Raw genomic sequence first — 114294 nt, 5'->3', positions numbered from 1 at the left:
GTGGCAATGCCGCTGGAAACACGCTGTTGCAGCGGCGCTGCCAGTGCTGTGTGACAATCGGCGCCAGGACAGGGGGTTCAGGATGACGACCGGTTGGCACAGGTGGTGCCGTGGCCTGGCAGCAAGCGCACTGCTGATGATGGCGTTCGCGACAGCTGCCACACCACAGGACATGGCGGGGGAAACGCCGCGGCTGCGCCGCTTCGGTGCGGCCGAAGGCTTGCCCTCGCGGATGGTGGTGGCACTGGCGGAAGACCGCCAGGGGCACATCTGGGCCGCCACCGATGGCGGGCTGGCGCGCTACGACGGCAGCGCCCTGCGGGTCTGGCAGCACGATCCGGAGCAGGCCGGCTCCCTGCCGGGCAACGAGATTGAAACCCTGCTGATCGACCCGCGCGACCGCGTCTGGGTCGGCATCAACGGCAAGGGGCTGGCGCGGCTGGACGCCGATCGCGAGCGTTTCCGCACCTTCGACGGCATCGACGCGCAGTGCCAGGGACAGTTCTGGACGCTGGCCTACGCCGGCGATGCGCTGTGGATCGGCACCAGCACCCACGGTGTCTGCCGGCTGGATGAAGCGGGGCAGCTGCAGGTGTTCCAGCATGATCCGGCCGATGCCTCCGGCCTGCCCAGCGATACGATCTACAGCAGCTTGGTCGATGGCCAGGGGCGCCTCTGGATCGGCACCGAGGCGGGCGTGGCGCGCTGGAATGGAAGCCGTTTCGACGCGATCGCACCGCGCACCCTGGCCCACGTGAGCGTGCTGCGGTTGAGCCGGGACGCCGACGGCGCGATCTGGGTCGGTACGCAGAACGATGGGCTGTATCGGATCGGTGCCGACGATGTGGTCAGCCGCCCGGCCTGGCCGGACAGCAAGGCGCTGCGCGCCGCCCTGGTCGTGCCCGACCGCCAGGGCGGTTATTGGGCCGGCACCGCCGACGGCCTGCTGCGCGGTGACGCCGATGCGCTGCGGCGCCTGGAAGGCGATCGCGGCAGCGGCTTCCTGACCGGCCACAGCGGTGTGCTGGATCTGTTGCAGGACCACGAAGGCGGGCTGTGGGTCGGCCTGTTGACCCAGGGCCTGGCCTACCTGCCGCCCGACTGGCGGCGCTTTTCCACCTGGTACCAGCTGGACGGCAAGCCGCTGGACAGCCAGTACCTGCTGAGTGCCGCCAGCGATGGCCAGAACTACTTCGTAGGCTCGGCCCACGGTGTCTATCGCATCGACGCGCAGGGCACCCTGAGTCTGCTGGCCAGCGACAAGGAGCTGGGCAGTGGCGCGGTGTGGTCGGTACTGCCGCGCCCGCAGGGCCAGCTGTGGCTGGGGCGGGCCGGGCGCCTGAGCGTGTATGACCCGGCCACCCGTGCACTGCGCGACTGGCCGATCGGCGGCGGCGCGGATCTGCGCCAGCGCATCGATCTGATGCGGCAGGCGCCGGACGGGTCGGTGTGGATTTCGGTGATGAACCTGGGGTTGCAGCAGCGTGCCGGCGACGGCCGTCTGCTGCGCACCGTTCCGCTGTCGGCCCTGCACGGCGCGTCGGATGTGCCGATCGAACAGATCCGCTTCGATGCGCGGGGCCGGGTCTGGGCCATGGGCGAAATGGGGCTGTGGCGCGAGCAGGCCGATCGTTTCGAAGCCGTGCCGGGGGTATCCAGTGGCGCCATCTACGATCTGGTCTGGGTCGATCCGCAGCAGGTGTGGCTGGCCCGGCAGGGTGCATTCGAGCGCTACCAGTGGGACGGCCTGACCCTGCGGCTGATCCAGCGCATTGATGGCAGCCATGGCATGCCGCCGGTCAGCATGGGCGGGCTGGCGCTGGCCGAGGATGGTCGTGTGTGGGCCACATCGCCGCGCGGGCTGCTGCGTTGGGACCCGAAGCAGCGACGCCTGCAGCAGATCAACGAACGTGACGGCCTGCCCGATGCCGAGTTCACCGGCCGGCCCCCTGCGGTCGGGGCCGACGGCCGCGTGCTGGCGGTCACCCAGACCGGCATGGTGGGGTTCGATCCGAACGCACCCGACATCGCGCTGCCGCCTTCGCAGCTGGTGATCGCGCAGGTGCAGGTGCGTCGCGACGATGCGCGTGGCTGGCAGCCGCTGCCGACCCGAGGCGAGCTGCTGCTGGGCCCCGACGACCGCGATCTGCAGATCGATGCGCGGTTGCTGTCCTACGCGAACCCGCAGGGCAACCGCTACCGCTTCCGTGTGGATGGCTACGACCAGAACTGGGTGGAGCAGGGCAGCGAAGGCCAACGCACGCTGTCACGCCTGCCGCCGGGGCCCTATGTGATCGAAGTGCAGGCGGCCACCAACAGCGGCGCCTGGAGTCCCTCACAGCAACTGCAGGTCAAGGTGCTGCCGCCGTGGTGGCGCAGTGGCATGGCCATCTTCGGCTACGTGATGCTGGGCTCGTTGCTGTTGCTGGCCTTGATCTGGTCGATCCGGCGGCGCCTGCGGCGGCGGCAGCAGTGGCAGTTGACCGTGCACAAGCAGCACCTGGCCGAGCAGGCTTCGCAGGCCAAGAGCCGCTTCCTGGCCACCCTCGGCCATGAGGTGCGCACGCCCATGACCGGCGTGCTGGGCATGAGCGAGCTGCTGCTGGCCACCGATCTGGACCCGCTGCAGCGCAGCTATGCCGGATCGATCCAGCAGGCCGGCAGCCACCTGTTGCGGCTGGTGAATGACGCGCTGGACCTGGCCCGCATCGAAGCGGGACGGCTGGAGCTGGACATCCGCCCGTTTGACCTGACCGGACTGTTGGACCAGGTGCAGACCCTGATGCAGCCGATGGCGCACCAGCGCCAACTGGGGTTCCTGCGCGAGGACCGTCTGCCAGGCCCGGTGAGCGTGAGTGGCGATGAAATGCGCGTGCGGCAGATTCTGCTGAATCTGCTCGGCAACGCCATCAAGTTCACTGAACGCGGCCATGTCGCGCTGGGCGTGGAACTGCAGGACGAAGGAGGCGTGCTGGTGTTCGAGGTCAGCGACACCGGGCCGGGCATCAGCACCGAACAGCAGCAGCGGCTGTTCCATCGCTTCGAACAGGCCGATGGTCCACGCACGGCGTCGCGCTATGGCGGCAGTGGCCTGGGGCTGGCGATCTGCCAGGAACTGGCGGTGGCCATGGGCGGCCGCATCGACGTCGACAGCCAGTTGGGGCGCGGCGCGCGCTTCCGCGTGCGGCTGCCGCTGCCGTGGGCCCGGCAGGCACCTGCACCGGTTGGCGAAGCCAGCACCGTGGTGCCGGTGCTGCCGGCGCTGCGGATCCTGCTGGTGGAAGACGATGCGACGGTGGCCGACGTGATCGCCGGCCTGCTGCGTGCACGCGGGCACGATGTGGTGCATGTGCTGCACGGTCTGGGCGCGCTTGCCGAAATCGCCACCGGTGGGTTCGACGTGGGCCTGCTGGATCTGGACCTGCCGGCGCTGGATGGCACTGCCATTGCGCGCCAGCTGCGGGCGATGGGCTATGAACTGCCGCTGGTGGCGGTGACCGCGCGCTCGGACGCCTATGCCGAAACGCAGGTGCTGGCGGCAGGCTTCGATGGTTTCCTGCGCAAGCCGGTGACCGGCGACCTGCTGGTGTCCGCCATCGCCCATGCACGCAACAAGCGTCAAATAGCGGTGTAGCTGCGCCTTGGAATGGCGTGAATTGCGTACCTTTCGGTTTACCATGCCGACGCCCGCCTTGCGGGCACCATTCCTGGACGCGTGAGGAGGCAATCGGTGGCGTATCTGCGGGCAGCGATGCTGCTGCTGATCCTGTTCGCCCTGGTGCCCGCGCTGGCGCAACCGGTGGCGCCGACCCCGCGACAGGTGACGGTGTTCGACGGCCTGCCGTCCAATACGGTCAATCGCATGGCCGAGGATCGTTACGGCTACCTGTGGATCGCCACCAACGATGGCCTGGCACGCTACGACGGCCGCAACTACCGGATCTGGCGCTCCGAGGATGGCCTGCGCGACAACCGGATCTGGACCGTCCTGGTCGATGCACACAACGAGCTGTGGATCGGCACCGAGAACGCGGGACTGGTGCGCATGTCCGCCGACCGCCGGCAACTGCGCTTCTATGACCGCAGCAGCCAGCCGCTGATCGGCAGCAACACGGTATGGAGCCTGGCCGCCACGCCCGATGGCGCCATCTGGTTCGGCACCCACGAAGGGGGCCTGTACCGGTTGGACCGCAATGATCGCGTGCAGCGTTTCCTGCCCGAACCGAACAACCCGCGCAGTCTGCCGGCGGTGTCCGTGCCCTATCTGGCCACGTTGGCCGATGGCAGCCTGTGGGTCGGCACCAAGCATGGCGTGGCGCGCTGGACCGGCACCGATTTCGAGCGGATCGGCAGTGATGTGATTCCGAGCCCGCTGATCAATGGGCTCAGTGCCGAACCCGATGGCAGCCTGTGGATCAGCACGCTGGCCGGTGCCATCGTGCGCCGGCCCGAGGGTCGTTTCGAGGCACCACCGTGGGCGTTGCCGGCCGGTGACCAGGTGCTGGGCATGATGCTGCGCGATGAACAGGGCGGGCATTGGCTGGATACGCGCAGCGGCCTCGGCCGCGGCGTGGATGGCACTTTCCAGAACGTGCCGCTGTACAGCGCCATCGCCCGCGGCCGGGTGCGCCCGAACTGGACTGGAGCCTACGAGGACCGCGAAGGGGGCATCTGGCTGGCCAGTACCAATGCCGGCCTGTGGCACCTGCTGCCGCGCTGGTGGCAGTTCTCGGTGTTTTCCCGCCTGGAGGACGATCCGGCATCGCTGCGCAATGCCTTCGTGCTCGGCACCAGCCCGTCCAGCAGTGGCGGGGTGTGGACGGTGGGCAGCCACGGTGCGCTGGACCGCTTCGATCCGTTGACCGGGCAGATCGAGCAGCACCGGACCTTCGTCAACGGCATGCACTGGTTGACCTCGGTGCGCGAGGATCGCCGCGGCCAGGTCTGGATCGGCTCCAGTGATGCCCTGATGCGCTACGACCCGCGCAGCCGCGAGCTGCGCCGCTGGGGACGCGATGCGGCGGCCGACGCGCCGATGGAGGGCACCGTCGAGGCGATGATGACCTGCGATGGTAAGAGCCTCTGGCTGATGCTGCCTTCCGGCCTGCAGCAGCGCGATCTGGACGGCCATGTGCGGCGCGAACTGGAAAGCGGTCGCGATGGCCTGCAACTGGGCCAGTTGAACCTGGACGTGGAGTGCGGGCCCCAGGACCATATCTGGCTGGCCAGCAGCCGCGGTCTGTTGCAGTGGCTGCCCGACGCTGGCCGCTTCCAGCCCGTGCCGGGTGCGCCCGCTTCGGCGGTGTACGCCATGCATGTGGGCGACGATGGCCAGGTGTGGCTGTCTGAAGACGGGCGCCTGGCGCGGTACCAGTGGCGCCAGGGGCGCCTGGAACGGCAGGCCGTGGTGGGCGCTGAGCAGGGCTACCCGGCCATTTCCGCGACCGGCGTGGTGGTCGACGCGCAGGGCGTGGCCTGGGCCAGCAGTGCCCGCGGCCTGGTGCGCGTGGGCGCCGACGGGCAGAGCGTGCGCTTGTACGGGGTGCACGACGGATTGCCGAGCCAGGAGTTCCGCGAGCACACACTGATCAGCACCGCCTCCGGGCGCATGGTGGCGGGCACCCCGGCGGGCGTGGTGGTGTTCGACCCCGAACAGGTGCGACCGTCCACCCGCCGCGCGCCGTTGGTGATCGAACGGGTGGAAGTGCGCCGCAATGAGCAGGTGCTGGACCTGACCCACGACGCGCCACTGCAGATTGCCGACGGTGACCGTGACCTGCGCATCGTCGCGCGCCTGCTGTCGTTCGCCGATTCGGCGTCCAATTCCTACCGTTACCGGTTGGCCGGCTATGACCCGGACTGGGTGGAGGTCGGCCCCGGCGGCGAACGGTTGTTCTCGCGCCTGCCGCCGGGCAGCTATCGCCTGGAAGTGCAGGCGCGCTCTGCCGATCACGTGTGGTCGCGGGTGCAGACGCTGGAATTCCACGTGCAGCCGCCGTGGTGGCGCAGCTTGTCCGGCCTGCTGCTGCTGACCTCCGTTGCGCTGCTGCTGACCAGCTGGTTTGCCTGGTTGTACCGCCGTCGCCTGCAGCGCCGCCACGCCTACCAGCTGGCCCTGCACAAGCAGGAACTGGCCGAGCAGGCCTCTGCGGCCAAGACCCGCTTCCTGGCGAACCTGGGCCATGAGATCCGCACGCCGATGACCGGCGTGCTGGGCATGAGCGAACTGCTGCTGGCGTCGCCGCTGGACCCGCAGCAGCGCGGCTACACCCAATCGATCCGCCATGCCGGTGAGCATCTGCTGCATCTGGTGAACGATGCGCTGGACCTGGCGCGCATTGAATCCGGGCGGCTGGAGCTGCAATCGCGCCCGTTCGCGCTGAACGCACTGCTGCAGGATCTGGCCGCGCTGATGGGCCCGCTGGCGGCGCAGAAGAACCTGCGTTTCACCCTGGACAACGCGCTGCCGCCCGGCCTGCAGGCCACCGGCGATGCCATGCGGGTGCGGCAGATTCTGTTGAACCTGCTGTCCAACGCGGTGAAGTTCACCTCGCGCGGCAGCATCACCCTGCATGCGCGCTGCGAGGACGACGCGCGCGGGTTGTACTTCGAGGTGCGCGATACCGGGCCGGGCATCAGCCAGGAACAGCAGCAGCGGTTGTTCCGCCGCTTTGAGCAGGCCGACGGTGCGCGTACGGCGGCGCAGTACGGTGGCAGTGGCCTGGGCCTGGCGATCTGCCGCGAACTGGCGCTGGCCATGCAGGGGCAGATCCGGGTGGAGAGCCAGCTGGGCAGTGGCACGGCGTTCGGGGTGTCGCTGCCATTGCCGCTGGTCGTAGAGGCCGGCGCCGATGCCAGCGCGGCAGATGGCGGCGAGGGCATGGCCACCGCGTTGCCCGCGCTGCGCGTGCTGTTGGTGGAAGACGATGGCACCGTGGCCGACGTGGTGACCGGGTTGCTGACGGCGCGCGGGCACGAAGTGGTGCATGCAGCGCATGCGCTGGCGGCGTTGCGCGAGATCAGCGCGGGCGAATTCGATGTGGGCCTGCTGGATCTGGATCTGCCCGGCCTGAGCGGCTTTGAGCTGGCCCAGCACCTGCGCAATCAGGGCTACACGTTGCCGTTGCTGGCGGTGACCGCACGCACCGACCCGGATCTGCAGCAGCAGGTGGAAGCGGCGGGTATCGGCGGGTTCCTGCGCAAGCCGGTAACCGGTGAGCTGCTGGTGGAAGCCATCGCCCGCGTGCTTGGCAAGTAGGGTGCGTTGGCAGGGCTTGCAGCCCTGCACCTGCTTCAAGCCAGAGCAACGGCAACGGCAACGTCAAAAGCTGGGTGTCCGTGGCTGGCGGGGCGGTGTGGGTGGGCAGGACACGCCGCAAGTACGTCCCTGTAGGCTCGTAGGCGCCATCCATGGCGCCTGCGGTCCTGCCCACCCACACCGCCCCACCTCTGACAGGTTCACTCGGCTGTGGGTAGGTGTCGACCTTGGTCGACACAATCTGTCAGATATCGAATGGCTTCTGGGGTCAGAGCCCGTTGCGCAGCAACGGGATCCGACCCCGGGTTGTTCCGACAGATCGCGGCCAATTGTCTAAGGCAGGGTGGTGTGGGCTTGCAGTACCGCAGGCGCCATGGATGGCGCCTACGAGCCTCCATGGATGGATTTACGGCGTGTACTGCAAGCCCACACCACCCTGCCATCCAGCGGAATGCCTGCTGTTGCTTTTGACCTTGCCGTTGCATTGTGCAGGTGCAGGGCTGCAAGCCCTGCCGAAAAACTACTCCGCTACCGATTCGACCTGGCGCGGTTCGGGCTTGGTGTCGGGCAGCTGCCAGAAGATCATCGTCGAGGTGAGGGTGATCGCGCCCACGCAGATGAAGGTGGCATGCAGCGCCGCGGTGGCACCGTGCCCTTCCAGGTGCGTGCCGAACGCCGCCAGCAGGCTGCCGGCCGCCGCCGCGCCGAAACCGGCCGCCAGCATCATCACCATCGACAGCAGGCTGTTGCCGGAACTGGCGAACTCGCGATCCAGATCGCGCAGGGTCACGGTGTTCATCACGGTGAACTGCAGCGAATTGACCGCACCGAAGAACGCCAGCTGCAACAGGCGCCAGCCCAGGTGCTGGCCAGGCGTCATCAGGATGAAGCTGGCCATCGCCAGCCCGACCAGCACGGTGTTGACCATCAGCACGCGACGATAGCCATAGCGCTCCACCAGCTTCACCGCCAGCTTCTTCGACACCATGCCCGCTGCCGCCACCGGCACCATCATCAGGCCGGCATGCATCGGGCCCAGGCCCAGGCCGACCTGCAGCAGCAGCGGAATCAGCATCGGCATGGCACTGCTGCCGATGCGCGAGAAGAGGTTGCCCAGGATGCCGATGCGGTAGCTCGGCACGCGGAACAGGGCCAGCGAGAACAGCGGGGCGGTGGAGTTGGCCGCGTGCAGCCAGTAGCCCACCAGCGCAGCCAGACCTGCCACGGTCATCAACATCACCAGTGCGTGCGGCGTGCCCAGTCCGGAAATGCCATCCAGTGCCAGCGACAGCACCACCATGGCGAAGGCCAGCATGATGTAGCCGCGCAGATCGAAGCGCACGCGATGGCTGGCGTAGTGGTCGGGCATGATCTTCATGGCCGCGATGAACCCGATCACGCCAATCGGCAGGTTGATCAGGAACACCCAGTGCCAAGATGCGATTTCCACCAGCCAGCCGCCCAGCGTGGGGCCGATCAGCGGGCCGATCAGCGCAGGAATGGCAATGAAGCTCATCGCCCGCAGGAAATCCTCGCGCGGTACCGACCGCATCACCGCCAGTCGACCGACCGGCAGCAGCATGGCGCCACCGATGCCCTGCAGCACGCGCGCGCCAACCAGTTGGTGCAGGTGCTGGGCCAGGGCGCAGGCCAGCGAGCCCAGCGTGAACAGGATGATCGCCACCAGGAACGTGCGGCGCGTGCCGTAGCGGTCGGCGATCCAGCCGGAGGCAGGAATGAAGGTGGCCACCGCCAGCGCGTAGCTGAACACCACCGACTGCATCTGCAGCGGGCTTTCGCCCAGGCTGGCCGCCATGGCCGGCAGCGCGGTGTTGACGATGGTCGAGTCCAGCATCTGCATGAAGATGGCCAGTGAAACCAGCCATAGCAGGGGACGGAAGCGGGCGTAGTCGGACGGCGAAGCCGGCACGGACGGGTCGGACATGGCGTGGGGAGCCGGTGGAGCGGGGCGGCCATGATCGCCCATGTGAAGTCACGGCGCGATAAACGTCGCGACGTGACGTGTTTGCCTCTATCAGCGGCGGCTGTGGCTATGCACCGCGTCCACCAGCACCTGCACGTGGGCCGGGTCCATGTCGGGCGACATGCCGTGGCCCAGATTGAACACGTGGCCCTCGCGCGAGCCGCCGTTGCCGGCGGCATAGGTATCGAGCACGCGCGCGGCCGCGGCGGCGATCGCATCGGGCGAGGCGTACAGCGTGGTCGGGTCCAGGTTGCCCTGCAGGGCAACGCGGCCGCCGGTGCGGCGCAGTGCCTCGTCCAGGTCCAGCGTCCAGTCCAGGCCCAGCGCATCGGCACCGGTCTGCGACAGCGCTTCCAGGTGCAGGCCGGTGCCCTTGCCGAACAGGATCAGCGGCGTGCGTTCGCTGCCTTCGCCGCGCTCCAGCCCTTCGGCAATGCGCTGCAGGTAGCGCAGCGAGAATTCGCGGTACATCGCCGGCGACAGTACGCCGCCCCAGGTGTCGAACACCTGCAGGGCCTGCGCGCCGGCCGCGCGCTGCGCGCCCAGATAGGCGATCACTGCCTCGGTGGTGACCTCCAGCAGGCGGTGCAGGGCCTGCGGGTGGTTCAGTGCCATCGCCTTGATGCGCGCGAAGTCCTTGCTGCCACCGCCTTCCACCATGTAGCAGGCCAGGGTCCACGGGCTGCCGGAGAAGCCGATCAGCGGCACCTGGCCGTCCAGTTCGCGGCGGATCAGCCGCACCGCGTCCATCACATAGCCCAGGTCCTGTTCCATGTCCGGCACGGCCAGCTTGGCGATGGCCGCTTCGTCACGCACCGGATGGCGGAACTTGGGGCCTTCGCCTTCCACGAAGTACAGCTCCAGGCCCATCGCATCGGGAATGGTGAGGATGTCCGAGAACAGGATCGCCGCGTCCAGCGGGAACCGGCGCAGCGGCTGCAGGGTGACTTCGCAGGCGATCTCCGGATTCTTGGCCATGCCCAGGAAGCTGCCGGCCTTGGCCCGGGTGGCGCGGTATTCCGGCAGGTAGCGGCCGGCCTGGCGCATCAGCCAGACGGGGGTGCAGTCCACCGGTTCGCGGCGCAGGGCGCGCAGCAGGCGATCGTTGCGGAGGGGGCTGGTCACAGTGGGCATTCCTTGGGCGAAGAGGGGCAGCGGCTCAGTCGCCGTGCGAAAGGATCTGGAAGCCGCGATGCAGCTCGGCATCGCGGGCCTTGTCGAAGGCATGGCGGGCCTCGTCGGCCTGCAGGAACAGCTCGCGCCGCAGCTGCGAGCGCGCACCGACGCGGCCGCTCTCGCGCAGCAGCTCCCAGCCGCCGAACAGGTCCGGCAGCAGGGTCAGGCGCAGGAAACGCGGCGCCTGCGCACCGGCGTCGGGATGTTGCAGGTAGACATGCATGGGCCGATTGTAGCGGGGCAGGGGTGAGCCCTGCCGCAACGCCCCACCGGCAGCGCCGGGCCATGCCCGGCGAACCCGGAAACGCTCAGCCCGCGCCCAGCACCTTCAGGACCGCGGCTTCGTCGACGTCGGGCACCACTTCGGCACGGCCGATGCCCCGCCACAGCACCAGGCGCAGGCGGCCGGCCACGTTCTTCTTGTCCAGGCGCATGCGGCCCAGCAGCGCCTGCGGGTCCAGCCCGGCCGGAATGCTGACCGGCAGCCCCATGCGTTGCAGCAGCGCCTGCAGCCGCACGCGGTCGGCGTCGTCGGCCAGGCCCAGATCGGTGGACAGCTGCGCGGCCAGCACCATGCCCACTGCCACGGCCTCACCGTGGTTCAGCGCATCGCGCCCCGGGGCCGAGTAGCCCTGTTCGGTTTCGATGGCGTGGCCGAAGGTGTGGCCCAGGTTCAGCAGGGCACGCTCGCCCTTCTCCAGCGGATCGCGTTCGACGATGGCGGCCTTGTGCCGGCAGCTGCGGGCGATGGCTTCGGCCAGGACGCCCTGTTCGCCGGCCACCAGTGCCTCGGCATGCTGCTGCAGCCATTCGAAGAACACCGCATCGCCCAGCGCGCCGTACTTCACTACTTCCGCCAGGCCGGCGCGCAGTTCGCGCGCAGGCAGGGTGGCCAGCACGGCGGTATCGGCCAGCACCGCCCGTGGCGTATGGAAGGCACCCACCAGGTTCTTGCCGGCCGGGATATCCACCGCCGTCTTGCCGCCCACCGACGAATCGACCATCGCCAGCAGGGTGGTCGGCAGCTGCACGCAGTCCACCCCGCGCATCCAGCAGGCGGCGGCGAAACCGGCCAGATCGCCGACCACGCCGCCGCCCAGCGCGAACACGCAGGCATCGCGGGTGGCGCCCAGCGCAGCCAGCGCTTCGATGGCGCAGCCGAACTCGGCCAGCGTCTTGGACGCTTCGCCGGCGGCAAGCACGTGCTCGCCCACGATCAGGTCCGGGCGCGCGCCCAACAGGGTCTGCTTCAGCGCGGCCAGATAGCGCGGGGCCACCTCGCTGTCGCTGATCAGCAGCACGTGGCGGCCACGGACATGCGCGGCCAGCGCGGCGCCGTCGGCCTGGGCGCCAGCGCCGATGGTGATGGTGTACGGGCGGTCGCCGGCAACGGCAACCTGCAGCAGGGAAGGGGAGGTCATGCAGTCAGGTCCTGGCGCTGCCATTGCGTGGCCAGCTTGAGCACAAGCTGGGCCGTGGCATCGGCGGCGGTGTAGGGATCGGTGTCGAGGGAGATGTCGGCCAGCGCGTGGTACAGCGGGTCGCGCACCGCGGCCAGGTCGTGCAGCACCTGCTCGCGGTCAGGGCGCTGCAGCAGCGGGCGGCCCTTGTCGCGGGCCAGGCGTTCCAGCTGGGCGGCCACGCTGACATGCAGGTGCACGACGAAGCCGCGGCGGGCGATCAGGGCGCGATTGTCCGGGTCCAGCACGGCGCCGCCACCGGTGGACACCAGCTGCCCCTGGCCTGCCAGCACCTGTGCCAGCGCCTGCCGTTCATGGGCGCGGAAGCCCGCTTCGCCGGAGTGCTCGAAGATGGTCGGAATGCTGGCGCCAGCGGCATCGACGATGGCCTGGTCCACGTCCACGAAGTCCAGCGTGAAGCGCTCGGCCAGGCGGCGGCCGATGCAGGTTTTGCCGGCGCCCATCGGGCCGATCAGGATCAGGTTCGGAGCAGGATTCATGCCCTGTGATGCTACCACTTTCACGCCCCGGGCCCGGCACGATGGTTGCGGTTGGAAGCATCTTCGGCGCGCCGTCAGCGCATCGCCTGCACCTGCCGTTGCCCGTCCAGCTGCACCACGTGGTCGGCCAGCGCGGGCAGGGTCTGCAGGGCCTGGCGGCTGACCCGTTCGTAATACTGCACGAAGCGCTCCAGCTGCGGCCGGGTCATGCCATGGCGACCGGGCTGTGCAGCCTGCAGGTTCTGCTCCTGCTGCCAGCGCCAGCGCGGAACCACGGAAAAATCCGGCGGCTGCAGGAACCACAGGCGGTCGCAGCGCTGCCACAGCGCCGGGTAATCGTTGGCCAGCGCCTGGTTGCACCAGCGCCGCCAGCGCCCGTCCGGGTCGGCTTCGCGTTCCAGTGTGTTCAATGCGGGCTCCAGCGCGGCGTCGGCCTGCGCGGGCGTGCCCAGGAACCAGCCTTCGAACACCAGCAGGTCCAGCGGCTGCTGCAGGGTCAACCACTGCGCGGGCGGCAGGCGCTCGTCGGCCAGTTTGTCGAAGCGTGGCAGTGCCACCGGCTGCCGTGATGTCACCGCGTCCAGCACCGCATGCGCCAGCGGAAGATCGTGGGTTCCGGGGGGGCCGCGGGTGATCAGCAGCGGATGCACCTGGCGGGCCAGGCGCTGGCGCTGCGCGCGGGTCAGGTATACATCGTCGATGGACAGCGCCGCAGCGTTCAGCCCGCGCGCACGTGCGCAGGCCACCACCTGCGCGGCCAGCGTCGATTTGCCGCTCCCCTGCAGCCCGCTGATCGCCAATACTGGCACCGCTGCGCCACTGCCCAGCGCATCCTCCAGCGCCTGCTCGGCCAACGTTTCCGGGAATCCTTTCGCCTGGGGCATGTACGCAGCAGCGACCATGCCGCCACAATAGCCCAAACCGTGCAAGAAGACTGCAGCCATGAGCGATCTGTATACCGAAGCCCTGTCCACGTTTGCCGCCTTGTTCGACGAGGCGAAGCAGAGCCGGGAAGTGGAGCCCAACGCGATGACGGTCGCCAGCGCCGACAGCCACGGCCGGCCTTCGGCACGCACGGTGCTGCTGAAAGCCTTCGACGAACGCGGCTTCGTGTTCTACACGCATCTGGACAGCCACAAGGGCCGCGAACTGCAGGCCAATCCGCAGGCGGCACTGCTGTTCCTGTGGCGCAGTCTTCGCGAAGCCGGCATCCAGGTGCGCATTGAAGGGCGCGTGGAGCCGGTGGCCGATGGCGAGGCCGATGCCTATTTCGCCAGTCGCCCGCGCATGAGCCAGATAGGCGCCTGGGCATCCTTGCAGTCCAAGACCCTGGCCAGCCGCGAGGAATTCGAGGCACGCGTGGCCGAAGTGGAGGCACGCTTCGAAGGCAAGGACGTGCCGCGTCCTGAAGGCTGGAGCGGCCTGCGTGTGGTGCCCGACCGCATCGAGTTCTGGTACGGCGCGCAGTTCCGCCTGCACGAGCGCTGGTGCTATGAAGCCGGTGCCGAAGGCCGCTGGAGCAAGCGCCTGCTGTACCCGTAATTCGAGCCACCGCAGGCCCGTGGGATACCACTGCTGAGGGCAGGGGAGGGTCGACGTGGGTTGTCGTATTCGGACCGGCTTGCTTCATCTGCGAGCCGGTCGAGGGTGGGCACACTCCGGCCGTCATCCCTGATCTGCGGAGTGCCCATGTCCTTCTGGCGTTGCCTGTTTGCCGTGCCACGCCCGCGTCGTGGTGGCGAAGCGCTGCTGTTGCTGCTCGCCCGCGTCGTGGCCGGTGTGATGTTCTGCGTTTCCGGCTGGAACAAGGTGTTCACCGAAGCCGGGCGCGAACGCATGGTGCATACGCTGGCCGAGGCGGGCATTCCGTTGCCGGTGGTCAGCGCGCCGGTGCTGGGCGCGATTGAGTGGATCGCCGGTGGCCTGCTGGTGTTGGGCCTGCTGGGCCGCCTGTCGGCCCTGCTGCTGGCGGCGATCTGCGCAGTGGCCGCGCTGACTGTTGGCATTGCGCAGATTCCCGCCGGGCTGAGCGTGGCCGATTGGCTGAGCTGGTTCTTCTATCTGAGCGAAGTGGCGTTGGCCGTGCTGCTGTTGTGGATCGCCACGGTGGGCAGCGGGCGCTTCGCCATCGAGACGGGCTGGGCGCGGCGCCTTCCGTAGGCTGCTTTTGTAGAGTCGAGCCGTGCTCGACTGCTCTTGTAGAGTCGAGCCGTGCTCCACTGCTCTTGTAGAGTCGAGCCGTGCTCGACTGTTTCTGGCCGTCCAGCAAGCTCGACTCTACAACCCGGCGGCGCGCAGCCAGCGCCACAACGTGGTGCGCGATACGCCCAGTGCCTGCGCCATGCCTTCGCGATCGTTGCGGTGCTCCTGAAGCAGGGCCTCCAGCTGCGCGCGCGACGGGCGTTTGCCGTTGCTTTCCACTGGCAGCGCGGTGGTAGCTTCGTGCACCAGTTCCGGCGCCAGCTGCAGCAGCCGCGCGGTATCGATCAACCCCTCGCCCGGTTGCCAGTGGATGCGCAGACGGTCGACCAGGTTGCGCAGCTCGCGCACGTTGCCAGGCCACTCGGCGGTGGCCAGCACGTTCATGGCATCCTCGTCCAACGGCGCGTCGATGCCGCGCAGCTGGCGGAAGAAATGTTCGACCAGGGGGGCCACGTCGCCGCGACGGGCACGCAGCGGCGGCAGGGCAATACGCAGTGCGGCCAGCCGGTAGTACAGGTCGCGACGGAAGCTGCCGGCGGCCGCGCGCTGTTGCAGTGACTGCAGGGTGGCGGCGACCACGCGCAGATCCACGCTGGTCGGCTCGGTGGCGCCCACCCGCAGCACTTCGCGTTCTTCCAGCACCCGCAGCAGCCGTGTCTGCAGCGGTAAGGGCAGCTCGCCGATCTCATCCAGGAACAGCGTGCCGCCGTCGGCCGCTTCCACCAGGCCGACGCGGCCGCCGCGGCGCGCGCCGGTAAAGGCGCCATCGCTGTAACCGAACAGCTCCGATTCCAGCAGCGATTCGCTGATCGCGCCGCAGTTCAACGCAACGAAACGGCCGCGGCGACCGCTGGCGGCGTGCAGCTGGCGGGCCACCAGTTCCTTGCCCGTGCCGGTTTCGCCGGTCACCAGCACGGTGCTGTCATGCGGGGCGTACAGCGCGATCTGCGCACGCACCTGGGCCATCGCATCGCTGTCGCCCAGCAGTGCGTGGGCATCGGCACGCGCTGCCGGGCGTCGGCGCGGCGCCGGGCGATGGCCGCCCGTGCGCGCCAGGGCCTGGGTCAGTTCCAGCGCGTGTTCGAATGCCTGCCGCACCGAGTCGGCCGAGTACAGCAGTACGCCGGGCAGGCCCATCTGTTCGGCATGGTCGATGGCCATGCCGGTGCCGACGATCACCTGGATGCCGTTGGCGCGCAGGTCGGCGATGCAGTCGCGAGCGTCCTCGCGGGTCACGAACCGGCGGTGCTCGATATCCAGGCCGAAGCTCTGCTGGAAGTGGCTGAACACCGGCACGTCGCTGGCGTGGGTGACCAGACCGATGCGGCCGGCGATGCGCCGCGCCCGCGCCAACGCTTCCATCAGGTCGAAGCCGTTGGCGTGGATCGGTACCAGCGGCAGGTCCAGGCGGCCGCGCAGCCAGGCGGCGTTCGAGCCACCGGCAATCACCACGTCGCAATGCTCACGGCGCAGGCGCTGGCCGATCACTTCCACCGCTTCCTCGAACCCCAGGTTGATCTGTTCGATGCGGGCCCGCCGGTCAAATTCGGGAATGACGTCGCCGAGCAGCCCGGTCAGGCGCGAAACGCTGACGGTCCAGATCACCGGGCGGTCTGCATCGACGGGGGGCAGGGGCGAGCGGGGCAGGTACATGGGCAGGCACGTCGGGGCGGATGTTTCATGATACGCCTGTTTCAATGTTTCATATGTTTCACTCGCCCGACGTGGTCACCGCTTTGAAATCAATCACTTGCACCTTGGCATGGTGCTTGCGCCTATCTTCCCGACTTTCATACTGGATCGCCGCATGACCGCTTCCACCCCTTCTTCCGCCGGTGCCCGCTTCCGCCAGGCGCTGGCTGCCGAATCGCCGCTGCAGGTGATCGGCGCGATCAACGCCAACCATGCGCTGCTGGCCAAGCGCGCCGGCTTCCGCGCCATCTACCTGTCCGGCGGCGGCGTGGCCGCAGGCTCGCTGGGTCTGCCGGACCTGGGCATCAACACGCTGGAAGACGTGCTGATCGACGTGCGCCGCATCACTGACGTCTGCGACCTGCCGCTGATGGTGGACATCGATACCGGCTTCGGCCCGAGCGCGTTCAACATCGCGCGCACCGTGAAGTCGCTGATCAAGGCCGGCGCAGCGGCCTGCCATATCGAAGACCAGGTCGGCGCCAAGCGCTGCGGCCACCGCCCGGGCAAGGAAATCGTCTCGCAGGGCGAAATGGTCGACCGCGTGAAGGCCGCCGCCGACGCCAAGACCGACCCGGACTTCTTCCTGATCGCGCGTACCGACGCCATCCAGGTGGACGGCGTGGACAAGGCCATTGAGCGTGCCATCGCCTGCGTCGAGGCCGGCGCCGACGGCATCTTCGCCGAGGCTGCCTACGACCTGGACACCTACCGCCGCTTCGTCGATGCGGTGAAGGTACCGGTGCTGGCCAACATCACTGAATTCGGTGCCACCCCGCTGTTCAGCCGCGACGAACTGGCCTCGGCCGGCGTGGCCATCCAGCTGTTCCCGCTGTCGGCCTTCCGCGCCGCCAACAAGGCGGCCGAGAACGTCTACCAGTCGGTGCGCCGCGATGGCCACCAGCGCAGCGTGGTCGACGCCATGCAGACCCGTGAAGAGCTGTATGACCGCATCGGTTACCACGCCTTCGAACAGCAGCTCGATGCGCTGTTCGCCGCCAAGAAATAAGCAGTACTCTGCACCATCAGTTTTCGGAGGGAAAACATGAACGATACGACCGCAACCCCGACCTTCAAGCCGAAGAAGTCCGTCGCCCTGTCCGGCACCGCCGCCGGCAACACCGCGCTGTGCAGCGTGGGCCGCAGCGGCAACGACCTGCACTACCGCGGCTATGACATCCTGGACCTGGCCAACACCAGCGAGTTCGAGGAAATCGCCTACCTGCTGGTGCACGGCAAGCTGCCGACCCGCGCCGAACTGGTTTCGTACAAGGCCAAGCTGAAGTCGCTGCGCGGCATCCCGGCTGCGGTGAAGGCCGCGCTGGAAGAACTGCCGCCGTCGGCCCACCCGATGGACGTAATGCGCACCGGTGTCTCGGTGCTCGGCTGCGTGGCGCCGGAAAAGGATGACCACAACCATCCGGGCGCGCGTGACATCGCCGACAAGCTGATGGCCTGCCTGGGCTCGATGCTGCTGTACTGGTACCACTGGAGCCATAACGGCCGCGCCATCGACGTGGAAACCGACGACGACTCCATCGGTGGTCACTTCCTGCATCTGCTGCACGGTGAGAAGCCGCAGGATTCGTGGGTGCGTGCGATGCACACCTCGCTGATCCTGTATGCCGAGCACGAGTTCAACGCCTCCACCTTCACCTGTCGTGTCATCGCCGGCACCGGCAGCGACATGTACAGCGCGATCTGCGGTGGCATCGGCGCGCTGCGCGGCCCCAAGCATGGCGGCGCCAATGAAGTGGCCTTCGAAGTGCAGAAGCGCTACGACAGCCCGGACGAAGCCGAGGAAGACATCAAGGCGCGCGTGGAGCGCAAGGAAGTGGTGATCGGTTTCGGCCACCCGGTGTACACCGTGTCCGACCCGCGCAACAAGGTCATCAAGGACGTGGCGCGCGAGCTGTCCGAAGAGCAGTCGAGCATGAAGATGTACGACATTGCCGAGCGCCTGGAATCGGTGATGTGGGACATCAAGAAGATGTTCCCGAACCTGGACTGGTTCAGCGCCGTCAGCTACCACATGATGGGCGTGCCGACCGCCATGTTCACCCCGCTGTTCGTGATCGCCCGCACCGCCGGCTGGAGCGCGCACATCGTCGAACAGCGCATCGACGGCAAGATCATCCGCCCGAGTGCCAACTACATCGGCCCGGAAGACCGCGAGTTCGTCGCCATCGACAAGCGCGCCTGATCCACCTGCTGTCTGCACCCGGCCGGCCCTCTGCCGGCCGGGTAATTTCGCCGCCGCATCGCCGGCACCCGGCCCGCCCCAAGCATTCCGCCAGCCCATGAATACCGACTACCGCAAGAACCTTCCCGGCAGCACGCTGGACTATTTCGACGCGCGCGCCGCCGTCGACGCCATCCAGCCCGGCGCCTACGCCACGCTGCCGTACACCTCGCGCGTGCTGGCCGAAAACCTGGTGCGCCGCTGCGAGCCGGCCACGCTGGTCGATTCGCTGACGCAGCTGATCGAACGCCGTCGTGACCTGGATTTCCCGTGGTTCCCGGCGCGCGTGGTCTGCCATGACATCCTCGGCCAGACCGCACTGGTCGACCTGGCGGGACTGCGCGATGCGATCGCCGACAAGGGCGGCGACCCGGCCAAGGTGAATCCGGTAGTGCCGGTGCAGCTGATCGTCGATCACTCGCTGGCGGTGGAGTGCGGTGGTTTCGATCCGCAGGCGTTCGAGAAGAACCGCGCCATTGAAGACCGTCGCAACGAAGATCGCTTCCACTTCATCGACTGGACCAAGCTGGCGTTCCAGAACGTGGACGTGATTCCGCCGGGCAACGGCATCATGCACCAGATCAACCTGGAGAAGATGTCGCCGGTGGTCTACGTGCAGGACGGCGTGGCCTTCCCCGATACCTGCGTGGGCACCGACAGCCACACCCCGCACGTGGATGCGCTGGGCGTGATCGCCATCGGCGTGGGTGGCCTGGAAGCGGAGAACGTGATGCTGGGCCGCGCCTCGTGGATGCGCCTGCCGGACATCATCGGCGTGGAGCTGACCGGCAAGCCGCAGCCGGGCATCACCGCCACCGACGTGGTGCTGGCACTGACCGAGTTCCTGCGCAAGGAACGTGTGGTCGGCGCCTGGCTTGAGTTCTATGGCGAAGGCGCTGCTGCACTGACCATCGGTGACCGCGCCACCATTTCCAACATGTGCCCCGAGTACGGTGCCACCGCCGCGATGTTCTACATCGATGCGCAGACCACCGACTACCTGCGCCTGACCGGTCGCGAGGAATCGCAGGTGGCGCTGGTCGAGAACTATGCACGCACCACCGGCCTGTGGGCCGACGATCTGGCCACTGCACAGTACGAGCGCGTGCTGCGTTTCGATCTGTCCAGCGTGGTGCGCAACATGGCCGGGCCCAGCAACCCGCACAAGCGTGTGGCCACCGCCGAGCTGGCCGAGCGCGGCATTGCCGACGAAGCCAAGCTGGCGGCGGGCCGTGGCGAACAGGCACAGGGCCTGATGCCCGATGGCGCGGTGATCATCGCCGCCATCACCAGCTGCACCAATACCTCCAACCCGCGCAACGTGATTGCCGCGGCACTGCTGGCGCGCAACGCCAATGCGCGCGGCCTGCAGCGCAAGCCGTGGGTGAAGTCGTCGCTGGCGCCGGGCTCGAAGGCCGTGCAGCTGTACCTGGAAGAATCCGGCCTGCTGCCGGACCTGGAACAGCTGGGCTTCGGCATCGTGGCCTTCGCCTGCACCACCTGCAACGGCATGAGTGGCGCGCTGGACCCGAAGATCCAGCAGGAAATCATCGATCGCGACCTGTACGCGACCGCCGTGCTGTCGGGCAACCGCAACTTCGATGGCCGCATCCACCCGTATGCCAAGCAGGCCTTCCTGGCCTCGCCGCCGCTGGTGATCGCCTACGCCATCGCCGGCACCGTGCGCTTCGATATCGAAAAGGACGTGCTGGGCGTGGATGCCGAAGGCAACGAAGTCCGCCTGAAGGACATCTGGCCGAGCGATGCCGAGATCGACGCAGTGGTGAAGGCTTCGGTGAAGCCGGAGCAGTTCCGCAAGGTCTACAACCCGATGTTCAACGTGCGCGTGGAGCATGGCGCGGCCGTCAGCCCGCTGTACGACTGGCGCCCGCAGAGCACCTACATCCGTCGCCCGCCGTACTGGGAGGGCGCACTGGCTGGTGAACGCACATTGGCGGGCATGCGCGCGCTGGCCGTGCTGCCGGACAACATCACCACCGACCACCTGTCGCCGTCCAACGCGATCCTGGCCTCCAGCGCCGCCGGCGAGTACCTGGCGAAGATGGGCCTGCCGGAAGAAGACTTCAATTCCTACGCCACCCACCGCGGCGACCACCTGACCGCCCAGCGCGCCACCTTCGCCAACCCGAAACTGTTCAACGAGATGGTGCGCAACGACGATGGCAGCGTGAAGCAGGGCTCGCTGGCGCGGGTCGAGCCGGAAGGCAAGGTGATGCGCATGTGGGAGGCGATCGAAACCTACATGGACCGCAAGCAGCCGCTGATCATCATCGCCGGTGCCGACTACGGCCAGGGCAGCTCGCGTGACTGGGCCGCCAAGGGCGTGCGCCTGGCCGGTGTGGAAGCGATCGTGGCCGAGGGCTTCGAGCGCATCCACCGCACCAATCTGATCGGCATGGGTGTGCTGCCGCTGGAGTTCAAGCCGGGCACCACCCGCTTGACCCTGGGCATCGACGGCACCGAGACCTTCGACGTGGTCGGCGAGCGCACCCCGCGCGCCGACCTGACCCTGGTCATCCACCGCCGCGACGGCCAGGACGTGGTGGTGCCGGTCACCTGCCGCCTGGACAGCGACGAGGAAGTGGCGATCTACGAGGCCGGCGGCGTCCTGCAGCGCTTCGCCCAGGACTTCCTGGAAGGCGCCAAGGTGGCGTGAGGCAGCAGGTCGCTGTCTTGTGTCGAATTGCCGCCATGCTGGCTTCGGCCCGCATGGCGGTGGTCACGGAGGAGAGGGGCGTTGCCCCATCTGCATGGGAACGGCGTTCTACAACATCGCAGGCACGGTCAACACAGGCTTCATCCTGCTGAGCCTGTTGGGTGTGGGCGCGCAGTTGCGCTTGGTGCGCAACCGTCGGGAGCGTGCGGACGCGGCTGACAGTGCCACTGCAGTGCTGTCACTGAATCAGTTCACGGTCAGCTTCCTGGCGTACCTGTCCTTCTTCGTCTATGGCTACAGCATCACGCCGTTCAATCACTTCATTGTCTGGCCGCGCTTGCTCGCGTCGGTGCTGGTCCTGGTCATCCTGGTGGAGATCTGGCGCGACCGACGGAGTCGCTCCGCCACGACCAGCGTGCTGACAGCGGCCCTGTTGTTGCTCTGCGCGCTGGCCGGCCTGATCTGGGGTGGCCGCCATGTGGATGAGGGCAGGGTAGTGGCCGGTGCGATGATCGTGGCCATCACTGCCTTGCTGGCGCAGGGCTACGCGCACCAGATCCTGCTGATCCTGCGCAATGGCCACACCGGTGCAGTGTCGCTGCGGATGAGTCAGCTGATCCTGCTGATGGATCTATCTACCATTGTGTTTGCCTTCGCCATGGGCCTGCGGATGGGATGGCCGTTGCTGCTGCTGGCGGTGGTGAGTGGCAGTACCAAACTGGCCATCCTGTATCTGTTCCGTTGGCAGCACGGAACGTCGGCGCGGGCGCGGCGAAATCAAGCTGAGGTGCCTGCTTGATGGCGATGCTCTCTTCATGCCAAGGCTGGCGCTTTCTGCTCTTGTCGTTGCCCCGAGAGCCTCGCAGACTGCCGAGTGACTGTTCTGCAGCAGAGATCCATATGGTCAATATCAACGTAGTGCTGACTGATGAGCTCAGACAATTCGTGGATGAGGACATTCGTGAAGGCGGCTACGCCAGCGCTTCCGAATATGTCCGCGACCTTGTCCGTCAGCGAAGGCGTATAAAGAATGAAGACCTGCTACGCCAGTTGACCGCGGAGGGCTTGGCTTTGGGCGGCTCCGGCTCCTCCGCCTCCGGGGCACTTCCAGAAACTGCTTGAGCGTGCATCGAATCGAAAGTGAAGCCCGTACGGCTGGCCGACCACAACGGGGGCGCAAGGCTCCCCACGAATTGTTTCATTGCAAACAGGAACCCGATCCATGACCTTCCTTCCGCAACTCCGTATTCCCGCCACCTACATGCGCGGTGGCACCAGCAAGGGCGTGTTCTTCCGCCTGCAGGACCTGCCTGAAGCCGCGCAGGTGCCCGGTCCCGCGCGCGACGCGCTGTTGATGCGGGTGATTGGTTCGCCCGATCCCTATGGCAAGCACACCGATGGCATGGGCGGGGCAACGTCGAGCACCAGCAAGTGCGTGATCATTTCCGCCGCCTCGGTGCCGGATCACGACGTAGATTACCTGTATGGACAGGTCTCCATCGATACCGCCTTCGTCGACTGGAGCGGCAACTGCGGCAACCTGAGCACGGCGGTCGGCCCGTTCGCCATTGCCAATGGCCTGGTCGACCCGGCCCGTGTGCCGCGCGACGGCCTGTGCACGGTGCGCATCTGGCAGGCCAACATCGGCAAGACCATCATCGCCCACGTGCCGATGTGCAACGGTGAAGTGCAGGAAACCGGTGATTTCGAGCTGGATGGCGTGACCTTCCCGGCGGCCGAGATCCAGCTGGAGTTCATCGATCCGTCCGATGACGGCGATGCCGGTGCGATGTTCCCCACCGGCAACCTGGTGGACACCCTGGAGGTGCCGGGTGTGGGCAGCTTCGAGGTGACGATGATCACCGCCGGCATCCCGACCATCTTCCTCAACGCCGCCGACCTGGGCTACACCGGCACCGAACTGCAGCCGGCCATCAACGAAGACAAAGCCGCGCTGCAGAAGTTCGAGACCATCCGCGCCCACGGTGCATTGCGCATGGGCCTGATCTCGAAGCTGGAAGACGCGGCCACCCGCCAGCACACGCCGAAGGTGGCCTTCGTGGCACCAGCACAGGACTACGTGTCATCCAGCGGCAAGGCGATCCCTGCCTCGGCCATCGATCTGCATGCGCGCGCCCTGTCGATGGGCAAGCTGCACCACGCGATGATGGGCACGGCGGCGGCGGCCATTGGCACGGCCGCGGCGATTCCGGGCACGCTGGTCAACCGCGCGGCCGGTGGCGGCGCGCGTGAGGCGGTGACCTTCGGCCATCCCTCCGGCACGCTGCGGGTCGGCGCCCAGGCCGGGCAGGTGGACGGCCAGTGGACGGTGACCAAGGCGATCATGAGCCGCAGCGCCCGGGTGCTGATGGAAGGCAAGGTGCGGGTGCCAGCCGAGTAAGGCCCCGGTCGCTGCATGAAGCTCCGGTAGCTGCCCACCTTGGTGGGCAGGCGCGCGCCAGCGCGTGCTCGAGGCTCAACGCCAACCCAGGTTGGCGGCTACCGGGATCCGCAGGGGGACCGGGTTTCCGACCGCCGGTGCGTCAACTCCTTGGCGCGGCGCGCCTATAATGGCCGCCTCGATCAAGGAGTGACGACATGAGCGGTCCGGCACGGCGGAAGCGGTGGGGTTGGGCGGCGGCTGTGCTGGCAGGAGGCCTGTTGCTGGGTCTGGCCGGTTGCCGCAACGACAGTGGGCAGCTGCCCAAGGCCAGTGGTGAAGCGATCACCACCCAGGCCGAGCAGGTGAAGGACTTCACCCTGCTGCGCGCCTATCCGGACCAGAAGAATGATGGCCTGTCGCTGGCGCTGGAGTTTTCCCGCCCGCTGGTCGGCACCCAGGATTTCGACAAGCTGGTGCGCTTCGAAGAGAAGGTGGGAACCGAGGACAGCAGCTGGACCCTGTCCGATGATGGTCTGACCCTGCGCTACCCGTTCGTGGAAGCCGGCAAGGAATACAGCCTGGTCGTGTCGCCGGACCTGCTGGCCGCCGACGGCAATCGGCTGGGCAAGGAACTGAAGCAGAAGGTGTTCAGTGGCGAACTGAAGCCGGTGGCTGGCTTTGCCTCGCAGGGCAGCGTGCTGCCGGCCAAGGACAGCCGCGGCCTGCCGGTGGTGTCGGTGAATGTGCCCGAAGTGGACGTCGAGTTCCTGCGCGTGCGCGAAAAGGACCTGCCGACCTTCTTCAGCCAGTACCAGCGCGGCGGCCGTCGCGGCAGCTGGGAACTGAGCAGCGACTACGAGCGCAGCCCGATCAACAAACTGGCCGAGCCGGTCTACGTCAACCGCTTCATCCTGGGTGGCAAGCAGAACGAACGCGTTCTGACCTACCTGCCGACCCAGGACATCAAGGAGCTGCAGGAGCCGGGCCTGTACTTCGCCCTGCTCAAGCGCACCGGTGATTACGAAGGCGAATTCGATACCGCGTTCTTCTCGGTCAGCGATATCGGCCTGCACACCCGCGCCTACAAGGACAAGCTGTTCGTCCATACCGCCTCGTTGAAGGATGGCGCCGCGCTGAAGAGCGTGGAGCTGCGCGTGCTGGACGCCAAGGGCGAAGTGGTGCTGAAGGGCAGCACCGATGGCAACGGCAATGCGTTGCTGAACTACACCCTGGACGCGGCCCATGTGCTGGTGGCCAGCAGTGGCAAGGACACCAGCTTCCTGCCGTTCAACCAGCCGGCACTGGACCTGAGCGAATTCGCGGTGGCCGGCCGTGACAACGCCTGGTTCGACGTCTACACCTGGTCGGGCCGCGACCTGTACCGCCCGGGCGAGACCGTGCGTCTGTCGGCGCTGCTGCGCGACAACGACGGCAAGCCGGTGAAGCCTCAGCCGGTGTTCCTGCGCCTGAAGCAGCCCGACGGCAAGACCTTCCGCGAAACCCGCCTGCAGCCGGGCGAGCAGGGCTACATCAACTTCGAGCAGGTGATTCCCGCCGAGGCGCCGACCGGGCGCTGGCAGGTCGAATTCCGTACCGACCCGGCCAGCAAGGAAGCGATCCAGGGCATGACCCTGCGCATCGAGGAGTTCCTGCCCGAGCGCATGAAGCTGGACCTGGACAGCGCGCAGAAGACGCTGAAGCCGGGCGAAGAACTGCGCCTGCAGGCCAACGGCGCCTACCTGTACGGTGCGCCGGCCGATGGCAACCGCTTCACCGCGCGCATGGCCGTGGCCGCCGAGCAGAAGCCGGTGGAGGGCCTGCCGGGCTACTTCTTCGGCGACCCGACCCTGCAGCTGCCGCGCGATGCCAAGGACGTGATCGATACCACGCTGCCGGCCAATGGCCAGCTGCGCCAGGACGTTGCGCTGCCCGAAGAGGCGGCCAAGGCCAAGGCGCCGATTGCCGTGGTGCTGTCGGGCAGCCTGTACGAGACCGGTGGCCGCACGGTCACCCGCACCCTGAAGCGGGTGATGTGGCCGGCCGATGCGCTGGTCGGCGTGCGCCCGCTGTTCAACCCCGATGATGGCGCTGATTCCAACGGCAATGCGCGCTTCGAGCTGCTGCGCGTGGATGCGGCGGGCACGCCGAAGCCGGCCAAGGGCCTGAAGGTAACCCTGGTACGCGAGCTGCGCGATTACCACTGGACCTTCAACGACAACCGCTGGGACTACGATTTCACCCGCCGCTTCGAGAACAAGGAAACGCGCACCGTCGATGCCGGCAGCAGCGCGGTGGCCTTCGATTTCCCGGTGGAGTGGGGCGAGTACCGGGTGGATGTGTTCGATCCGTCCACCGGCCTGACCAGCCGCTATCCGTTCCGCGCCGGCTGGAGCTGGGGCGATGACAACCGTGGCCTGGATGCGCGCCCGGACAAGGTCAAGCTGGGCCTGGACAAGACCGGCTACAAGGCCGGTGACACCCTGCAGGTGACGGTCACCCCGCCGCACGCCGGCAAGGGCCTGCTGATGGTCGAGAGCGACCGCATGCTGTATGTGCAGGAGATCGACGCCAAGCCAGGTGCCACCTTCAAGATTCCGGTCACCGCCGACTGGGAGCGCCACGACGTGTACATCACCGCGCTGGTGTTCCGTGGCGGTACCGCGCCCAGCAAGATCACCCCGGCGCGCGCGGTGGGCGTGGTGCATGTGCCGATGGACCGCAAGGGCCGCACCGTGGCCGTGGGCCTGGTTGCGCCCAAGCAGATGCGTCCGGAACAGGAGCTGCCGGTGACGGTCAGTGCACCGCAGCTGGCCGGCAAGACCGCGCATGTCACGGTCTCGGCCGTGGACGTGGGCATCCTCAACATCACCCGCTTCCCGGTGCCCGATGCGGGCGCGCACTTCTTCGCCCAGCGCCGCCTAGGCATCGATGCCTACGACATCTACAGCCGGGTGATCGAAAGCTTCGATGGCGGCAGCGGCAAGCTGAAGTTCGGCGGTGACATGGGTCTGCAGGCACTGCCGCAGGCCAAGCGGCCGACCGCGCGCGTGCAGACCGTGGACCTGTTCTCCGGCCCGGTGCAGCTGGACGCCAAGGGCATCGCCCGCATCCGCCTGAAGGTGCCCGATTTCAACGGCACCCTGCGCGTGTCGGCGCTGGTCTACAGCGATGACCAGTACGGCAAGCGCGACGTGGAAACCGTGGTGCGCGCGCCGATCCTGGCCGAAGCCAGCATGCCGCGCGTGCTCGCTCCGGGTGACCGCAGTACGGTCACCCTCGACGTGCAGAACTTCACCGGCAAGCCGGGCGCGTTCAACGTGCGGGTGGAAACCGAAGGTCCGCTTTCGCTGGCCGAAGGTACGCGCAGCGTACAGTTGAATGCCGATGCCAAGAGCACGCTCAGCTTCCCGCTGTCGGCGCGCGAAGGGCACAGCGTGGCCAAGGTGCGGGTGCGGGTGGACGGCAACGGCTTCAAGGCCGACCGCCGTTATGAACTGCAGGTGCGTGCGGCGTGGCCGCAGGTCGTGCGCTCGCAGGTGCGTACGCTCGATCCGCTGGCCGCGGTCAGCCTGGATGGCAGCCTGACCGAGGGCCTGATGGCCGAATCGGTGAACGCGCGCCTGCTGGTCAGCCCGCTGCCGCCGATCCCCTTCGCCAGCGCGCTGCAGGGCGCACTGAACTACCCCTATGGCTGCGCCGAGCAGACCACCAGCAAGGGCTACGCGGCGCTGATCCTGGACCAGGCCACCTCGTCGATGCTGGGTGCCGATGGCCTGGATGCCAAGACCCGTCGCGAGCGCATGGAAGGCGCGTTCGGCCGCCTGGCATCGATGCAGGTAGCCAACGGCAACTTCTCCATGTGGGGTGACGATGGCTACGTGAACCCGTGGCTGACCCCGTACATCACCGAGTTCCTGCTCGATGCCAAGGACGCCGGCTTCGCCGTGCCGGACAACGTGCTGCAGAAGGCGTTGAACCGCCTGAGCGAGGACCTGCTGTCCGGTGGCAACCAGTTCTACGGCCAGGACGAACGCGAAAAGCTGAAGTTCGCCAACCAGGCCTATTCGGGCTACGTGCTGGCGCGGGTCAACCGTGCCCCGCTGGGCACCCTGCGCACGCTGTACGACAACGAGCGCAGCAAGGCGGTTGGCGGCCTGTCGCTGGTCCACTTGGGCGTGGCGCTGTCGCTGCAGGGCGATGCCAAGCGCGGCCAGGCCGCACTGGCGGCGGCCTTCGCCAAGTCCAGCAATGAACGGCCGTCGTACTTCGGTGACTACGGCAGTGCGATCCGTGACGACGCGCTGATGATTGCGCTGACCCATGAAAACAAGCTGGCCAAGCCGGCCTGGGATGCCCGCGCCGTCGATCTGGGCCGTGGCCTGGATGCACGCCGCAATGCGGGCTGGATGTGGCTGAGCACCCAGGAACAGGTTGCCATCGCGCGCCTGGGCAAGGCGCTGTCGGCCAACCAGAAGGCGCTGGTCGCCGGTGAACTGGTGATTGGCGGCACGACCGAAGCGGTGGGCGAGCGCAAGCTGTTCGGCCGCAACTTCAGCGGCGCCGAACTCGCCAGCGGCGTGCGCTTCAGCCCGCAAGGGCAGCCGCCGATGTTCGCCAGCATCGACGTGGCCGGCATTCCGCGCACGGCACCGGCACCGGACAACAGCGTGCTGGGCGTGGAGCGCAGCTACTACGGCACCGATGGCAAGCCGTGGACGCCGCGCCCGCTGAAGGAAGGCGAGGCGCTGATTGTGCGCGTCACCGTGACCGCCGATACCACCATGCCCGATGCGCTGCTGACCGACCTGTTGCCGGCCGGCCTGGAAATCGAGAACTTCAACCTGGGCGATGCCAAGCAGTGGGCCGACGTGGTGGTCGATGGCATCACCATCAGTGACCGTGGCGAGGCAGCCGACACCAAACATGAAGAGTTCCGCGACGACCGCTACGTGGCAGCGCTGAAGCTGTCCCGTGGCAGCAAGGCGAACGTCTTCTACCTGGTGCGCGCGGTCACGCCGGGTACCTACACGGTGCCGCCGCCGCTGGTGGAAGACATGTATCGCCCGCAGCTGCGCGGCGTCGGTCGCAGCAACCCGACCACGATCACGGTGGTGCAGCCGTGATTGCGCGGACGGGCCGCGGTGGCGCGGCCCGTCCTGCTGACCGCACACCATGAAGCGATCGATCAGAATGCGGCTGGCGGCCCTGCGCCCCCAGCTGCAACCGCTATGGCCCTGGCTGCGCTGGGGCACCGCCGCCGCACTGGCGTTGCTGCTGGTGCTGGATTGGGCATTCCCGCCGCCGCTGCCGAAACAGCGCGACACCAGCACGCTGGTGGTGGCCGCCGACGGCAGCCCGCTGCGTGCCTTCGCCGACGCCGAAGGTGTGTGGCGTTACCCGGCCACGGTGGACAGCGTGTCGCCGCTGTACCTGCAGGCTCTGCTGACCTACGAAGACCGCTGGTTCTGGAAGCACCCCGGCATCAATCCGCTGGCGATCCTGCGCGCCGGTGGCCAGCTGCTGCGCGGCGGCCACATCGTCTCCGGTGGCTCCACCCTGACCATGCAGGTGGCGCGCATCCTCGACCCGCATTCGCGTACGCCGTGGGGCAAGCTGAAGCAGATGCTGCGCGCGGTGCAGCTGGAAGTGCATCTGTCCAAGGCGCAGATCCTGGCCTTGTATCTGGAACGGGCACCCTACGGCGGCACCATCGAAGGGGTGGAGGCGGCCAGCTGGGCCTACCTCGGCAAGCCCGCAGCGCAATTGTCGCATGCCGAAGCCGCGTTGCTGGCGGTGCTGCCGCAGGCCCCCAGCCGGCTGCGCCCGGACCGCCACCCGCAAGCGGCGCAGAAGGCGCGCGACAAGGTGCTGGCGCGCATGGCCGCACAGGGCGTGTGGTCGGCCGATGATGTGGCCGATGCACGCATCGAAAACGTGGTGGCGCGCTCGCTGCGGCCGCCGATGCATGCGGCCCTGCTGGCGCAGCGGCTGCACGCCACTTATCCGGGCCAGGCGCGCATTGAAAGTGGCATCGACATCGGCCTGCAGCGCACCCTGGAAGAGCGCGTGGCCAGCTATTTTTCCGGCCTGCCGGAACGGACCTCGGCCGCGCTGCTGGTGGTGGACAACCAGACCCTGCAGGCGCGCGCCTATGTCGGCACGCTGTCCTTCGGTGATCGACAGCGGCTGGGGCACGTGGACATGGTGCAGGCCTGGCGCTCGCCCGGCTCCACCCTCAAGCCCTTCCTGTATGGCATGGCGCTGGACGATGGACTGATCCATTCCGAAAGCCTGCTGGTGGATGCGCCGCAGAGCTTCGGCAGCTACCGGCCCGGCAATTTCGACATGGCCTTCAATGGGCCGGTGGGTGCCGCGACCGCGCTGCGCCTTTCGTTGAACGTGCCGTCGGTGGATCTGCTGCAGCGGGTGGGGGCGGCGCGCTTTGCCGCGCGACTGTCGCATGCCGGTATCCAGCTGCGTTTCCCGCCGGGTGCGCAACCCAATCTGTCGCTGATCCTCGGCGGCACCGGCGCGCGCCTGGAAGATCTGGTGGGCGCGTTTTCCGCACTGAACCGCAACGGCATCGCCGGTCGCGTGCGCTACACCGCCGACGAGCCGATGGTAGAGCGACGGCTGGTGTCGCCGGGCGCGGCGTGGATCGTGCGCGAGATGCTTGAATCCAATCCGCGGCCGGGTTACGGCGTGGGCACCTTCGATGTCGGCGGGCGCCCGCGGGTGGCGTGGAAGACCGGCACCAGCTACGGCTTCCGCGATGCCTGGGCGATCGGCAGCACCCGCCACTACACTGTGGGCGTGTGGGTGGGGCGGCCCGACGGCACGCCGCTGCCCGGCCAGTACGGTGCGGTGACCGCCTTGCCGCTGATGTTCGAAGTAGTGGACAGCCTGCCGCGCCAGCGCGGTGATTCGGCGGCCGCGCCAATGCCGGCCAGTGTCAGCGAAGCGGATGTGTGCTGGCCCACCGGTGAGCGCGCCGAAGGGCTGCCGGCCTCACTGTGCCAGCGACGCATGCCGGCGTACCTGCTGGACGGTGCGGCGCCGCTGACGTTCCCCGAACGCGAGGCGCGGCGTTGGCAGCCAGGGCGGCAGCGCTATGTGGCCGACGCGCGCAGCGGATTGCGCCTTTCGGCTGATTGCAGCGCGCCGCATGTGGAGGTGCCAGGCGAGATCGCGCGCTGGCCAGCGCTGCTGTCGCCGTGGCTGGCCAAGGCCACGCGCGATGCATCGCAGCTGCCGGCGCTCTCACCGGATTGTCGCGACGACGGCCGCGAGGCCAGCGTGGCCCTGCACATCGACGGGTTGAACGACGGCGCCGCTCTCGCCCGCGGGCCCAATGCCGAACATGGCGTGCGCCTGCAGCTGCGCGCGCTGGGCAGCGAACAGCGCGTGGACTGGCTGCTGGATGGCCGCTGGATCGCGCAGACGCAGGGCGCCCAGCTGATGCAGCGCGAGTTCGCCGAACCCGGCGCGCATACCCTGACTGCCCTGGCCGCCGACGGCGCCTGGACCCAGGTGCGGTTCAACGTCATCCGTTGACGCCGCACCCTTGTAGAGTCGAGCCATGCTCGACTGCACCTGCCCAGTCGAGCATGGCTCGACTCTACCGGGAGCGTTGCACCGCTATTTCCCGATCCAGCCATCGAGAAGATCGGCGAACTCATCGGCGTGTTCCTCCTCCTGCGCCAGGATCTCTTCCAGGATGCGCTTGGTGGTGGTGTCGCGGTCGCCGACGAAATTGATCATCTCGCGGTAGCTGTCGATGGCGATGCGCTCGGCCACCAGGTTTTCCCGCACCATGTCGCGCAGATCGCTGCCTTCCTTGTACTCGGCGTGCGAGCGCGCCGAGAACGTATCTGGATTGAGGTCCGGTTCGCCGCCCAGCTGCACGATGCGTTCGGCCAGCTTGCCGGCATGGGCCTGTTCCTGCTGGGCGTGCTCCAGGAATTCGGCCTTCACCGCATCGGCCAGCATGCCCTTGGCCATGAAGTAGTGGCGGTAGTAGCGCAGCACGCACACATACTCGGTGGCCAGTGCATCGTTGAGCAGCTTGATCACCGCTTTGCGGTCGGCGCTGTAGCTGTCGGTGATGGCACCGTCTTCGATGTTGCGGCGGGCCCGCTCGCGCAGCGCCTTGCGGTCGCTGATGGCGGTGACGGTGGCGCTGGGCTTGCTGGTCTTGGCTGGCTTGGTGGACATGGCTGGCCGTTTCCTCTGGTTGGGGCTAGGTGGGCAGGTGCTCCAGCACGTACTGCGCCGAAGACACTTCAAACTGACCGGGTTCCTCGATCCACAGCGCCTGCACCACGCCGTCGTTGGCGTACAGGGCGAAGCGACGCGCGCGGATGCCCATGCCCGAGGCACTGGCATCGAGCTCCAGGCCCAGGGCGCGGGTCAGCTCGGCATTGCCGTCTGACAGCATCAGCAGGCCGTCGGGCACGCGCTGGTCGGCGGCCCAGGCCTTCGTCACGAACGGATCGTTCACGGCCATGCAGTAGACCTCGATGCCGCGCTGGCGGAAGGCATCGAACGCCTCCACGTAGCCGGGCAGGTGGCGCGCCGAGCAGGTGGGGGTGAAGGCACCCGGCACGGCGAACAGCACGACCTTGCGGCCGTCGAACAGGGCGTGGGTATCGAGGGTCTCGACGCCTTCGCGGATGCGCTTGAGGGTGACTTCCGGAATGCGGTCGCCGACGTGGATGGTCATGGGAACTCCTTGCGGGGGCAGGCTAGAAGGGTGGGTGGGATGAACGCGTCAAGACATTGGAAACCCGGCGTGCACGCCCCATCTTGGAACGTTGCGGCGGGGGCCGCCAGCGTCAGCCTGCCGCACGGGCGTGGCGGCAGCATTGCGCAGGATCAGTCGGCCTCACCAGGGCCGCACGGTGCGCGGCGTAGCATCGCCGGCGCGTAGAATGAACCCGGGGCGGCGCCACCGGCGCGGCCGAAGCAGATCGAGGTAGCTGGATGGAATTCAAGGATTACTACGCCACCCTGGGGGTGGAGCCGAGCGCGGGCGATGCGGAAATCAAGACCGCCTATCGCCGCCTGGCGCGCAAATACCACCCGGACGTCAGCAAGGAGGCCGGGGCGGAAGACAAATTCAAGGCGGTGAACGAGGCCTACGAGGCGCTGCGTGACCCCGAGAAGCGTGCGGCCTATGACCAGCTGCGCGCGCAGGGCTACCGTCCGGGCGAGGAGTTCAACGTTCCGCCCAACTACGGCGGTGGTGGCTTCAATTTCGAGGAAGTGTTCGGCGGTGGCGGCGGTGCCGGCGGCGGCTTCAGCGACTTCTTCGAAAGCCTGTTCGCGCGCCAGCGCGGCGGCCAGGGGCCGGGCGCCGGCCCGGGCTTCAGCAGCCAGGGGCACGCGCCCAACCGCGATACCCGGGCCAAGCTGTCGGTGCCGCTGGAAGCAGCCTACAAGGGCGACAGCCTGCGCATCACCGTCAATGGCAAGCAGCTGGACGTGCGCGTGCCCAAGGGCATCCGCCCCGGGCAGGTGATCCGCCTGGCCGGGCAGGGCAACCACGGCGGCAACCTGTTGCTGGAAGTGGAATATGCCGCCCACCCCCAGTTCGAAGTGGACGGGCGCAACATTCTGTACACCCTGCAGGTGACCCCCTGGCAGGCCGCGCTGGGCACCAGCATCAGCGTGCCGACCCTGGGCGGCAGCGTGGAGCTGAAGATCCCGGCCGAGTCCGATGCCGGCCGCAAGCTGCGCCTGCGCGGTCGTGGGTTGCCGGGCAACCCCGATGGCGACCAGATCGTGGAGCTGGAAATCGTGGCCCCGGCCGCGACCGACGATGCGCAGAAGAAGGCGTACCGCAATCTGGCCAAGGCCTTCGGCGAAGCGATCTGAGATCGATTCTGGTGGGTGCGGACCTTGGTCCGCACAATGTGCCAACCAAGGTTGGCACCTACCAAACCGGCGTGCCAACCAAGGTTGGCACCTACCAGGCCGATGTGCCAACCAAGGTTGGCACCTACCAGGCCGATGTGCCAACCAAGGTTGGCACCCACCGCAATGTTTCAGCCCTGGCCGGCGAACACGCGTTCCAGCACTTCGGACAGTTCATCTTCCGAGAACGGCTTGGTGATGTAGGCCTTGGCACCCTGGCGCATGCCCCACATGCGGTCGGTGTCCTGGTCCTTGGTGGTGACCAGGATCACCGGGATATGCCGGGTCGCTTCGTCGCGGGCCAGCGTGCGGGTGGCCTGGAAGCCATTGAGGTTGGGCATCACCACGTCCATCAGCACCAGGTCGGGCAGCTCGGCCTTGGCGGTTTCCACGCCGGCCGCGCCATCGGTGGCGGTCAGGATCTGGTGCCCGAGCTTCTCGACGATGCGCTGTATCCCCAACAGCTGCGACGGTGAATCGTCGACGATCAGAATGCGTGCCATGTTGTTCCCCATGTGTTGCCCGCAGTGTAGTGCGGGCATCGTGATGGCGGGAGGGGCGCGCCCTGCCGTCCGTCGCCTGCCTGCAACGCTCAGTCGATCCGCACCACCGTGCGGCCCAGCGAACCGCCGGCCAGCATGCGCTCGAATACGCCCGGCAGTTCGTCCAATCCGACTTCGGCGGTGCAGATGCGCTCCAGGTGCTGCGGCTTCCAGGCACCGCCGAGCCTGGCCCACACCGCTTCACGCAGATCGCGCGGTGCATTGGCCGAAGAGACGCCCAGCAGCGACACGCCGCGCAGGATGTACGGCATCACCGTCATGTCCAGCGCCGGGCTGGCGGCCAGGCCGGCGCTGACCACGCTGCCATAGGGCACGGTCTGCGCCAGCAGGCTGGCCAGCATCGGGCCCCCGGCATTGTCCAGTCCACCGCCGAAGCGGGCCGACTCCAGCGGGGCGGTGTCGGCCAATGCGTCACGCGGCAGTACCTCGGCCGCACCAATGTCGCGCAGGAACCCGGCCTGTTCGGGCTTGCCGCTGATGGCATGCACGCTGTAGCCGGCACGGCTGAAGATATCCACGGCCAGCGCGCCCACCCCGCCACTGGCGCCGGTGACTGCCAACGGACCGTGCCCGGGGGTCTGCCGGTTGTCCTGCAGGCGCAGCAGCGCCAGCGCGGCGGTGAAGCCGGCGGTGCCCAGCACCATGGCTTCGCGCGGGGTCAGCCCGCTGGGCTGGGCGATCACCGCGCTCGATTCCAGGCGCACGTACTGGCTGTAGCCGCCGTCGCGGGTCTCGCTCAGGCCGCAGCCGGTGGCCAGCACCGCGTCCCCCTCGCGCCAGGCCGGGTCGCTGGAGGCCACCACGGTCCCGGCCACGTCGATCCCGCCCACCAGCGGGAAGCGCCGCAGGATCCGGCCCTTGCCGGTGCCGGCCAGGGCGTCCTTGTAGTTCACCGATGACCAGTGGGCGCGGATCAGCACCTGGCCCGGGTTGAGGTCGTCAACGCCCAGCCGGGTCAGGCCGCTGCGGTAGCCGGCGCTGTCGTTTTCGATACGGAAGGCGGTGAACGGGTGGGTGGGGACCATCGGCGCTGCCTGACTTCGAGGAAAACACAACCTTACCGCGTCACCGCCCTTTCAATCCTGCCGGTCCGCCCCATCTTGTATGATCGGAGATGGTTCACGGCTGGCGTTGCGGGAAGGGCCCGCGTCGCAGCCCATATCTTGATGGAGCGTGCATGGCCTGGAATACACCCGGCGGCAACAAGGGCGGACAAGGCCCCGAGGACAATCGACGTGGGCCGTTCCGGTCGCGCGGCGGTGGCAATGGCGGTGGCTGGGGCGGTCTGCCCGGGCCGCTGAAGGATCTGTTCGACGGGGGCATCCTGCGTTGGGTGGCGGCGGCCGTGGTGCTGCTGGTGCTGTTCTCCAGCTTCCAGCTGATCGGCGAACAGCAGCGCGGCGTGGTGCTGCGCTTCGGCCAGTTCTCGCGCATCCTGACCCCGGGCCCGAACTTCAAGCTGCCGTGGCCGATCGAATCGGTCACCAAGGTCAACGCCACCGAGATCAAGACCTTCTCGATCCAGGTGCCGGTGCTGACCCGCGACGAGAACATCGTCAATGTCTCGTTGAACGTGCAGTACCGCATCGACGACCCGCAGCAGTACTTGTTCGGCACGGTCGATGCCAACCAGGTGCTGGAGCAGTCGGCGCAGAGCGCGGTGCGTGAGGAAGTCGGTCGTGCCGACCTCAATGCCGTGCTGAACAACCGTGGTCCGCTGGCCGTGGCCGCCGAAGAGCGCCTGCAGGCGCTGCTGAAGGCGTTCAAGACCGGTCTGACCGTGACCGGCCTGACCCTGCAGGACGCCCGTCCGCCGGAAGAAGTGAAGCCGGCCTTCGACGAGGTCAACGGCGCCCAGCAGGTCAAGGAACGCCTGATCAACGAAGCGCAGGCCTACGCCGCCAAGGTGGTGCCCGAAGCGCGTGGCCAGGCCTCGCGTGCCCGTACCACGGCCGAAGGCTACAAGCAGGCGGTGGTGTCCAAGGCCGAGGGTGATGCGCAGCGCTTCAGCCTGCTGCAGGCCCAGTACAAGAACGCCCCGGAAGTGACCCGCAAGCGCCTGTGGCTGGAGACCGTGCAGCAGGTGCTGAGCGAGAACCGCAAGGTGATCGGTGGCGATGGCCGCCAGCTGATCTACGTGCCGATGACCGGCGATACCCGCCCCAGCGCCTCGGCGCCGGCCCCGGTGGTGAACCCGGAGGTGGTGATGCCGTCGCTGCCGGGCGCCACGGCGGTGGAAGCTTCCCGTGACCCGGGCCGGCCGGTCGGCCGCCCGACCGGGCGACCCAGTGGCCGTGAGGAGGGCAGCCGATGAGAAGTTCGATGTGGATTGCGGTCGCCGTGGCGGCCCTGCTGGGCCTGCTGGGCTCGGTCTATGTGGTGCGTGAAGACCAGACGGCGATGGTGCTGAACCTGGGCAAGGTGGTCCGTTCGGACATCAAGCCGGGCCTGCACTTCAAGCTGCCGGTGGTGGAAACGGTGCGCGTGTTCGATCGCCGCTTCCAGGTGCTGGACACTGCGCCGGCCCGCTACTTCACCGCCGAACAGAAGGACGTCAGCGTCGACTTCTTCGCCATCGGCTACATCTCCAACGTGGGCGACTACTTCCGTGCCACCGGTGGCGACCCGCGCGTGGCCAATGCCCGTCTGCAGCCGATCATCACCGATTCGCTGCGCAACCAGATCAACTCGCGCACCCTGCAGCAGCTGGTTTCCGGCGACCGCAGCGAACTGATCGCCGCGCAGTTGAAGGACATCAATGATGCGGTGGCCGGGCTGGGCATGCAGATGATCGACCTGCGCATCAAGCAGGTGGACCTGCCGACCGACAGCCAGGTGATCAACGACGTGTACGAGCGCATGCGCGCCCAGCGCAAGCAGGAAGCGGCCAAGCTGCGCGCCGAAGGCGAAGAGCAGTCGCTGACCATCCGCGCCCAGGCCGACCGCGACAGCACCGTGCTGATCGCCGAGGCCGAGCGTGATGCGCAGCGCCTGCGCGGTGAAGGCGATGCCGATGCCGCACGCATCTACGGCCAGGCCGGTTCGGCCGACCCGTCGTTCTACGCGTTCTACCGCAGCCTGGAGGCCTACCGCGGCTCCATGACCGACGGCAACGGCGTGATCGTGCTGGACAAGAACGACCCGTTCCTGCAGTACCTGAAGAACGACCGCTGAGTTTCGCGCACCACCCACGGGGCCCGGCCAACTGCCGGGCCCCGTGTTTTTTCCGGAGTACCCCATGAAAGACCTGTTCGCGGCCCTCTGCCTGGTGGCGGTGCTGGAAGGGCTGCTGTTGTTTGCCGCGCCGCTGGCCTGGAAGCGCATGGCCGAGCGCCTGCTGGACCTGCCCAGCCCGGCCCTGCGCAGTTTTGGCGGGCTGGTGCTGCTGGCCGGGCTCAGCCTGCTGTGGTGGGCACGGCACTAGCCGGGGTCGGATCCCTTTCCACGGGAAAGGGCTCTGACCCCACCCAGGCGCCTGACCGGCCGGTGAAGCCGTCCGTCGGAAGGGTGGCAGCGGACCCCGGAAACCCGGATAATGCACAAAAGCCGGACGGGCCTCCCCGTTCGGCTTTTTCCGTGTCTGGGCCATCCATCGCCGGCCGCTCCCCGTTTGGAGCCGCCACCCACGCGCTGGCCAGCCCCGCCACGGGTCAACCGTCCGCGGCCCCGATGGCCGCAACAAAATCGAGGAGCCCGTCATGGGTCAGTCTGTCGTAGTGTTGGGTGCCCAGTGGGGCGATGAAGGCAAGGGCAAGATCGTCGATCTGCTCACTGAGGAAATCGGCGCCGTCGTGCGCTTCCAGGGCGGCCACAACGCCGGCCACACGCTGGTCATCAACGGCAAGAAGACCGTCCTGCACCTGATCCCGTCGGGCATCCTGCGTGACGATGCGCTGTGCCTGATCGGCAACGGCGTGGTGATCTCGCCGGCCGCGCTGCAGAAGGAAATCGCCGAACTGGAAACCTCCGGCGTGGAAGTGCGTTCGCGCCTGAAGATCTCCCCGGCCGCGCCGCTGATCATGCCGTACCACATCGCCCTGGACCAGGCGCGCGAGCGCGCTGCCGGTGGCAAGGCGATCGGCACCACCGGTCGCGGCATCGGCCCGGCCTACGAAGACAAGGTGGCGCGTCGCGGGATCCGCATCGCCGACCTGCACTACCCCAAGCAGCTGGAAGAACTGCTGCGCACCGCGCTGGATTACCACAACTTCGTGCTGACCAAGTACCTGGGCACCGAAGCGGTCGATTTCCAGAAGACCTACGACGAAGCGCTGGCCTTCGGCGAATACGTGCAGCCGATGAAGTCCGACGTGGCCGGCATCCTGCACGACCTGCGCAAGCAGGGTAAGCGCGTGCTGTTCGAAGGCGCGCAGGGCGCCCTGCTGGACATCGACCACGGCACCTACCCGTACGTCACCAGCTCCAACACCACCGTCGGCGGCGCACTGGCCGGTACCGGCGTGGGCGCCGATTCGATCGACTACGTGCTGGGCATCGCCAAGGCCTACGCCACCCGCGTCGGCGGCGGCCCGTTCCCGACCGAACTGGACGATGAAATCGGCCAGGGCATCCGTGACCGCGGCGCCGAATACGGTGCCTCCACCGGTCGCCCGCGTCGCTGCGGCTGGATGGACATCGTGGCGCTGAAGCGCGCCGTGGCCATCAACGGCATCAGCGGCCTGTGCATCACCAAGCTGGACGTGCTGGACGGCATGGAAAAGCTGAAGGTGTGCATTGCCTACGAATACAACGGCAAGCGTACCGAGTACGCGCCGCTGGACGCGCAGGGCTGGGAAGACTGCACCCCGGTGTACCTGGAGTTCCCGGGCTGGAGCGAGAACACCCACGGCATCACCAACTGGGACGAGCTGCCGCCGGCCGCACGCGCCTACCTGCGTTCGCTGGAAGAGCTGGCCGGTTGCCCGATCAGCATCGTCTCCACCGGCCCGGACCGCGACCACACCATGGTCCTGCAGGACCCGTTCGCCTGAGCGATTGACCGGTAGCGCCGGGCCATGCCCGGCGTCGCTGCAAGGAGAAGCCCCGTGCATGCGGGGCTTTTTCGTTGGACCCGCCCGGTAGCGCCAGGCCATGCCTGGCGAGGCACTTGCCAAATACCCAATATGGGCATAATAATGCCCAATATGGGTATTTCTGCCGCCACTGCATCTACGTCCGGCCCCATCGGCTTGGCCGACGCGCTGTTCACCCAGACCCAGCAACGGGTGCTGGCTCTGCTGTTCGGGCAGGACCGCAGCGATTTCAGCATTTCCGAATTGATCAGCGGCAGCGGCGCCGGCTCTGGCGCCGTGCAGCGCGAGGTGGCCAAGCTGGTCGCCAGTGGCCTGGTGAACCAGCGCAAGGTGGGCAACCAGAAACGCTACCGGGCCAACGCGCAGTCGCCCATCTACGCCGAACTGGTGGCGCTGGTGCACAAGACCGTCGGCCTGGCCGGCCCGCTGCGCGACGCGCTGCAACCGCTTCAGGACCAGATCACCTGTGCATTCGTCTATGGGTCGGTGGCCAAGCGCAGCGATACCGCGCACAGCGACATCGATCTGCTGCTGGTGTCCGACACCTTGGGCTATGCTGAAGTGATGGCCGCGCTGGACCCGCTGGAGGACCGCCTGGGGCGGCCCGTGAATCCGACGCTGTACACGCACGACGACCTGAGCGAGCGCCTGCACAAGGGCAATGCCTTCCTGCAGCGGGTGCTGGAACAACCCAAGCTGTGGGTGATTGGAGGAAAGGATGACCTCGCCTTTGCAGAACCTGGTCGGGCCGGGTAAGCCGCTTTCGCTGGAACCGCCGGATGCGCGCGAGATCGAGGGTCTGCAGCGCTCCGGCCTCGCGCGCTTGCGCGATGCACGCAATGCCACGCTTTCGCTGGAAAGCCGTTTCGACCTGGCCTACAACGCGGCCCATGCACTGAGCCTGGCGGCATTGCGCGGGCAGGGCTTCCGGCCCAGCAACCGCTACATCGTATTCCAGTCACTGAAGCACACGCTGGGCGTTGGCCCGGAGGTCTGGCGCGTGCTGGACAAATGCCACCAGCAGCGCAACCTGGCCGAGTACGAGGGTGAGCTGGATGTCAGCGGTCGCCTGGTCGAAGACCTGATCGCCGCCTGCGAGGCGGTGCGGGTTGCTTCGGGTCTCTAGAACAACGGGCTCTAGAACAACGGATACGGGTTGATCGATTCACCCTTCCACCACTGCTTCTCCGGCCCCAGCACATGCACCTCGAAATGCAGGTGCGGGGCATCGGCGCTGGCATTGCCGGTGCTGCCCACATAACCAATCACATCGCCGCGCCTGATCGCCTGCTTTTCCGCCAGGCCGTCGGCGTAGCGCTGCAGGTGCGCGTAGTAGTAGCACCATTGCCCGCTGGGTTCGAACTGGTAGACGGTCAGGCCACCGCGCTCGCTGTCGAACAGCTTTTCCACCGTGCCATCGGCCACCGCCAGTACCGGCGTGCCGGCGGGCGCCATGATGTCGATGGCATCGTGCACCCGGCCTTCGCTGCGTGCATCGGTGAAGGTGTCGCGCAGCTGCGCGCGCTGCACGCCCTGCACCGGCAGCAGCAGGCCTGTCGGCTGCGTTGGCGCTGCGCCCGTGGCGGGCGGCACCGGTCGGGTGGGTGTGGCCGGCACCGCCGCGGCTGGCACTGCCGAAGCTGCAACCGGCGCGGCCTGCACCCCTGGCGGCGCAGGCGCAGCATCACGCCGCAGCCACCAGCCCAGGCCCAGGCCGAGTACCACCCCCAGCACGATCAGCTGCGAAAGCCGCATGGCGTTACTCCTGCATCACCACGGGTACCGATTCATCCAGCGCATCGGCCACGCGCAGTGCATCCCAGTTGGTCATGCGCACGCAGCCATGCGATTCGGTCTTGCCCACGTGCCCGGGCTCGGGGGTACCGTGCAGGCCGTAGTGCGGCTTGGACAGATCGATCCAGACCCGGCCGACGGGATTGTTCGGGCCCGGCGGCAGCGTTGCCTTCTTGTCGCCCTTGCGGGCATCCCAGAACAGCTTCGGGTTGTAGTGGAAGGGCGGGTCGCGGAACACGCCGAGGATCTTCCATTCGCCGATGGGCAGCGGGTCGTGTTCGCTGCCCGAGGACACCGGCACCTGCGCGATCACCTTGCCCTGCGCGTCGAGCAGCTGCAGCGAGGAATCGGATTTGTCGATCAGCACCTTGGCCGCCTTCGCCAGCGGCGCCGGTGCGATGTTGGGTACCTGGATGCGACTGCCGGCCTTGCCCAGGTCCACGCCGGGGTTCAATGCCTTCAGCAGTTCCGGCGAGGCGTGGAAGCGCTCACCCAGCGCTTCCTCCACGCTGGCGTAGCCCAGCGTCTTCAACTTGGCCTGCGCGGCCGGCGTCTTCGGAACCGCTTGGAACGGCCCGGCCACGTCTTCGGTGGTCAGCGTGTAGCTGGCCAGCGGCGCGGTGGCATCGGCCTGCAGTGCCTTCCAGGTGGCATCGTCCAACTCGCCGGTCACCGTCAGCCCGCGCGCCGCCTGGAAGCCTGACACCGCGCGGCGCTGGTTGCTGCCCACCTCGCCATCGATCTGGCCGGGCGAGAAATTGGCACGGTCCAGCAGCACCTGCGCGTGCAGCGGCGAGCGCAGTGCGGTGTCCGGACCGGCCTTCTCGGCAATGGGGGCGGGCAGGCCGGCAGGCGGCGACTGTGCGAACACAGGGCTGGCCAACAGCGAAAGCGCAAGGACGGCTACAGGGGGTGACAGCATGGAAAACTCCTGCGGGGTACGCAGCCACCATGCCTGTCCCCCACGGCCAGCCTGCGTGAACGCCCCGGCGTGGGTGTGTGAAGCGCGGACGTCAGCGCGTAGCCGTCTGCTCGCTTGCAGGCGGCGCAACCCGTTGCAGCTGCAGTACGCCGAACACCACTTCGGCGGCGGTGAACAGCAACACGATGCTGCTGGCCCCGTGCACCACGGCGTACACCTGCCAGACAGCAAACAAGACGCGGGCAACGGCATCCAGGCGACCCATCAGCACGCTGGGCGCCCACCAGCGCGCCAGCGACCACACCACCACCACCGATCCCAACAGGTTGGCCAGCAGCATGTGCAGCGGGTCCAGCGCGGGCACCGTGCCGGGCAGCGACCAGGCGGCGGCCAGCGTGGCCATGGCCGCGTGCACGGCGGAAAAGCCCCACGGCAGGGCGAAGGGCAGGGTGACCACGAGGTCGTAGGCGGCGCTGGCACGGACGATACGGAGATAGGAGGACAGCTGCATGGGGCACTCGTTCGGTCAAAGAGCGCCTACTCTCAGGCCTGAAGTAAACTGCAAGGTCAAGCGGTGTTGGAGCATTCATGCGTATTGGCGAACTGGCCCAGGCCTGCGGGCTGTCCCGCGAAGCACTGCGCTTCTACGAAAAGCAGGGCCTGATCGGCGCACCTCGGCTGGGCAATGGTTACCGCGATTACCCGCCGGAAACGGCGATGCTGGTGCACTACATCCGCACCGCACAGCAACTGGGCTTCACCCTGGCCGAAATCGGCCAGCGCCTGCCCGCGCTGTGGCAGCAGGAGGACGCCGGTGCACTGCTGGCCATGGCCCTGCAGCAGAAGCTGGCCGACATCGACGCGCGCATCCACGCGCTGAGCGCACTGCGCGATGACCTGGCCAGCCGCCTGGCCAGCGCCTGCCCGTTGCAGCCCAGCTGCGGTTGAGGCGCCAAGCCGCAGAACGTGAACGGTACGGGAAGCGTTCACGTTGGCGACGTCAAGGCGGCGTGAGGGCGGGCCGATAAGGTCGCACCCCCCCCCGCTTTTGGATGCATCGATGAACTATTTGAGGAACGTCAGGGTTGCCTGGCGTCTCGGCCTTGGCTTTGGCCTGCTGTTGCTGCTGGTCGCCGCCGTGGTCGCCACTGGCGCCACCGCCACCGAAGTGCAGAAGCGCGCCATGCAGCAGGTCGTGGACGTGAGCGTGGCCAAGGTCCGGCTGCTGTCGGAAATGCTGGACGCCAACAACCAGATGATGGTCGTGCGCCGCGAGATGCTGATCCGCCAGGGCGAGGCGCGCGAGGCTGACGAGCAGCGCATTGCCGATCTGGTAAAGCGCTACGAAACCAGTTGGACCACCTACCAGGCACTGCCGGGTGATGCCGACGGCAAGGCGATTGGCGAGACCATCGCGGCCAAGCGCGCCATCGCACGCCCGCTCAACAAGCAGACCAGCGAGCTGATGTCGCAGGGCGATTTCCCCGGCGCCGTGGCCCTCACCCTGGGTCCGGTGCAGGAAGCGGCCAACGGCTGGAACCAGGCCCTGGCCGATGGCGTGGCCTACGAGGAAAAGGAAAGCCGCGAAGCGGCCGCCGAAGCGATCCGCCTGGGCGAACGCAGCCTGCTGCAGCTGCTGGTGCTGGGCGGCGTTGCGCTGCTGGTCGGCATCACCGCCTCGGTGATGATCGGCCGCAGCATGACCGCGCCGCTGGCGCGTGCGGTGCAGTTGGCCCAGCGCCTTTCCAAGGGTGAACTGGACCAGGAATTCCGCCTGGGCGGCCGCGATGAGCTGACCCAGTTGGGCGAAGCCATGGCCAGCGTGCGGCAGAGCGTGCAGGCCGCCATCGGCGCGCAGCTGCAGATGGCCGAGCAGCACGAGGCCGGCGCGATCCGTTACCGCATGGACGCCAGCGCCTTCCCCGGCGACTTCGGCCGCATGGTGCAGGCCACCAACACGCTGGTGGAATCGCACGTGCAGGTGGAACTGCTGATGGCCGAGGTGATGCAGCGCTACGCGATCGGCGATCTCAGCCGTGACCTGCCGCAGTACCCGGGCGAGAAGGGCGAGTTCACCCGCACGCTGGCGGCGGTGAAGCAGAGCCTGATGGCGATCAGCGCACAGATCGACGGGCTGGCCCGCGCGGCCGGTGCAGGCGACTTCAGCGTGCGTGGTGATGCGGCCGCGTTCCAGTTCCAGTACCGGGCCATGGTCGAGCATCTGAACGCGATGATGAGCAGTTCGCAGTCCAGCATTTCCGACGTGTCCGACGTGCTGCAGGCGATTGCCCAGGGCGACCTGACCGCACGCATGGAGGGCCAGTACCAGGGCGTGTTCGCGCGCATGCGCGACGATGCCAACACCACCACCGCGCAGCTGACCGGCATCGTGCGTGGCATCCAGGACGCGGCCGGCAGCATCAACAACGCGGCGCAGGAGCTGGCCGCCGGCAACAGCGATCTGTCGCGCCGTACCGAGCAGCAGGCAGCTAATCTGGAAGAAGCCGCTGCGTCGATGGAAGAACTGACCTCGACCGTGCGCCAGAATGCCGAGCTGGCCCGCCAGGCCGACAGCGAAGCCCACGCGGCCGGTGCGGCGGTGCGCGCGACCGAACAGGCCATGGCGCAGATGGCCACGGTGATGGGCGAGATCGACCAGTCCTCGGCGCGCATCTCAGAAATCTCCGCCACCATCGATGGCATTGCGTTCCAGACCAACATCCTGGCGCTGAACGCCGCCGTGGAAGCGGCGCGTGCTGGCGAGCAGGGACGCGGCTTTGCCGTGGTGGCCAGTGAGGTGCGCACGCTGGCCCAGCGTGCGGGCGTTGCGGCCAAGGAGATCAAGGAACTGATCGACGATTCGGCGGCCAAGGTGCGCAGCGGCCTGGATGTAACGGTGGAATCGCAGGCGGCCATCGCGCGCCTGGCCCAGGCCAGCGCACGCACCAACCAGTTGATGAGCGATATTGCTGCGGCCAGCAAGGAACAGGCGGCCGGCATCGAGCAGGTCAACCAGGTGGTGGTGCAGATGGATCAGGTGACCCAGCAGAACGCGGCCCTGGTGGAGGAAGCCACTGCGGCCAGCCGCGCGCTGGAAGAACAGGCCGAAGCGCTGGCCACGTCGGTGGCGGTGTTCCAGCTGGAGCAGGGCGGTGCTGCCCGCGCCGCGGTGGCGCGCGCGGCTTGACCGGTCGCCACCGGTAGAGTCGAGCTTGCTCGACTGTCTTTGCACGTAGATCAAGAGCAGTCGAGCGAGCTCGACTCTACGTGGTCCCCGGCTCGGAGCAGTCGAGCGAGCTCGACTCTACGTGGACCCCGGCTCAGCGCAGCTCGTAGCTGGCCTGCAGTGGCAGGCTGACCCCGCGCAGGGTATCGCGGGCCACCACGTACACGGTCCAGGTGCCCTTGGGGGCATCGGCCTGTGCAACGAACTCGATGCGCAGGTTGGTCAGGAAGACCTGGTTGGCCGGACCGCTGAGGGCAGCGTTGACGCAGGGCAGATCCTTCTGCTCGGTCGCCACGCTGCCATCGGGCAGGGTCAGGCGGACATCGCACTGCACATGGGCCACACCGTCGGCGTCCAGCTTCGGGTTGGAAACGAAGGCGAGAATGCTGACCTGGTCGCCTGCATGCACCTCGCTGGCGACGGTGAACTGCGGGGTGGTTTCGGCCGGCGTCTGCCATTTGGCCAGCCAGTCGCGGTCGGTGGTCACCAGCAGCGATGCGCCGAAGCCATCCCGGGCCTTCATTGATTCGGTCTGCGCCACGGGACGCCCGTCGGGATGGACCCAATCGCCGGCGGCCGTTGCGCTCAGCGGCAGCAGCAGGGCCAGCAGGGCCAGAGTGCGTGTCCTTCGCATGGTCATCTTCCTGAAGTGCCGCTTTCTGCGGCGGGGGCCCGAGTATGGCCCAGCAGACCGGTCAATGGCAGCGGCCCCAGGCGCGGGCCTCGACCGTCCGCGGCCCTACCGCCGGCCGCCGATTTAGGCGATGCTCGCTGCAAACGGGGAGGGGGCATGGACAGCAACGAGACCGAAGGGGCCTATGGCGATGTGCCACGGATGCAGGACATCGACGTCGTCGCCGTTGCGGTACGCGAGCCGCCGACCGACTGGTCGATGCTGCCGCTGACCCGTGGCGATGATGATTCCCTGGTGATGCGGGCCGTGCGGCGCATGCGCCGCGAACCGGCGCTGTTGTTCACGGTGGCCTACCTGCTGGTTTCGCTGCTGGGCCTGTGGTGCAGTTTCTGGTTCTACCAGGGCTTCGAGCTCTCGATCCTGGACTACATGCAGCCCAGCGACTTCCTGGTGGCCGGCATGCGCGACCCGGTCTACGTGCTGTTGTTGTTGCTGGGCGTGCTGCTGGTGCTGCTGGTCAGCTGGCCCGATACCCTGCGTGCGCGCAACGCGGCCAAACTGCAGACGCTGCGCCAGCGCAGCGTGCTCTGGCGGGTGGTGCTGTCGCGCTCGGTGCTGACCAGCTGGGACGGGCTGGGACTGCGTGCGCTGACCGCGATGACCCTGGCCGTTGCGGCGTTCATGGCCACCGGCGCAGCCAACTATGTGATGGTGCGCGGCGAGCAGATCCGCAACCACGGGCGCGGCGAAGTGGTGCAGCTGCAGCTCAATGGCGATGCGGCGCCGCTGCCGGGCACGGCGCGTCTGCTCGGTTCCAGCAGCGCGTTCCTGTTCGTCTGGTGGCCGCAGCAGCGGCGCGCCGAGGCGATTCCGATCGCCGCCGTGCGCAAGCTGCAGGCGCTGCCGGTGGCGGTGCGCAGCGCGCCGCCGGGCTCACCTGCGCCGGGGGCGCGGCGTTGACCGGCCCGGTGCCGCCCTGCCTGGTGATGCTGCCGGGGCTGGATGGCACCGGCCACTTGTCTGTCGCGTTCCTGGCCGCCGTGCACAGCCACGGTGTTCCCACGCGGGCATTGGCGCTGCCCGCCACCGGTGCACAGGACTACACCAGCCTGCTGCACACCGTGCGTCCTCAGTTGCCCAGCCAGCCGTTCGTGCTGCTCGGCGAATCCTTCGCCGGTCCGCTGGCCATGCAGCTGGCCGCAGAGGCACCGCCGGCCCTGCGCGGGCTGGTGCTGTGCAATACCTTCGCGCGCCGCCCATTGCCGGTCCCGGCCGCCGGCGCCGCGCTGCTGGCGCCGGCGTGGCCGTTGCCGGCCTGGCCACTGCCCCCGTTGCCGCTGCTGTCGGGGCTGCTGCTGGGGCGGTGGCGCAGCCGACAGACCCTGCGTGACCTGCGCCTGGCGCTGGCGCAGGTGCCGGCTTCGACATTGCGCCAGCGTGCGGCGGCCACGTTGCGCGTGGATGCACGCGATGTGCTGCCGCGCATCACGGTGCCTGCGCTGTGCCTGCAGGCCCGCCAGGATCGCCTGCTGTGGCCGCCCAGCGTCGGCGAGCTGCAGGCGCTGCTGCCCGATGCACGGCATGTGGCGCTGGCCGGCCCGCACCTGCTGCTGCAGGCGCGGGCGGACGCGGCGGCCACCGTGGTGGCCCATTGGCTGAAGGGCCTGCCGGGCTGAGGCGCGCTTGCTAGTGGTGGTCCTTGCGGCCGCTGCCGCTGCGCTTGCCGCCCCCGTCCTGCTTGTTCACGGTGGCCCAGGCAATGCGTTCGGCCGTGCGTTTGCTGGCGCCACGCGCGCGTTCGCTTTCCTCGATGTGTTCGGCCTGGCGCTTCTGCTTGTCGGTGTAGGCGGATTTGTCACCACGGGTCATGTTGCTTCTCCGCTGGGGAATGATCAGGCCAACAGGCGCAGCTTGGGTTCGCGTGCCCATTGGCGGGTGGCTGCGGCGGCGAGGAACGCCTTTGCATCCTCGGCCTCGACGATGCCAGCATCGTTGCCCACGCGCGCAGCCTTCAACAGCGCCTGGCCGCCCGTATCGCTGGCAATCGCCTTCAGATGGGCCCAGGCATGGCTGACGAACTCGACCGCCGCCGCCTCCTTGGCCAGGGCTTTACCGGCTTCTGCGCTGAGCACCACGGCCACCGCATCGAACACGACCGAGGGCGTGCCGGCCAACTGACCGTCGGCGGCCTGCAGTTTGCCGTCGCTCAGGCGTGCACCGCCCACCTTCGGCGCGACCAGCTTTACTTCGGCGCCGGCCTTCTGCACGGCTTTGCGCAGGCTGGCGATCAGGCCCGCATCCGAGCCTTCGTCGAACAGGATGCCGATGCAGCGCCCCTGCAGCGTATCCCTGGTACGGCCGATGATGCGCACTTCGGGCACGGCGGGCATGTCGCGTGCCGGCGTTGCCGTCGGTGCGGGCTCGGGCAGTTCGGCCAAGGCCAGTCCGTCGGCCACGCGCCTGGCCAGCGACTCATCGATGTTGCGCAGATGGCTGACCGTGCGCACGCGCACCTTCAGCGTTTCCACCTTCGACAGTTCGAACACCAGGGACGAGGCGAGGTGTGCCTGCTCCGGCTTTTCCAGGCTGCGGAAGAAGGCCCGCGCCTGGCTGTAGTGATCGGCGAAGCTTTCCGCGCGGGTGCGCCCCTTGCGTCCGTCGTCGGCCGTGGCGTGGCTGCGGAAACCGGCCTGCGTCTCGCGCGGGCTGTCGTCTTCCAGCGAACTGGGGTCATACGCCACGCGCCCCTTCGGTACCTGCATCTGCATGTGCCCGTCGCGCTGGTGGTTGGCGAAGGGGCACTTGGGCGCATTGACCGGAATCTGGTGGAAGTTCGGGCCGCCCAGCCGGATCAGCTGCGTATCCAGGTACGAGAACAGGCGCCCCTGCAGCAGCGGGTCGTTGCTGAAGTCGATGCCCGGCGGCACGTTGGCCGGGCAGAACGCCACCTGCTCGGTTTCGGCGAAGAAATTGTCCGGCCAGCGGTCCAGCACCATCCTGCCGATCACCTGCAACGGCACCAGCGATTCGGGAATGATCTTGGTCGGGTCCAGGTGGTCGAACGGGAACGCCTCGGCATCTTCTTCGCTGAACAACTGCACGGCCAGCTCCCATTCGGGGAAGTCACCGCGCTGGATGGCCTCGAACAGGTCGCGGCGATGGAAGTCATTGTCGGCGGCCTGCAGCTTCACCGCCTCGTCCCAGACCGTGGACTGGATGCCCAGTTTCGGCCGCCAGTGGAACTTGACGAAGGTGGAATCGCCGGCCTCGTTCAACAGGCGGAAGCTGTGCACGCCGAAGCCCTCGATCATGCGCAGCGAACGCGGAATGGCGCGGTCGCTCATCGCCCACATGATCATGTGCATCGATTCGGGCATCAGTGAAATGAAATCCCAGAATGTGTCGTGTGCGCTGCCGGCCTGCGGGTAGCCGCGGTCCGGCTCCATCTTCACCGCGTGCACCAGGTCGGGGAATTTCATCGCGTCCTGGATGAAGAACACCGGGATGTTGTTGCCGACCAGATCCCAGTTGCCTTCCGGCGTGTAGAACTTCACCGCGAAGCCGCGCACGTCGCGCGGGGTATCGATCGAACCGGCGCCGCCGGCCACGGTGGAAAAGCGGGTGAATACTGGCGTCTTCGTGCCCACCTCGGTGAGCACGCGGGCGCGGGTGTACTTGCCCAGCGACCGGGTCAACTGGAAATAGCCATGGGCCGCGGTGCCGCGCGCATGCACGATGCGTTCGGGAATGCGCTCGTGGTCGAAGTGGGTGATCTTCTCGCGGAGGATGAAATCCTCCAGCAGGGTGGGGCCGCGCGGGCCCTGGCGCAGGGAATTCTGGTTGTCGGCCACCGGGATGCCCTGGGCGGTGGTCATGGGCGGGTGCGTGCCAGCGGCCTGCAGGTGCAGTTCGTCAGCGTCACCGCGCTGCGCGTTCTGGGTGTCGCGGGTGTTCTGGGACGGGGCGGATGCGCGCTTGCCGGTGGGCTTGCTGGCGGCCATCGGGGTCTCTCCGGAATACGAGGGGGCAGGGCATGACAGTCGCGCCGCGCCCGTTAACCCACGGTCCGCCGCGGGTGAACGTACAGGCAAAACCCGCCTCGGGTATGCTTGCCGCATGCGAGTCGAGCCCACCGACATCGAAGCCCTGTTCGACGCCATTCCGGACGTGCTGTTCTTCATGAAAGACCGGCAGGGGCGCTATACCCACGTCAACCAGACCATGCTGCGGCGGTTGGGGCTGCGTGCGCGCAAGGATGTGATCGGGCGCACCGCCGCCGAGATCTATCCCACCGGCCTGAGCGCCGATTACGTGGACCAGGACGCGCGCGTGCTGGGCGGTGAGGTGATCGAGAACCTGATGGAGCTGCACCTGTTCGCCAACCGCGAGCCGGGCTGGTGCCTGACCTGCAAGCGACCGCTGCTGGTGGACGGGCAGATCCAGGGCTTGATCGGCATTTCCCGCGACCTGGGGCAGAAGGACAGCCTGGGCGCCCAGTACGAACAGCTGCGGCTGGCGCTGGCCCATCTGAACGCGCATTACGCCGAGAACGTGCGCATGCAGACCCTGCTGGACATCACCGGCTTCTCGCTGTCCAAGCTGGAGCGCAGCTTCCGCAAGGTGTTCCAGATGACCCCGCAGCAGGTGTTGACCCGGCTGCGCATCCAGATGGCCATGCACCTGCTGCACGGGCAGGACAGCATCGCCTGTATCGGCCAGGCCTGTGGATTCAGCGACCAGAGCGCCTTCACCCGCAAATTCAAGGCGGAAACCGGTTTTTCGCCGCGCGCCTACCGCGCCCGCATCGGCGAGCCGCTGCCGGCCTGAGCGCCCTGCTGCACTGTGCCTATCCCGGCGGGTAGGCGACAATGTAAGGTGTCGCCCCTGTAGCCGCCGCCAGCCCTGCCGATGCCCGCCAACCCTTCTTCGACCGCTTCGACCTCGCGCCTGGGCCATTCGCTCAAGCCGCGCCAGCTGATCATGATGGGCCTGGGCAGCGCGATCGGCGCCGGTCTGTTCCTGGGCTCCGGTGTCGGCGTGCAGGCGGCCGGCCCGGCGGTGCTGGTGTCCTACCTGGTGGCCGGTGCGCTGGTGATCATCGTGATGAACGCGCTGGGCGAGATGGCCGCGGCCAAGCCGACCAGCGGTGCATTCTCGGTGTACGCCGCCGATGCGATGGGGGCCACCGCCGGTGCCACCGTAGGCTGGTTGTGGTGGGTGCAGCTGGTGATCGTGATCGCCGCCGAGGCGGTGGGCGCGGCCGGCCTGCTGGCCACCGTCTGGCCGGTCATTCCCGTGCCGATGGCCGCCCTGGCCTTCATGTTGTTCTTCACCGCCATCAACCTGCTGGGGGTGAAGAACTTCGGCGAGTTCGAGTTCTGGTTCGCCATCCTGAAGGTGGCCGCGATCCTGGCCTTCATCGCCATCGGCATTGCCCTGCTGATGGGCTGGCTGCCGCAGGTCGCCTCGCCGGGGCTGAGTAATTTCACCGAGCACGGCGGCTTTGCACCCAAGGGCCTGGCCGGCATTGGTGCGGCCCTGCTGGTGGTGGTGTTCGCCTTTGGCGGCACCGAGATCGTGGCAGTGGCCGCAGCAGAAACCGAAGATCCCGAACGCAGCATTGCGCGTGCCATCCGTACCGTGGCCTGGCGCATCCTGGTGTTCTACATCGGCTCGCTCAGCGTCATCATCGCGGTGGTGCCGTGGAACAGCGAGTCGCTGAAATCGCCGTTCGCGGCCGTGCTGCAGGTGGCCAATATTCCCGGCGCGGCCACGGCCATCACCCTGATCGCGGTCATTGCCCTGCTGTCGGCGCTCAACGCCAACCTGTACGGCGCCTCGCGCATGATCTTCTCGCTGGCCCAGCGCCGCGAAGCGCCGGCCGTGCTGGGCTGGACCGACCCGCGCCAGGTGCCGGTGATCGCCGTGCTGGCCAGCGTGCTGTTCGGCTTTGCCGCCACCATCATGGAACTGCTGTTCCCGGACAAGGTGCTGCCGGTACTGCTGAACATCGTCGGCTCCACCTGCCTGCTGGTGTGGACCCTGTCGCTGGTTTCGCAGCTGGTGCTGCGCCGCCGTGCCGACCGCCTGGGCACGCGCCTGCCGTTCCGCATGGCCGGCTTCCCGTGGCTGACGGTGTGCGCGCTGGCCATCCTGGCGCTGATCTTCGGCCTGCTGCTCAGTGAAGCGCAGACCCGTCTGCAGTTCCTGTCGATGGTGGCGCTGACGGTGACCATCGCCGCCGGCAGCGCGATCGCACGGCGTCTGCGGCAGGCCTGATCGCCGCGTTCGGATGGATGCCGCCGGGCGCGGCCCGGCGCTACCGATACATGGTGCCTACATCGGCAATGCCATCCTGATCGCCTGGGCCCTGCGTGGCCCGTCGAACAGGAGCACCGCATGCTGCGCAGCCGTCCCTTCCTGATGTTCACCGGCCAGGCCGAAGCCGCCTTGGCCCTGTACGCCGAAGCCTTCGCCGATTTCCGGCTGCTCGCCCTGCAGCGCCATCCAGAAGGCGCCGGCGCGGGCGTGCCGGGGCAGGTGCGGCAGGCGATCTTCCTGCTGGGCGGCACCCATTACCTGTGCTTCGACAGCCTGGACGTGCACGAGTTCACCTTCAGCCCGTCCATATCCCTGTTCGTGGAATGTTCCGGGGCCGAGCAGTTCGAGCGCGCCGCGCGCGTGCTGGGCGAGGGCGGGCACTGGCTGATGCCGGTGGGCGATTACGATTTCAGCAACCGCTATGGCTGGGTGCAGGACCGTTTCGGTGTGTCCTGGCAGTTGAGCCTGGGGCAGATGCCGGACCCGTGACCGGATCAGCCGCTGCGCTCGCCGGGCACGGCCCGGCGCTACCGTAAACGAAAACGGCCCGCTTGCGCGGGCCGTTTGTCGATCATGCCTCGACTTCGTCGTCCTTGTAGGCATCGACCGGGATGCAGGCGCACATCACGTTCTTGTCGCCGTACACGTTGTCCACGCGTGCCACCGGCGGCCAGTACTTCTGCAGCTTCAGGCTGGGCAGCGGGAAGGCCGCCAGTTCGCGCGGGTAGGCGTGGGTCCACTCGCTGGCCGTGACCGCGGTGGCGGTGTGCGGGGCGTTCTTCAGCGGGTTGTCCTCGCGGTCCAGGCGGCCGTCTTCGATCGCGCGGATTTCCTCGCGGATCTGGATCATCGCGTCGATGAAGCGATCCAGCTCATGCAGCGATTCGCTTTCGGTCGGTTCGACCATCAGCGTGCCGGCCACCGGGAAGCTCAGGGTGGGGGCATGGAAGCCGAAGTCGATCAGGCGCTTGGCCACGTCCTCGGCACCCACGCCGCTGGTCTTTTCCAGCGGACGCACGTCCAGGATGCACTCGTGCGCCACCAGGCCGTTGCGGCCGGTGTACAGGGTCTTGAAGTGCGGGGCCAGGCGCTTGGCGATGTAGTTGGCGTTGAGCTGGGCCACCTGGGTGGCCTTGCGCAGGCCTTCGGTCCCCATCATGGCGATGTACATCCAGCTGATCGGCAGGATCGAGGCGCTGCCGAAGCTGGCCGCGCTGACCATGCCCACCGGGCCGTTGTCGCCCAGCTTGCCCGGCAGGAACGGCGCCAGGTGTTCCTTCACCGCGCACGGGCCGACGCCCGGGCCGCCGCCGCCGTGCGGAATGCAGAAGGTCTTGTGCAGGTTCAGATGGGACACGTCCGAACCCCACTTGCCCGGCTTGGCCACGCCCACCAGGGCGTTCATGTTGGCGCCGTCGGTGTACACCTGGCCGCCGTGCTGGTGGATGATCTCGCAGATCTCGACCACTTCCTCCTCGAACACGCCGTGCGTGGACGGGTAGGTGATCATGATCGCGGCCAGACGGTCGCTGTACTTCTCGGCATTGATGCGGATGTCTTCGACATCGACGTTGCCGTTGGCATCGGTCTTGGTGACCACGACTTTCATGCCGCACATCTGCGCCGAGGCCGGGTTGGTACCGTGCGCCGAATCCGGAATCAGGCAGATGTCGCGGTGGCCTTCGCCGCGCGAGCGGTGGTAGGCGCGGATCGCCAGCAGGCCGGCGTACTCACCCTGCGCGCCGGAGTTCGGCTGCAGGCTGACGGCATCGTAGCCGGTGCATTCCACCAGCATCGCTTCCAGCGATTCGATCAGTTCCTTGTAGCCCAGCGCCTGGTCGGCCGGCACCAGCGGATGGATCTGCGAGAACTCCGGCCAGGTGACCGGGATCATCTCGGCGGTGGCATTGAGCTTCATGGTGCACGAGCCCAGCGGGATCATCGTGCGGTCCATCGCCAGGTCCTTGTCGGCCAGCGAACGCAGGTAGCGCAGCAGCTCGTGCTCGCTGTGGTGGGTGTTGAACACCGGGTGGGTCAGGAACGCGGACTGGCGCAGCAGGCCGGACGGCAGCGCATCGGCGGTGCTGGCATCGAGCGCTTCCACGTCCAGGCCGGCACCGAACACGGCGGCCAGGGCCACGATATCGGCGCGGGTGGTGGTCTCGTCCAGGCTGATGCCCACCGAGTCGCTGTCGATCGCGCGCAGGTTGTAGCCGGCGGCGCGCGCCTTGGCGTGGATCTCATCGGCGTGCACGCCGGTGATGTGCAGGGTGTCGAAGAAGTCGCCACCGACCTGCACGCCGACCGTGCGCAGCGCCGCGGCCAGGATCGAGGCCAGGCGGTGGGTGCGGCGGGCGATGCGGGTCAGGCCGTCGGGGCCGTGGTAGACGGCGTACATGGACGCCATCACCGCCAGCAGCACCTGCGCGGTGCAGATGTTGGAGGTGGCCTTCTCGCGGCGGATGTGCTGCTCGCGGGTCTGCAGGGTCAGGCGGTAGGCCGGGTTGCCCTGCGCATCGATGGACACGCCGATCAGGCGGCCCGGCATCGAGCGCTTGTAGGCATCGCGGCAGGCCATGAAGGCCGCATGCGGGCCGCCGAAGCCGAACGGCACGCCGAAGCGCTGGCTGTTGCCGACCACGATGTCCGCGCCCCATTCGCCGGGGGCGGCCAGCAGGGTCAGCGCCAGCAGGTCGGTGGCCACGGCCACCAGGCCGCCGCGTGCGTGCACGGCGTCCACCAGTGCCTTGTAGTCGCCCACCTGGCCGAAGGTGTCCGGGTACTGCAGCAGCAGGCCGAACGCTTCGGCTTCCAGCGCTTCGGCCGGGGTGCCCACGCGCAGCACGATGCCCATGGGCTCGGCGCGCGTGCGCAGCAGTTCCAGGGTCTGCGGGTGCACGGCGTCGTGCACGAAGAAGGTGTCCGACTTCGACTTGGCCGAACGCTTGGCCAGGGTCATCGCTTCGGCGGCGGCGGTGGCTTCGTCCAGCAGCGAGGCGTTGGCGATTTCCATGCCGGTCAGGTCGGCGCACAGGGTCTGGAAGTTGATCAGCGCTTCCATGCGGCCCTGCGAGATTTCCGCCTGGTACGGGGTGTAGGCGGTGTACCAGGCCGGGTTTTCCAGGATGTTGCGCAGGATCACGTTCGGCGTGTGGGTGCCGTAGTAGCCCTGGCCGATGAAGCTGCGCAGCACGGTGTTCTTGTCGGCGATCGCGCGGATCTTGGCCAGTGCCTGCACTTCGGTGATCGATTCGGGCAGCGCCAGCGGCGCGGGCGACTTGATCTTCGCCGGCACGATGGCGTCGGTCATCGCATCCAGCGTGGCGTGGCCGACCACGTCGAGCATCTGCGCGATCTCGGCGTCGTTGGGGCCGATGTGGCGTTCCACGAACGCGCTGTGGTGCTCGAGCTCACGCAGGGAGGGGGTGTTCTGGGACATGGCGAAGGATCCGTCAGGGAAGGGCACACGCACGGGCACAAGCCGCCGGTCGGCGGTCTGCGGGGCGCCCCTCTGTCCTTTTGCCTGAGAGTTTAAAAGCGCGGGAAACCGCAGCTTCGTGCCCCTTCGGCGCCGGATCGAACCGGTCTCTCCAGAGTTGTGTTACGGGTGGTATCGGGCCTGAGCGATTACGGGCGTTGCGCCTTCGGCAGCGGTGTTCCGCTTCTCCCACCGTGTTGCCCGCCGATTATAGCCGGTTGCCGGCCGGGCGCAGCGGGTCGCTGGCCTGTTGATGGGGCTGAATGGAGGATGGCCCGGGCGGTCCGGGTGTACGTTCATCCATGGTATCGGCGGCCCCGGGCGCCTATCATGGGCGGACTCTCGTATTCATCTGGCGCTGTCCCTGCCACAGGGGATCGGCGCCCGCCGTGCATCCTGCGCACGGCCCTGCCGGACGCCCGCTGATGACCGCCGCCGTTGCACCTTCCACCCGTCGCATGGCCCTGCTGCTGGCCGGCCTGGCCATGTTCGGGCCGTTCTCCATCGACACCATCTTCCCGGCCTTCCCGCAGCTGGCCCAGCGCCTGGCCGTGGATGAAGTGGCGGTGCAGCAGACCATCAGCGTGTACCTGCTGTTCTACGGCCTGATGAGCCTGGCCCACGGCCCGCTGTCCGACGCCTGGGGGCGCAAGCGGGTGATCCTGGGGGGCCTGGTGGTGTTCGTCGGCGCCTCGGTGGGCTGCGCGCTGTCCACCGATCTGAGCACGCTGCTGGTGTTCCGCGCCGTGCAGGGCCTGTCGGCCGGCGTGGGCATGATCGTCGGCCGCGCGGTCATCCGCGATCTGTACCACGGCCATGACGCGCAGCGGTTGATGAGCCAGGTGTCCATGCTGTTCGGCATCGCCCCGGCCATCGCGCCGATCATCGGTGGCTGGATCCTGCTCAGCGGCGCCGGCTGGCCGCTGATCTTCTGGTTCCTGGTGGTGTTCTCGCTGCTGCTGCTGGTGGCCACTGCCCGCTTCCTGCCCGAAACCCACCCGGTGGACGCGCGCGTGCCGCTGTCGCCGCGCGGCCTGCTGCGCGACTACGTGCGCATCGGCTTCAACCCGCGCTTCCTGCGCCTGGCACTGGCCGGCAGCATCAACTTCGGCGGCATTTTCCTCTATATCGCCTCGGCGCCGGTGTTCGTGATGCAGCACCTGCACCTGGGCGAAGGCGGCTTCGCGTGGCTGTTCATTCCCACCATCGGCGGCATGACCCTGGGCTCGTTCCTGTCCGGGCGCATGGCCGGGCGGACCCTGCCCACCCGGCAGATCAGCATCGGTTTCACCCTGTGCGCGCTGTCGGCGCTGCTGAACATCGGTTACGTGGCGCTGGCGTCGCAGCTGGCCCTGCCGTGGGCGGTGCTGCCGATCTTCCTGGGCGGCACCGGCATGGCGCTGATCTTCCCGATCCTGGCCCTGGCGGTGCTGGACATGTACCCGCACCAGCGCGGCCTGGCCTCGTCGCTGCAGGCCTTCGTGCAGCTGATGATCAGCACCGTGGTGGCCGGCGTGGTGTCGCCGCTGCTCAGCGCCAGCCCCCTGCACCTGGCGCTGGGCCAGGCCGGGTTCTTCGCCGCCGGTTTCGTGTTCTGGTACTGGGAACACCTGCGCCAGCGCGCGCTGCAGGTGCCGGTGCAGGATCAGACGCCGCTGGCGTGAAGCGGCACTGCGGGCGGGGTGGGTTATTCTTGCGCCCCCTTGCAGTGCGATACGACCCCCATGTCCACCACCTCCAAGACCCGCCGCGACCAGCGTCGCCGCCAGGAAAAGCAGGCCGCCAACAAGGCGGCGGCCACGGCAGCGCCGGTCGAACCGCATGCCGAACTGCGCGATCCGCAGCGGACCCTGCTGGCCGGCATTGTCCGCCGCGATGGCGAATGGGTGCTGGGCATGGATGGCCGCATCGCCGGCCAGACCCACAGCGCCGCGCATGTGCTGGCGATGATCATGCAGGCCGGTGAGCTGCACGAGCGCAATGGCACGCCGGTGCGCCTGATGTACTCCGACGCCCTGCGCGATGCGGCGCAGGCCGAAGTGAGCGAGAAGGGGCAGACCTTCGACGAGTTCAAGGCCGAGCTGGCCGCGGTGATGGCGGCGAAGAAGGGCTGACGCCTTCCTTGCGTTTGTAGCGTCGAGCCATGCTCGACTGCATTGCGTTCCAGCCGGGCATGGCTCGGCTCTACACCACATGAAAGGGGCGGATCCTCGCGGATCCGCCCCTTCCTGTTTTACTTCGCCGGTGCCGCGCTGGCCTGCCAGCCGCACATCTGGCCCTGGTTCTGCTGCTTCAGCCATTCGTTGACCGGGGTGAAGTATTCGATCATCGGGCCGGCATCGAGCTTGTCACTGCCGGTCAGCTCCTTCAGGGTGGCCTGCCACGGCTGGCTGGCACCCTTGCTCAGCATTGCCCAGTACTTCTGCCCGGCTTCCTTGTTGCCGTAGAAGGTGCACTCGTGCAGCGGGCCCTTGTAGCCGGCCGCATCGCACAGGCCCTTGTAGAACTGGAACTGCAGGATGCGCGCCAGGAAGTAGCGGGTGTACGGGGTGTTGCCCGGCACGTGGTACTTCGCGCCCGGATCGAAGAACTCTTCGCCGCGGGCGCTGGCCGGGGCCACGCCCTGGTACTTGGCCTTCAGGTCCCACCAGGCCTTGTTGTAGTTGTCCGGGGTGATCGAACCGTCGAACACGCCCCAGCGCCAGCGATCGATCATCAGGCCGAACGGCAGGAACGAGACGCCCGACAGCGCCATGCGCATCTGGTTGTTGATGACCGCTTCGCGGCTTTCGGTCGGGGCATCGACCAGGCCGATCGAGCTGAGGTACTTGGGCGTCATCGCCAGCACGATGGTGTCGCCGATTGCTTCATGGAAGCCATCGTTGGCACCGCCCTGGAACAGCGGCGGCAGCGGGTTGTAGGCCAGGTCGTAATAGATGTGGCCCAGCTCGTGGTAGATGGTGGTGAAGTTTTCTTCGTTGGGCTTGATGCACATCTTGGTGCGCACGTCGCCTTCCATGTTCATGTCCCAGGCACTGGCGTGGCAGACCACGTCGCGGTCGTCGGGCTTGATGAACTGGGTCCGCTCCCAGTACGACTGCGGCAGCGAGGGCATGCCCAGCGAGACGTAGAAGTCCTGCGCGCGTTCGGTCATCTGCCGCGCGGTGCGCAGCTCGGCCTCACGCTGCGCCTTGTAGCGCGCCGTCACATCGGCGTCCTTGCCGGCCTTGTCCAGCGCCGCGCTCAGGTTGGTCTGGTACTGCTTTTCCAGCGCGGCGGTGATGTCCAGGCTGCCGGCACCGGGGTAGGGCTCCAGCTGGTCCCACAGGTTGGACCAGTCCTGCTGCCACATGTTGCCCAGCAGGTGCGCGGCGATCAGGCCGTTGCCCACTTCGGCCTTGTCCTTGCCATAGGTCGTGTCCAGCTTGCCGCGGGTGTAGCAGTGCAGCTGCTCGTACATCGGCTTGACCTGTTCCCACAGGCGGTCGGTTTCCGGGCCGATCTGCTCCGGCGGCATGTCGTAGCCGCTGCGCCACATCTGCCCGGCATCGCTGAAGCCCATGCCCTTGGCGCCTTCGTTGACCAGGCTGACGAACTGCTGGTAGTCACCGCGCATGGCCTTGGTGGTGCTGTGCCAGCCCTGCCAGGCGTCCAGCTGCTTGTCATAGTCGCGGCTGCGCGACAGCACCTGTTCCAGGTCGCCCAGCTGGCGGCAGGACGCCGGATCGTTGGCGTCGGTGCAGTACTTGCCAGCGCCGTAGCTGCCTTCCATGCGGGTGGCGATCTGGGTCAGCTGGGCCAGCTTGGCGGCATCGCGCGGTGCCGGCATCGACGACATCAGCTTCAGCAGGTGGATGGCGCGCTTGCTGTCCTCGCTCATCGGCTGGCCTTCGAACTTGCCGGCCTGCTCGATCCAGCTGTTGAGTTGGGTCAGCGACCGTTCGTTGGCCTTGGCGGCGATGCGTTCGGAATCGCTGTTGATGTAGGTGGACGACAGCCACTGCGCCGAGGTCATCTCCGGATAGGCCGCCTTGTATTCGGCATTGATGCGGGCGACGAACTGGTCGGCGGTTTCCCCGGCCGGCGCGCTGGGGGCGGCGGCTTCAGAACCGGGGGTAGCTTCCTTCTTGCAGGCAACCAGGGCCAGCGTGGCGGCGGCGATAGCCGAGGCCAGCAGCAGATGGCGGTGTTTCACGGGTAGTCCTTGGGTGGTGAACGACGGCCGAAGGCTAGTGGGCGACCGCAGCCACCGCAAGTGGCAAAGGTTCGGCGGGGATGGGCAGGGCTGCGCCCTGCACCCGCTCAATGCAACGGCAACGGCAAAAGCGGGCTTTCCCTGGGTTGGCGGGGCGGTGTCGGATTGCGGGGACGCCGTTAACCCATCCATGGGGGCTTGGCCGCGGCATCCATGCCGCGGACACCCCGCACTCCGACACCGCCCCACCTTGGACAGGTTCACGCGGCTGTTGGTAACGGCGCCTGTTGTTCCGCGCGGCTGTTGGTAGGTGTCGACCTTGGTCGACACATCTGTCAGATACCGAAACAAATCTGGGGTCGGAGCCCGTTGCGCAGCAACGGGATCCGACCCCGTCATTCCGACAGATCGCAGCGAACTGTCGAAGGCGGGGTGGGTCCGGTTGCGGGGGCGTGAGCGCCATGGATGGCGCGACCGAGCCTACAGGGACGTACTTGCGGCGTCCCCCGCAACCGGACCCACCCCGCCACCCCACGGATACCCAGCTTTTGACGTTGACGTTGACGTTGCACTGCGCGGGTGCAGGGCTGCAAGCCCTGCCAGACCCCCCCTCAACTCTCGCAACTGGCGAACACGTCGCGGTCGCGTTCGTACAGGGCGGTCTTCACCTGCATCAGTCCCAGCACCGACGGGAACAGGTTGTCGTGGTCGGTATACGCCGCCGAACGCCTGCGTACGCACTGCAGGTCCAGCCCGCGGCTGCGGGCGAAGCCCGCTGAGAACCACATCGTCATCGGTACCCGGGTCTGCTCGGCCGGGGCAATGGCGTAGGGCACGCCATGCAGGAACAGGCCCTTTTCGCCCAGCGATTCACCGTGGTCGGACAGGTAGATCATCGCCGTGTCGTAATCCTCCAGCCCCTGCAGCGTGCCGATCGTCCTGGCCAGGAAATGATCGGTGTACAGCACCGCATTGTCGTAGCTGTTGGTGATCTGCTCGCGGCTGCACTGGCCAATGTCACGCGTGTCGCAGGTCGGAGTGAAGCGGCGGAAGGCGGCCGGGTAGCGCTCGAAATACGCCGGGCCATGGTTGCCCAGCTGGTGCAGCACGACCACGCGGTCGCCGGGCTTTGCCCGCACCTGCGTAGCGAGGTCCTGCAGCAGGATTTCGTCCATGCAGCGGCCATCAGCGCATAACCCTGGCGTGGTCGCGTCGGCCAGCGACTGGAAGTCCAGGCCTTCGCACACGCCTTTGCAGCCGGACTGGTTGTCGCGCCACAGCGGCGTGATGCCAGCGCGGTTCAGTACGTGCAACAGCGACTGGTGCGCGCGGATCTTCTTCTCGTCGTAATCGTGCCGGCCCCACGGCGAGTACATGCACGGCAGCGACACTTCGGTGCTGGTGCCGCACGAATGCATGTCGGGGAAATTGATCACCGGCGCCTGCGCCAGTTCGGGGGTGGTGTTGCGCCCACCGTTGAGGCCCCAGTTCTGCGCGCGCAGAGTTTCGCCCATCACGATCACCAGCAGTCGCGGTTTGCTGGTGGGCGCGCGCGGGGTGGCCATCGCATCGGTGCCGATCGGCAGTTTCGGTGCGCGCTGCACCGGATTGTCGCTGCGCAGGGCGCGTGGCAGGCCCAGCAGAACGTTGGCGGGCGTGGCCAGGTAGCGCACTTCGCGCTGGTTGCGCATCAGGGCCGAGACATCCTGGAACGACAGCAGCGCACCGCCCAGCGCGGTGGCCGCTGCCACCAGCAGGAAGCCGGTGCGCCACAGCAGCGTGCGGCTCCAGCTGCGGCGGCGCAGTTCCACCCGCCACAGCAGCGCCATCGGCAGCACCGCCAGCAACAGTACCGGCCACAGCAGGGATGCCGTCATCAGCTCACGGCTCTCCTTCGGGTCGGTGGCCAGCACGTTGCGCAGCATGTCCGCATCCAGATAGATATGGAACTGGCTCATGTAGTGCGCCGCCAAGGCGGTCACCAGCAGCAGCACGCTGGTCACCACCCTGGCGTTCCAGCGCCACACCAGCAGCCCCAGCAGTACACCGTGCGCACCCAGCAGCAGCATCAGCAGTGACAACGCGTAGCGCAGGCTGCCGGGGTGGCTGGCCATGGCGCTGTGCCAGAACAACGCATTGCCGGCGACGGCGAAGAACAGGCTGGTAAGCGCGATCAGTGCTTCGGTGGACAGCTGCGGCCGCCATTGCCGCAGGGTAGACAGCGAGGGCAGACGCAGCGAGCGCTCGACCGATGCGTTCATGCGGCTGCCTCCGTGCGGCGGGCGCGATCCAGGTGGCGGCGGGTCAGGACGCACAGACCCAGCGACAGCAGCCAGCAGATCAATGCGGTGGCCACGTCATGCGACAGGAAGTGCGCGCCACGCAGTTGCTGGCTGATACCGAACAGCAACCCGCTGCCCAGACCGATCCAGAGCCCGGCCCAGCGCCACGCCGGCCGCCACAGCAGGGCGAAGAAGTACAGGCAGAACCACGCGTATCCGGCGCTGGCGTGGCCGGCCGGGAAACACGCCTGCGCGGCCATGCCAGCCGGGCGCAGGGTAAACAGCCCAATGAAGGGGTGGTCGCCGCCGTAGCGCAGCAGGTCCCAGGGGCAGTCCATCGGCACCAGCGTCTTCAGCAGGGAAATCACGCCGGTGCCCAGCGCCATGGCAACGACCACATACAGCAGCGCCCAGCGCAGTGTGCGATCGCGCCCCACGCGCCAGTGATGGAAGCACAGCAGCATCGCCACCAGTGCTGCTGCCGTGCTCAGCCACTTGCCGGCCTTGTGCACCACGGTGCGAGTGAACCATGCGTCCTGCAATGCCCAGTGGCCGCCCTCCAGGCGGAACAGGTGATCGGCCAGCCATTGGTCGCCCCCGAAGCCCATCAGCAGGGTGAACAGGGGCAGCCCGAGTGCGACAGGCAGCCAGAGGTGAGTGACCGCAAAGCGTGACACCCACGGCGATGTCGCAGACGGCGCGACTGGATCAAAGGAGCGGACGGGCATGTAGGCAAGGGCGCTTCGGAATATGCCGCCATGCTCGGCACCGGGATGTCGGAGAAGGGTCGGACGCGCGTTCGTAGCGGGTTAATGAAGGACAGGTGCGTGCCTGCGTTCAGTCTTCTTCGGTGGTCGCGCCGATCCGCTCGGCATGGCACTGTGGATTCCAGGCCGTGCCGGGCAGCAGTTGCCAGCGATTGCGGTTGGCAACACCGATGTCGATCACCCTGGCCGGATCCACGCACGGGCTCATCGCAGCGTCCAGCACCAGCAGCCAGCGCTTTTCCGGTGCTTCGGCCAACCACGGACCGGCGTCATGCCACTGCTCGGCCCAGGGCCGTTTGAAACCGAATTCGCGCACGGGGCGGTCGGCCTGCAGCAGGTTCTGTTCGCGCCACGCGACCAGTGCCAGTTCGGCATCCGGGCCGATCCGCGTCCCAACCCGATGCATCAGCGCCGACGCGGATGCGTAGGGATCCAGTGCCGGCATCAGCACCAGGCCATGGAGCATCCACAGCATGCCGTGGGCCAGCAGCATCAGGGTCCCGGCACGCCGTACCCGCAGCCACACGGTCAGCGTGGCCAGCGCGATGGCGAAGATCAGCAGCCCTTCGCCGAGTACCGGCAGCAGGGTGTCCGGCATCGCCCGTCGCTGCAACTGCGCCACCGCCCACGGGTGCGCTGTCATCAGCATGACGCCGAGCACGCCGGTGGCCAACATCAGCAGCAGGCTGTAGCCGAACAGATAGCGACGCACGCAGATCCGGCGCAGCAGGCCGGGCAGCAGCGGCGCCACGGCCAGCGCCATCGCCGGCAGCATCGGCAGCAGGTAGACCTCGCGCTTGCCCGGGCTGGCGCTGAAGAACGCCAGCACCAGCACGGCCCAGCCCAGCAGCAGCCACGGGCGGCGGTCTCCACGGCGCAGGCGGCGCCACCACGGCTTGAACAACAGCGGCAGCAACAGGCTGCCCGGCAGCCACAGGGTCAGGATCACCTGCAGGTAGTACCAGACCGGCTGCCGATGGTGCCAGGCGTTGGCATAGCGGGTGCCGGTCTGCTTGAACAGCAACTCATGCGCATACGATTGCAGCGCAGCGCTGGGCTCATGCAGCAGTGCCCACCCCAGCGGCGCCAGCCAGACCGCCGTGCCCAGCAGGAACGCCGGCAGCAACCACAGCAGCGTGGCCGGGTGCGGGCCGTCCACCACGCGCCCGCGGCGGCGCTGGTACAGCCGCCAGCCCAGCCACGGCAGCACCATCAACAGGGGCAGGAAGCCCACGCCCTTGGTCACCGTGCCGACACCCGCGGCGACACCGGCCAGCCACAGGGCGGGCAGGTTGCGGCCTTCGCACAGGTGGCGAAGCAGGCCCCACAGGGCCACGGTGGTCATGCCCACCAGCACCATGTCGATCTGCGCGCGCTTGGCCATCAACCCGAACTGCAGGGTGCAGAACAACGCGGCCACTGCGTACATGGAATGCCGTGGCGACCACAGCCGGCGCGCCAGATCGGACACCAGCCACAGGCTGAGCAGCGCCGCCAGCAGCGACGGCAGCAGGAACGACCACGTCCAGCTGCCCACCACGTGGTAAGCGGCGGCCTGCAGCCACATGAACACCGGCGGCTTCTCTGCGTACAGCTCGATTCCCCGGTGTGGCAGCAGCCACTGCCCGCTGTCGACCATGCTGCGGGCGGCCAGCACGAAACGCGGCTCGTCCGGCGGCTGCGGCTGGCGCAGCCCCAACCCGGCCGCCAGGGCCACGGTTACCAGCAGCCAGAGCAACGGCAGGCGCCAGCGGCGGGGCAGGGAATCGGGCACGGCAGGCTCCGGGGCAAAACGCGCAGCGTGCACGGGGCGGCGTGGGAAAGCTGTCGGAAGGACGCCATCCCGACCGCTTTCCGACACGGGCACGGCTACCATGGGGCCAGTTCCCGTGGACCTGCCGCGCATGCGCCTGTTGGTGATCGAAGACAACCGTCAGCTGGTGGCCAATCTGTTCGACTACTTCGAGTCGCGCGGACATGTGCTGGACGTGGCCCCCGATGGCATCACCGGGCTGCACCTGGCCGGCAGCCATCCCTACGACGTGGTCATCCTGGACTGGATGCTGCCGCGCATGGAAGGCCCGGAAGTGCTGCGCCGCCTGCGCAGCGAGCACGGTTCGGAAGTGCCGGTGATCATGCTGACCGCCCGCGACGAGCTGCCCGACAAGATCGCCGGCTTCCGCGCCGGGGCCGATGACTACCTGACCAAGCCCTTTGCCCTGCCGGAACTGGAAGTGCGGCTGGAAGCGCTGCTGCTGCGCGCCAATGGGCGCAACCCGCGCAAGCGCCTGCAGGTGGCCGATCTGGTACTGGACCTGGCCACTCTGGAAGCGCAGCGTGGCGGGCAGGCGCTGCACCTGTACCCGGCGTGCCGCAAGCTGCTGGAGGTGCTGATGCGCGCCAGCCCCGGTGCAGTCACCCGCCAGCAGCTGGAATTCGCCCTGTGGGGCGACGAGCCGCCCGATGGCGACCTGCTGCGCTCGCACGTGTATGAACTGCGCCGCAGCGTGGACGGCCCCTTCGCCGACAAGCTGATCCACACCCTGCCGCGGGTGGGCTACCGGCTGGCCGCCAGCCCGGCGACCGAGGACGACAGCGATGCCGCGCGCGCGTAAGCCGGGCCCGCTCTACCGCCGCGTGGTGTGGTGGCTGCTGGGCTACCTGGCACTGCTGTCGCTGGCGGTGTTCAGCGTGGGCAACTACGTGCACGAGCACGCCGAACATGCGGCCTGGCGCGCGCTGCTCAATTCCGAACTGGACAGCATCCTGGAACACACCCGGCACGAACCGGATTACCACTGGCAGGATTCGGACACCCTCAGCCTGTACCGCTTCGGCCAGCCCAACCTGCCCGACAGCGTGCGCACGCTGCATCCTGGCCTGCATGATGGCGTGCTGATCGGCGACCGCGAAACCGCCGTGATGGTGCGCGACACGCCCACGCTGGGCCGCGTCGCACTGGCGCTGGACATCACCGATTTCCACGACCTGGAACAGTTCGCCACGCGCTGGGTGATGCTGGCCGGCATCATCATGATCTTCGTCACCGTCATGATGGCGTCCTTTGGCATGGAGCGCATGGTGCGGCCACTGAGCCTGCTGGCGCGCAACATCGGCGCGCTGCGCCCAGGCGAGCAGGGCCAGCGCATCGCAGTCGATCCGCGCGGCAGTTCCGAGCTGCACACCATCGCCGATGCGTTGAACGATTACCTGGACCGCAACGAACAGTTCGTCGAACGCGAACGGGTGTTCATCAGCACCGTCAGCCATGAACTGCGCACGCCCATCGCGGTGGTGACCGGCGCGGCCGAACTGGCCCTGGAGCAGCCGGGCCTGCCCGAGCGCGCGCGCCAGCAGATGCAGCGGGTGCTGCGCACGGCGCAGGGGGTGGAAGAACTGATCGAGCTGCTGCTGGTGCTGGCGCGGGATCCGGCACGGCTGAGTTCGCGTGCAGAACGCATCGCGCTGGATCAGTTGCTGCCGGACATCGTTGACGATCATCGCCACCTGCTGGGTGACAAGGACCTGAGCATCGGCATCCAGGCGGCCGCGGTGGATATCGTGGCGCCGCTGGCCGTGGTGCAGGCGGCCATTGGCAACCTGCTACGCAATGCCATCGAGAACAGCGGGCGCGGCCATATCGAGATGAGCCTGAGTGCACAGGCCGTGCTGACCCTGCAGGACCCGGGGCATGGCATGAGCCCGGAAGAGATCGCCGCGATACATGCGCGCCTGGCGCGAGGCGAGCGCGCCGACCGCGGCGGGATTGGCCTGGAGCTGATCGCGCGTCTCTGCGAACACCTGGGCTGGACCCTGACGTTCCAGCCCTGCGAACCGCGCGGCACCCGGGTCACGCTCGACTTCGCCGCCTCGCGCCCGAGCTGATCACAACAATGGGAAGGTGCCAACCTTGGTTGGCACGCCTTGATCCGGCAGGTGCCAACCTTGGTTGGCACGCCGTGATCCGGTAGGTGCCAACTTTGGTTGGCACGCTCTGCGTCGACCAAGGTCGACGCCTACCAGAGCAGATTACCGCGCCGACGCAACGTCAACGCCTGTCGCACCAGATTACCGCGTTCTCGGCCGCGCCACGTGCTGGTCGATCAGAATGACGTTGCCATCCGGATCGGCCAACTGCACATAGCCGGTACCCTGGCCTTCAGGATCCGTGCGCACTGCCAGCTCGATGCCCTTGCCTTCGATGGCCGCCTGCAGTTCGCGCACGTCCTGGAAATCGGCCAGTTCCTGTTTATGCTGGTCCCAGCCCGGATTGAAGGTCAGCAGGTTGCCTTCGAACATACCCTGGAACAGCCCGATCACGATGCCGTCGTTGCGCAGCACCAGCCAGTTCTGGCTGGCATCGCCCCCGGTCACGCTGAAGCCCAATGCCTCGTAGAACGCGCGCGAAGCACTCAGATCCTTGACCGACAGGCTGACTGAAAAAGCACCCAGTTGCATGGCACACGCTCCGTTGCGGAAAGGCAGGGTGGCCGGCACTGCAGCATGACCCCGTGTGAAGACGATGTTAACCTCGGGCCGTGCCGCGCCGAAGCGGCACTTTTTTTTCCACGCCCTTTCGATCGACAGAGGATCCCATGCCGACCGAACCCGCTACTGCTCTGATTACCAGCGACATCGTAGGCCTCGGCCTGATCGCTGCAACCCTGGCCCTGATCTTCTGGGCCGCCAGTGGTCCCACCCCCCTGTTGAAGAAGATTTTCGCCTGGGTGCCGGCACTGCTGCTGTGCTACTTCATCCCGGCCATCTACAACACCACCGGCCTGATCGACGGCCACAACACGGCCCTGTACAACCCGATCGCCCGTGACGTGCTGCTGCCCGCAGCCCTGGTCCTGCTGACGCTGTCGATCGACCTGAAGGGCGTCGCCAAGCTCGGTCCCAAGCTGATCGTCGTGTTCTGCGCCGGTACCGCTGGTGTGATGCTGGGGGCCATCGTGTCGTTCCAGGTGATGAAGTTCATCCATCCGGAAACCGTGGCCGGTGACACCTGGGCCGGCATGGCCGCGCTGGCGGGCAGCTGGATCGGGGGCGGCGCCAACATGGTGGCGATGCGCGAGATCTTCGGCACCGATGCCACCACCTTCGGCCAGTTCGCCGTGGTGGACGTGGCCTGCGCCAGCCTGTGGATGGCGATCCTGCTGTTCCTGGCCAACCGTGCGCAGCAGATCGATACGCGCAGCGGTGCCGACACCCGCGCCATCGATGAAATGAAGGCGCGCATCAGCGCCTACGAGGCGCAGAACGCGCGCATTCCCACCCTGACCGACCTGATGGTGATCGTGGGGGTGGCCCTGGGTGGGGTGGGGTTGGCGCACGCCATCGCCGCGCAGCTGGCTGCCTGGTTCAAGGCGAATGTGGGTTGGTCCAGCCAGTTCAGCCTGGACAGCCAGTTCGTCTGGGTGGTGCTGCTGTCCACCGCCTTCGGCCTGGGGCTGAGCTTCACCCGCGCGCGCCGCCTCGAATCGGCCGGTGCCTCGCGGTTGGGTACGGTGTTCCTGTACTTCCTGATCGCCTGCATCGGCATGCAGATGGATCTGCTGTCGCTGCTGGATCGCCCGTGGCTGTTCGTGCTGGGCCTGATCTGGATGGCCACGCACGTGCTGGTGCTGTGGATCGTGGCCCGCCTGTTGCGCGCACCGTTGTTCTTCTTCGGGGTAGGGTCGATGGGCAACATCGGTGCGGCGGCATCGGCACCGGTGGTTGCCGCCGCGTTCCATCCGTCGCTGGCACCGGTGGGCGTCCTGCTCGGCACGGTGGGCTATGCCACCGGTACCGGCCTGGCGTATGTCACCGGCCTGATCCTGAAGTGGATGGCAAACGGCTGAGTGGGGCGCCATGGCGGCGCTTTCCCGCGATCTGCGCTAGATCCACGCCCTGCGTGGATGCATCAAAGAAACAGGGGTCAGATCCTTTTCCCGGAGGAAACGGATCTGACCCCGGACTCAAAGCGATAGGTGGAAGATTCCATCCACGCATGGCGTGGATCTACAACACACCCGACTCAGCAGCAGCGACCACCGTTGCGTCCGCCATAGCGCGCTTCCTGGCGCTCGCGGAAGAACGTCTTGTAGTCCATCGGCTCCTGGTCCGGATGCTTTTCCAGCATGTGCCGGACGTAGTTGTCGTAATCAGGAATGCCGCAGCACAGCCGGGCGGTCTGCACCAGGCGCCGCCAGATACGGCGGTGCGCCTGGTACTGGCCGACGGGAACCAGTTGGGTACTCATCACAGATCCACCATTTCGTGCGGCTTCAGCGCCACGTACGGGGTTTCGCGGTCGGTCCGCTGCGGATTGCGGCGGGCGGCCAGGATGGTCTTGATCGCGTAGACCAGCACCGAGGCCACCACCAGCAGGAACAGCGCGGTCAGGCCGGTGTTGACGTAGGCATTGACCACGATCTGCTGCATCTGTGCCACGGTCTTGGCCGGGGCGGTGATGGTGTCACTGGCAATGGCCGCCTGGTACTTGTGCGCCTGCGCCAGGAAGCCCTGTGCCGGGTTGCTGTCGAAGATCTTGATGAAACCGGCGTAGGTGGTGCAGATCAGCAACCACACGGCCGGCACGGCGGTCACCCACGCATAGCGGTCACGCTTCATCTTGAACAGCACCACCGTGCCCAGCATCAGCGCGATACCGGCCAGCATCTGGTTGGAAATGCCGAACAGCGGCCACAGCGTCTGGATGCCACCGAACGGATCGACCACGCCGGTGTACAGCAGGTAGCCCCACAGCGCCACGCAGCCGGCCGTACCGATGATGTTGGCCGTCCAGGATTCGGTCTTCTTCAGCGCCGGCACGAAGTTGCCCAGCAGGTCCTGCAGCATGAAGCGACCGGCACGGGTACCGGCATCCACGGCGGTCAGGATGAACAGCGCTTCGAACAGGATGGCGAAGTGGTACCAGAACGCCATCATCGCATCGCTGCTGCTGGGAATGGCCTCGTGCAGGATCTGCGCGATGCCTACCGCCAGCGTGGGCGCACCGCCGGCGCGGTGCAGGATGGTCGGTTCACCGATCGCTGCCGCCGTGGCGTTCAACTGTTCCGGGGTGATGGTGAAGCCCCAGGTGTTGGTGATGTAGTGCGCGGCCGAAACGGCATCGGCACCGATCACGGCAGCGGGGCTGTTCATCGCGAAGTAGATGCCCGGATCGATGATCGAGGCCGCCACCAGCGCCATCACCGCCACGAACGATTCCATCAGCATGCCGCCGTAGCCGATGTAGCGCATGTGCGCTTCATTGGCCAGCAGCTTGGGCGTGGTGCCCGAAGAAATCAGGGCATGGAAACCGGACACCGCGCCGCAGGCAATGGTGATGAACAGGAACGGGAACATGCCGCCCTTCCACACCGGGCCGTCACCGCTGGCGGCGAACTGGGTCAGCGCCGGCATCTTCAGTTCCGGCATCACTACCACGATGCCGATGGCCAGGGCGATGATCGTGCCGATCTTCAGGAACGTGGACAGGTAATCGCGCGGGGCCAGCAGCAGCCACACCGGCAGCACCGAAGCGACGAAGCCGTAGCCGATCAGCATCCAGGTGATCTGGGTGCCGGTGAAGGTGAAGGCCGGGCCCCAGACCGGGTCGGCCGCCACCTTGCCTCCGAACCAGATGGCCGCCAGCAGCAGGATCAGCCCGACCACCGAGATCTCACCGATCTTGCCGGGGCGGATGTAGCGCATGTACACGCCCATCAGGATCGCGATGGGCATCGTGGCGATCACCGTGAACATGCCCCACGGGCTTTCCGCCAGCGCCTTCACCACCACCATGGCCAGTACCGCCAGGATGATGATCATGATCAGGAAGGCGCCGAACAGGGCGATGGTGCCGGGGACCTGGCCCATCTCCTCGCGCACCAGGTCACCCAGTGAACGACCGTTGCGGCGGCTGGACAGGAACAGGACCATGAAGTCCTGCACTGCACCGGCCAGCACCACGCCCACCACCAGCCACAGCAGGCCGGGCAGGTAGCCCATCTGTGCGGCCAGCACCGGGCCGACCAGCGGGCCGGCACCTGCGATTGCAGCGAAGTGGTGGCCGAACAGCACGTGCTTGTTGGTCGGAACATAGTCCAGACCGTCGTTGTTGATCACCGCCGGGGTGGCCCGGGTGGGATCGAGCTGCATCACCTTGTTGGCGATGAACAGGCTGTAGTAGCGATAGGCGACCAGATACAGCGATACCGCGGCCACCACGATCCACAGTGCATTGATGTGTTCGCCGCGGCGCAGGGCGACGGTGCCCAGACAGAACGCGCCGAGCAGGGCCAGTGCGGCCCAGCCCAGTTTGGAAAACCCTTTCATGAGGTGCTCTCTCCCGGAAAGACAGTGAAAGAGTCCCGCGTGCCCTTGGCAGGGTCAATGTCCACGGGAGCCTTCTTCGTTAGTACTTTGGTCGAACACAACGCAGGCGCGGGCGCGCGGCGGACATGACGCCCGGCAAACACCAGCAATGGAACAATCGGTTGCGGCGCCATCCATTGGCCCGCCGCGCTGCAGCGTCCATCTTCATGGGCATTCATCCCACAGGAGTTGCCATGAGTCTTCCCGAGCCGGTGCGCGTCCTGCGCACGATCCGTGGCATGCCCACGTCCGACGGCGCCGGCGTGCGCCTGACCCGCGTCATCGGCGGTCCGTCGCTGCCTGACCTGGACCCCTTCCTGCTGCTGGATGAGTTCGGCACCGACCGCGCCGAGGATTACATCGCCGGCGTCCCCGAGCATCCGCACCGGGGTTTCGAGACCGTGACCTACATGCTCGACGGGCGCATGCGGCACCGCGACAACCACGGCAACGAGGGCCTGCTGACCCCGGGCAGCGTGCAGTGGATGACCGCCGGGCGTGGCCTGGTGCATTCGGAAATGCCCGAGCAGGAAAGCGGGCAGATGCGCGGCTTCCAGCTGTGGGTGAACCTGCCGGCGCGCGACAAGATGACCGACCCCAAGTACCAGGAGTTCGCGCCCGAGCGCATTCCGGTCGTGCAGCCGGCCGACGGCGTGCAGGTGAAGGTGATTGCCGGTGCGGTCGATGGCACCGTAGGGCCGATCGCCCAGCCGGCCACCGATCCGGTCTATCTGGATATCACCCTGGCGCCGGATCGCGCCTGGACCTACACGCTGCCCGAAGGCCACAACGCCTTCGCCTACGTGTTCGAAGGCGCGCTGACGGTGGGCGAGCAGGACGCGGCACGCGATGTGGCGCGGCAGGAACTGGCGGTGCTGGGCGGCGGTGAACAGCTGCATGTATCGGCCGGCAGCGAGGGCGCGCGGTTGATTCTGGTTGCCGGGCGGCCGTTGCGTGAACCGGTCATGCGCCACGGTCCGTTCGTGATGAACACCCGGCAGGAGCTGATGCAGGCCTTCGTGGATTTCCAGGAAGGCCGGTTCTAGGGAATCGCCGCAGGTGGGGCGGGGAGGCTGCCAGGCAGTCATCCCCGCGTTCACTCAGCGGCCGTCGGCCACAGCGGTCGGGGTCAGGCTCATGCCCTGCGCCAGCTGCTGCAGGCTGCCGCGTTCCTGCGTGCTGTCCGGGTACAGCGCGATCTGCGCATAGCGGCCCTTGTCCAGCTTGACCACGCTGATGCGACGTTCGGCGTAACCCGGCGGCTGCTGGCCGCCCAGGTCGGGCTGGTACCAGTACATCGATTCGCCGCCGAAGCTGCCCTTCTCCTGGCGCAACGAACGGCTCAGCGGAATATCCGGGTCGCGCTGGCTCAGCATCAGGCTGAGCACTTCGCGGCCATCGGCCGTGCTCGCGCGGCAGATCAGGAAATCACTCTGCGCCTGCTGCTGCCATTGCAGGCCACTGCTGGACGGCAGGGTCGGACAGTCAGCCGGGGTCTGCGCAGCGGCGCTGGCCGCGGCAAACAGCAGGCTCGACAACAGAACAGGCACGGACTTCATGCATTCCCCCAAGGTGGTATGGCCCAAGTCTCCGCCGATGGCACCGGCGGCGCAGGCACCCCATCCCCGGATGCCGACGCCCCGCGTGTGCACGGGAGGTCAAACCGACCTTAACGGAACGTGAGCGATCGCACAAATTGCGGTTGCAGATGTAACCATCACCGGCGGCAGCGTCGAGCGTAGTCGACGGCCGTCAATACTGCGGCAGCGGAATGAATTCCTTGTCATCGCCCGGGATCGTGCCGAAACGCCCGGCTTCCCAGTCATGCTTGGCCTGTTCGATGCGTTCCTTCGAACTGGACACGAAGTTCCACCACAGATGGCGCGGCCCATCCAGCGGTTCGCCGCCGAACAGCATGGCCTTCACCGGCGTCTTCGCGCGCAGGCGGCCGACCGCACCGGCTTCGGGGATGACCAGGTGCTGGGCGGGGATATCCACGCCATCGAGCTGGGCCTGGCCTTCCAGAATGTACAGCGCACGTTCGCGGTGCCCGTTGTCGATATCGATCTCGGCATCCGGGTCCAGGTCGATCGCCACGTTCAAGGTATCGGCGAACACCTTCACCGGCGATTCCTCGCCATAGGCGCGGCCAGCGATCACCCGCAGCCAGGCGCCGTTGCGGCGCTGCTCGGGCAGGGTGGCGGCGGCGTGGTGGTAGAACGCCGGCTCGATTTCCTCATGCGACTTCGGCAGGGCCACCCAGGTCTGCATGCCGTGGATCGGGTTGTCGTGGCCGCGATCGGGCGGCGGCGTGCGTTCGGAATGGGCGATGCCGCGGCCGGCGGTCATCCAGTTCACATCGCCGGGGCGGATCACCTGGTCCGAGCCCAGCGTATCGCGGTGGCCGATCGCTCCGGACCACAGGTAGGTCACCGTGGCCAGGCCGATATGCGGGTGGGGGCGCACGTCGATGGCGGTGCCGGGGTGCATGATGGCCGGGCCCATCTGGTCGACGAACACGAACGAACCGATGCTGCGGGCCTGCAGGGTCGGGACTGCGCGGCGCACTTCCAGGCCGCCGATGTCGTGCACGCGCGGGGCGATGATGGTGGTCATGCGGGCGTTCTCGCTGGCAGGAATCAAGGGCGCCAGCATGGCACGCCGTAGTGACGGCGACATGCCCCATGCGGGTAACAGCCTGTTCCGTCGCGTCGAGCTTGCTCGACGGGGTTCCTGCCAACGGCGCAGCCCCTCGTGGCTGTGCGGTGCGGGTCATGTGGTTGGCCGGGCGGGTGGGCTGCGCAGGGGACGCTGCAAGTACGTCCATGTAAGCTCGGTCGCCGCATCCATGCGGCTCACGCCCCTGCGCAACCCACCCGCCCGGCCCCGACAGTTTCCGTGCGCGTCAGCCACGGAAAAGAAAAAAGAAAATCAAAATCAAACGCCGGTCGCTTCGCTCCTGGTGGCCACCAAGGTAGCCACCCACCAGTTCGTAGCGGTCCCAAATGAAATGGCTGTTTACCCACCGTCACCGGGAAACTGTCAGGGGTGGGGCGGTGTGGGCTGGCAGGACCGCAGGCGCCATGGATGGCGCCTACGAGCCCCCATGGACGGGTTTACGGCGTGTCCTGCCAGCCCACACCGTCCCGCCCAGCAAACAGAAAAGCCAGAGCCGGCTGTTGCTGTTGCCTCTGCGGGTGCCGGGCCGCAGGCCCGGCCGATGAACTCACACCACCGGTTCGCGCAGGGCGGGGTTGTCCCAGCCCGGGCGCGGGGCGAAGCGGTCGCCGTGGCGCTGCTGCAACGCCTTCAGGCGCTCGACGATCGCATCGGCACCCACCGCGCGGATGTGCTGGATCGGGCCGCCGCGGAACGGGGCAAAACCGGTGCCGAAGATCACACCCGCGTCCAGCAGGTCCGCATCGGCCACCACGCCTTCGTGCAGGCAGGCCACCGCCTCGTTCAACAGCGGCAGGATCAGGCGGTCTTCCAGATCGGTCGGGGCCTGGTAGTTGCTGGCCACGTCCGGCTTCTTCGGCTTGCCGTTCTCCCAGGTGTAGATGCCCTGGCCGTCTTTCTTGCCGCGCTTGTCCGGTTCCACCGTCTGCAGCGCTGCCGGAATCTGCAGGCCCAGGAACGGCGCCAGTTCACGGCCCACCCCGGCGGCGACGTCCAGGCCCACGGTGTCGATCAGCTCGATCGGCCCCATCGGCATGCCGAACTTCACCGCCGCCTTGTCGATCACCGCGCCGGGAACGCCTTCGGCATAGGCGGTGGCCGCTTCCAGCATGTATGGGAACAGCACGCGGTTGACCAGGAAGCCGGGGCTGTCGGCCACCGGCACCGGGAACTTGCCCAGCGCCTTGCAGAACGCGGCGAGGTGGCGCTCGGTCTCCGGTGCCATGCCGTCGTGGTGGATGATTTCCACCAGCGGCATCTGCGCCACCGGGTTGAAATAATGCAGGCCGGCAAACTGCGCCGGGCGCTGGATGTGGTCGCGCAGTTCCACCAGCGGAATCGACGAGGTGTTGGTGGTCAGCAGCGCGTCCAGCTTCATCTTCGGTTCCAGCGTCTGGTACAGCGCACGCTTGGCCTCGGGGTTCTCGATGATGGCCTCGATCACCAGATCGGCCTCGGCCACGCCGTTGCCTTCCAGGTCGGCACGCAGCCGCGCGGCGACGGCGGGGCGCTTGCTCTCGTCGCGCACCTTCTTGGCAAACAGCGCCTGTGCGCGCTCCATCGCCGGGTCGATGAAGCGCTGCTCGCGGTCCTGCAGGGTCACCTCGAAGCCCTTGTAGGCGGCCCAGGCGGCAATGTCGCCGCCCATCACGCCGGCACCGACCACGTGCACGTGGCGGATGCCGGAATCACCGCTGCCCAGGCCCTTCAGGCGCTCGGTCAGGAAGAAGATGCGGATCAGGTTGCGCGCGGTCGGCGTGCTGGCCAGCTTCACCACCGCGCGGCGCTCGGCATCCAGGCGTGCCTGGATCGGCTTGCCGCCGCTGCGCTGCCAGGTGCTGATCAGCGCGTACGGCGCCGGGTACTGGTCCTTCTTCGCCTTGCGCGCCACCTGCTTGACCATCTGCGGTGCCAGCAGCGTGCGCGCCAGCCAGGTATTGGTCGCCCACGCGGTCGCGCGCTGCTTGAACGGGCGGGTGGTGCCGGACAGGGCCAGCGCCACGGCGGTATCGAGCACCACCGCCGGTGCCACCACCTTGTCGACCAGGCCGATACCGCGTGCGGCCGACGCGGACAGGGTGCGCCCGGTCAGCATCAGGTCCATCGCCGCCGGGGCGCCCACCAGGTGCGGCAGGCGCGCGCTGCCGCCCCAGCCCGGGAAGATGCCCAGCTGGGTTTCCGGCAGGCCGATGCGGGTGCTGCTGTCATTGGACGCCACCCGGTAGCGGCAGGCCAGCGCCAGTTCGGTACCACCGCCCAGGCAGTGGCCATGGATGGCCGCCACGGTGGGGCAGGGCAGTTCGGCCAGCTTCTGGTAGGTGGACTGGCCGCGACGGATGGCATCGTTCACGGTGCCGCGGCGGTCGAACTCCTGGAACTCCTTCAGGTCGGCACCGGCAATGAAGCCAGCCTTCTTCGCCGACTGGATCACCACGCCCCTGGGCGGGTCCAGGGCGATGCGTTCGAGCAGGTCGCCCAGTTCCAGCAGCACGTCCTGCGACATCGCGTTGACGCTGGTGTCCTGACGATCCAGGGTAAGGACCACCACGCCGTCTTCACGGATTTCGGGGTGCCAGTGGCTGAAGCGGAGCCCATCGAAGCCTGAGAGCATGGACGTTCCATCCGGTTGTGTATGGAGAAGCGGCTATGATCCAGAGGTTGTTTCCCCCGCGTCAAATCCCAATAGGAGGGGTAGGCGACCCCGGATCCATGGCCGTGGAACCGGACGCTAGCGGAACGGTGGTTAAAAGCTGGTGCGGCGCCGGGTGATCGGCGACTGAACTTTTCCCGGGATTGGCAGTCTCATTGCCCGACGTCGGTTGGGCTGACAGGAGTGCGGCCCCTCATGGCCGAGGTTGAAACACCACAGGAGCTGGATCTGGAACTGGTCCGGCGCGTGCAGCACGGCGAGAGCGCCGCGTTCGATGTCCTGGTGCGCAAGTACCAGCATCGCGTGGTGGCCCTTGTCGGTCGCTACATCGCCGACTGGAGCGAATGTCAGGACGTGGCCCAGGACACTTTCATGCGTGCTTACCGCGCCATTGGAAGCTTCCGCGGCGACGCCCAGTTCTCAACCTGGTTGCATCGGATCGCCGTGAACACTGCCAAAAACTACCTGGCTTCACACAATCGACGCCCGCCCACCGATGACATCGACATCGGTGATGCCGAGCAGTTCGACAGCGGCACCCGTCTGCGCGACACCGACACGCCCGAACGCGAGTTGATGCGCCAGGAACTGGAACAGACGGTGATGAAGGCCGTCAACGCGCTGCCGGAAGAACTCCGGTCGGCGATCACCCTGCGCGAGGTGGAAGGCCTGAGCTACGAGGAAATCGCGCAGAAGATGGGGTGCCCGATCGGCACCGTGCGTTCGCGGATCTTCCGGGCGCGCGAGGCGATCGACACTGAACTCCGGCCGCTGCTGGACATCGGCAGCGCCACCCGCGAGAAGAGCCGCGTATGACCAGTAATCCGTTGAACGAATCGCAGAACCACCAATCCCCGGCCCGGCAGCGCCTGGACCAGCGCCACCGCGAACAGCTGTCGGCCCTGGTCGATGGCGAGCTGGGCGCCGACGAGGCGCGCTTCCTGCTGCGCCGCATGGAACACGACCCAGAGCTGGCCGGCTGCCAGGAGCGCTGGCACCTGCTGGGCGATGTGATGCGCGGCCAGGCCTCGCTGCTGGCCCCGGCCGGTTTCAGTGAGCGCGTGGCCGCGGCGATTGCCGCCGAGCCCGCGCCGGTGGCCGAACCGCGCCGGCAGGTGCGTCGCAGTGGCTGGCGTGCCTGGGGCGGCGGTGCCGCTCTGGCGGCCTCGGTGGCCGCCGTGGCCCTGTTCATGGGCGGCGAAAAGCTGCAGACCCCCGCGCCCGGCGAAGCGCCGGCCCCGCAGGTGGTCGCCAGCCAGGCCGAACTGGCGCCGGCAGCCGCCCCGGTAACCGAAGCCTCGGTGGACAGCGCGGCGATGGCCGTGGCCGCCGCGCCTGCGGTGGCCATGGCCGCCAGCCGCCGTCAGGATGCCCGCCGCGCCAGTGCCACCCGCAGCCAGCAGGCTGCACGCGTGGCCCAGCGTGACGAGGCGCCGCAGCGCGCCGTCGCCACTGCCGCAACGCCGCTGGCGCCGTCGGTGCCCGCCGCCAATGCCCGCCATCTGCCCTTCGGCGATGTCGGCAGCCTGCAGGCGCGGCCGTGGCCGAAGTCCAGCCTGGCCCCGTCCAGCGGCAGCGCACTCAATGCCAGCCTGCCGGCGTCGTCCGGCGGCGCGGCGTTCTACCCGTTCGAGCCGCGCCTGCAGGACGATCTGCCGGCGCCGCCCCGCGCGCGCGACTGACCTGAAGCGCGCCGGTCCACGCCCCGCCGCCGGCGGGGCGCCTCTCCCGTTTTCCATCCGATCCGGAGGTTGCCGTCCGATGACTCCCCGATTCCGTACCCATGCCATGGGCCTGCTGGTCATGACCCTGCCCCTGGTGGCCTGCGCACAGGCGCCGTCACCGGCGGCCCCTGCGCAGCCGGCCGCGACGGCCGCCGCACCGCGGGCCCCCGCGCAGCCGCTGGTCAGTGGCCTGCCTGATTTCACCCAGCTGGTCGAGCAGGTCGGCCCCGGCGTTGTCAATGTCGACACCACCATCGTGCGCGACAACCGCCAGGCGCGCGGTGGCATGGGCCCCGGTGATGACGAGATGCCCGAATTCTTCCGCCGCTTCTTCGGCCCGGACTTCCCGATGCCGGGGCAGGGTGGGGGCGACAGTGGGCCCAGCATCAAGGGCCGCGGCATGGGCTCGGGCTTCATCATTTCGCCCGACGGCTATGTGCTGACCAACTACCACGTGGTGGCCGATGCCAGCGATGTGAAGGTGAAGCTGGGTGACAGCCGCGAGTTCACCGCCAAGGTGGTCGGCAGCGACCAGCAGTACGACGTGGCCCTGCTGAAGATCGAGGGCAAGAACCTGCCGACCGTGCGTCTGGGCGATTCCAACACCCTGAAGCCCGGCCAGTGGGTGGTCGCCATCGGTTCGCCGTTCGGCCTGGATCATTCGGTCACCGCGGGCATCGTCAGTGCGCTGGGCCGCAGCACCGGTGGCCCGGACCAGCGCTACGTGCCCTTCATCCAGACCGACGTGGCGATCAACCAGGGCAACTCCGGTGGTCCGCTGCTGAACACCCGTGGCGAAGTGGTGGGCATCAATTCGCAGATCTACTCCGCGTCCGGCGGCTACATGGGCATCAGTTTCTCGATCCCGATCGACCTGGCGATGAGCGCGGTCGAGCAGATCAAGAAGAGTGGCAAGGTCACCCGTGGCCAGTTGGGTGCGGTGGTCGAGCCGGTCGATTCGCTCAAGGCCCAGGGCCTGGGCCTGCCCGACAGCCGGGGCGCCCTGGTCAACCAGATCGTGCCGGGCAGCGCCGCGGCCAAGGCCGGTGTGCAACTGGGTGACGTGATCCGCTCGGTCAACGGCACCAGCGTCAACACCTGGTCCGACCTGCCGCCGCTGATCGGCGTGATGGCCCCGGGCAGCAAGGTGACCCTGGTGGTCTACCGCGACGGCAAGCCGCGTGAGCTCAGCGCCACCCTGACCGCGCTGTCCGAAGACGCCCAGGGCAATACCCGCGGGCCGTCGGCCGGCAACGCCGATGCAGCACCGCAGACCGGTGCCAATGCCCTGCTGGGGCTGGATGTGACCGAACTGACCGCCGCGCAGCGCAAGCAGCTGGGCCTGGAGACCGGTGAAGGCGTCCGCATCACGGGGGTCAAGGGCGAAGGTGCCCGTGATGCCGGTCTGGCGCCGGGCATGGTGATCCTGCAGGTCGGCCGCAGCCCGGTGGGCAGCGTTGACGCCCTGAACCGCGCGTTGTCCAGCTACAAGAAGGGCGATGTGGTCATGCTGCTGGTCCGTGCCAGCAACGGCAACAGCGCCTTCGTGGCGGTCAAGGCCGGTCAGTAAGGCCTTTACGGCCGCCGCCGGCGGCCCTGGCAATCCCCCGAAGCCCCGCTCTGGCGGGGCTTCGGCCATTTCCAGCAGCCCCACAGGCCCCCCCAAGCGGGCAGGCCCCGGGCATGCGATAATCCACCGTTACCCTGACGACGCCGCGCGCCGCCGCCACCTATGTCTTCTGATTCGATGCGGAACATCCGCAACTTCTCCATCATTGCCCACGTCGACCACGGCAAGTCCACGCTGGCCGATCGCATCATCCAGCTCTGTGGCGGCCTGCAGGCCCGCGAGATGGAAGCGCAGGTGCTCGACTCCAACCCGATCGAGCGCGAGCGTGGCATCACCATCAAGGCCCAGTCGGTATCGCTGCCGTACCTGGCCAAGGATGGGCAGACCTACCACCTGAACTTCATCGACACCCCCGGCCACGTCGACTTCTCCTATGAAGTCAGCCGTTCGCTGGCCGCCTGCGAAGGCGCGCTGCTGGTGGTCGATGCCGCCCAGGGCGTGGAAGCGCAGTCGGTGGCCAACTGCTATACCGCCGTCGAGCAGGGCCTGGAAGTGGTGCCGGTCATCAACAAGATCGACCTGCCCACCGCCGATATCGAGCGCGCCAAGGCCGAGATCGAGGCCGTCATCGGCATCGATGCCGCCGACGCCGTGCCGGTCAGTGCCAAGACCGGCCTGAACGTGCAGGACGTGCTGGAAGCCATCGTGCACCGCATCCCGGCGCCGCAGCCGCGCGACACCGACAAGCTGCAGGCGCTGATCATCGATTCCTGGTTCGACAACTACCTGGGCGTGGTCTCGCTGGTGCGTGTCATGCAGGGCCAGATCAAGGCCGGCGACAAGCTGCAGGTCATGTCCACCGGCCGTACCCACCAGGTCGACAACGTCGGCGTGTTCACGCCGAAGCGGAAAGTGCTGCCGGCGCTGCGTGCCGGTGAGGTGGGCTGGGTCACCGCCAGCATCAAGGACGTGCACGGCGCACCGGTGGGCGACACCCTCACCCTGGCCGCCGATCCGGCGCCCAAGCCGCTGCCGGGCTTCCAGGAAATGCAGCCGCGCGTGTTCGCCGGCCTGTTCCCGGTCGATGCCGAGGACTACCCGGACCTGCGCGAAGCGCTGGACAAGCTGCGCCTGAACGACGCCGCGCTGCGCTTCGAGCCGGAAAGCTCCGAAGCCATGGGCTTCGGCTTCCGCTGCGGCTTCCTGGGCATGCTGCACATGGAAATCGTGCAGGAGCGCCTGGAACGCGAATACAACCTGGACCTGATCAGCACCGCGCCCACGGTGGTCTACGAGGTCCTGAAGACCGACGGCACCATCATCAACATGGACAACCCGGCCAAGCTGCCGCCGGTGAACCATGTGGAAGAGATCCGCGAGCCGATCATCCGCGCCAACGTGCTCACCCCCGAGGAGTACATCGGCAACATCATCAAACTGTGCGAAGAAAAGCGCGGCAGCCAGATCGGCATCAACTACCTGGGCAGCCAGGTGCAGATCAGCTATGAACTGCCGATGGCCGAAGTGGTGCTGGACTTCTTCGACAAGCTGAAGTCGGTCAGCCGCGGCTACGCCTCGCTGGACTACCACTTCGTGCGCTTCGATGCCGGCCCGTTCGTGCGCGTGGACGTGCTGATCAACGGTGACAAGGTCGATGCGCTGTCGCTGATCGTGCACCGCAGCCATGCCGACCGTCGCGGCCGCGAGCTGTGCGAGAAGATGAAGGACCTGATCCCGCGCCAGCAGTTCGACGTGGCCATCCAGGCCGCCGTCGGCTCGCAGATCATCGCCCGCACCACGGTCAAGGCCATGCGCAAGAACGTGCTGGCCAAGTGCTATGGTGGCGACGTTTCGCGCAAGAAGAAGCTTCTGGAAAAGCAGAAGGAAGGCAAGAAGCGCATGAAGCAGGTCGGCCGCGTGGAAATTCCGCAGGAAGCCTTCCTGGCCGTGCTGCAGATGGACAACAAGTAAGCCCGCAGCGGCCCTTCGGGGCCGCTCGTCCGGTGACGTTGCAAAGGACCCTGAATGAAACTGTTTGAGATCCTCCTGGTCGTACTGACCCTGGCCTCGGGCCTGATCCTGCTTGCCGAAAAGCTGTACTTCGCCAAGCGCCGTGCCCAGCGCGCCGGCCTGCTCGACACCGAGCCGGTGCTGGTGGATTACTCACGCGCCTTCTTCCCGGTACTGGCCATCGTGCTGGTGGTGCGCAGTTTCATTGCCGAGCCGTACAAGATTCCGTCCAGCTCGATGATGCCCAACCTGCTGATCGGCGATTTCATCCTGGTCAACAAGTTCTCCTACGGCCTGCGCCTGCCGATCAGCAACACCAAGTTCGTGCCGGTGGGCGAGCCGTCGCGCGGCGACGTGGTGGTGTTCCACTTCCCCGGCCACAGCGACAACGATCCGGCCAAGGGCGAGAACTTCATCAAGCGCGTGATCGGCGTGCCGGGCGACACCATCTCGTTCGAAGGTGACAGCGTCACCCTCAACGGCGAGCCGCTGAAGTACGACAACAAGGGCATCTACGCCGGCCACCGCGGCCAGGGCGAAGGCGCCAACCTGCTGGTCGAGCACCTGCCGGGCCGCACCCACACCGTGCTGGAGACCGATTTCCCGCGCGGGCAGGGCGAGTGGACCGTGCCGGCTGGTAAATATCTGGTGATGGGCGACAATCGCGACAACAGCGACGACGGCCGGTTCTGGGGCCTGCTGCCGGAAGAGAACCTGCGCGGCAAGGCCTTCCTGATCTGGCTGAACTGCTCGGGGTGGTTCTGCAAGGACGGCTTCGAACCGTCGCGTATCGGTTCGGGCATCAACTGAAACTGACTTCACATCCATTCGCGTATCTGGGGAGAAACGCCATGAAGAAGATGAACACGCAGCGCGGTATGACGTTGACCTCGTTCCTGGTCGTTCTGGCCGTGGTCGGGTTCTTCCTGTACATCGGCATGAAGCTGTTCCCGATGTACCAGGAGTACTACGCGGTGCGCTCGGCGATGAAGAGCCTCGCGGCCGAGCCCAGCGTGGGCACGATGGCGCCGGCGCAGATCCAGGATCTGTTCTTCAGGCGGCTGTACATCAACTACTCGGACAACGTGAAGCCGGCCAACGTCAAGTTCGCCCGACGCGACGGCGGCTGGACCCTTACCGTCAACTACGAAGTGCGCCGCCCACTGGTCGGCAACCTGGACGTGGTTGGCAAGTTTGAATCGACCCAGGATCTGACCCGTAGCGGTGCCCAATAAACCTTTCCAACGTGGTGACCTGATCGGTCACGTTTTCCGCGACCCGGCCCTGCTGAAGCAGGCGCTGACCCATCGCAGTGCCGGTGCGCCACACAACGAGCGCCTGGAATTCCTCGGCGACAGCATCGTCAACCAGATGGTGGCCGAGGCCCTGTACCTGCGCTGGCCCAAGGCCGACGAGGGCGCGCTGACCCGCGCCCGCGCCGCACTGGTGCGGGAAGAGGCGCTGGCGGTGATCGCCCGCACCCTGCAGCTGGGCGACCGGCTGATCCTGGGCGCCGGCGAGATGAAGTCCGGCGGCCACCGCCGCGACTCGATCCTGGCCGATGCCATGGAAGCGGTGGTGGCGGCGATCTACCTGGATGGCGGCTTCGAGGCCTGCCGGGCGGTGGTCCTGCCCTGGTTCAGCGCCTCGATGGAGGCGCTGCCGGCTACCGGGCGCCCGGAAAAGGACCCCAAGACCCGCCTGCAGGAATGGCTGCAGGCCCGACAGAAGGCGTTGCCGCAGTACGAACTGGTGTCAGAATCCGGTGACGACCACGCCAAGCACTTCCGGGTACGCTGCAACGTAGCCGACCCCACCGCCAGCATCGAGGGCGAAGGCTCCTCGCGGCGGATTGCCGAACAACAGGCGGCTGCGGCCGTCCTTGAACAACTGGATTCCAAGTGAGCGAACAGATTCCCCATCATTGCGGCAGTGTGGCCGTCATCGGCCGCCCGAACGTGGGCAAGTCGACCCTGACCAACGCGCTGGTCGGCGCCAAGGTCAGCATCGTCTCCAACCGCCCGCAGACCACGCGCCATCGCCTGCTGGGCATCGCCACCTATCCCGAAGGCCAGCTGGTGCTGGTCGACACCCCGGGGCTGCACAAGGTGCAGAAGCGGGCCATGAACCGGGTGATGAACCGCGCTGCGCGCGGCTCGCTGGAAGGCGTGGATGCCGGCTTGCTGGTGATCGAAGCCGGTCGCTGGGACGAAGAGGACAGCCTGGCCTTCAACGTGCTGCGCGACGCCGGCGTGCCGGTGGTGCTGGTGGTCAACAAGATCGACCGCCTGAAGGACAAGGGCGCGCTGCTGCCGTTCCTGCAGGAAGTCACCAACGGGCGTGATTTCGCCGCCGTGCATCCCATTTCCGCGCAGAAGCGCAACGGCCTGGAAGCGCTGGTGCGCGACGTGCTGAAGCTGCTGCCGGAAGCCCCGCCGATGTTCGGCGAGGATGAGATCACCGACCGCAGCCAGCGTTTCCTGGCCGGCGAACTGGTGCGCGAGCAGCTGATGCGCCAGCTGGGCGAAGAACTGCCGTATGCCACCACGGTGGAAATCGAGCGCTTCACCGAAGACGGCAACCTGCTGCGCATCGGCGCGGTCATCTGGGTCGAGCGCGAAGGCCAGAAGGCCATCGTGATCGGCAAGGGCGGTGCCCGCCTGAAAGAAATCGGGGCCAAGTCGCGCCTGCAGATGGAGCGTCTGTTCGGGGCCAAGGTGTTCCTGGAAACCTGGGTGCGCGTGCGTGAAGGCTGGTCTGACGACGAGGCCGCACTGAAGGCCTTCGGCTACGAATAAGCCGTTGCGGTCGCTTCGATGCTGATCGAGGACGACACCGGGTTCGTGCTGCATGCACGGGCCTACCGCGAGACCAGCCTGCTGGTGGAGGTGCTGAGCGCGCAGCATGGCCGTATCGGCGTGCTGGCGCGCGGGGTGTCCACCGCGAAAGGGCAGGTGCTGCGCGCGGCCCTGCAGCCCCTGCAATGGATCCGCTTCAGCGCCCAGCAGCGTGGTGAGCTGGCGCAGCTGCGCGGTGCCGAGGCGCTGGATGCGGCGCCGCGGCTGGTGGGGCAGGCCATGCTGGCCGGTTTCTACCTGAGCGAACTGACCCTGCGCCTGGCACCGCGCCAGGACCCGCTGCCCGATCTCTATCTGGCCTACGGCGAAGCGCGCGCGCGGCTGGCGGTCGGTGCCGGTCTGGCCTGGACCCTGCGTCGTTTCGAGCGCGAACTGCTGGCCGCGCTGGGACTGGGCTTCGATCTGGAAACGGCCAGCGATGGGCAGCCGATCGATCCGGCGGCACGCTACGCACTGGACCCGCAGGAGGGTCCGCAGCGGCTGTTGAGCGTGCGTGACGGCGAGCGCAGTGCCGCTGCCACCGGTTCGGCGCTGTTGGCGTTGGGCGCCGACGAAGAGCCCGATGCAGCCGACCTGGCCAGCCTGCGCCTGCCCATGCGGCGGGTGCTGGCCCATCACCTGGGCGCACGCGGCCTGAAATCCTGGGAACTGCTGGAGCAGCTGTCCCCCCGCCGCTGAGAGGGGGGGGGGGGGCAGGGCTTGCAGCCCTGCACCCGCTACCGTCAACGTCAACGGCCGAAGCAACAGCAACAGCGGGCTATCCGTGGTATGGCGGGGTGGGTCCGGTTGAGGGGGGCGCTGCAAGTACGTCCCTGTAAGCTCGGTCGCCGCATCCATGCGGCTCACGCCCCCTCAACCGGACCCACCCCGCCTCCGACAGTTTTCCGCGATCTGTCGGAACGGCATATTGCTCTGGTAGGTGTCGACCTTGGTCGACACAATCTGTCAGATATCGAATTGTTTCTGGGGTCAGAGCCCGTTGCGCAGCAGCGGGATCCGACCCCGTGCAATTCCGTCAGATCGCGGGAACCTGTCGAAGGCGGGGCACTGTGGGTGTGCGGGGTGTGAGCCGCATGGATGCGGCGACCAAGGCTACATGGACGTACTTGCGCCGTCCCCGCACACCCACAGTGCCCCGCCAACCCACGGAATGCCCGCTTCGGCTGTTGCTTTGGCTTCAAGCAGGTGCAGGGCTGCAAGCCCTGCCGCCCCACCCACACCCTCAGTGCAGCAGGGAAGCTACCGCAGCGCGGAAACCCGCCTGGGCCTGCCCGGATTCGGGCGCATGGTGCAGCTGCCGCACGGCACGGCCCAGCCGGGCCGCCCCGACGAAGCCGCAGCTGGCCTGCAACCGGTGCAGCTGGCTGCGCAGCTGGCGCTCGTCGTGCTGGTCCACCGCCTGCTCGACCGCATCGCGCACCCCCGGCAACTCGGCCAGGAACAGTTCGCGCAGTGCAATCAGATGGTTGCGCTGGCCGTTCAGCGCCGCCAGGGCCGCGGTCTCATCCCAGTCTTCCACGGCCAGCTCCGCCGATGCGGGCGGCAGGGGCGTAGCGCCGGGACGGTTTACCAGCGCCCGGCGCACGGCCTTCAACAGTTGATCGCGGCCCAGCGGCTTCACCAGGGTGTCGCTGAAGCCGGCTTCACGCAGCCCGGCGTGGATGGAGGCATCGCCATCGGCGGTATGCGCCAGCGCCGGCGTGTCCGGGTGCGACAGGCGCAGCGCCTGCAGCAGCTGGGCGCCATTGCCATCGGGCAGGTTCACGTCGATCAGCCACAGGTCGTGCGCGCCGGGCTCGCCACGGGCCAGCGCGCTGGCAAGTGAGTCAGCGGTGTCCACATCGGCTGGTAACGTTTCCAACGCCGCCTTGAAAAAACCGCGGCTGATGATGTCGTCCTCGACAAGCAGGAAGCGGGGCCGGCTGGTCCGCGGGGTCGTCTGCATCAGGGCTGCCTCCATGTCAGCTGGGAACAATCATCAAGCACGGCGGCGGCGTGTGCAAGCGGCCATCGGCCTGCCCGGCCAGGATCTGCGACAATGTGCGCCCTTTTTTGCCCGCAGCCTGTCGCCACGTGGCCCGATCCCGTTCCCGCATCGACCGTACCCCCTTCCAGACCGAGATCCTCGACCTCAGCCATGATGGTCGCGGCGTCGCCCGCCGTGAAGGCGAGGGTGGCAAGGTCACCTTCATCAGCGGCGCCCTGCCTGGCGAAGTGGTGATGGCCGAACAGACCGCGCGCAGCCGTCATTTCGACGAGGCGCGCACGGTGGAAGTGCTGCAGGCCTCGCCGCAGCGCGTCACCCCCAAGTGCCCGCACTTCGGCACCTGTGCCGGCTGCGTGCTGCAGCACCTGGACGAAAGCCAGCAGATCGTGGCCAAGCAGCGCGTGCTGATGGACAACCTGGAGCGGATCGGCCACGTCACGCCGGGCACCGTGCTGCCGCCGCTGGTCGGCGACAGCTGGGGCTACCGCCGCAAGGGCCGCTTCTCGGTGCGCCGGGTGGAAAAGAAGGACAAGACCCTGGTCGGCTTCCGCGAACAGGACCCGCGCTTCGTGGCCGACCTGAGCCAGTGCCTGACCGTGATCCCGGAAATCGGCACCAAGGTCCAGGACCTGTCGACCTTCATTGAAGGCCTCGACGGCAAGCGCGACATCCCGCAGATCGAGTTCATCGGCGGCGACAACGCCATTGCCCTGACCGTGCGCCACCTGCAGCCGCTCAGCGACGCCGACCGCGCCGCCTGGGCCGCGTTCGGCCAGCAGCACGGGTTTGCCATCTACCTGCAGCCGGGCGGCCTGGACACCGTGCACCCGCTGGACGGGCAGGGCGTGCCGCTGTCGTTCCGGCTGGCGCCGTGGGACGTGGAACTGGCGTTCCGCCCGCTGGACTTCATCCAGGTCAATGCCAAGCTGAACGAGGCGATGATCGCCCGTGCGCTGGAACTGCTGGAGCCGGGCGCCGATGAGCGCGTGCTCGACCTGTTCTGCGGACTGGGCAATTTCACCCTGCCGCTGGCCCGCAAGGTGCGTGAAGTGGTGGGCGTGGAGGGCGATGCGGGCCTGGTCGCGCGCGCCCGTGAAAACGCAGAGCGCAACGGCCTGGCCAATGCCCAGTTCTTCAGCGCCGACCTGACCCAGGACCAGCGCGCCACCCCGTGGATGCGCCAGGGCTTCGACAAGCTGCTGCTGGATCCGCCGCGTTCGGGTGCCATCGAAGTGCTGCAGCAGCTGCCGCTGAAGCAGTTCAAGCGCATCGTCTACGTCAGCTGCCACCCCGGTTCGCTGGCGCGTGACGCGGGCTACCTGGTCAACGAACAGGGCTTCACCCTGGTCAGTGCCGGTGCCATGGACATGTTCCCGCACACCGCGCACGTGGAAAGCATCGCGGTGTTCGAAAAGCGCTGACACCGCGCGGGCACCGGCAATACCCCGGTGCCCGCTGCTGCATGTGGCGGCGCGTCGGCTACCGGGGCGCCGGCGCGCTGCGCCAGTGGCCATCCTCGCGGATGAACGCCAGCGTTTCGGTGCCTTCCTCATCGCCCACCCGGGCGGTGACCGCGCATTCGAATACCGCGCGCTCGTCGGGTACTTCGCAGTCGGCAACCTCCAGCACCTGTGCCTCGCGCACGGCCAGAATGAAACGTTCGCGTTGCTCGGCATTGCTTTCACGCGCTGCCACGGTCGCCAGGTGCGCGCGCAGCAGCGGCTGTACCTCGTCACGGCTGGGCGCGGGCATCGGCAACCGGCGCGGATCGGGCAGGGTCCACTGGCCATCCACCCAGGCCAGGTGCAGCAGGCGCGCCCCCGATTTCATGCCGGCACTGCCCACCACGATGCAGGTGGCGCTGTTGTCGGTGCTGCCCACCGCGCAGCTGCTCAGTGATTCCAGCGTGGGCCGGAACGCCATGGCGACGAGGCTGCTGCTGTCACTGCGCGGGCGCGCGGCGATCTGCTCGGCAATCGCCAGATCCATCGCGTCCTGCGCCTGCTGCAGGGTGGGCATGGAAGGGGCCTGTGCCAGGCACGCGCCGCTGGGCAGCAGCAGGGCCAGCGCCAACGGGCGCAGCGTGGAAAGGGGCAGTGTCATGGTTCAGCGATCCTTGCAGGGCGGCGCAGTGTAGTGCGGCGGCCGCGCGCCGGGTAGGCAGGTCGCCGCCGGCGGCCGCATACTTCGCGCATGGGCATTGAAATCGAACGCAAGTTTCTGGTGACCGGTGACGGTTGGCGCACCGCCGCGCATCGGGTCATTCCGATGGCGCAGGGCTATATCAACGACATGGGCGCACTGGATCGCGGCACACAAAACGCCTCGGTACGCGTGCGCATCGAAGGCGACCACGCCGCACTGAACCTGAAATCGCGCACCCTGGGGCACACCCGCCAGGAGTTCGATTACCCCATCCCGGTGGCCGATGCCCGCGATCTGCTGGCGCTGTGCGTGGGCGGACTGATCGACAAGCGTCGCCACTTGGTTGAACACGCGGGGCTGACCTGGGAAGTGGACGAGTTCCTGGGCGACAACGCCGGCCTGGTGGTGGCCGAAGTGGAACTGGACAGCGCCGACCAGGCCATCGATCTGCCGGCGTGGGTGGGCGCGGAAGTGACCGACGATGCGCGCTACTACAACGTCGCGCTGGCCAGTTGCCCCTATTCACAGTGGTGAAGCGCTGATTCTCCGGCAGCGCGTGGCAACGCCCCCCTTTTTCCACCGCGGGGCGGCCCCATCTTCGGGGCATGAGAATCGATATCTACTCCGATGTGGTCTGTCCCTGGTGCTGGATCGGCAAGCACCGTTTCCAGCAGGGCGTGCAGTTGCTGGGTGCCGATGCGCCCGCACTGGACATCCACTGGCAGCCGTTCCAGCTTGATCCCGACGCCGATGCCACCCCGGTGCCGCTGCGCCAGGCCTATGCGCGCAAGTTCGGCGGTGCCGAGCGCACCGAGCAGATCCTGGGCCAGACCCAGTCCACCGCGCAGGCCGAGGGCCTGCCCATGGACTTCGGCCAGGGCCAGGTGCGGGTGACCACGCTGCCCGCGCACCGCCTGCTGTGGCTGGCCGGCGAACACGGCGTGCAGGATGCGGTGGGCGAAGCGCTGTTCCGCGCCCACTTCGAGCACGGCCAGAACCTGGCCGACCCCGCCGTACTGGTGAAGGCCGGTGCGGCCGGTGGGCTGGCCGCAACCGAGATCGAGCAGATGCTGGCCTCCGATCGCGGCCTGGCGCAGGTGCAGGCCAAGCTGGCCGATGCACAGGCGCTGGGCATCTCCTCGGTGCCCACCTTCGTGATCGATGGCCGCTGGGCGATTTCCGGCGCACAGCCGCCGGAAGCGTTCGCCCAGGCGCTGCGCCAGATCGCCGCCGAGCAGGGTGTATCGCCCGCCGCCGCGGCTGACGACGCCTGCGGCGCGGACGGCTGCACGGTGTAAGCCGCGCGGGATCCGACCCCGGGGTCGGATCCCCGCAGGGGCTCTGACCCCATTCCCGACCCCGCGTCCGTGTTCAGCCGAACACTGCGTCCATCGGCCGGTTCTGCGACAATGCGGCACTGCGCCATGCGGGCGCCTGTTGTGGAGATCGACCCATGCTGCTGATCGGCGTTGCCGGCACTGAACTGACCGCCCAGGAACGCGACTGGCTGCAGCACGATGCCGTGGCCGGGGTGGTGCTGTTCAAGCGCAACTTCGCCTCGCGCCAGCAGGTGACCGATCTGACCGCCGCCATCCGCGCCGCCGCGCCGCGTCCGCAGTTGCTGTGCGTGGACCAGGAAGGCGGCCGCGTGCAGCGCTTCCGCGAGGGCTACAGCGAACTGCCGCCGCTGCAGGACATTGGTGCGCTGTACGCGCGCGATCCGCAGCAAGCCTTGGCGCTGGCCGAACAGCACGCCTGGCTGATGGCCAGTGAGGTGCGCGCCAGCGGCCTGGACCTCAGCTTCGCCCCGGTGGTCGACCTGGCCCGTGGCAACCGCGCGATCGGCAACCGCGCCTTCAGCGAAGACCCGCAGGTGGTCGCCGCCTTCACTGCCGCCTATGTGCGCGGCATGCATGCGGTGGGCATGGCCGCCACGCTCAAGCATTTCCCCGGCCATGGCACCGTGCTGGAAGACACCCACGTCGATACCGCCATCGATCCGCGCGCGCTGGACGAACTGCGCACGCAGGACCTGGTGCCGTTCGGCGCCGGCATTGCCGCCGGTGCCGATGCGGTGATGATGGCCCACGTGATCTACCCGCAGGTGGCGCCGGAGCCGGCCGGCTATTCGCCGCGCTGGATCCAGGACATCCTGCGCGGTGAGCTGGGCTTCCGCGGCGTGGTGTTCTCCGATGACATCGGCATGGCCGCCTCGCACAGTGCCGGTGGCGTGCCGGCGCGCGTACATGCGCACCTCGATGCCGGCTGCGACGTGGTGCTGGTCTGCCACCCCGAGCTGGTCGATGAAGCCCTGCACGCCGTGCAGGGCCGTTCACTCAATACCGCCGCGCTGCTGGGCCTGCTTGGCCGCGGCGCACTTGGCTGGGACGGCCTGCTGGCCGATGCCCGCCATGGCTCCACCCAATCCCATCTGCTGCAAACCCTTGGAAGAACTGTCTGATGCCGAACCTCACCATTTCCCAGGCCCTGGCCCAGGCTGACCTGCTGGTCGACCGCCCCACCATCGACAAGGCCATTGCCAGCATCGCCGACGCCATCGCGCGCGACTACAAGGGCGAGGTGCCGCTGTTCCTGTCCATCATGCACGGCGCGCTGCCGTTCGCCGGCCAGCTGGCGCTGGAACTGGGCGCGCGCGGCCAGGACGTGCAGTTCGATTACCTGCACGCCACCCGCTACCGCGGTGAAACCACCGGCGGCGACCTGGTCTGGAAGCACAAGCCGGCCACCTCGCTGTTCGGCCGCCGCGTGCTGCTGGTGGACGACATCCTGGACGAGGGCTACACCCTGCAGGGCGTGCGCACCTGGTGCCTGGAACAGGGCGCCACCGATGTGCGCATCGCCGCCATGACCGTGAAGAAGCATGACCGCGCACTGGCCGATGTCAGCGCCGACTATGCTGGCATCGAGCTGCCCGACCGTTACGTGTTCGGCTTCGGCATGGACGTGAACGAGACCCTGCGCTGCGTGCCGGCCATCTATGCCATGAAGGAGTGACGGCGCGGCCGCTCGCGGCCGGTCCCACCCTGTCGCCGGCGCCCTCGGGTGCCGGCGTTCGTCTTTTTCTGGAGTGATTCCCATGCAACAGATTGCCCTGGCCGTGATCGGCGGTACCGGTGTCTACAACCTGGCCAAGCTGGATGACGTGCAGACCCACGAGGTCGAGACCCGCTTTGGTCGTCCGTCGGGCCCGGTGCGCGTCGGCACCCTGCTGGGCCACCGCGTGGCCTTCCTGGCGCGCCATGGCGAGGGCCATTCGCTGCCGCCGCACAAGATCAATTACCGCGCCAACCTGGCCGCGCTGCAGCAGATCGGCGCGCAGCGGGTGCTGGCGCTGAACACGGTGGGCGGCATCGGCGATGACTTCGGACCGCGCGTGCTGGCCTGTCCGGACCAGGTAATCGATTACACGTGGGGTCGTATCAGCACGATCTGCGAAGAAGACGGCACCGACGTGGTCCACGTCGACTTCGGTCATCCGTACACGCCGATGCTGCGCAGCAAGATCCTGGCGGCGGCGAAGGTGACCGGCGTGAAGGTGCACGACGGCGGCTGCTACGGCGCCACCCAGGGCCCGCGTCTGGAAACCATTGCCGAAATCGCCCGCATGCGCCGCGACGGCTGCGATCTGGTCGGCATGACCGGCATGCCCGAAGCCGCGCTGGCGCGGGAGCTGGGGCTGGATTACGCCTGCCTGGCGATCGTGGCCAACTGGGCCGCCGGCTGTGGCGACGGCGAGGAGATCACCATGGCCGAAGTGCTGGCAAACGTGCAGGCCGCCAGCAACGGACTTCCGGAACTGGTAGGCGAATTGGCACGGGGGTGATTGTCATCCTCGGGCAAGCTTTGCATACTCAGCCGGTACGCGGGTTCAGCGTACACCACCCATTCATTGCAAAGGTCTCGCATTAACATGCCGAACGGTACCGTCAAGTGGTTCAACGACGCCAAGGGATTTGGCTTCATCTCGCCGGAGGATGGCAGCGCCGACGTGTTCGCGCACTTCTCCGCCATCAACTCCAAGGGCTTCCGCAGCCTGCAGGAAGGCCAGCGTGTCACCTATGACGTGACCCAGGGCCCGAAGGGTGCCCAGGCTTCGAACATTACGCCGGCCGAGTGATCCACTCGACAGTGCGTTGAAAACCCCGCTCCGGCGGGGTTTTTTTTTGCGCACTGCGGCCACGATGCGCTGCGCGCGCGGTGGCTGCCGCTCCATTCCGATCACGCCTCGGGCACAATGCGGGCATGACGGAACGACTGCGCATTGCCGTGATCGGCTACGGCACCGCTGGCCAGGCATTGGCCATCCTGCTCACCCGTGATGGCCACGAGGTGGAGATCTTCGAACGCGTGCCCACGCCCGGCCCGGTGGGTGCCGGCTTCCTGCTGCAGCCCAGCGGCCTGCAGGTGCTGTGGCAGATGGGCCTGCTCGATGCGGTGCGCGCCCATGCCGCGCCGGTGCACCGCCTGTATGGCGATACGCCCTGCGAGCGTGCGGTGATGGACATGGGGTATGCCGGACTGGATGCCCGCCTGCACGGGCTGGGCATGCAGCGCGGCGCCCTGTTCTCGTTGCTGGAGGAGGCGCGTGCAGGCGCCGGCCACCTGCACGTGGGCACCGCCATCGAGGCGGTGGACAGCGCGCAAGGGCGCGTACGCGATGCGCAGGGGCGCTGGCACGGCCCGTTCGACCTGGTGGTCGCCGCCGACGGCGCAGCGTCCACCCTGCGCGGCACCGTCGAAGGCGGCACGGCGCTGGACCGGGTGTACCCGTGGGGCGCGCTGTGGTGCCTGCTGCCCGCCGAGGACTGGCCGCACATGCAGGAACTGCGGCAGCGCTACGTGGCGGCGCGCAAGATGATCGGACTGCTGCCGGTGGGCACCCGTCCCGGCGATGACACCCCCCGCCTGAGCTTCTTCTGGAGCCTGCCGCGTGATGATTTCGAGCGCTGGCAGCAGGACGGCATGGCGCCCTGGCTGCAGGAACTGCACGCGCTGTGGCCACAGGCCAGCGCGCGCTTCGCGCACCTGGTCGATGCCGGCCAGCTGGCACGCGCGGTGTACCGCGATGCGGTGATGAAGCGCTGGCACCATGGCCGCCTGGTGCTGGCCGGTGATGCCGCACATTCGATGAGCCCGCAGTTGGGGCAGGGCGTGAACATGGCCCTGATCGACGCACTGGCGCTGCGCGATGCGCTGCGCAGCCACCGTGGCGAAGCGGCGCTGCAGGCCTACCAGGCACAGCGGCGCGCGCATGTGGCGGTGTACCAGCGCTGGAGCCGCTGGCTGACGCCGCTGTTCCAGTCCAATGGCGATCTCTGGGCGCATGCACGCGATGTGCTGCTGGGCCCGATGGGGCGCATGCCGGGCGGGCGCGGGCACATGCTGCGCGTGCTGAGCGGTACCCAGCACGGTTGGTTCGGCAAACTGCCGCTGGACGCCGCCTTCATCGCCGCGCTGGCGGCAGCGCCCGCCCACACCGCATCGAGCACCGTGGTCGTGCCCGCTGTGAACGTGCCCGTCACGTGAAATAACGAACACCTCACCGCAGGTGTGCGAGAACAGGGTTGCACGCGCACGCCGCGTCGCCCGTTTTCCTTTCCGTGATCGAACACTCCGTGATCGAACTTCGCGCATGGCCCGGGCGGCCGCGCCGTCGCGGCCTGCTGCGGCCCGGATGCGCCGCCTGTTCGAAGGAGGATGCCATGTTGTTCGCGGTCCACGAGCTGGAATCGGAAATCTGCAAACTGCGCGGTCTGCTGCAGATGCTGCACGAGGACCAGCCCGACGTGCTGGAGGATGTCTTTGAATTCCACGTGGGCAGCCTGATCAGCCACGCGGGCGCCGAACACCATGGCTACATCCGCACCTGTGCGCAGGAAATGCTTGCCGCCGTGCGCGCGCTGCCGCGGCACGCAGGCAGCAGCGAACCCACGTTTCGACTGATGCCGGACATGCTGGCCCGCCCGGCCTGATCCTAGCGGGCAGGCAGCGGCACCAGGGCGCCCTCGACGCAGGCGATGCGCTGTTCATCGCGTGCTGGCGGCACGACGACGCCAGCGGTGAATGCGGAGAATGCCGGCAGCACGCTGACCCCGGGGCGCAGCCAGAACGCCGGAAAGCGGCGGCGCAGCGCCGGCAGGGCGATCTGCGGATGCACGTGACCGGCAATGACGCAGGCAGCGGGCTCGGGCTCTGGTTCGTGGCGCAGCACGATGTCGCCCATCCGCACCTGCGCGTGCAGCTGCACCTGCAGTGCGGCTGCACTGAGCTGGCGGTCATGGTTGCCGCGGATTACATGCACGTCCAGAGCGTAATGCTGCTCGCGCCAGGCCAGCCATTGCGCCTGCCACACGCTGCGGTGCAGCGGGCCATGCAGCATGTCACCGAGGATCCATAGTTCGCGGCATGCATGTTGCTGCACAAGCACCTGCAGTCGTTGCAGGTCGGTCTGGGTGCCGCCCGAGGGCAGCGAGATGCCCGCGCGGCGGAACACATCGGCCTTGCCCAGGTGCAGGTCGGCAACCAGCAGCGCCTGGCGGGCCGGCCACAACAGTGCACGCGCGCCCAGCATGCGCAGCGTTTCACCGGCCAGTTGCAGGGGCAGTTCAGCGTTGATGGCGGCGTTCCAGCTGTTGCGCAGCGCGTTGTACGCGCGTGCGCCAGTCTTCGTTGCTGAACTGCCCACGCAGGCGCTCGGCCCACAGCGGAAAACCCAGCGGTGTGAGTGATGCCGGTTGCTGCAGTGAGATGGTCTGCCGGCTGATGCGTGCCAGCGTCTGCTGCAGGCCGGGCAGATCCAGGGCGTCCCGCAGCACTTCCTGTTCGGCCAGCGCCAGCAGCAGGTGTTCCGGATCGTGCTGGCGCAGTACGTCGTACAGCAGGCCCGCCGAGGCCTGCAACTGGCGCAGCGAGCGCGGCATGCCACCGGGCAGGCTGGGCACCAGCAGTCCGGCCACGCGTGCGATGCCGCGGAACTGGCGGCGCGCCAGCTCGCCCAGATTCACCGCCGCACGCAGGTCATCCAGCAGCCCGTCGGCGCTGAACAAGGCCTGCCAGCCCTGCGCATCCAGAGCGATCGGTTGCGCCGGTGCCAGCACCAGGCCGTGATCGTTCACCGCATAGCCAATGCTGTTGCGCTGCTGCCGCGTGCAGCGTAGTGCCAGCAGCGCTGCCAGCGCTTCATGTACATGGCGCCCGGCAAAGGGGTAGACGAACAGGAACTGGCCCTCGCGGCGGCGCACGTCCTCCACCAGCAGCTGCGCCGGCGTGGGCTGCGCGGATACGCGTGACTGCAGCGCGAGCAGCGGCGCCAGCCACCGCGATTCGGCGCTGTCATCGGCCCCGGACAGCACCGCTGCCACGGCCTGGCCCAGCGGCATCGACAGGGGCAGCTGGCCGCCCTGCCAGCGCGGCACGCTGCCGTCGCCGCGGCCACGCGCCACCCGCACGTAGGCGGTCATGTCACGCAGCTGCACCAGCTCCAGCAGACGCCCGGCGAACTGGAAGCGGTCACCCGGGCGCAGCCGACTGGCGAACTGTTCTTCCACCGAGCCCAGGCCGCCGCCGCGCAGGAACTGCACGCGCACGCTGCCATCGCTGCTGATGGTGCCGATCGACAGGCGGTGCCGCAGGGCCTGGCGGCGATCGGGCACCCGGTAGGTGCCGGTGTCATCGATCACCACCTTGTGGAAATCCGGATACTGCGACAACGCCTGGCCACCCTGCACGATGAAGTCCAGCACGGCCTGCCACTGCGCAGCGCTCAGATCGGCAAAGGCGTGGGTGCGCCGTACCTGGGCCAGCAATGCATCGGCCTGGAAACCGCCGGCCAGCGCGCAGCTCACCGCATGCTGGGCCAGCACATCCAGTGAAAGTACGGGCGGCGGACGCGCTTCCACCACGCCCTCGCGCAGCGCGTTACGCACCGCCGCAAACTCCGCCACTTCCAGCGCGTGGCTGGGAATGCAGGTGATGCAGCCGCTGGCGCCGGGACGGTGGCGGGCACGGCCAGCGCGCTGGCGCAGGCGCGCCACGCCCTTGGGGCTGCCCAGTTGCAGCACCTGGTCCACTTCCGGGAAATCGACCCCCAGGTCCAGGCTGGAGGTGGCCACCACGCAGCGCAGCGTGCCGCCACGCAAGCCGTCTTCCACCTGCTGGCGCAGGGTCGGGTCCAGCGAGCCGTGGTGCAGGGCCAGCGTTGCAGCGTCCTCTGGCCACACCGCGGAAAGTGCCTGGTGCCACAGCTCGGCCTGGGCGCGGGTGTTGGTGAACAGCAGCGTGCTGCGTGCGTGCATGATGGCCTGCAGCACCCGTGGCAGCTGCGACAGGCCCAGGTGGCCCGCCCACGGAAAGCGCTCGCCCGGTTCGGGCAGCAGGGTCTGCACCTGCACCGGACGTTGCCGCGCGCCTTCCACCACCGGCGCTGCGGGTCGGTCGGGCAGCAGCACCTGTCGCGCCTGCGGCAGGTTGCCCAGGGTGGCCGACAGCCCCCACAGCTGCAGCGCGGGGGTGCTGTCGCGCAGTCGCGCCAGGTTCAACTGCAGCAGCACGCCACGCTTGTTGCCCAGCAGCTCGTGCCATTCGTCCACCACCACGCAGCGCAGCTGGCGCATGCGCGGCAGGGTGTCGGGGTAGCTCAGCAACAGCGCCAACGATTCCGGCGTGGTCACCAGTACATCCACCCGGCCTTCGCGGGCCTGGCGACGCTCGCGGCTGCTGGCATCGCCGGTGCGCAGGCCCACTTTCCAGCCCAGTCCAATGCCATCGATGGCCGCCTGCAGCGCGCGCGCGGTATCGCTGGCCAGTGCCCGCAGCGGCGTGATCCACACCACCTGCAACGGGCGCACGGCGTTGGCCCGTGCCGGTGCAGGCGGTGGATCGATCAGCGCCTGCAGCAGGGGACCGCCGAACATCGCCAGCGTCTTGCCACTGCCGGTTGGCGTGTGCAGCAGACCGGATTCGCCTGCCAGGTAGTGTCGCCACATCGCGCGCTGGAACGGCAGCGGGCGCCAGCCGCGCGACGCGAACCACGCCTGCAGGCGCTGCAGGGCCTGTGCCCGGGTCATCGCGCCAGTGCCTGCAGGGTGTGCAGCTGGTCGGCCTCGCTGGCGGGCTTGTCATGGCGCCAGCGCAGGATGCGTGGAAAGCGCACGGCGATACCCGACTTGTGACGGTTGCTGCGGTTCACTGCTTCGAACCCCAGCTCGAACACCTGCACGGCGTCGACACTGCGCACGGGCCCGAAGCGCTCGCGCGTGTGCGCGCGAATCCAGCGGTCCAGCGTCAGGATTTCCTTGTCGTCCAGGCCCGAATAGGCCTTGGCCACCGGCACCAGCGTTTCACCGTCCCACACGCCAAAGGTGTAATCGGTGTACAGCGTGCTGCGCCGGCCGTGGCCAGCCTGTGCATACAGCAATACCGCGTCGATGGTGAGCGGGTCGATCTTCCATTTCCACCAGTCGCCGCGCCGGCGCCCCGCCTGGTAGACCGAATCGCGGCGCTTGATCATCAGGCCTTCCACGCCCCGCTCGCGGGCGGCCGCGCGCAGGCGCGCCGCATCGTCCCAATCGTCGGCAGCTACCTGCGGCGACATCTGCAGGCGCGGATCGGCCAGTGCACCGAGCAGCTGCGCCAGTTGCGCGCGCCGCTCGTGCAGGGGCAGCTCGCGCAGATCCCGGCCATCGTGTTCCAGCAGGTCGTAGGCCAACACGCGCACCGGGGTATTGCGCAGGGTGGCCGCGCCGGGTTTGCGGCGCTGGATGCGGGTCTGCAATGCAGTGAAGGGGCGCGGCAGGTCATCGGCGGTATCCCAGGCCAGCAGCTCGCCGTCGATCACGCAGCCGTCGGGCAGGGCGGCGGCGGCCTGCTCGATCTCCGGAAAACGGCCATCCAGCCGTTCTTCGCCGCGCGACCACAACGCCACCTCGCCGCTTCGGCGCAGCAGCTGCAGGCGGATGCCATCCCACTTCCATTCCAGCAGCCAGTCCTGCAGCGCGCCCAGCCGCTCGGCCGGCGCGCCTTCCAGCGGCGAGGCCAGGAAGAACGGGTAGGGTTGCTGGCGATCGCTGGGCAGTTCCTCCGCCGACAGCAGCCGTGACATCGCGGTGGGCGAGGGCACCCACTCACCCAGCATGCGCTGGGCGATGCGCGCGATATCCAGCCCCGACCATTCGGCCAGCGCCTGCTGCACCAATCGCTGCGATACGCCAACACGCAGTGCGCCGGTCAGCAGCTTGTTGAAGACCAGGCGTTCGGCGGCGGGAAGCTGCTGCCAGCCCTGCAGTACCGCGGCATGCCGCAGCGCTTCGTCCTGGTTGGCCACCGCCAGCAGGTGCTGCTCGATCCAGTCGGCCAGTGCGCGGTTCGGGGCGGGCGTGGCCGGATCATCCAGCAGCAGGGTCAGCGTCTCCGCCAGATCGCCCACCTGCGCATAGCTGTCGTCCACCAGCCACGGCGGAAGCGCGGACGCCTCGGCAATCCAGCGCCGCAGTTCACCGCTGGCCGCCACCTTGCGGCGCGCGCCGCCCACCTTGCCGCCGCTCAGCAGGTACACCGCCCACGCGGCATCATGCGGGCGCGCCGTGCGGAAGTAATCGACCAGCGCCGCACGCTTGTCCAGCGTTGCGGTGCTGCGGTCCAGGCGCTGGTAGAGCGCGGCGAAGGCCTTCATTCCTCGGCCCCGAAGTCGGTACGGAAAGCTTCGGCGGCGACACCGCGCTCGCGCAGGAACGGAATCAGCGCATCGGTGTTGCCGTGGGTGGCGATGATGCGGCGTGCGCCGGTCTGTTCGATGGTCTGCAGCAGCGCCGGCCAATCAGCGTGGTCGGAAATGACGAAGCCGCGATCGACGTTGCGCCGGCGCCGGTTGCCGCGCAGGTGCATCCACCCCGAAGCGAAACCCAACTGGTGGCGGCCAAAACGACGCAGCCACGGCGTGCCGGCTGCCGAGGGTGGGGCCAGTATCAGCTGGCCGGCCGCATCGGGTGTGCGCCCCTGTTCGGATACGGTCACGGTGTCCAGCATGTCCACGCCGGCCTGGCGGTACACCGCCACGCCGTTGGCGATGGCGCCGTGCAGCCAGGCCGGTTGGTCGTCCAGGGGCAGCAGTTCGGCCAGCACGCGTTGGGCCTTGCCCAGGGCATAGCACAGCAGCACCGCCGCTTCCCCGCGCGCGGCGCATTCGCGGCGCCAGGCCACGATGTCGGCGGCGACATCGGCGGTGTGCGGCCAGCGATAGATCGGCAGGGCGAAGGTGGCTTCGCTGATGAAGGTATCGCAGGGCACGACTTCGAACGGCGTGCAGGTGGGATCGTGCTGGCGCTTGTAGTCGCCCGAGGCCACCCAGACCTGGCGGCCATCATCGATGCGCACCTGCGTCGACCCCAGCACGTGCCCCGCCGGGTGCAGCGATACCTGCACCCGGCCCAGCGTAAAAGCCGTTCCTTCGTCATGCGCGTGCAGGGGCACATCGCCCAGCCGCCAGCGCAGGATCGGCACGCTGCCGGTGCTGCAGTGGTATTCGCCCATGCCCGGGCGCGCATGGTCGCCGTGGCCGTGGGTGATGACCGCGCGTGGCACCGGCCGCCACGGGTCGATGTGGAAATCGCCCGCCGCGCAGTACAGGCCTTCTGGCCGCAATACCACCAGATCTTCGTTGTCGCTCATGTGGCCACTCTGGCGTGGCGCTCGTGCAGGCGGTGAGAACCGGGCTGAACACGGGCTGGCCAGGCGATGCGGCACAATCGATGTGCTCCTTTTCCGCAACGGGAAGCAATGGATGAACGGACCGGGCTTCAGCAGCAACGTTCCCTACGAAACGCATGTGGTGCTGAACCAGCCGCCACCGTTCGCAGGGCGCCAGTTATGGACCGACGACGTCGCGCTGGTCGAGGCGGTGCAGCGCGAGGGTGGGGGCGCGTTCGCATCGCGGTTGGCGGTGTACGGCGCACTGGCCGGCGACGAGCTGTATCGACTGGGCTTCGATGCGAACCGTGATCGCCCGCGGCTGCGCACGCACGATGCGCAGGGGCATCGCATCGATCTGGTGGAATTCCACCCCGCCTACCACCAGCTGATGGGCGCGGCCAAGCAGCACGGCGTGGCCGGGCTTTCCTGGCACGAACCGCAACCGGGCGCACACGTGGCGCGTGCCGCGTTGAGCTACCTGCACCACCAGGCCGAAGCGGGCACCAGCTGCCCGCTGACCATGACCCACGCCGCGGTGGCGGTGCTGCGCTCGCAGCCGCACCTGGCCGAATGGGCACGCAAGGCGGCCGCGCCGGTTTACGATTCGCGCGATGTGCCGGTGGCCGACAAGGCCGGCATCACCCTGGGCATGGGCATGACCGAAAAGCAGGGCGGGTCGGATGTGCGTGCCAACAGCACCCGCGCCGAACCGCTCGATGGCGAGCGTTATCGCCTGTCGGGGCACAAATGGTTCTTCTCCGCGCCGATGAGCGACGGCTTCCTGGTGCTGGCGCAGGCGCCCGGTGGGCTGACCTGCCTGCTGATGCCGCGCCGTCTGGCCGATGGCGATCGCAACGCGTTCCGGCTGATGCGGCTGAAGGACAAGCTGGGCGACTGGGCCAATGCGTCCAGCGAAGTGGAATTCTGCGGCGCCCAGGCCTGGCGCGTGGGCGAGGAAGGGCGCGGGGTCGCCACCATCATCGGCATGGTGATGATGACCCGGCTGGACTGCATGCTGGGCGCAGCGGCGGAAATGCGCATGGCGCTGGCCCAGGCCCTGCACCATGCGCGCCATCGCCGCGCGTTCGGCAAGCCGCTGGTGGAACACGCGCTGATGACCAACGTGCTGGCCGACCTGGCGCTGGAATCGGAGGCGGCCACGGTGCTGGCGATGCGCATTGCGCGCGCGGTGGATCGGGCGGCCATTGATCCGGCCGAAGCGGCGCTGGCGCGGGTGGGGACGGCGCTGGGCAAGTACTGGCTGTGCAAGCGCGCCCCGGCCTTCGTCAACGAAGCGCAGGAATGCCTGGGCGGTGCCGGCTACGTGGAAGAGTCGATGCTGCCGCGCCTGTACCGGCAGGCACCGTTGAATTCGATCTGGGAAGGCAGCGGCAACATCCAGTGCCTGGACGTGCTGCGCGCGCTGGCGCGTGAGCCGGAAACCCTGGCCGCGCTGCAGCAGGAACTGCAGGCCGCAGCCGATGCCGATCTGCGCTATTCGCAGGCGCTGCAGCGCTGGGAAGAGGCCCCCTCGTTCGATGAAGGGCAGGCACGGGCGTTCTGCGAACGCACGGCATTGCTGCTGCAGGCATCAGTGCTGCTGCGCGCGGAAAGCCCGGTGGCCGATGCGTTCATCCGCAGCCGCCTGCTGGGCGAACACGGGCTGGCGCTGGGCACGTTGCCGCCCGGGCTGGACCTAGGCGGAATCCTGCTGCGCGCGCTGCCCTGACGTCGCCGGGCATGGCCCGGCGACGGTGTGGGGTCAGTGCTTGGCTTCTTCGTGGGCGGCGTTCGCCTTCGCGTCATCTGCGACATCGCGTGCCTTGTCGGCGACCTTCTGCGCGGCATCGGCCGTAGCATCGCTGGCGTGGGCAGCAGCATCGGTCGCCGCGGCCTTGGCCTGGTCGGCGGCGTTAGCGGTCGCATCCGCCGCCTTGTCCAGCGCCTGCTGGGTATCGGCAGCGGCCTGCTCGGAGGCGGCGGCGGTCTTGTCAGCGGCGTCGCGGGTGGCTTCGGCGGCCTTGTCCACCGCATCGCGCGCGGCGGCACCGGCGCTGTCGGCGGCCTGCGCGGCATCCTGGCGGGCCTGCTCGGCCTCCGGGCCCTTGCAGGCGGCCAGGGCCAGCACCAGCGAAGCGGCCAGCAGGGAAGTGGTCAGCGTGCGGATCTTCATGGCGGTCTCCGGTACAGCGATGGATGGGGACGCCAGCCTATTCAGGCCCCTGTGAAGGCCCGGTCGCGAGTTCATCGGCAGGATTCAGGCAAAGAAAAAGCCGCTGGCGAACCAGCGGCTTTTCCAGAACAGCGTGAAGAAAGAAGTTATTACTTCTTGGCTTCTTCAGCAGCGTCCTTGGCCTGCTCGGCGGTGGCTTCACCGGCCTTGGCAGCGTCGGCAGCAGCGCCGGCAGCAGCGTCGGTGGCAGCAGCGCCAGCCTGGGCAGCAGCGTCGGTCGAAGCGTCGGCAGCGGTGGCGGCGGTGTCAGCAGCCTGCTGGGCAGCGTCGGCGGTCTGGGCGCCGGCAGCGGCGGCCTGGTCGGCAGCAGCCTGGGCTTCGGTGGCGGCTTCGTTGGCCGAAGCAGCGGCGTCCTGGGCAGCTTCCTGCTTCGAGCAGGCGGCCAGGGCCAGGGCCAGGGACATAGCGACCAGCAGCTTGTTGATGCTCATTGTGTGAATCCTCGTCGTTAGATTAGGCAACGCGCAACTGCGCGCCGACAACATGATGACAAGCCAAGATTGGGTGTCAAGCGCTCCCGCATTCATTTTTGCGAAATCGCCGTTAATTCCTTTCAGATCAACTCGATGGCGATTGCGGTCGCTTCGCCGCCGCCGATGCACAGGGTAGCGATGCCGCGCTTGCCGCCGCGCGTGCGCAACGCGTTGACCAGGGTGACCACCAGGCGTGCGCCCGAGGCGCCGATCGGATGGCCCAGTGCGCAGGCACCGCCATTCACGTTGAGCTTGTCGTGGCTGATGCCCAGTTCGCGCATCGGCGCCATGGCCACCACCGCAAAGGCCTCGTTCACTTCGAACAGGTCGACCTGGTCCAGCGTCCAGCCGGTCTTCTCCAGCAGCGCGTGGATCGCACCGATCGGGGCGGTGGTGAACCACTCCGGTTCCTGCGAATGGGTGGCGTGGCCGACGATGCGCGCCAGCGGGGTGATGCCGCGCGCAGCCGCATCGTCTTCGGCCAGCAGGACCACGGCCGCAGCGCCGTCGGAAATGCTGGACGAACTGGCGGCGGTCACGCTGCCATCCTTCTTGAACGCCGGGCGCAGGGTCGGAATCTTGGCGATGTCCGAGCGGCCGGGCTGTTCGTCGCTGGCGAACTCGACCTCACCCTTGCGGGTGGCGACCTTCACCGCGACGATTTCGTCGGCGAATGCGCCATTGGCCTGCGCGGCCTGCGCACGGCGCACCGATTCGATGGAGTAGGCGTCCTGTTCCTCGCGGGTGAACTGGTACTTGTCCACCGCGCATTCGGCGAATTCGCCCATGGCCTTGCCGTCGTAGGCATTGACCAGGCCGTCGTGGGCCATGTGGTCCACCGCCTGGAAGTTGCCGAAACGGTTGCCGGTGCGCGAATTGGGCAGCATGTGCGGGGCGTTGGACATCGATTCCATGCCGCCGGCCACCACCACCTTGGCCGAACCGGCCTTGATCAGGTCGTGGCCCAGCATGATGGTCTTCATGCCCGAACCGCAGACCTTGTTCAGCGTGGTCGCACCGGCCGACAGCGGAATGCCGGCGGCGATGGCGGCCTGGCGGGCCGGGGCCTGGCCCAGGTTGGCCGACAGCACGCAGCCCATCAGGACTTCGGACACGTCGCTGGCCGGAACCCCGGACTGTTCAAGGGCGGCGGCGATGGCGGCCGCGCCGAGGGTCGGGGTGGGCACGCCGTTGAACTGGCCCAGGAAGGAGCCAATGGCAGTGCGCTTGGCGGCGGCGATGACGATGTTGGACATGGCAATCTCGTTGATGCGTGAGCAATGTTCGGAAAGGAGACGGCGGGCGTTGGAAGCGGCGCCATTTCCCGGCAGACTGCGTGGGGGTCGGCCCAGTATAGAGGGTCGGCGGTAGCTGCCGCTGGCAGCACTGGATGCCTGCAAGGGGTTGCGGCAGGCCAACGTTCATGGGAAGGAAACGATGGAACGTAAGACGATGGGCAGGTCGGTTCTGGCTTCGGCACTGGTGGCCGCGCTGAGCGCGTGTGGGGGGGGCGGTGGTGGCAGCAACGTGCGCATCGACCCGCCGCCCACCACGCCGCCGGTGACACCGCCGCCCACCACGACCAATCCCGCCAAACCGACCGAACCGGCGGTCAACGCGCATCTGGTGCAGACCAATGCCCTGGCGGCGCAGTCGGCGGGCCTGACCGGCCAGGGCGTGCGCATCGGCATCGTCGATTCCGGCGTCAAGCGCGACACCGCTGCACTCAACGGCCGCGTGGTGGCCAACCTCAACTACGTCGATCCGGCACGCAACAATCTCAACAACGATGACGTGGTCGGCCACGGCACGGCGGTGGCCAGCCTCGCGGCGGGCGCAAGCGTTGGCGCCTGGCCGGGCGGCATCGCCCCGGGCGCGCAGATCGTCTCGGCGCGCATCATTGCCGATACCTCGCCCACCGACGACGGCAGCGGCCAGGGCAACTCTTTCAGCGGCCCGCTGGGCGTGGCGGGCATCCACCAGGACCTGATCAGCTACGGCGTGAAGGTCATGAACAATTCCTGGGGCGGGCTGTACTGGACCGATCTGGCCACCACCGCGCAGGTCGCGGCCGAGTACCGTCCCTTCATCATGAGCAACGGCGGCCTGGTGGTGTTTGCATCGGGCAACGAAGGCCGTGACCAGCCCAGCAGCGTGGCGGCACTGCCCAGCCAGCGCGGCGTGGGCGGCTCGCTGCCGGCGGCCGATCTGGAAAAGGGTTGGCTGGTGGCCACCGCCATCGATCCCAACAAGCCCGGCGAACGCACCAGCTGGGCCAACGCCTGTGGCGATGCGGCGCGCTACTGCCTGACCGCACCGGGCAGCGCCGTGTTTCCCGAGCGCAACGGCAACGGCTACCAGTGGAACTACGGTACTTCGTTCGCCGCGCCGCTGGTGTCTGGCGCGGCCGCGCTGGTCTGGGAACGCTTCCCGTACTTCGACAACGATCTGGTGCGGCAGACCCTGCTGGGCACGGCCACCGACATCGGTGCGCCCGGCGTGGACGCGGTGTACGGCTACGGCCTGCTGAATGTCGGCAAGGCGGTGAACGGGCCGGGACGCTTCGACTGGGGCAACACCACCGTCAATGTCTCGCAGCTGGGCCTGGATTCGGTCTGGAGCAACAACATCAGTGGCAGTGGCGGCTTGATCAAACAGGGTGAAGGTTCGCTGGGCCTGTCCGGCACCAACACCTACACCGGCGACACCCGCATCGAGCGTGGCACGCTGGCGCTGCGCGACGGCGCTTCCATCACCTCCAACGTGGTGATCGTGGCGCAGGCAGTCAGCTCCAACGCGGCCGCATTGCAGTTCCGGACCGGCACGACCCGGGTCAAGGGCAACGTCGACAACGGCGCCGCCGTGATCGTGCGCGATGCCAACAGCACGGCCACCATCGAAGGCAATTACCTGCACCGCAATGGCGCGCGCCTGATGATCTCGCTGGGTTCCAACCCGCTTGCCATCACCGGGACGGCCACCCTGCAGGGCGGCGACGTGCATGTGTCCAGCGTGGTCAGCGGTTACGTACCGGCCAATGGCCGCAGCCAGACCGTGCTGCAGGCCGGGCAGGGCGTCACCGGTACGTTCAATGGGGTCAGCAACAGCCTCAATGCGGGCAGCCTGCTGGACGCTTCGCTCAGCTATGGCAGCAACGACGTTACCTTGAACATCAATCGGGTCAACGTGACCAGCGCGGCATCGGCGGCTGGCCTGGGCGCCAGTACGCAGGCCTCGGCCTCGCGCGTGGAACGTGCCTTCGAAGCGCTCGATGACGGTACCGAGGTCACCGGTCTGTTCACCCAGGGCGCGGGCGCGCTGCAGGGTGTGCAGGGCAACCAGGCACTGCAGCAGAGCCTGGACAGTCTGTCGGGCAAGGCGCATGCACTGGCCACGGCGGCCACCTTCGACAGCATCGATCTGGGCCGTCGCGCACTCTCCGCGCGCTTTGGCCAGGTGCAGGGCGCACCGCGCCTGGTCGGCGCCTGGCAGAACGCCCTGGGCGAAGTCGGCCAGGGCAGCTTCTCGGCCGGCGGTGCCGATACCCACGGCTGGATGATGGGGCAGGACACGGCGCTGGGCAGCAACGGCGTGCTGGGCTTTGCCTTCGGTGAAACGCGCAGCTTCGGCAACCGCGCCTGGGGCAGCGATCGTGGTCGTGACCGGCAGTCGCAGGCGCAGCTGTACGCCGGCTGGAATGCCGGTGGTGCGTATGCGCTGGGGCAGGTCGGTGCGGGCCAGTTCAACCGCGAGATCGATCGCCAGCTGCTGCTGGGCGCGGGCCAGTACGGGGTCAACGCCCGCTACGGTGGCAACTTCAGCACGGCCAGCGTGGAGGCCGGTTACCGCTTCGGCTGGGCCGGTGCGTCACTCACACCGTACCTGGGCGCAGACTACACCCGCGTGGACAGCGATCGCTTCAGCGAGCAGGGCGGGTTGGGCTTCGGCCTGCGCAGCGCAGGCGACGCCAGCAGTCGCAGCCAGGCGCTGGCCGGTGTGCGCGCAGAGCGCCAGTGGCGCCACTGGGCGCTGCGTGGCTATGCCGAATGGCAGCAGCAGTTGTCCAGCCAGGGCATGGATGCGCAGGCCAGCTTCGTCGGCATCGATGCCTGGGCGCCGATGGCCGGGTTGCAGCCGATGCGTTCGGGTGGCCTGCTGGGGTTGTCGGTGGAGTCGTGGCTGAGCCGCAACAGCCGGCTCAGCTTCGGTTACGACCAGCGCTTCGGTCCGCGTGGTGACCTGAGCCAGGTGGCCCTGCGCTACAGCGCCGCCTTCTGACGATGCGGCCAACGGCCATGCCCGGCGCGATGCCGGGCGTGGCCAGCGCGCGTCAGCCGCCGCGCAGGTTGCCCAGGCGCGGGGTGCTGCGGCCCAACGGCATCTTCAGCTTGCCGATGGACAGGATGCGCGCCTCGGCAATGCGGTCGGCGGCGCGCTGCGGCGCGATGTTCTCGCGCTGGGACAGCTCGAAGATGCGCGTCAGGTTGTGGTAGATGCTGCGGATCAGGCGCATCGCGCGTTCACGGTTGTAGCCGTCGATCTCCAGCGACACGTTCATCACGCCACCGGCGTTCACCGCGTAATCCGGTGCATACAGGATGCCGCGGGCATGCAGCTCATCGCCGATCTCCAGGCTGGACAGCTGGTTGTTGGCGGTGCCGCAGATGATCTTCGCCTTGATGCGCGGCAGGGTGTCGGCGTTGATCGCCCCTTCCAGCGCGCACGGCGCGAACACGTCGGCGTTCACTTCATGGATCTCGTCGGGCTTGACCGCCTCGGCGCCGAAATCGCTGACCGCACGGTCGACCAGCGCACTGTCCAGGTCGGTCACGTACAGCTTGGCGCCGCGGTCACGCAGCAGCTTCACCAGTTCCATGCCGATGTGGCCCAGGCCCTGCACGGCGATGCTGGTCTTGCCCACCTCTTCGTGCCCGAACTTGACCCGCAGCGAGGCCATCAGCGCCTGCAGCGCGCCATAGGCGGTGAACGGGGCCGGGTCGCCGGAACCGCCATGCACCTGGTGCACGCCGGTCACGAACTGGCTTTCCAGGTAGATGTTCTCCATGTCGTTCACATCGGTGCCGACGTCCTCGGCGGTGATGTAACGCCCGCCCAGCGAATCAACGTAACGGCCGAAGGCGCGGAACAGGACTTCGGTCTTGTCCACCTTCGGGTCGCCGATGATGACGGCCTTGCCGCCCCCCACGTTCAACCCGGCCAGTGCGTTCTTGTAGGTCATGGTGCGGCTCAGCCGCAGCACGTCGTTCAAGGCCTCGTCCGTGCTGGCGTAGGGGCGCATGCGCACGCCGCCCAGGGCAGGGCCCAGGGTGGTGTTGTGAATGGCGATGATCGCCTTCAGGCCGGCATCCTGGCTGTGGCAGAACACCACCTGCTCATGACCGGTGGTGGCGAGGGTTTCGAATAGCATGGCGTCTCCGATGGCGCGATCAGCGGCGAACTGCAGCGAACTGCCAATGAACGGTAGGGTCCCAAAACAAAAAAAGCGACGTCGTCATGGCTGGGGGACGGGTCGCGCGGCGCCATTCTAGTCCATTCGTCCGGCCGATGCCGTGCACGGCCGGGGCTGCGGCGTTAAAGAAGATGAAAGTGCGGCCGATGCTGCGACGACGGCAGGTCGCCGAATGGAACGAAGGCGCAGGTGCAGGCAGTGGCAGCAGCAGGGCAACAACACGGCGGGCGCCGGTGAGGCCGGCCTGGTGGCAAGCGATGGCGGACTGGCTGGCTGGGCGGCGGGCGGCCGCGCCCGTGCGCCGTGCCCCGGCACAGGCGCCGGCCCTGGCGGCACAGCCCAGCGAGACCCTGCCCGCCGATGGGTTGGCCGCACACCTGCAGCGCAGCCTGCATGCGCTGGCCCTGTCCCCGCACCTGGTCGGTGCGCCGGCGGGATCGGCCAGCTCGCCGCTGGCCGAAGCCGTGGATCGCGCCCTGCAGGACCGTGACTGGGCCACCCGGCAGTTGCCGCGCCGGCCGCAGCTGCTGCCGCAGCTGATCCAGACCGTGAACGACGATGCCGCCTCGGCACGGGTGATGGCGGCGATCATCGGCCAGGACCCGGTGCTGACCGGCAACCTGCTGCGCATTGCCAACAGCCCGGCCTACAAGGTGCACGAACGGCCGGTGGAAAGCCTGCAGCGCGCGGTGACCCTGGTCGGTACCGAGGGCGTGCGCCAGATCATCAGCGCCGTGCTTGTGCAGCCGGTCATGCAGGTGCAGTGCGAGGTCTTCCCGCAGTTCAGCAGCATCATCTGGGAGCATGCGCTGCTGGCCTCGCGCGCCGCCGCCGACCACGCCCGTACCGTCAGTTTCGGTGACGCCTTCGCCGCGCAGTGGCTGGGGTTGGTGCAGGGGCTGGGCGCGGCACTGGTGATGCGCCAGGTGCTGCACGAGGCACAGGGGCGCAGCGGCACGGTGGACGCAGCGCTGGCACTGGACCTGCTGCAGCGCTGGTCGTTGCCGCTGGCGCAGCGGGTGGCGGCGGCCTGGGACCTGCCCGAACCGGTGCACCAGGCGCTGGCCGCCGATGCGTCCGGCCCGCTGGCCGACAGCCTGCGGCTGGGCAGCGCCGCCGCAGCGGCCAGCCTGTTGTGCCGGCACGGCCATGGCAGCCAGGTGCGCATGCTGGCGCTGCTGGAACAGCTGCCATCGGCGCCACCGCATGCACTGCGCTGGATCTGGCGGCGGCTGCACGGGCGCGCGGTGGAAACCGTGGATGAAGCCGTGGCCGATGACAGTGCATCGCCCATGCCGTAAGGCCTACAGCTGCGATTCGAGCGGCAGCCAGCTGATCACCCGCGCGGTCCAGCGTTTGCCCAGTGAACTACCCGGCTCGCGCCCCACCCAGTGCGGTGGCGGCTGCCGTTCCAGCCAGCGCAGTTGGTTACCGGCATCCAACGCCAGCCACCAGCTGTGCTGCGGGTCGGCCAGCCGCAGGTATTCCTGGCGCAGGCGCGCGCCCAGCACGGGGTCGTCGAAGAGCACGCCCATTTCCGTGTTGAGGTAGGCCGAGCGCGGATCCAGGTTGAACGAGCCGACGAAGCCGCGCCGGTCGTCGACGATGAACGCCTTGGTGTGCAGGCTGGCGCCGCTGCTGCCGAACAGGCTGCTGTCGCCGGGTTCGCCCTGCGCCTTCAGTTCGTACACCTGCACGCCGGCCTGCAGCAGGGGCACCCGGTAGCCCATGTAGCCGCCGTGTACCGCGGCCACATCGTTGGCGGCCAGAGAATTGGTCACCACGCCAACCTGCGCACCGCGCGCGGCCATGGCCGAAAGCCCCTGCAGCCCTTCCGCGCCGGGGACGAAGTAGGGCGAGATCAGCAGCGCGGTGTGCCGGGTGCTCTGCAGCTGCGCCGCCAGGGCGGTGACCAGCCAGTCGCCGCGCGCATCGTCGCGGTGCTTCATCGGTGGGTCTGACAGGATCCGCACCTGCGCGCTCCAGTGCAGCGGTTCCGGGCCGGGCTGGCGCAGCGCGCGCGATGTCGCCACGCGCTGCAGGTACGGGCGGCTGCTGTCATGCAGCGCATCCCGATCGGACTGGCGCAGCAGCACGCGCAGCTGCGCCTGGTTGTAATGGGCCAGCGCGCTGATCGGGATCGCAGCGTCGCTGTTCCAGTACTCGTCGAAGATGCGGTTGGCCTGCTCCACGGCGGGGCCGGCGACCACCAGGTCCAGGTCCTGGAAGTTCACGTCATCGCGGGCGCTGAAGTACTCCTCGCCGATGTTGCGGCCGCCGACGATGGCAACGCGGCCGTCGGCGATCCAGCTCTTGTTGTGCATGCGGTGGTTCACGCTGAAGGCGCGCTGCACCAGCTCCAGCGTGCGGGCGATGCCGCTGCGGTTGCGGAACGGGTTGTACAGGCGGATCTCGATGTTCGGGTGCGCATCGAGCGCCAGCATCAGCGCGTCCTTGTCCTTGGCATTCATGTCATCCAGCAGCAGGCGCACGCGCACGCCGCGCTCGGCCGCGTCGTGCAGCGCCTTGGCCATCAGGTGGCCAACGCGGTCGTCGTGCCAGATGTAGTACTGCAGGTCCAGGCTGCGCCCGGCCTGTTCGGTGATGACCGCGCGCGCGGCGAAGGCATCCAGCCCATCGCTGAGGAAGGCCACGCCGGACTGGTTCGGGTGGGCGGCCAGCAGCGGCGCCAGCTGGCGATCGATGGCCGTCTGTGCCGGCTGCAGCGGCAGCACCTTCGAAGCGGATCCGCGCGCGCTGGGGGTGAGATGGTCGGCCAGCAGCAGGCCGGAAAGCACCAGCAACAGCAGGGCGGCGACAATGATGGCGACGACACGCAGCAGGCGTCGCCACAAGGGCGTGGGCGGGCTCATGCCGCCATGCTAGTAGATCCACGCCATGCGTGGATGGCGCTTCATGGGTTGCCCTTGGGGTCAGAGCCCTTGCCTGCGGCAAGGGATCCGACCCCGTGGCGGCCTGCGGCAAGGGATCCGACCCCGTGGCGGGCTCAGAACCGCTCGTCGCTGCCCAGGTAACGCCACTGCCCTGGCGGCAGCGGCCCCAGCGCCACGCGGCCGATGCGCAGCCTGCGCACGCCCGTCACCTGCAGGCCCGCAACGGTTACCGCGGCCCTCAGGCCTTTGGCGGTCAGCCCCTTGCCGGCAAAACGCAGGCGCTGCTCACTCTGCCAACTGACCTTGGCGCCACCGGCTTCCTGCTGCAGGCGCGCCAGCAGCCACGGGCCGCGCTCGGGGCCGCCTTCGGCCACTTCCACCAGGTATTCCTGCTCGGTGCGGCCCAGGTTGCGTTGCAGGTGGGCGAGGGTGGCCGGGTCCTGGCTGACCACCACCAGGCCGCTGTCGGCAGCCGGAAGCGAGGCCGCCAGCTGCAAGCCGTGGAAATGACGCTGCAGCGGACGGATGTCGCTGGCATCCAGCTCGCTGCGCGTGGCGCTGCTGACCAGCGCGCACAGCGTCTCGGCGGCCACGCCGGCCGGCTTGTGCAGCAGCATGCTGACCCGCTCGGCCTTGCTGTCATCGGCCTGTTCGGCCACGACCACGACCGCGTGCTCATCGACCGGGCGCTGCGGCTGCTCGACCACCTCGCCATCGACCGTGACCCAGCCGCCCTCGATGTAGCGGCGTGCTTCGCCACGTGGGATGCCGAGCTGGGCGGACAGGCGTTTGTCGAGGCGGATCGGTTCCATGGCAGGCAGGTCGGTCAGGGGCGCGCAGTGTAGCTGCTGTGGCCGGTCAGCGCTGGCTGCGGTTGGCCAGCTCGGTCAGGTACAGGCGGGTATCGAATTCCAGCTGCAGGTAGTCCGGTTCCATGTGCTGGCACAGCTGGTAGAAGGCCTTGTTGTGGTCGGCTTCCTTCAGGTGGGCCAGCTCATGCACCACGATCATGCGCAGGAACGCGGCCGGTGCCTGGCGGAACACGGTGGCGATGCGGATCTCGCGGCTGGCCTTCAGGCGGCTGCCATGCACGCGGGAAATGGCGGTGTGCGTGCCCAGCGCGTGCTTGATCACTTCCAGCGTGTTGTCGTAGCAGACCTTGTTGAGCGGCACCGACTTGCGCAGGTAGCGGTCCTTCAGCTCCTGGGTGTAGTCGTACAGCTGGCGGTCGCTGCGCACTTCGTGCGGGTCGGGGTAGCGCTGCTGCAGCCAGGGGCCGAGCTTGCCCTGGGCCAGCAGTTCGCTGACCTGGGCGACCAGGGGTTCGGGGTAGCCGGTGAGGTACTTCAGGACAGCCATGCAGGGGCGGCGGGGCGTCGGTAGAATGGGGCATCCAAGATTACACGCGGTACGCAACGACCATGGCAAAGCCCAACGCGCTGCAGGAACAATTGCTCAAGGCCGGCCTGGCCAAGAAGTCGCAGGCCAGCGCTGCCGCGCGCGAACAGGCCAAGGCCCGCCAGGGCAAGGCCGAATCGGCTTCGGCCGAGGTGCAGCGCGAAGCTGAACGCGCGCGCGCCGAGAAGGTCGAGCGCGACCGCGCACTGGCGGCCGAGCGCAATGCGCAGGCCAGGCAGGCTGAACAGAAGGCGCAGGCGCGGCAGATCATCACGGCCCATGCGGTGCCCCACAAGGGCGATGACGAATACCGATTCAGCGATGGCACGGCCATCCGCACCCTGCTGATCGATCCCAAGCTGCGCAAGGCGCTGTCGGTGGGCGTGCTGGTCATCGTGGCGCACGGCGACGGTTACGCCCTGCTGCCGCGTGCGGCCGCCGAGAAGGTGCGCGAGCGCGCGCCGGAAGCGATCATCGTCGACCACGGCCAGCCGGGCTCGACGGCCGAGATCTCCACCGGCAATGCCGAGGACGACGCGTACTACGCCCAGTTCCAGGTGCCCGACGACCTGGTCTGGTAAGGCGCGGCTGAACCGGTTGCCACGCCGCCGGGCATGACCCGGTGCGGTCGATTGCGGTTGCAGGTAGGGTCCCCATATCAGGGGCATACCTGACAGTTGCGGAGGTGAGCCATGGCCACCGGTTGGGCGGGAGACGGCGCGGTCCAGGACCAGATCGACGCCACCGTGGACGATGCGATTGCCCGCGCGCGGCGCCAGCTGCGCCAGGGCCCGGGTCTGGAGTACTGTGAGGAATGCGACGCGCCGATTCCCTTGGCGCGGCGCCAGGCCGTGCCAGGCGTGCGTCTGTGCGTGGCCTGCCAGCAGGCGCTGGACGACGAAGAACAGGCCCATGCCGGCTACAACAGGCGCGGCAGCAAGGACAGCCAGTTGCGGTGAGAGGGGTTTTGCAGGGCTGCGCCCTGCACCTGCTCAACGTCAACGTCAACGTCCAAAGCAAAAGCGGGCATTCCGTGGGATGGCGGGGCGGTGTCGGATTGCGGGGACGCCGCAAGTACGTCCCTGTAGGCTTGGCAGCCGCATCCATGCGGCTGACACCCCGCAATCCGACACCGCCCCACCTCTGACAGATTCCTGCGCTGTTGGTAGGTGTCGACCTCGGTCGACACAGTAGATCCACGCCATGCGTGGATGATCTCTGTCGTAATCGAAAATTTCGAATTGAATTCGAAACGCATCCACGCATGGCGTGGATCTACTGGCCATCGCGGCATGCGCGGCAGTTGGTAGGTGTCGACCTTGGTCGACACATCTGACAGATGGGGTTTTGCTGGGCTGCGCCCTGCACCCCTGTAGAGTCGAGCATGGCTCGACTGTAGAGTCGAGCCATGCTCGACTGAAGCAAC

The 114294-nt window shown here is 67.9% G+C and carries 96 protein-coding genes and 1 riboswitch; of the genes, 55 read left to right on the top strand and 41 right to left on the bottom strand.

The window, feature by feature from the left end; all coding sequences use genetic code 11:
* Positions 1 to 82 precede the first annotated feature (82 nt).
* Complete coding sequence (locus tag AC06FA_RS12640; protein WP_478068605.1) at positions 83 to 3634, top strand: sensor histidine kinase; 3552 nt, start codon at positions 83 to 85, stop codon at positions 3632 to 3634.
* Between the two features lie 96 nt (positions 3635 to 3730).
* Positions 3731 to 7258 carry an ATP-binding protein gene (locus tag AC06FA_RS12635; RefSeq protein ID WP_478068604.1) on the top strand — a complete coding sequence of 1176 codons (3528 nt, stop codon included), beginning with the start codon at positions 3731 to 3733 and terminating at the stop codon, positions 7256 to 7258.
* A 520-nt stretch (positions 7259 to 7778) separates the two neighbouring features.
* Here the strand turns inward: AC06FA_RS12635 and mdtD are convergent.
* From mdtD to AC06FA_RS12605, 6 genes are all read right to left on the bottom strand, one after another.
* A complete protein-coding gene (mdtD, locus tag AC06FA_RS12630) occupies positions 7779 to 9203 on the bottom strand; it encodes a multidrug transporter subunit MdtD (protein ID WP_478068603.1) in 1425 nt (474 codons plus the stop codon).
* 90 nt (positions 9204 to 9293) lie between these two features.
* Complete coding sequence (gene hemE, locus AC06FA_RS12625; RefSeq protein ID WP_478068602.1) at positions 9294 to 10376, bottom strand: uroporphyrinogen decarboxylase; 1083 nt, start codon at positions 10374 to 10376, stop codon at positions 9294 to 9296.
* 25 nt (positions 10377 to 10401) lie between these two features.
* A complete protein-coding gene (locus AC06FA_RS12620) occupies positions 10402 to 10641 on the bottom strand; it encodes a WGR domain-containing protein (RefSeq protein ID WP_108753853.1) in 240 nt (79 codons plus the stop codon).
* An 85-nt stretch (positions 10642 to 10726) separates the two neighbouring features.
* The gene (aroB, locus tag AC06FA_RS12615) at positions 10727 to 11839 is read right to left on the bottom strand and encodes a 3-dehydroquinate synthase (protein ID WP_478068601.1); all 1113 of its coding nucleotides are present in this window, start codon (positions 11837 to 11839) and stop codon (positions 10727 to 10729) included.
* Positions 11836 to 12378: a shikimate kinase gene (locus tag AC06FA_RS12610; RefSeq protein ID WP_478068600.1), complete on the bottom strand. Its 543-nt coding sequence runs from the start codon at positions 12376 to 12378 to the stop codon at positions 11836 to 11838. Before AC06FA_RS12610 ends, aroB begins: the two co-directional genes overlap by 4 nt.
* A 74-nt stretch (positions 12379 to 12452) precedes the next feature.
* Positions 12453 to 13280, bottom strand: a complete 828-nt coding sequence (locus AC06FA_RS12605; RefSeq protein ID WP_478068599.1) for a kinase — start codon at positions 13278 to 13280, stop codon at positions 12453 to 12455.
* 40 nt (positions 13281 to 13320) lie between these two features.
* Between AC06FA_RS12605 and pdxH the strand changes: the two genes are divergently transcribed.
* Both pdxH and AC06FA_RS12595 read left to right on the top strand, forming a co-directional pair.
* Entirely contained in the window at positions 13321 to 13920 is a 600-nt protein-coding gene (gene pdxH / locus AC06FA_RS12600; protein ID WP_478068598.1) for a pyridoxamine 5'-phosphate oxidase, read from the top strand.
* Between the two features lie 147 nt (positions 13921 to 14067).
* Positions 14068 to 14538 carry a DoxX family membrane protein gene (locus tag AC06FA_RS12595; RefSeq protein ID WP_478068597.1) on the top strand — a complete coding sequence of 157 codons (471 nt, stop codon included), beginning with the start codon at positions 14068 to 14070 and terminating at the stop codon, positions 14536 to 14538.
* Positions 14539 to 14655: 117 nt separating this feature from the next.
* On the opposite strand, the gene prpR is transcribed toward AC06FA_RS12595, so the two are convergent.
* Entirely contained in the window at positions 14656 to 16233 is a 1578-nt protein-coding gene (gene prpR, locus AC06FA_RS12590) for a propionate catabolism operon regulatory protein PrpR (protein WP_478068596.1), read from the bottom strand.
* Between the two features lie 154 nt (positions 16234 to 16387).
* Here prpR and prpB point away from each other — a divergent pair, with 154 nt between their 5' ends.
* The 8 genes from prpB (at position 16388) to pbpC (ending at position 31128) form a co-directional block, all read left to right on the top strand.
* Complete coding sequence (prpB, locus tag AC06FA_RS12585; RefSeq protein ID WP_478068595.1) at positions 16388 to 17281, top strand: methylisocitrate lyase; 894 nt, start codon at positions 16388 to 16390, stop codon at positions 17279 to 17281.
* Between the two features lie 36 nt (positions 17282 to 17317).
* Entirely contained in the window at positions 17318 to 18475 is a 1158-nt protein-coding gene (gene prpC / locus AC06FA_RS12580) for a bifunctional 2-methylcitrate synthase/citrate synthase (protein WP_108753844.1), read from the top strand.
* Positions 18476 to 18572: 97 nt separating this feature from the next.
* Positions 18573 to 21191: a Fe/S-dependent 2-methylisocitrate dehydratase AcnD gene (acnD, locus tag AC06FA_RS12575; RefSeq protein ID WP_478068594.1), complete on the top strand. Its 2619-nt coding sequence runs from the start codon at positions 18573 to 18575 to the stop codon at positions 21189 to 21191.
* 94 nt (positions 21192 to 21285) lie between these two features.
* Complete coding sequence (locus AC06FA_RS12570; protein ID WP_478068593.1) at positions 21286 to 21990, top strand: hypothetical protein; 705 nt, start codon at positions 21286 to 21288, stop codon at positions 21988 to 21990.
* A gap of 101 nt (positions 21991 to 22091) precedes the next feature.
* Positions 22092 to 22313: a ribbon-helix-helix domain-containing protein gene (locus AC06FA_RS12565; RefSeq protein WP_478068592.1), complete on the top strand. Its 222-nt coding sequence runs from the start codon at positions 22092 to 22094 to the stop codon at positions 22311 to 22313.
* 100 nt (positions 22314 to 22413) lie between these two features.
* A complete protein-coding gene (prpF, locus tag AC06FA_RS12560) occupies positions 22414 to 23592 on the top strand; it encodes a 2-methylaconitate cis-trans isomerase PrpF (protein WP_478068591.1) in 1179 nt (392 codons plus the stop codon).
* Between the two features lie 197 nt (positions 23593 to 23789).
* Entirely contained in the window at positions 23790 to 28697 is a 4908-nt protein-coding gene (locus AC06FA_RS12555; RefSeq protein WP_478068590.1) for an alpha-2-macroglobulin family protein, read from the top strand.
* A gap of 49 nt (positions 28698 to 28746) precedes the next feature.
* The gene (gene pbpC / locus AC06FA_RS12550; RefSeq protein ID WP_478068589.1) at positions 28747 to 31128 is read left to right on the top strand and encodes a penicillin-binding protein 1C; all 2382 of its coding nucleotides are present in this window, start codon (positions 28747 to 28749) and stop codon (positions 31126 to 31128) included.
* An 84-nt stretch (positions 31129 to 31212) separates the two neighbouring features.
* On the opposite strand, the gene AC06FA_RS12545 is transcribed toward pbpC, so the two are convergent.
* Entirely contained in the window at positions 31213 to 31788 is a 576-nt protein-coding gene (locus tag AC06FA_RS12545; protein WP_108753837.1) for a ferritin-like domain-containing protein, read from the bottom strand.
* 25 nt (positions 31789 to 31813) lie between these two features.
* Positions 31814 to 32296, bottom strand: coding sequence for a redoxin family protein (locus AC06FA_RS12540; protein ID WP_478068588.1), 483 nt, complete (start codon positions 32294 to 32296; stop codon positions 31814 to 31816).
* A gap of 260 nt (positions 32297 to 32556) precedes the next feature.
* On the opposite strand from AC06FA_RS12540, the gene AC06FA_RS12535 reads away from it, so the two are divergent.
* On the top strand, positions 32557 to 33450 hold the full coding sequence (locus tag AC06FA_RS12535) for a DnaJ C-terminal domain-containing protein (protein WP_478068587.1): 894 nt from the start codon (positions 32557 to 32559) through the stop codon (positions 33448 to 33450).
* 170 nt (positions 33451 to 33620) lie between these two features.
* Here the strand turns inward: AC06FA_RS12535 and pilH are convergent, their stop codons facing one another.
* Both pilH and AC06FA_RS12525 read right to left on the bottom strand, forming a co-directional pair.
* Positions 33621 to 33992 carry a twitching motility response regulator PilH gene (gene pilH, locus AC06FA_RS12530; RefSeq protein WP_005410644.1) on the bottom strand — a complete coding sequence of 124 codons (372 nt, stop codon included), beginning with the start codon at positions 33990 to 33992 and terminating at the stop codon, positions 33621 to 33623.
* A gap of 89 nt (positions 33993 to 34081) precedes the next feature.
* Positions 34082 to 35077: a YhdH/YhfP family quinone oxidoreductase gene (locus AC06FA_RS12525; protein WP_478068586.1), complete on the bottom strand. Its 996-nt coding sequence runs from the start codon at positions 35075 to 35077 to the stop codon at positions 34082 to 34084.
* Between the two features lie 152 nt (positions 35078 to 35229).
* On the opposite strand from AC06FA_RS12525, the gene hflK reads away from it, so the two are divergent.
* From hflK to AC06FA_RS12495, 6 genes are all read left to right on the top strand, one after another.
* The gene (hflK, locus tag AC06FA_RS12520) at positions 35230 to 36366 is read left to right on the top strand and encodes an FtsH protease activity modulator HflK (protein WP_108753833.1); all 1137 of its coding nucleotides are present in this window, start codon (positions 35230 to 35232) and stop codon (positions 36364 to 36366) included.
* Positions 36363 to 37226: a protease modulator HflC gene (hflC, locus tag AC06FA_RS12515; RefSeq protein ID WP_478068585.1), complete on the top strand. Its 864-nt coding sequence runs from the start codon at positions 36363 to 36365 to the stop codon at positions 37224 to 37226. The genes hflK and hflC overlap by 4 nt, the downstream gene beginning before the upstream one ends.
* A 64-nt stretch (positions 37227 to 37290) precedes the next feature.
* Positions 37291 to 37476 (top strand): DUF2065 domain-containing protein, encoded by a 186-nt coding sequence (locus tag AC06FA_RS12510; RefSeq protein WP_108750746.1) that lies wholly within the window; start codon positions 37291 to 37293, stop codon positions 37474 to 37476.
* A 274-nt stretch (positions 37477 to 37750) separates the two neighbouring features.
* Positions 37751 to 39043: an adenylosuccinate synthase gene (locus tag AC06FA_RS12505; RefSeq protein WP_478068584.1), complete on the top strand. Its 1293-nt coding sequence runs from the start codon at positions 37751 to 37753 to the stop codon at positions 39041 to 39043.
* 153 nt (positions 39044 to 39196) lie between these two features.
* The gene (locus tag AC06FA_RS12500; protein WP_478068583.1) at positions 39197 to 39841 is read left to right on the top strand and encodes a transcriptional regulator; all 645 of its coding nucleotides are present in this window, start codon (positions 39197 to 39199) and stop codon (positions 39839 to 39841) included.
* Positions 39804 to 40211, top strand: a complete 408-nt coding sequence (locus AC06FA_RS12495) for a hypothetical protein (RefSeq protein WP_478068582.1) — start codon at positions 39804 to 39806, stop codon at positions 40209 to 40211. The genes AC06FA_RS12500 and AC06FA_RS12495 overlap by 38 nt, the downstream gene beginning before the upstream one ends.
* A gap of 11 nt (positions 40212 to 40222) precedes the next feature.
* On the opposite strand, the gene AC06FA_RS12490 is transcribed toward AC06FA_RS12495, so the two are convergent.
* The 3 genes from AC06FA_RS12490 to AC06FA_RS12480 form a co-directional block, all read right to left on the bottom strand.
* On the bottom strand, positions 40223 to 40840 hold the full coding sequence (locus tag AC06FA_RS12490; protein ID WP_478068581.1) for a M23 family metallopeptidase: 618 nt from the start codon (positions 40838 to 40840) through the stop codon (positions 40223 to 40225).
* Between the two features lie 4 nt (positions 40841 to 40844).
* Positions 40845 to 41801, bottom strand: a complete 957-nt coding sequence (locus AC06FA_RS12485; protein ID WP_478068580.1) for a L,D-transpeptidase family protein — start codon at positions 41799 to 41801, stop codon at positions 40845 to 40847.
* Positions 41802 to 41892: 91 nt separating this feature from the next.
* Positions 41893 to 42312 carry a hypothetical protein gene (locus tag AC06FA_RS12480; protein WP_478068579.1) on the bottom strand — a complete coding sequence of 140 codons (420 nt, stop codon included), beginning with the start codon at positions 42310 to 42312 and terminating at the stop codon, positions 41893 to 41895.
* 77 nt (positions 42313 to 42389) lie between these two features.
* Here AC06FA_RS12480 and AC06FA_RS12475 point away from each other — a divergent pair, with 77 nt between their 5' ends.
* Positions 42390 to 42749: a MerR family transcriptional regulator gene (locus tag AC06FA_RS12475; RefSeq protein ID WP_478068578.1), complete on the top strand. Its 360-nt coding sequence runs from the start codon at positions 42390 to 42392 to the stop codon at positions 42747 to 42749.
* A 112-nt stretch (positions 42750 to 42861) separates the two neighbouring features.
* Positions 42862 to 44988 carry a methyl-accepting chemotaxis protein gene (locus AC06FA_RS12470; RefSeq protein WP_478068577.1) on the top strand — a complete coding sequence of 709 codons (2127 nt, stop codon included), beginning with the start codon at positions 42862 to 42864 and terminating at the stop codon, positions 44986 to 44988.
* 133 nt (positions 44989 to 45121) lie between these two features.
* Here AC06FA_RS12470 and AC06FA_RS12465 read toward each other — a convergent pair whose 3' ends face one another.
* Entirely contained in the window at positions 45122 to 45661 is a 540-nt protein-coding gene (locus tag AC06FA_RS12465; protein ID WP_478068576.1) for a hypothetical protein, read from the bottom strand.
* 156 nt (positions 45662 to 45817) lie between these two features.
* On the opposite strand from AC06FA_RS12465, the gene AC06FA_RS12460 reads away from it, so the two are divergent.
* Both AC06FA_RS12460 and AC06FA_RS12455 read left to right on the top strand, forming a co-directional pair.
* Positions 45818 to 46621: a hypothetical protein gene (locus AC06FA_RS12460; protein WP_478068575.1), complete on the top strand. Its 804-nt coding sequence runs from the start codon at positions 45818 to 45820 to the stop codon at positions 46619 to 46621.
* Positions 46622 to 46677: 56 nt separating this feature from the next.
* Complete coding sequence (locus tag AC06FA_RS12455; RefSeq protein WP_478068574.1) at positions 46678 to 47337, top strand: alpha/beta fold hydrolase; 660 nt, start codon at positions 46678 to 46680, stop codon at positions 47335 to 47337.
* 10 nt (positions 47338 to 47347) lie between these two features.
* On the opposite strand, the gene AC06FA_RS12450 is transcribed toward AC06FA_RS12455, so the two are convergent.
* Both AC06FA_RS12450 and AC06FA_RS12445 read right to left on the bottom strand, forming a co-directional pair.
* The gene (locus AC06FA_RS12450) at positions 47348 to 47530 is read right to left on the bottom strand and encodes a hypothetical protein (protein ID WP_478068573.1); all 183 of its coding nucleotides are present in this window, start codon (positions 47528 to 47530) and stop codon (positions 47348 to 47350) included.
* A gap of 23 nt (positions 47531 to 47553) precedes the next feature.
* Complete coding sequence (locus AC06FA_RS12445) at positions 47554 to 49662, bottom strand: catalase (protein ID WP_478068572.1); 2109 nt, start codon at positions 49660 to 49662, stop codon at positions 47554 to 47556.
* Between the two features lie 115 nt (positions 49663 to 49777).
* On the opposite strand from AC06FA_RS12445, the gene AC06FA_RS12440 reads away from it, so the two are divergent.
* From AC06FA_RS12440 to AC06FA_RS12430, 3 genes are all read left to right on the top strand, one after another.
* Positions 49778 to 50488 carry an AraC family transcriptional regulator gene (locus tag AC06FA_RS12440; protein ID WP_108750733.1) on the top strand — a complete coding sequence of 237 codons (711 nt, stop codon included), beginning with the start codon at positions 49778 to 49780 and terminating at the stop codon, positions 50486 to 50488.
* An 81-nt stretch (positions 50489 to 50569) separates the two neighbouring features.
* Positions 50570 to 51940 carry an amino acid permease gene (locus AC06FA_RS12435; protein ID WP_478068571.1) on the top strand — a complete coding sequence of 457 codons (1371 nt, stop codon included), beginning with the start codon at positions 50570 to 50572 and terminating at the stop codon, positions 51938 to 51940.
* 120 nt (positions 51941 to 52060) lie between these two features.
* The gene (locus AC06FA_RS12430; RefSeq protein WP_478068570.1) at positions 52061 to 52471 is read left to right on the top strand and encodes a VOC family protein; all 411 of its coding nucleotides are present in this window, start codon (positions 52061 to 52063) and stop codon (positions 52469 to 52471) included.
* Positions 52472 to 52553: 82 nt separating this feature from the next.
* Here AC06FA_RS12430 and gcvP read toward each other — a convergent pair whose 3' ends face one another.
* A complete protein-coding gene (gene gcvP / locus AC06FA_RS12425; RefSeq protein WP_478068569.1) occupies positions 52554 to 55421 on the bottom strand; it encodes an aminomethyl-transferring glycine dehydrogenase in 2868 nt (955 codons plus the stop codon).
* 62 nt (positions 55422 to 55483) lie between these two features.
* A riboswitch (glycine riboswitch) is annotated at positions 55484 to 55586 on the bottom strand.
* Between the two features lie 299 nt (positions 55587 to 55885).
* Between gcvP and AC06FA_RS12420 the strand changes: the two genes are divergently transcribed.
* Positions 55886 to 57124 (top strand): multidrug effflux MFS transporter, encoded by a 1239-nt coding sequence (locus AC06FA_RS12420; RefSeq protein ID WP_478068568.1) that lies wholly within the window; start codon positions 55886 to 55888, stop codon positions 57122 to 57124.
* A gap of 60 nt (positions 57125 to 57184) precedes the next feature.
* The gene (locus AC06FA_RS12415; RefSeq protein ID WP_478068567.1) at positions 57185 to 57574 is read left to right on the top strand and encodes a hypothetical protein; all 390 of its coding nucleotides are present in this window, start codon (positions 57185 to 57187) and stop codon (positions 57572 to 57574) included.
* Positions 57575 to 57693: 119 nt separating this feature from the next.
* Here AC06FA_RS12415 and AC06FA_RS12410 read toward each other — a convergent pair whose 3' ends face one another.
* The 4 genes from AC06FA_RS12410 to AC06FA_RS12395 all read right to left on the bottom strand — a co-directional run bounded on the left by AC06FA_RS12410 (position 57694) and on the right by AC06FA_RS12395 (position 64478).
* Complete coding sequence (locus AC06FA_RS12410; protein WP_478068566.1) at positions 57694 to 59655, bottom strand: M2 family metallopeptidase; 1962 nt, start codon at positions 59653 to 59655, stop codon at positions 57694 to 57696.
* 611 nt (positions 59656 to 60266) lie between these two features.
* Positions 60267 to 61916: a phosphoethanolamine transferase gene (locus AC06FA_RS12405; protein ID WP_478068565.1), complete on the bottom strand. Its 1650-nt coding sequence runs from the start codon at positions 61914 to 61916 to the stop codon at positions 60267 to 60269.
* The gene (locus AC06FA_RS12400) at positions 61913 to 62665 is read right to left on the bottom strand and encodes a phosphatase PAP2 family protein (protein ID WP_478068564.1); all 753 of its coding nucleotides are present in this window, start codon (positions 62663 to 62665) and stop codon (positions 61913 to 61915) included. Before AC06FA_RS12400 ends, AC06FA_RS12405 begins: the two co-directional genes overlap by 4 nt.
* 109 nt (positions 62666 to 62774) lie before the next feature.
* Positions 62775 to 64478 (bottom strand): ArnT family glycosyltransferase, encoded by a 1704-nt coding sequence (locus tag AC06FA_RS12395; RefSeq protein ID WP_478068563.1) that lies wholly within the window; start codon positions 64476 to 64478, stop codon positions 62775 to 62777.
* Positions 64479 to 64608: 130 nt separating this feature from the next.
* Between AC06FA_RS12395 and AC06FA_RS12390 the strand changes: the two genes are divergently transcribed.
* Both AC06FA_RS12390 and AC06FA_RS12385 read left to right on the top strand, forming a co-directional pair.
* Positions 64609 to 65319, top strand: coding sequence for a response regulator transcription factor (locus tag AC06FA_RS12390; protein ID WP_478068562.1), 711 nt, complete (start codon positions 64609 to 64611; stop codon positions 65317 to 65319).
* Complete coding sequence (locus AC06FA_RS12385; protein ID WP_478068561.1) at positions 65303 to 66589, top strand: sensor histidine kinase; 1287 nt, start codon at positions 65303 to 65305, stop codon at positions 66587 to 66589. Before AC06FA_RS12390 ends, AC06FA_RS12385 begins: the two co-directional genes overlap by 17 nt.
* A gap of 183 nt (positions 66590 to 66772) precedes the next feature.
* Here the strand turns inward: AC06FA_RS12385 and AC06FA_RS12380 are convergent, their stop codons facing one another.
* Positions 66773 to 67162: a VOC family protein gene (locus tag AC06FA_RS12380; protein ID WP_478068560.1), complete on the bottom strand. Its 390-nt coding sequence runs from the start codon at positions 67160 to 67162 to the stop codon at positions 66773 to 66775.
* 137 nt (positions 67163 to 67299) lie between these two features.
* Here AC06FA_RS12380 and AC06FA_RS12375 point away from each other — a divergent pair, with 137 nt between their 5' ends.
* Positions 67300 to 68550: a DUF819 family protein gene (locus AC06FA_RS12375; protein ID WP_478068559.1), complete on the top strand. Its 1251-nt coding sequence runs from the start codon at positions 67300 to 67302 to the stop codon at positions 68548 to 68550.
* Between the two features lie 176 nt (positions 68551 to 68726).
* On the opposite strand, the gene AC06FA_RS12370 is transcribed toward AC06FA_RS12375, so the two are convergent.
* Positions 68727 to 68951, bottom strand: coding sequence for a YbdD/YjiX family protein (locus tag AC06FA_RS12370; protein WP_049467479.1), 225 nt, complete (start codon positions 68949 to 68951; stop codon positions 68727 to 68729).
* Positions 68951 to 71032, bottom strand: coding sequence for a carbon starvation CstA family protein (locus AC06FA_RS12365; RefSeq protein WP_108750721.1), 2082 nt, complete (start codon positions 71030 to 71032; stop codon positions 68951 to 68953). Before AC06FA_RS12365 ends, AC06FA_RS12370 begins: the two co-directional genes overlap by 1 nt.
* A gap of 233 nt (positions 71033 to 71265) precedes the next feature.
* Between AC06FA_RS12365 and AC06FA_RS12360 the strand changes: the two genes are divergently transcribed.
* Positions 71266 to 72117, top strand: a complete 852-nt coding sequence (locus AC06FA_RS12360) for a pirin family protein (RefSeq protein ID WP_478068558.1) — start codon at positions 71266 to 71268, stop codon at positions 72115 to 72117.
* Between the two features lie 54 nt (positions 72118 to 72171).
* Here the strand turns inward: AC06FA_RS12360 and AC06FA_RS12355 are convergent, their stop codons facing one another.
* From AC06FA_RS12355 to AC06FA_RS12345, 3 genes are all read right to left on the bottom strand, one after another.
* The gene (locus AC06FA_RS12355) at positions 72172 to 72630 is read right to left on the bottom strand and encodes a hypothetical protein (RefSeq protein ID WP_478068557.1); all 459 of its coding nucleotides are present in this window, start codon (positions 72628 to 72630) and stop codon (positions 72172 to 72174) included.
* Between the two features lie 193 nt (positions 72631 to 72823).
* Positions 72824 to 73687 carry a pirin family protein gene (locus AC06FA_RS12350; protein ID WP_478068633.1) on the bottom strand — a complete coding sequence of 288 codons (864 nt, stop codon included), beginning with the start codon at positions 73685 to 73687 and terminating at the stop codon, positions 72824 to 72826.
* A gap of 610 nt (positions 73688 to 74297) precedes the next feature.
* Complete coding sequence (locus tag AC06FA_RS12345) at positions 74298 to 76361, bottom strand: 3-hydroxyacyl-CoA dehydrogenase NAD-binding domain-containing protein (protein WP_478068556.1); 2064 nt, start codon at positions 76359 to 76361, stop codon at positions 74298 to 74300.
* Between the two features lie 234 nt (positions 76362 to 76595).
* On the opposite strand from AC06FA_RS12345, the gene rpoE reads away from it, so the two are divergent.
* The 9 genes from rpoE to recO all read left to right on the top strand — a co-directional run bounded on the left by rpoE (position 76596) and on the right by recO (position 85240).
* Positions 76596 to 77216 carry an RNA polymerase sigma factor RpoE gene (gene rpoE, locus AC06FA_RS12340; protein ID WP_108750715.1) on the top strand — a complete coding sequence of 207 codons (621 nt, stop codon included), beginning with the start codon at positions 76596 to 76598 and terminating at the stop codon, positions 77214 to 77216.
* Positions 77213 to 78082, top strand: a complete 870-nt coding sequence (locus AC06FA_RS12335) for a sigma-E factor negative regulatory protein (protein WP_478068555.1) — start codon at positions 77213 to 77215, stop codon at positions 78080 to 78082. The genes rpoE and AC06FA_RS12335 overlap by 4 nt, the downstream gene beginning before the upstream one ends.
* A 79-nt stretch (positions 78083 to 78161) precedes the next feature.
* Complete coding sequence (locus tag AC06FA_RS12330) at positions 78162 to 79694, top strand: DegQ family serine endoprotease (protein WP_478068554.1); 1533 nt, start codon at positions 78162 to 78164, stop codon at positions 79692 to 79694.
* 177 nt (positions 79695 to 79871) lie between these two features.
* Positions 79872 to 81665 (top strand): translation elongation factor 4, encoded by a 1794-nt coding sequence (gene lepA / locus AC06FA_RS12325; protein WP_164272953.1) that lies wholly within the window; start codon positions 79872 to 79874, stop codon positions 81663 to 81665.
* Positions 81666 to 81719: 54 nt separating this feature from the next.
* Complete coding sequence (lepB, locus tag AC06FA_RS12320; protein WP_312710319.1) at positions 81720 to 82514, top strand: signal peptidase I; 795 nt, start codon at positions 81720 to 81722, stop codon at positions 82512 to 82514.
* 41 nt (positions 82515 to 82555) lie between these two features.
* Positions 82556 to 82939: a DUF4845 domain-containing protein gene (locus AC06FA_RS12315; RefSeq protein ID WP_478068553.1), complete on the top strand. Its 384-nt coding sequence runs from the start codon at positions 82556 to 82558 to the stop codon at positions 82937 to 82939.
* The gene (rnc, locus tag AC06FA_RS12310) at positions 82929 to 83609 is read left to right on the top strand and encodes a ribonuclease III (RefSeq protein ID WP_478068552.1); all 681 of its coding nucleotides are present in this window, start codon (positions 82929 to 82931) and stop codon (positions 83607 to 83609) included. The genes AC06FA_RS12315 and rnc overlap by 11 nt, the downstream gene beginning before the upstream one ends.
* Positions 83606 to 84502 (top strand): GTPase Era, encoded by an 897-nt coding sequence (gene era / locus AC06FA_RS12305; RefSeq protein ID WP_108750708.1) that lies wholly within the window; start codon positions 83606 to 83608, stop codon positions 84500 to 84502. Before rnc ends, era begins: the two co-directional genes overlap by 4 nt.
* Positions 84503 to 84520: 18 nt before the next feature.
* Positions 84521 to 85240, top strand: coding sequence for a DNA repair protein RecO (gene recO, locus AC06FA_RS12300; RefSeq protein WP_108750707.1), 720 nt, complete (start codon positions 84521 to 84523; stop codon positions 85238 to 85240).
* Positions 85241 to 85784: 544 nt separating this feature from the next.
* Here the strand turns inward: recO and AC06FA_RS12295 are convergent.
* Positions 85785 to 86507, bottom strand: coding sequence for an Hpt domain-containing response regulator (locus tag AC06FA_RS12295; RefSeq protein ID WP_478068551.1), 723 nt, complete (start codon positions 86505 to 86507; stop codon positions 85785 to 85787).
* 128 nt (positions 86508 to 86635) lie between these two features.
* On the opposite strand from AC06FA_RS12295, the gene rlmD reads away from it, so the two are divergent.
* Positions 86636 to 87970: a 23S rRNA (uracil(1939)-C(5))-methyltransferase RlmD gene (gene rlmD, locus AC06FA_RS12290; protein WP_478068550.1), complete on the top strand. Its 1335-nt coding sequence runs from the start codon at positions 86636 to 86638 to the stop codon at positions 87968 to 87970.
* 58 nt (positions 87971 to 88028) lie between these two features.
* Here rlmD and AC06FA_RS12285 read toward each other — a convergent pair whose 3' ends face one another.
* Positions 88029 to 88652 carry a hypothetical protein gene (locus tag AC06FA_RS12285; RefSeq protein ID WP_478068549.1) on the bottom strand — a complete coding sequence of 208 codons (624 nt, stop codon included), beginning with the start codon at positions 88650 to 88652 and terminating at the stop codon, positions 88029 to 88031.
* Positions 88653 to 88742: 90 nt separating this feature from the next.
* On the opposite strand from AC06FA_RS12285, the gene AC06FA_RS12280 reads away from it, so the two are divergent.
* The 8 genes from AC06FA_RS12280 to AC06FA_RS12245 all read left to right on the top strand — a co-directional run bounded on the left by AC06FA_RS12280 (position 88743) and on the right by AC06FA_RS12245 (position 94687).
* Positions 88743 to 89228: a CYTH domain-containing protein gene (locus AC06FA_RS12280; RefSeq protein ID WP_478068548.1), complete on the top strand. Its 486-nt coding sequence runs from the start codon at positions 88743 to 88745 to the stop codon at positions 89226 to 89228.
* Positions 89229 to 89299: 71 nt separating this feature from the next.
* A complete protein-coding gene (locus AC06FA_RS12275; RefSeq protein WP_478068547.1) occupies positions 89300 to 89992 on the top strand; it encodes a DsbA family oxidoreductase in 693 nt (230 codons plus the stop codon).
* 155 nt (positions 89993 to 90147) lie between these two features.
* On the top strand, positions 90148 to 91155 hold the full coding sequence (nagZ, locus tag AC06FA_RS12270) for a beta-N-acetylhexosaminidase (RefSeq protein ID WP_478068546.1): 1008 nt from the start codon (positions 90148 to 90150) through the stop codon (positions 91153 to 91155).
* Entirely contained in the window at positions 91155 to 91709 is a 555-nt protein-coding gene (locus AC06FA_RS12265) for a hypoxanthine-guanine phosphoribosyltransferase (RefSeq protein WP_312710117.1), read from the top strand. Before nagZ ends, AC06FA_RS12265 begins: the two co-directional genes overlap by 1 nt.
* An 82-nt stretch (positions 91710 to 91791) precedes the next feature.
* Positions 91792 to 92538, top strand: coding sequence for an S-methyl-5'-thioinosine phosphorylase (locus tag AC06FA_RS12260; RefSeq protein ID WP_108750698.1), 747 nt, complete (start codon positions 91792 to 91794; stop codon positions 92536 to 92538).
* Between the two features lie 87 nt (positions 92539 to 92625).
* Positions 92626 to 92832 carry a cold-shock protein gene (locus tag AC06FA_RS12255; protein WP_005410590.1) on the top strand — a complete coding sequence of 69 codons (207 nt, stop codon included), beginning with the start codon at positions 92626 to 92628 and terminating at the stop codon, positions 92830 to 92832.
* A 125-nt stretch (positions 92833 to 92957) separates the two neighbouring features.
* The gene (locus AC06FA_RS12250; protein ID WP_478068545.1) at positions 92958 to 94241 is read left to right on the top strand and encodes an FAD-dependent oxidoreductase; all 1284 of its coding nucleotides are present in this window, start codon (positions 92958 to 92960) and stop codon (positions 94239 to 94241) included.
* Between the two features lie 176 nt (positions 94242 to 94417).
* The gene (locus tag AC06FA_RS12245; RefSeq protein ID WP_478068544.1) at positions 94418 to 94687 is read left to right on the top strand and encodes a hypothetical protein; all 270 of its coding nucleotides are present in this window, start codon (positions 94418 to 94420) and stop codon (positions 94685 to 94687) included.
* A 2-nt stretch (positions 94688 to 94689) separates the two neighbouring features.
* On the opposite strand, the gene pdeM is transcribed toward AC06FA_RS12245, so the two are convergent.
* Genes pdeM through AC06FA_RS12225 form a run of 4 tightly spaced genes read right to left on the bottom strand, consistent with a single transcriptional unit; the run spans position 94690 to position 100379 of the window.
* Positions 94690 to 95331 carry a ligase-associated DNA damage response endonuclease PdeM gene (pdeM, locus tag AC06FA_RS12240; protein WP_478068632.1) on the bottom strand — a complete coding sequence of 214 codons (642 nt, stop codon included), beginning with the start codon at positions 95329 to 95331 and terminating at the stop codon, positions 94690 to 94692.
* On the bottom strand, positions 95321 to 97780 hold the full coding sequence (locus AC06FA_RS12235; protein ID WP_478068543.1) for a ligase-associated DNA damage response DEXH box helicase: 2460 nt from the start codon (positions 97778 to 97780) through the stop codon (positions 95321 to 95323). Before AC06FA_RS12235 ends, pdeM begins: the two co-directional genes overlap by 11 nt.
* A complete protein-coding gene (locus AC06FA_RS12230) occupies positions 97777 to 99384 on the bottom strand; it encodes an ATP-dependent DNA ligase (RefSeq protein WP_478068542.1) in 1608 nt (535 codons plus the stop codon). The genes AC06FA_RS12235 and AC06FA_RS12230 overlap by 4 nt, the downstream gene beginning before the upstream one ends.
* Positions 99381 to 100379: a ligase-associated DNA damage response exonuclease gene (locus AC06FA_RS12225; RefSeq protein ID WP_478068541.1), complete on the bottom strand. Its 999-nt coding sequence runs from the start codon at positions 100377 to 100379 to the stop codon at positions 99381 to 99383. Before AC06FA_RS12225 ends, AC06FA_RS12230 begins: the two co-directional genes overlap by 4 nt.
* Before the next feature lie 112 nt (positions 100380 to 100491).
* Here AC06FA_RS12225 and AC06FA_RS12220 point away from each other — a divergent pair, with 112 nt between their 5' ends.
* Entirely contained in the window at positions 100492 to 102129 is a 1638-nt protein-coding gene (locus tag AC06FA_RS12220; protein ID WP_478068540.1) for an acyl-CoA dehydrogenase family protein, read from the top strand.
* A gap of 33 nt (positions 102130 to 102162) precedes the next feature.
* Here AC06FA_RS12220 and AC06FA_RS12215 read toward each other — a convergent pair whose 3' ends face one another.
* From AC06FA_RS12215 to AC06FA_RS12205, 3 genes are all read right to left on the bottom strand, one after another.
* Positions 102163 to 102573: a hypothetical protein gene (locus tag AC06FA_RS12215; protein WP_478068539.1), complete on the bottom strand. Its 411-nt coding sequence runs from the start codon at positions 102571 to 102573 to the stop codon at positions 102163 to 102165.
* Between the two features lie 149 nt (positions 102574 to 102722).
* The gene (locus tag AC06FA_RS12210) at positions 102723 to 103064 is read right to left on the bottom strand and encodes a hypothetical protein (RefSeq protein WP_108750689.1); all 342 of its coding nucleotides are present in this window, start codon (positions 103062 to 103064) and stop codon (positions 102723 to 102725) included.
* A 122-nt stretch (positions 103065 to 103186) separates the two neighbouring features.
* Positions 103187 to 104362 carry a thiolase family protein gene (locus tag AC06FA_RS12205; protein ID WP_478068538.1) on the bottom strand — a complete coding sequence of 392 codons (1176 nt, stop codon included), beginning with the start codon at positions 104360 to 104362 and terminating at the stop codon, positions 103187 to 103189.
* A gap of 181 nt (positions 104363 to 104543) precedes the next feature.
* On the opposite strand from AC06FA_RS12205, the gene AC06FA_RS12200 reads away from it, so the two are divergent.
* Complete coding sequence (locus tag AC06FA_RS12200; protein ID WP_478068537.1) at positions 104544 to 107384, top strand: S8 family serine peptidase; 2841 nt, start codon at positions 104544 to 104546, stop codon at positions 107382 to 107384.
* Between the two features lie 52 nt (positions 107385 to 107436).
* Here the strand turns inward: AC06FA_RS12200 and AC06FA_RS12195 are convergent, their stop codons facing one another.
* A complete protein-coding gene (locus AC06FA_RS12195) occupies positions 107437 to 108534 on the bottom strand; it encodes a Glu/Leu/Phe/Val dehydrogenase dimerization domain-containing protein (RefSeq protein ID WP_312710130.1) in 1098 nt (365 codons plus the stop codon).
* Positions 108535 to 108809: 275 nt separating this feature from the next.
* On the opposite strand from AC06FA_RS12195, the gene AC06FA_RS12190 reads away from it, so the two are divergent.
* Complete coding sequence (locus AC06FA_RS12190; RefSeq protein WP_478068536.1) at positions 108810 to 109877, top strand: HDOD domain-containing protein; 1068 nt, start codon at positions 108810 to 108812, stop codon at positions 109875 to 109877.
* A 3-nt stretch (positions 109878 to 109880) separates the two neighbouring features.
* Here the strand turns inward: AC06FA_RS12190 and AC06FA_RS12185 are convergent, their stop codons facing one another.
* From AC06FA_RS12185 to AC06FA_RS12175, 3 genes are all read right to left on the bottom strand, one after another.
* Entirely contained in the window at positions 109881 to 111449 is a 1569-nt protein-coding gene (locus AC06FA_RS12185; RefSeq protein ID WP_478068535.1) for a phospholipase D family protein, read from the bottom strand.
* A 134-nt stretch (positions 111450 to 111583) separates the two neighbouring features.
* A complete protein-coding gene (locus tag AC06FA_RS12180; protein WP_478068534.1) occupies positions 111584 to 112282 on the bottom strand; it encodes an RNA pseudouridine synthase in 699 nt (232 codons plus the stop codon).
* Positions 112283 to 112328: 46 nt separating this feature from the next.
* Positions 112329 to 112829 (bottom strand): M48 metallopeptidase family protein, encoded by a 501-nt coding sequence (locus AC06FA_RS12175; protein WP_049414246.1) that lies wholly within the window; start codon positions 112827 to 112829, stop codon positions 112329 to 112331.
* A 62-nt stretch (positions 112830 to 112891) separates the two neighbouring features.
* Between AC06FA_RS12175 and AC06FA_RS12170 the strand changes: the two genes are divergently transcribed.
* Positions 112892 to 113449 carry a DUF2058 domain-containing protein gene (locus AC06FA_RS12170; RefSeq protein ID WP_478068533.1) on the top strand — a complete coding sequence of 186 codons (558 nt, stop codon included), beginning with the start codon at positions 112892 to 112894 and terminating at the stop codon, positions 113447 to 113449.
* A 111-nt stretch (positions 113450 to 113560) separates the two neighbouring features.
* On the top strand, positions 113561 to 113827 hold the full coding sequence (locus AC06FA_RS12165; RefSeq protein ID WP_478068532.1) for a DksA/TraR family C4-type zinc finger protein: 267 nt from the start codon (positions 113561 to 113563) through the stop codon (positions 113825 to 113827).
* The last annotated feature ends 467 nt before the right edge of the window (positions 113828 to 114294 follow it).

It is taken from the genome of Stenotrophomonas sp. Steno-C17, from assembly GCF_056393165.1.
The sequence above is the reverse complement of the archived record's forward strand: the minus strand, read 5'-3'. Positions and strand labels throughout refer to the sequence as shown.

Excerpts from the sequence above, each read along its gene's own strand:
- AC06FA_RS12640 (WP_478068605.1), top strand. The coding sequence starts at position 83 with ATGACGACCGGTTGGCACAGGTGGTGCCGTGGCCTGGCAGCAAGCGCA.
- mdtD (WP_478068603.1), bottom strand. The coding sequence starts at position 9,203 with ATGTCCGACCCGTCCGTGCCGGCTTCGCCGTCCGACTACGCCCGCTTC.
- hemE (WP_478068602.1), bottom strand. The coding sequence starts at position 10,376 with ATGCCCACTGTGACCAGCCCCCTCCGCAACGATCGCCTGCTGCGCGCC.
- AC06FA_RS12620 (WP_108753853.1), bottom strand. The coding sequence starts at position 10,641 with ATGCATGTCTACCTGCAACATCCCGACGCCGGTGCGCAGGCGCCGCGT.
- aroB (WP_478068601.1), bottom strand. The coding sequence starts at position 11,839 with ATGACCTCCCCTTCCCTGCTGCAGGTTGCCGTTGCCGGCGACCGCCCG.
- AC06FA_RS12610 (WP_478068600.1), bottom strand. The coding sequence starts at position 12,378 with ATGAATCCTGCTCCGAACCTGATCCTGATCGGCCCGATGGGCGCCGGC.
- AC06FA_RS12605 (WP_478068599.1), bottom strand. The coding sequence starts at position 13,280 with ATGGTCGCTGCTGCGTACATGCCCCAGGCGAAAGGATTCCCGGAAACG.
- pdxH (WP_478068598.1), top strand. The coding sequence starts at position 13,321 with ATGAGCGATCTGTATACCGAAGCCCTGTCCACGTTTGCCGCCTTGTTC.
- AC06FA_RS12595 (WP_478068597.1), top strand. The coding sequence starts at position 14,068 with ATGTCCTTCTGGCGTTGCCTGTTTGCCGTGCCACGCCCGCGTCGTGGT.
- prpR (WP_478068596.1), bottom strand. The coding sequence starts at position 16,233 with ATGTACCTGCCCCGCTCGCCCCTGCCCCCCGTCGATGCAGACCGCCCG.
- prpB (WP_478068595.1), top strand. The coding sequence starts at position 16,388 with ATGACCGCTTCCACCCCTTCTTCCGCCGGTGCCCGCTTCCGCCAGGCG.
- prpC (WP_108753844.1), top strand. The coding sequence starts at position 17,318 with ATGAACGATACGACCGCAACCCCGACCTTCAAGCCGAAGAAGTCCGTC.
- acnD (WP_478068594.1), top strand. The coding sequence starts at position 18,573 with ATGAATACCGACTACCGCAAGAACCTTCCCGGCAGCACGCTGGACTAT.
- AC06FA_RS12570 (WP_478068593.1), top strand. The coding sequence starts at position 21,286 with ATGGGAACGGCGTTCTACAACATCGCAGGCACGGTCAACACAGGCTTC.
- AC06FA_RS12565 (WP_478068592.1), top strand. The coding sequence starts at position 22,092 with ATGGTCAATATCAACGTAGTGCTGACTGATGAGCTCAGACAATTCGTG.
- prpF (WP_478068591.1), top strand. The coding sequence starts at position 22,414 with ATGACCTTCCTTCCGCAACTCCGTATTCCCGCCACCTACATGCGCGGT.
- AC06FA_RS12555 (WP_478068590.1), top strand. The coding sequence starts at position 23,790 with ATGAGCGGTCCGGCACGGCGGAAGCGGTGGGGTTGGGCGGCGGCTGTG.
- pbpC (WP_478068589.1), top strand. The coding sequence starts at position 28,747 with ATGAAGCGATCGATCAGAATGCGGCTGGCGGCCCTGCGCCCCCAGCTG.
- AC06FA_RS12545 (WP_108753837.1), bottom strand. The coding sequence starts at position 31,788 with ATGTCCACCAAGCCAGCCAAGACCAGCAAGCCCAGCGCCACCGTCACC.
- AC06FA_RS12540 (WP_478068588.1), bottom strand. The coding sequence starts at position 32,296 with ATGACCATCCACGTCGGCGACCGCATTCCGGAAGTCACCCTCAAGCGC.
- AC06FA_RS12535 (WP_478068587.1), top strand. The coding sequence starts at position 32,557 with ATGGAATTCAAGGATTACTACGCCACCCTGGGGGTGGAGCCGAGCGCG.
- pilH (WP_005410644.1), bottom strand. The coding sequence starts at position 33,992 with ATGGCACGCATTCTGATCGTCGACGATTCACCGTCGCAGCTGTTGGGG.
- AC06FA_RS12525 (WP_478068586.1), bottom strand. The coding sequence starts at position 35,077 with ATGGTCCCCACCCACCCGTTCACCGCCTTCCGTATCGAAAACGACAGC.
- hflK (WP_108753833.1), top strand. The coding sequence starts at position 35,230 with ATGGCCTGGAATACACCCGGCGGCAACAAGGGCGGACAAGGCCCCGAG.
- hflC (WP_478068585.1), top strand. The coding sequence starts at position 36,363 with ATGAGAAGTTCGATGTGGATTGCGGTCGCCGTGGCGGCCCTGCTGGGC.
- AC06FA_RS12510 (WP_108750746.1), top strand. The coding sequence starts at position 37,291 with ATGAAAGACCTGTTCGCGGCCCTCTGCCTGGTGGCGGTGCTGGAAGGG.
- AC06FA_RS12505 (WP_478068584.1), top strand. The coding sequence starts at position 37,751 with ATGGGTCAGTCTGTCGTAGTGTTGGGTGCCCAGTGGGGCGATGAAGGC.
- AC06FA_RS12500 (WP_478068583.1), top strand. The coding sequence starts at position 39,197 with ATGGGTATTTCTGCCGCCACTGCATCTACGTCCGGCCCCATCGGCTTG.
- AC06FA_RS12495 (WP_478068582.1), top strand. The coding sequence starts at position 39,804 with ATGACCTCGCCTTTGCAGAACCTGGTCGGGCCGGGTAAGCCGCTTTCG.
- AC06FA_RS12490 (WP_478068581.1), bottom strand. The coding sequence starts at position 40,840 with ATGCGGCTTTCGCAGCTGATCGTGCTGGGGGTGGTACTCGGCCTGGGC.
- AC06FA_RS12485 (WP_478068580.1), bottom strand. The coding sequence starts at position 41,801 with ATGCTGTCACCCCCTGTAGCCGTCCTTGCGCTTTCGCTGTTGGCCAGC.
- AC06FA_RS12480 (WP_478068579.1), bottom strand. The coding sequence starts at position 42,312 with ATGCAGCTGTCCTCCTATCTCCGTATCGTCCGTGCCAGCGCCGCCTAC.
- AC06FA_RS12475 (WP_478068578.1), top strand. The coding sequence starts at position 42,390 with ATGCGTATTGGCGAACTGGCCCAGGCCTGCGGGCTGTCCCGCGAAGCA.
- AC06FA_RS12470 (WP_478068577.1), top strand. The coding sequence starts at position 42,862 with ATGAACTATTTGAGGAACGTCAGGGTTGCCTGGCGTCTCGGCCTTGGC.
- AC06FA_RS12465 (WP_478068576.1), bottom strand. The coding sequence starts at position 45,661 with ATGCGAAGGACACGCACTCTGGCCCTGCTGGCCCTGCTGCTGCCGCTG.
- AC06FA_RS12460 (WP_478068575.1), top strand. The coding sequence starts at position 45,818 with ATGGACAGCAACGAGACCGAAGGGGCCTATGGCGATGTGCCACGGATG.
- AC06FA_RS12450 (WP_478068573.1), bottom strand. The coding sequence starts at position 47,530 with ATGACCCGTGGTGACAAATCCGCCTACACCGACAAGCAGAAGCGCCAG.
- AC06FA_RS12445 (WP_478068572.1), bottom strand. The coding sequence starts at position 49,662 with ATGGCCGCCAGCAAGCCCACCGGCAAGCGCGCATCCGCCCCGTCCCAG.
- AC06FA_RS12440 (WP_108750733.1), top strand. The coding sequence starts at position 49,778 with ATGCGAGTCGAGCCCACCGACATCGAAGCCCTGTTCGACGCCATTCCG.
- AC06FA_RS12435 (WP_478068571.1), top strand. The coding sequence starts at position 50,570 with ATGCCCGCCAACCCTTCTTCGACCGCTTCGACCTCGCGCCTGGGCCAT.
- AC06FA_RS12430 (WP_478068570.1), top strand. The coding sequence starts at position 52,061 with ATGCTGCGCAGCCGTCCCTTCCTGATGTTCACCGGCCAGGCCGAAGCC.
- gcvP (WP_478068569.1), bottom strand. The coding sequence starts at position 55,421 with ATGTCCCAGAACACCCCCTCCCTGCGTGAGCTCGAGCACCACAGCGCG.
- AC06FA_RS12420 (WP_478068568.1), top strand. The coding sequence starts at position 55,886 with ATGACCGCCGCCGTTGCACCTTCCACCCGTCGCATGGCCCTGCTGCTG.
- AC06FA_RS12415 (WP_478068567.1), top strand. The coding sequence starts at position 57,185 with ATGTCCACCACCTCCAAGACCCGCCGCGACCAGCGTCGCCGCCAGGAA.
- AC06FA_RS12405 (WP_478068565.1), bottom strand. The coding sequence starts at position 61,916 with ATGAACGCATCGGTCGAGCGCTCGCTGCGTCTGCCCTCGCTGTCTACC.
- AC06FA_RS12400 (WP_478068564.1), bottom strand. The coding sequence starts at position 62,665 with ATGCCCGTCCGCTCCTTTGATCCAGTCGCGCCGTCTGCGACATCGCCG.
- AC06FA_RS12390 (WP_478068562.1), top strand. The coding sequence starts at position 64,609 with ATGCGCCTGTTGGTGATCGAAGACAACCGTCAGCTGGTGGCCAATCTG.
- AC06FA_RS12385 (WP_478068561.1), top strand. The coding sequence starts at position 65,303 with ATGCCGCGCGCGCGTAAGCCGGGCCCGCTCTACCGCCGCGTGGTGTGG.
- AC06FA_RS12380 (WP_478068560.1), bottom strand. The coding sequence starts at position 67,162 with ATGCAACTGGGTGCTTTTTCAGTCAGCCTGTCGGTCAAGGATCTGAGT.
- AC06FA_RS12375 (WP_478068559.1), top strand. The coding sequence starts at position 67,300 with ATGCCGACCGAACCCGCTACTGCTCTGATTACCAGCGACATCGTAGGC.
- AC06FA_RS12370 (WP_049467479.1), bottom strand. The coding sequence starts at position 68,951 with ATGAGTACCCAACTGGTTCCCGTCGGCCAGTACCAGGCGCACCGCCGT.
- AC06FA_RS12365 (WP_108750721.1), bottom strand. The coding sequence starts at position 71,032 with ATGAAAGGGTTTTCCAAACTGGGCTGGGCCGCACTGGCCCTGCTCGGC.
- AC06FA_RS12360 (WP_478068558.1), top strand. The coding sequence starts at position 71,266 with ATGAGTCTTCCCGAGCCGGTGCGCGTCCTGCGCACGATCCGTGGCATG.
- AC06FA_RS12355 (WP_478068557.1), bottom strand. The coding sequence starts at position 72,630 with ATGAAGTCCGTGCCTGTTCTGTTGTCGAGCCTGCTGTTTGCCGCGGCC.
- AC06FA_RS12350 (WP_478068633.1), bottom strand. The coding sequence starts at position 73,687 with ATGACCACCATCATCGCCCCGCGCGTGCACGACATCGGCGGCCTGGAA.
- AC06FA_RS12345 (WP_478068556.1), bottom strand. The coding sequence starts at position 76,361 with ATGCTCTCAGGCTTCGATGGGCTCCGCTTCAGCCACTGGCACCCCGAA.
- rpoE (WP_108750715.1), top strand. The coding sequence starts at position 76,596 with ATGGCCGAGGTTGAAACACCACAGGAGCTGGATCTGGAACTGGTCCGG.
- AC06FA_RS12335 (WP_478068555.1), top strand. The coding sequence starts at position 77,213 with ATGACCAGTAATCCGTTGAACGAATCGCAGAACCACCAATCCCCGGCC.
- AC06FA_RS12330 (WP_478068554.1), top strand. The coding sequence starts at position 78,162 with ATGACTCCCCGATTCCGTACCCATGCCATGGGCCTGCTGGTCATGACC.
- lepA (WP_164272953.1), top strand. The coding sequence starts at position 79,872 with ATGCGGAACATCCGCAACTTCTCCATCATTGCCCACGTCGACCACGGC.
- lepB (WP_312710319.1), top strand. The coding sequence starts at position 81,720 with ATGAAACTGTTTGAGATCCTCCTGGTCGTACTGACCCTGGCCTCGGGC.
- AC06FA_RS12315 (WP_478068553.1), top strand. The coding sequence starts at position 82,556 with ATGAAGAAGATGAACACGCAGCGCGGTATGACGTTGACCTCGTTCCTG.
- recO (WP_108750707.1), top strand. The coding sequence starts at position 84,521 with ATGCTGATCGAGGACGACACCGGGTTCGTGCTGCATGCACGGGCCTAC.
- AC06FA_RS12295 (WP_478068551.1), bottom strand. The coding sequence starts at position 86,507 with ATGCAGACGACCCCGCGGACCAGCCGGCCCCGCTTCCTGCTTGTCGAG.
- AC06FA_RS12285 (WP_478068549.1), bottom strand. The coding sequence starts at position 88,652 with ATGACACTGCCCCTTTCCACGCTGCGCCCGTTGGCGCTGGCCCTGCTG.
- AC06FA_RS12280 (WP_478068548.1), top strand. The coding sequence starts at position 88,743 with ATGGGCATTGAAATCGAACGCAAGTTTCTGGTGACCGGTGACGGTTGG.
- AC06FA_RS12275 (WP_478068547.1), top strand. The coding sequence starts at position 89,300 with ATGAGAATCGATATCTACTCCGATGTGGTCTGTCCCTGGTGCTGGATC.
- nagZ (WP_478068546.1), top strand. The coding sequence starts at position 90,148 with ATGCTGCTGATCGGCGTTGCCGGCACTGAACTGACCGCCCAGGAACGC.
- AC06FA_RS12265 (WP_312710117.1), top strand. The coding sequence starts at position 91,155 with ATGCCGAACCTCACCATTTCCCAGGCCCTGGCCCAGGCTGACCTGCTG.
- AC06FA_RS12260 (WP_108750698.1), top strand. The coding sequence starts at position 91,792 with ATGCAACAGATTGCCCTGGCCGTGATCGGCGGTACCGGTGTCTACAAC.
- AC06FA_RS12255 (WP_005410590.1), top strand. The coding sequence starts at position 92,626 with ATGCCGAACGGTACCGTCAAGTGGTTCAACGACGCCAAGGGATTTGGC.
- AC06FA_RS12250 (WP_478068545.1), top strand. The coding sequence starts at position 92,958 with ATGACGGAACGACTGCGCATTGCCGTGATCGGCTACGGCACCGCTGGC.
- AC06FA_RS12245 (WP_478068544.1), top strand. The coding sequence starts at position 94,418 with ATGTTGTTCGCGGTCCACGAGCTGGAATCGGAAATCTGCAAACTGCGC.
- AC06FA_RS12235 (WP_478068543.1), bottom strand. The coding sequence starts at position 97,780 with ATGACCCGGGCACAGGCCCTGCAGCGCCTGCAGGCGTGGTTCGCGTCG.
- AC06FA_RS12230 (WP_478068542.1), bottom strand. The coding sequence starts at position 99,384 with ATGAAGGCCTTCGCCGCGCTCTACCAGCGCCTGGACCGCAGCACCGCA.
- AC06FA_RS12225 (WP_478068541.1), bottom strand. The coding sequence starts at position 100,379 with ATGAGCGACAACGAAGATCTGGTGGTATTGCGGCCAGAAGGCCTGTAC.
- AC06FA_RS12220 (WP_478068540.1), top strand. The coding sequence starts at position 100,492 with ATGAACGGACCGGGCTTCAGCAGCAACGTTCCCTACGAAACGCATGTG.
- AC06FA_RS12215 (WP_478068539.1), bottom strand. The coding sequence starts at position 102,573 with ATGAAGATCCGCACGCTGACCACTTCCCTGCTGGCCGCTTCGCTGGTG.
- AC06FA_RS12210 (WP_108750689.1), bottom strand. The coding sequence starts at position 103,064 with ATGAGCATCAACAAGCTGCTGGTCGCTATGTCCCTGGCCCTGGCCCTG.
- AC06FA_RS12205 (WP_478068538.1), bottom strand. The coding sequence starts at position 104,362 with ATGTCCAACATCGTCATCGCCGCCGCCAAGCGCACTGCCATTGGCTCC.
- AC06FA_RS12200 (WP_478068537.1), top strand. The coding sequence starts at position 104,544 with ATGGAACGTAAGACGATGGGCAGGTCGGTTCTGGCTTCGGCACTGGTG.
- AC06FA_RS12195 (WP_312710130.1), bottom strand. The coding sequence starts at position 108,534 with ATGCTATTCGAAACCCTCGCCACCACCGGTCATGAGCAGGTGGTGTTC.
- AC06FA_RS12185 (WP_478068535.1), bottom strand. The coding sequence starts at position 111,449 with ATGAGCCCGCCCACGCCCTTGTGGCGACGCCTGCTGCGTGTCGTCGCC.
- AC06FA_RS12180 (WP_478068534.1), bottom strand. The coding sequence starts at position 112,282 with ATGGAACCGATCCGCCTCGACAAACGCCTGTCCGCCCAGCTCGGCATC.
- AC06FA_RS12175 (WP_049414246.1), bottom strand. The coding sequence starts at position 112,829 with ATGGCTGTCCTGAAGTACCTCACCGGCTACCCCGAACCCCTGGTCGCC.
- AC06FA_RS12170 (WP_478068533.1), top strand. The coding sequence starts at position 112,892 with ATGGCAAAGCCCAACGCGCTGCAGGAACAATTGCTCAAGGCCGGCCTG.
- AC06FA_RS12165 (WP_478068532.1), top strand. The coding sequence starts at position 113,561 with ATGGCCACCGGTTGGGCGGGAGACGGCGCGGTCCAGGACCAGATCGAC.